Source organism: Halococcus morrhuae DSM 1307 (genome assembly GCF_000336695.1).
In the GTDB taxonomy this organism is placed as follows: Archaea; Halobacteriota; Halobacteria; order Halobacteriales; family Halococcaceae; genus Halococcus; species Halococcus morrhuae.
Map to the genome: position 1 here is coordinate 1 of NZ_AOMC01000091.1, position 112,526 is coordinate 112,526.

Annotated in this window: 108 protein-coding genes and 1 tRNA gene; 52 read left to right on the forward strand and 57 right to left on the reverse strand. The window is 66.2% G+C overall.

Features of this window, described 5'->3' with window-relative positions:
• Position 1: 1 nt before the first annotated feature.
• Both C448_RS05985 and C448_RS05990 read right to left on the reverse strand, forming a co-directional pair.
• Entirely contained in the window at positions 2 to 934 is a 933-nt protein-coding gene (locus C448_RS05985) for a DUF106 domain-containing protein (protein ID WP_004052761.1), read from the reverse strand.
• Positions 935 to 1,008: 74 nt separating this feature from the next.
• The gene (locus tag C448_RS05990; protein WP_004052764.1) at positions 1,009 to 1,647 is read right to left on the reverse strand and encodes an adenylate kinase; all 639 of its coding nucleotides are present in this window, start codon (positions 1,645 to 1,647) and stop codon (positions 1,009 to 1,011) included.
• Between the two features lie 103 nt (positions 1,648 to 1,750).
• Between C448_RS05990 and C448_RS05995 the strand changes: the two genes are divergently transcribed.
• A complete protein-coding gene (locus tag C448_RS05995) occupies positions 1,751 to 2,134 on the forward strand; it encodes a hypothetical protein (protein WP_004052766.1) in 384 nt (127 codons plus the stop codon).
• Here the strand turns inward: C448_RS05995 and C448_RS06000 are convergent.
• Positions 2,131 to 2,718 carry a DUF6149 family protein gene (locus C448_RS06000; protein ID WP_004052768.1) on the reverse strand — a complete coding sequence of 196 codons (588 nt, stop codon included), beginning with the start codon at positions 2,716 to 2,718 and terminating at the stop codon, positions 2,131 to 2,133. The genes C448_RS05995 and C448_RS06000 overlap by 4 nt on opposite strands.
• A 141-nt stretch (positions 2,719 to 2,859) precedes the next feature.
• Here C448_RS06000 and C448_RS06005 point away from each other — a divergent pair, with 141 nt between their 5' ends.
• From C448_RS06005 to C448_RS06040, 8 genes are all read left to right on the forward strand, one after another.
• Positions 2,860 to 3,612 (forward strand): SDR family NAD(P)-dependent oxidoreductase, encoded by a 753-nt coding sequence (locus C448_RS06005; protein ID WP_004052769.1) that lies wholly within the window; start codon positions 2,860 to 2,862, stop codon positions 3,610 to 3,612.
• A gap of 97 nt (positions 3,613 to 3,709) precedes the next feature.
• Positions 3,710 to 4,951: an NAD(P)/FAD-dependent oxidoreductase gene (locus C448_RS06010; RefSeq protein ID WP_004052771.1), complete on the forward strand. Its 1,242-nt coding sequence runs from the start codon at positions 3,710 to 3,712 to the stop codon at positions 4,949 to 4,951.
• Positions 4,952 to 5,002: 51 nt separating this feature from the next.
• Complete coding sequence (locus tag C448_RS06015; RefSeq protein ID WP_004052772.1) at positions 5,003 to 5,416, forward strand: DUF7124 domain-containing protein; 414 nt, start codon at positions 5,003 to 5,005, stop codon at positions 5,414 to 5,416.
• 46 nt (positions 5,417 to 5,462) lie between these two features.
• Positions 5,463 to 6,326 (forward strand): hypothetical protein, encoded by an 864-nt coding sequence (locus C448_RS06020; RefSeq protein ID WP_004052773.1) that lies wholly within the window; start codon positions 5,463 to 5,465, stop codon positions 6,324 to 6,326.
• Positions 6,327 to 6,377: 51 nt separating this feature from the next.
• Positions 6,378 to 6,908 (forward strand): DUF5815 family protein, encoded by a 531-nt coding sequence (locus C448_RS06025; protein ID WP_004052774.1) that lies wholly within the window; start codon positions 6,378 to 6,380, stop codon positions 6,906 to 6,908.
• Positions 6,909 to 6,995: 87 nt separating this feature from the next.
• The gene (locus C448_RS06030) at positions 6,996 to 7,220 is read left to right on the forward strand and encodes a helix-turn-helix domain-containing protein (protein ID WP_004052776.1); all 225 of its coding nucleotides are present in this window, start codon (positions 6,996 to 6,998) and stop codon (positions 7,218 to 7,220) included.
• 296 nt (positions 7,221 to 7,516) lie between these two features.
• The gene (gene carB, locus C448_RS06035) at positions 7,517 to 10,753 is read left to right on the forward strand and encodes a carbamoyl-phosphate synthase large subunit (protein ID WP_004052778.1); all 3,237 of its coding nucleotides are present in this window, start codon (positions 7,517 to 7,519) and stop codon (positions 10,751 to 10,753) included.
• Positions 10,754 to 10,824: 71 nt separating this feature from the next.
• A complete protein-coding gene (locus C448_RS06040) occupies positions 10,825 to 12,204 on the forward strand; it encodes an RDD family protein (RefSeq protein WP_004052779.1) in 1,380 nt (459 codons plus the stop codon).
• On the opposite strand, the gene carA is transcribed toward C448_RS06040, so the two are convergent.
• On the reverse strand, positions 12,201 to 13,262 hold the full coding sequence (gene carA / locus C448_RS06045; RefSeq protein ID WP_004052781.1) for a glutamine-hydrolyzing carbamoyl-phosphate synthase small subunit: 1,062 nt from the start codon (positions 13,260 to 13,262) through the stop codon (positions 12,201 to 12,203). The two genes, C448_RS06040 and carA, sit on opposite strands and share 4 nt — an antisense overlap.
• A 97-nt stretch (positions 13,263 to 13,359) precedes the next feature.
• Here carA and C448_RS06050 point away from each other — a divergent pair, with 97 nt between their 5' ends.
• Entirely contained in the window at positions 13,360 to 13,773 is a 414-nt protein-coding gene (locus tag C448_RS06050; RefSeq protein ID WP_004052783.1) for an Lrp/AsnC family transcriptional regulator, read from the forward strand.
• Between the two features lie 178 nt (positions 13,774 to 13,951).
• On the opposite strand, the gene C448_RS06055 is transcribed toward C448_RS06050, so the two are convergent.
• Positions 13,952 to 14,659 carry a CehA/McbA family metallohydrolase gene (locus C448_RS06055; RefSeq protein ID WP_004052785.1) on the reverse strand — a complete coding sequence of 236 codons (708 nt, stop codon included), beginning with the start codon at positions 14,657 to 14,659 and terminating at the stop codon, positions 13,952 to 13,954.
• Positions 14,660 to 14,710: 51 nt separating this feature from the next.
• Between C448_RS06055 and C448_RS06060 the strand changes: the two genes are divergently transcribed.
• From C448_RS06060 to C448_RS06080, 5 genes are all read left to right on the forward strand, one after another.
• The gene (locus tag C448_RS06060) at positions 14,711 to 15,652 is read left to right on the forward strand and encodes a diacylglycerol/lipid kinase family protein (RefSeq protein WP_004052787.1); all 942 of its coding nucleotides are present in this window, start codon (positions 14,711 to 14,713) and stop codon (positions 15,650 to 15,652) included.
• A 44-nt stretch (positions 15,653 to 15,696) separates the two neighbouring features.
• Positions 15,697 to 16,266, forward strand: coding sequence for an NUDIX hydrolase (locus C448_RS06065; protein WP_004052788.1), 570 nt, complete (start codon positions 15,697 to 15,699; stop codon positions 16,264 to 16,266).
• Positions 16,267 to 16,600: 334 nt separating this feature from the next.
• Positions 16,601 to 17,521 carry a rhomboid family intramembrane serine protease gene (locus C448_RS06070; protein WP_004052790.1) on the forward strand — a complete coding sequence of 307 codons (921 nt, stop codon included), beginning with the start codon at positions 16,601 to 16,603 and terminating at the stop codon, positions 17,519 to 17,521.
• On the forward strand, positions 17,521 to 18,312 hold the full coding sequence (locus C448_RS06075; protein ID WP_004052792.1) for an endonuclease V: 792 nt from the start codon (positions 17,521 to 17,523) through the stop codon (positions 18,310 to 18,312). Before C448_RS06070 ends, C448_RS06075 begins: the two co-directional genes overlap by 1 nt.
• A 28-nt stretch (positions 18,313 to 18,340) precedes the next feature.
• Complete coding sequence (locus tag C448_RS06080; protein WP_004052794.1) at positions 18,341 to 19,162, forward strand: SDR family oxidoreductase; 822 nt, start codon at positions 18,341 to 18,343, stop codon at positions 19,160 to 19,162.
• Between the two features lie 128 nt (positions 19,163 to 19,290).
• On the opposite strand, the gene C448_RS16135 is transcribed toward C448_RS06080, so the two are convergent.
• Positions 19,291 to 19,533: a hypothetical protein gene (locus C448_RS16135; protein WP_004052807.1), complete on the reverse strand. Its 243-nt coding sequence runs from the start codon at positions 19,531 to 19,533 to the stop codon at positions 19,291 to 19,293.
• Positions 19,534 to 20,278: 745 nt separating this feature from the next.
• Between C448_RS16135 and gatE the strand changes: the two genes are divergently transcribed.
• Entirely contained in the window at positions 20,279 to 22,165 is a 1,887-nt protein-coding gene (gene gatE, locus C448_RS06095) for a Glu-tRNA(Gln) amidotransferase subunit GatE (protein WP_004052811.1), read from the forward strand.
• A 7-nt stretch (positions 22,166 to 22,172) separates the two neighbouring features.
• On the opposite strand, the gene C448_RS06100 is transcribed toward gatE, so the two are convergent.
• Positions 22,173 to 23,006 carry a phosphatase PAP2 family protein gene (locus C448_RS06100; protein WP_004052813.1) on the reverse strand — a complete coding sequence of 278 codons (834 nt, stop codon included), beginning with the start codon at positions 23,004 to 23,006 and terminating at the stop codon, positions 22,173 to 22,175.
• 98 nt (positions 23,007 to 23,104) lie between these two features.
• Between C448_RS06100 and C448_RS06105 the strand changes: the two genes are divergently transcribed.
• Positions 23,105 to 23,707 (forward strand): J domain-containing protein, encoded by a 603-nt coding sequence (locus C448_RS06105; protein ID WP_004052814.1) that lies wholly within the window; start codon positions 23,105 to 23,107, stop codon positions 23,705 to 23,707.
• On the opposite strand, the gene C448_RS06110 is transcribed toward C448_RS06105, so the two are convergent.
• From C448_RS06110 to C448_RS06125, 5 genes are all read right to left on the reverse strand, one after another.
• Positions 23,704 to 24,474, reverse strand: coding sequence for a DUF7839 domain-containing protein (locus C448_RS06110; protein ID WP_004052816.1), 771 nt, complete (start codon positions 24,472 to 24,474; stop codon positions 23,704 to 23,706). The two genes, C448_RS06105 and C448_RS06110, sit on opposite strands and share 4 nt — an antisense overlap.
• A 68-nt stretch (positions 24,475 to 24,542) precedes the next feature.
• Positions 24,543 to 25,100 carry a hypothetical protein gene (locus tag C448_RS15900; RefSeq protein ID WP_152415538.1) on the reverse strand — a complete coding sequence of 186 codons (558 nt, stop codon included), beginning with the start codon at positions 25,098 to 25,100 and terminating at the stop codon, positions 24,543 to 24,545.
• A gap of 112 nt (positions 25,101 to 25,212) precedes the next feature.
• Positions 25,213 to 25,629: a hypothetical protein gene (locus C448_RS06115; protein WP_004052818.1), complete on the reverse strand. Its 417-nt coding sequence runs from the start codon at positions 25,627 to 25,629 to the stop codon at positions 25,213 to 25,215.
• A gap of 61 nt (positions 25,630 to 25,690) precedes the next feature.
• Positions 25,691 to 26,950, reverse strand: a complete 1,260-nt coding sequence (locus tag C448_RS06120; RefSeq protein WP_004052819.1) for an NAD(P)/FAD-dependent oxidoreductase — start codon at positions 26,948 to 26,950, stop codon at positions 25,691 to 25,693.
• A gap of 55 nt (positions 26,951 to 27,005) precedes the next feature.
• Positions 27,006 to 27,287, reverse strand: a complete 282-nt coding sequence (locus C448_RS06125; RefSeq protein WP_004052822.1) for a DUF7545 family protein — start codon at positions 27,285 to 27,287, stop codon at positions 27,006 to 27,008.
• Between the two features lie 86 nt (positions 27,288 to 27,373).
• On the opposite strand from C448_RS06125, the gene C448_RS06130 reads away from it, so the two are divergent.
• Together C448_RS06130 and C448_RS06135 are read left to right on the forward strand one after the other, a co-directional pair.
• Positions 27,374 to 28,564 carry a threonine synthase gene (locus tag C448_RS06130; protein WP_004052823.1) on the forward strand — a complete coding sequence of 397 codons (1,191 nt, stop codon included), beginning with the start codon at positions 27,374 to 27,376 and terminating at the stop codon, positions 28,562 to 28,564.
• 560 nt (positions 28,565 to 29,124) lie between these two features.
• Positions 29,125 to 29,802, forward strand: coding sequence for a LysE family translocator (locus C448_RS06135; protein ID WP_004052824.1), 678 nt, complete (start codon positions 29,125 to 29,127; stop codon positions 29,800 to 29,802).
• On the opposite strand, the gene C448_RS06140 is transcribed toward C448_RS06135, so the two are convergent.
• Complete coding sequence (locus C448_RS06140) at positions 29,791 to 30,477, reverse strand: HD domain-containing protein (protein WP_004052826.1); 687 nt, start codon at positions 30,475 to 30,477, stop codon at positions 29,791 to 29,793. The genes C448_RS06135 and C448_RS06140 overlap by 12 nt on opposite strands.
• Positions 30,478 to 30,635: 158 nt before the next feature.
• Between C448_RS06140 and C448_RS06145 the strand changes: the two genes are divergently transcribed.
• Positions 30,636 to 31,394 carry a GNAT family N-acetyltransferase gene (locus C448_RS06145; protein ID WP_004052828.1) on the forward strand — a complete coding sequence of 253 codons (759 nt, stop codon included), beginning with the start codon at positions 30,636 to 30,638 and terminating at the stop codon, positions 31,392 to 31,394.
• A 36-nt stretch (positions 31,395 to 31,430) separates the two neighbouring features.
• Here the strand turns inward: C448_RS06145 and C448_RS06150 are convergent, their stop codons facing one another.
• On the reverse strand, positions 31,431 to 31,955 hold the full coding sequence (locus tag C448_RS06150; RefSeq protein WP_004052830.1) for a type II toxin-antitoxin system RatA family toxin: 525 nt from the start codon (positions 31,953 to 31,955) through the stop codon (positions 31,431 to 31,433).
• Positions 31,956 to 32,194: 239 nt separating this feature from the next.
• Here C448_RS06150 and C448_RS06155 point away from each other — a divergent pair, with 239 nt between their 5' ends.
• On the forward strand, positions 32,195 to 33,490 hold the full coding sequence (locus C448_RS06155) for a NosD domain-containing protein (protein WP_239640539.1): 1,296 nt from the start codon (positions 32,195 to 32,197) through the stop codon (positions 33,488 to 33,490).
• 18 nt (positions 33,491 to 33,508) lie between these two features.
• Positions 33,509 to 34,678, forward strand: a complete 1,170-nt coding sequence (coaBC, locus tag C448_RS06160; RefSeq protein WP_004052834.1) for a bifunctional phosphopantothenoylcysteine decarboxylase/phosphopantothenate--cysteine ligase CoaBC — start codon at positions 33,509 to 33,511, stop codon at positions 34,676 to 34,678.
• Here the strand turns inward: coaBC and C448_RS06165 are convergent.
• The 8 genes from C448_RS06165 to mbhE all read right to left on the reverse strand — a co-directional run bounded on the left by C448_RS06165 (position 34,597) and on the right by mbhE (position 42,416).
• Positions 34,597 to 36,405 carry a flippase activity-associated protein Agl23 gene (locus C448_RS06165; RefSeq protein WP_004052836.1) on the reverse strand — a complete coding sequence of 603 codons (1,809 nt, stop codon included), beginning with the start codon at positions 36,403 to 36,405 and terminating at the stop codon, positions 34,597 to 34,599. The genes coaBC and C448_RS06165 overlap by 82 nt on opposite strands.
• Complete coding sequence (gene mnhG, locus C448_RS06170) at positions 36,405 to 36,773, reverse strand: monovalent cation/H(+) antiporter subunit G (RefSeq protein ID WP_004052839.1); 369 nt, start codon at positions 36,771 to 36,773, stop codon at positions 36,405 to 36,407. The genes C448_RS06165 and mnhG overlap by 1 nt, the downstream gene beginning before the upstream one ends.
• Entirely contained in the window at positions 36,770 to 37,066 is a 297-nt protein-coding gene (locus tag C448_RS06175; protein WP_004052842.1) for a monovalent cation/H+ antiporter complex subunit F, read from the reverse strand. The genes mnhG and C448_RS06175 overlap by 4 nt, the downstream gene beginning before the upstream one ends.
• Complete coding sequence (locus C448_RS06180; RefSeq protein ID WP_004052844.1) at positions 37,050 to 37,610, reverse strand: Na+/H+ antiporter subunit E; 561 nt, start codon at positions 37,608 to 37,610, stop codon at positions 37,050 to 37,052. Before C448_RS06180 ends, C448_RS06175 begins: the two co-directional genes overlap by 17 nt.
• Positions 37,607 to 39,127 (reverse strand): Na+/H+ antiporter subunit D, encoded by a 1,521-nt coding sequence (locus C448_RS06185; protein WP_004052846.1) that lies wholly within the window; start codon positions 39,125 to 39,127, stop codon positions 37,607 to 37,609. Before C448_RS06185 ends, C448_RS06180 begins: the two co-directional genes overlap by 4 nt.
• Positions 39,128 to 39,481 (reverse strand): sodium:proton antiporter, encoded by a 354-nt coding sequence (locus C448_RS06190; RefSeq protein WP_004052848.1) that lies wholly within the window; start codon positions 39,479 to 39,481, stop codon positions 39,128 to 39,130.
• Positions 39,478 to 39,933, reverse strand: coding sequence for an MnhB domain-containing protein (locus tag C448_RS06195; protein WP_004052850.1), 456 nt, complete (start codon positions 39,931 to 39,933; stop codon positions 39,478 to 39,480). Before C448_RS06195 ends, C448_RS06190 begins: the two co-directional genes overlap by 4 nt.
• Positions 39,934 to 39,944: 11 nt before the next feature.
• A complete protein-coding gene (mbhE, locus tag C448_RS06200; RefSeq protein ID WP_004052851.1) occupies positions 39,945 to 42,416 on the reverse strand; it encodes a hydrogen gas-evolving membrane-bound hydrogenase subunit E in 2,472 nt (823 codons plus the stop codon).
• Between the two features lie 241 nt (positions 42,417 to 42,657).
• On the opposite strand from mbhE, the gene C448_RS06205 reads away from it, so the two are divergent.
• Complete coding sequence (locus tag C448_RS06205) at positions 42,658 to 43,098, forward strand: type IV pilin (protein ID WP_004052853.1); 441 nt, start codon at positions 42,658 to 42,660, stop codon at positions 43,096 to 43,098.
• A 101-nt stretch (positions 43,099 to 43,199) separates the two neighbouring features.
• Here C448_RS06205 and C448_RS06210 read toward each other — a convergent pair whose 3' ends face one another.
• Positions 43,200 to 43,385, reverse strand: coding sequence for a hypothetical protein (locus C448_RS06210; RefSeq protein ID WP_004052855.1), 186 nt, complete (start codon positions 43,383 to 43,385; stop codon positions 43,200 to 43,202).
• Between the two features lie 214 nt (positions 43,386 to 43,599).
• On the opposite strand from C448_RS06210, the gene hpt reads away from it, so the two are divergent.
• Complete coding sequence (gene hpt, locus C448_RS06215; protein ID WP_004052857.1) at positions 43,600 to 44,166, forward strand: hypoxanthine/guanine phosphoribosyltransferase; 567 nt, start codon at positions 43,600 to 43,602, stop codon at positions 44,164 to 44,166.
• A gap of 40 nt (positions 44,167 to 44,206) precedes the next feature.
• Positions 44,207 to 44,890 carry a DJ-1/PfpI family protein gene (locus C448_RS06220; RefSeq protein WP_004052859.1) on the forward strand — a complete coding sequence of 228 codons (684 nt, stop codon included), beginning with the start codon at positions 44,207 to 44,209 and terminating at the stop codon, positions 44,888 to 44,890.
• 321 nt (positions 44,891 to 45,211) lie between these two features.
• Here the strand turns inward: C448_RS06220 and C448_RS06225 are convergent.
• From C448_RS06225 to C448_RS06235, 3 genes are all read right to left on the reverse strand, one after another.
• A tRNA-Met gene (locus tag C448_RS06225) sits at positions 45,212 to 45,286 on the reverse strand.
• Between the two features lie 39 nt (positions 45,287 to 45,325).
• A complete protein-coding gene (locus tag C448_RS06230; RefSeq protein WP_004052860.1) occupies positions 45,326 to 45,847 on the reverse strand; it encodes a GtrA family protein in 522 nt (173 codons plus the stop codon).
• Positions 45,844 to 46,611 carry a glycosyltransferase gene (locus tag C448_RS06235; RefSeq protein ID WP_004052862.1) on the reverse strand — a complete coding sequence of 256 codons (768 nt, stop codon included), beginning with the start codon at positions 46,609 to 46,611 and terminating at the stop codon, positions 45,844 to 45,846. Before C448_RS06235 ends, C448_RS06230 begins: the two co-directional genes overlap by 4 nt.
• Positions 46,612 to 46,703: 92 nt before the next feature.
• Between C448_RS06235 and C448_RS06240 the strand changes: the two genes are divergently transcribed.
• Positions 46,704 to 49,061, forward strand: a complete 2,358-nt coding sequence (locus C448_RS06240; protein ID WP_004052864.1) for a DUF2298 domain-containing protein — start codon at positions 46,704 to 46,706, stop codon at positions 49,059 to 49,061.
• Between the two features lie 41 nt (positions 49,062 to 49,102).
• Here the strand turns inward: C448_RS06240 and C448_RS06245 are convergent, their stop codons facing one another.
• A complete protein-coding gene (locus C448_RS06245; protein WP_004052866.1) occupies positions 49,103 to 49,471 on the reverse strand; it encodes a PH domain-containing protein in 369 nt (122 codons plus the stop codon).
• 35 nt (positions 49,472 to 49,506) lie between these two features.
• Positions 49,507 to 49,815: a DUF7562 family protein gene (locus C448_RS06250; RefSeq protein ID WP_049916108.1), complete on the reverse strand. Its 309-nt coding sequence runs from the start codon at positions 49,813 to 49,815 to the stop codon at positions 49,507 to 49,509.
• An 82-nt stretch (positions 49,816 to 49,897) separates the two neighbouring features.
• Here C448_RS06250 and C448_RS06255 point away from each other — a divergent pair, with 82 nt between their 5' ends.
• A complete protein-coding gene (locus tag C448_RS06255; protein ID WP_004052869.1) occupies positions 49,898 to 50,377 on the forward strand; it encodes an RNA-binding protein in 480 nt (159 codons plus the stop codon).
• A gap of 46 nt (positions 50,378 to 50,423) precedes the next feature.
• Positions 50,424 to 50,843, forward strand: a complete 420-nt coding sequence (locus tag C448_RS06260) for a hypothetical protein (protein ID WP_004052871.1) — start codon at positions 50,424 to 50,426, stop codon at positions 50,841 to 50,843.
• Here the strand turns inward: C448_RS06260 and C448_RS06265 are convergent.
• The 5 genes from C448_RS06265 to mutL form a co-directional block, all read right to left on the reverse strand.
• Positions 50,830 to 51,564 carry an SDR family oxidoreductase gene (locus C448_RS06265; RefSeq protein WP_004052873.1) on the reverse strand — a complete coding sequence of 245 codons (735 nt, stop codon included), beginning with the start codon at positions 51,562 to 51,564 and terminating at the stop codon, positions 50,830 to 50,832. The two genes, C448_RS06260 and C448_RS06265, sit on opposite strands and share 14 nt — an antisense overlap.
• Before the next feature lie 119 nt (positions 51,565 to 51,683).
• Positions 51,684 to 53,033 carry an MFS transporter gene (locus C448_RS06270; RefSeq protein ID WP_004052875.1) on the reverse strand — a complete coding sequence of 450 codons (1,350 nt, stop codon included), beginning with the start codon at positions 53,031 to 53,033 and terminating at the stop codon, positions 51,684 to 51,686.
• 74 nt (positions 53,034 to 53,107) lie between these two features.
• Complete coding sequence (locus C448_RS06275) at positions 53,108 to 53,305, reverse strand: hypothetical protein (protein ID WP_049916115.1); 198 nt, start codon at positions 53,303 to 53,305, stop codon at positions 53,108 to 53,110.
• Positions 53,306 to 53,369: 64 nt separating this feature from the next.
• Positions 53,370 to 54,305 carry a PfkB family carbohydrate kinase gene (locus C448_RS06280; protein ID WP_004052880.1) on the reverse strand — a complete coding sequence of 312 codons (936 nt, stop codon included), beginning with the start codon at positions 54,303 to 54,305 and terminating at the stop codon, positions 53,370 to 53,372.
• A gap of 47 nt (positions 54,306 to 54,352) precedes the next feature.
• The gene (mutL, locus tag C448_RS06285; protein ID WP_049916116.1) at positions 54,353 to 56,413 is read right to left on the reverse strand and encodes a DNA mismatch repair endonuclease MutL; all 2,061 of its coding nucleotides are present in this window, start codon (positions 56,411 to 56,413) and stop codon (positions 54,353 to 54,355) included.
• Between the two features lie 191 nt (positions 56,414 to 56,604).
• On the opposite strand from mutL, the gene C448_RS06290 reads away from it, so the two are divergent.
• From C448_RS06290 to thiD, 5 genes are all read left to right on the forward strand, one after another.
• Positions 56,605 to 56,802, forward strand: coding sequence for a DUF7535 family protein (locus C448_RS06290; RefSeq protein WP_004052885.1), 198 nt, complete (start codon positions 56,605 to 56,607; stop codon positions 56,800 to 56,802).
• A gap of 200 nt (positions 56,803 to 57,002) precedes the next feature.
• On the forward strand, positions 57,003 to 57,683 hold the full coding sequence (tenA, locus tag C448_RS06295) for a thiaminase II (protein ID WP_004052886.1): 681 nt from the start codon (positions 57,003 to 57,005) through the stop codon (positions 57,681 to 57,683).
• Entirely contained in the window at positions 57,684 to 59,234 is a 1,551-nt protein-coding gene (locus C448_RS06300) for a sodium:solute symporter family transporter (RefSeq protein ID WP_004052888.1), read from the forward strand.
• A complete protein-coding gene (locus tag C448_RS16145; protein WP_160162782.1) occupies positions 59,231 to 59,377 on the forward strand; it encodes a hypothetical protein in 147 nt (48 codons plus the stop codon). The genes C448_RS06300 and C448_RS16145 overlap by 4 nt, the downstream gene beginning before the upstream one ends.
• Positions 59,374 to 60,717, forward strand: a complete 1,344-nt coding sequence (gene thiD / locus C448_RS06305) for a bifunctional hydroxymethylpyrimidine kinase/phosphomethylpyrimidine kinase (protein ID WP_004052890.1) — start codon at positions 59,374 to 59,376, stop codon at positions 60,715 to 60,717. The genes C448_RS16145 and thiD overlap by 4 nt, the downstream gene beginning before the upstream one ends.
• Positions 60,718 to 60,806: 89 nt before the next feature.
• Here the strand turns inward: thiD and C448_RS06310 are convergent, their stop codons facing one another.
• The 4 genes from C448_RS06310 to C448_RS06325 form a co-directional block, all read right to left on the reverse strand.
• Complete coding sequence (locus C448_RS06310) at positions 60,807 to 61,145, reverse strand: hypothetical protein (RefSeq protein ID WP_004052891.1); 339 nt, start codon at positions 61,143 to 61,145, stop codon at positions 60,807 to 60,809.
• Entirely contained in the window at positions 61,142 to 63,517 is a 2,376-nt protein-coding gene (locus C448_RS06315; RefSeq protein WP_004052892.1) for a penicillin acylase family protein, read from the reverse strand. Before C448_RS06315 ends, C448_RS06310 begins: the two co-directional genes overlap by 4 nt.
• 49 nt (positions 63,518 to 63,566) lie before the next feature.
• Complete coding sequence (locus C448_RS06320; RefSeq protein ID WP_004052893.1) at positions 63,567 to 64,058, reverse strand: CBS domain-containing protein; 492 nt, start codon at positions 64,056 to 64,058, stop codon at positions 63,567 to 63,569.
• An 82-nt stretch (positions 64,059 to 64,140) separates the two neighbouring features.
• Complete coding sequence (locus tag C448_RS06325; RefSeq protein ID WP_004052894.1) at positions 64,141 to 66,366, reverse strand: heavy metal translocating P-type ATPase; 2,226 nt, start codon at positions 66,364 to 66,366, stop codon at positions 64,141 to 64,143.
• Positions 66,367 to 66,603: 237 nt separating this feature from the next.
• Between C448_RS06325 and C448_RS06330 the strand changes: the two genes are divergently transcribed.
• On the forward strand, positions 66,604 to 67,410 hold the full coding sequence (locus C448_RS06330) for a DUF7388 family protein (protein WP_004052895.1): 807 nt from the start codon (positions 66,604 to 66,606) through the stop codon (positions 67,408 to 67,410).
• A 414-nt stretch (positions 67,411 to 67,824) separates the two neighbouring features.
• Here C448_RS06330 and C448_RS06335 read toward each other — a convergent pair whose 3' ends face one another.
• Positions 67,825 to 68,880 carry an AI-2E family transporter gene (locus tag C448_RS06335; protein WP_004052896.1) on the reverse strand — a complete coding sequence of 352 codons (1,056 nt, stop codon included), beginning with the start codon at positions 68,878 to 68,880 and terminating at the stop codon, positions 67,825 to 67,827.
• A 362-nt stretch (positions 68,881 to 69,242) separates the two neighbouring features.
• On the opposite strand from C448_RS06335, the gene C448_RS06340 reads away from it, so the two are divergent.
• A complete protein-coding gene (locus tag C448_RS06340) occupies positions 69,243 to 70,457 on the forward strand; it encodes a cytochrome P450 (protein ID WP_049916110.1) in 1,215 nt (404 codons plus the stop codon).
• 105 nt (positions 70,458 to 70,562) lie between these two features.
• Here C448_RS06340 and C448_RS06345 read toward each other — a convergent pair whose 3' ends face one another.
• Together C448_RS06345 and C448_RS06350 are read right to left on the reverse strand one after the other, a co-directional pair.
• Positions 70,563 to 70,985 (reverse strand): DUF7346 family protein, encoded by a 423-nt coding sequence (locus C448_RS06345; RefSeq protein WP_004052898.1) that lies wholly within the window; start codon positions 70,983 to 70,985, stop codon positions 70,563 to 70,565.
• Between the two features lie 24 nt (positions 70,986 to 71,009).
• Positions 71,010 to 71,357, reverse strand: a complete 348-nt coding sequence (locus tag C448_RS06350) for a DUF7322 domain-containing protein (protein ID WP_004052899.1) — start codon at positions 71,355 to 71,357, stop codon at positions 71,010 to 71,012.
• Positions 71,358 to 71,447: 90 nt separating this feature from the next.
• Here C448_RS06350 and C448_RS06355 point away from each other — a divergent pair, with 90 nt between their 5' ends.
• Positions 71,448 to 74,180, forward strand: coding sequence for a DNA-directed DNA polymerase (locus C448_RS06355; protein ID WP_049916117.1), 2,733 nt, complete (start codon positions 71,448 to 71,450; stop codon positions 74,178 to 74,180).
• Between the two features lie 203 nt (positions 74,181 to 74,383).
• Here C448_RS06355 and C448_RS06360 read toward each other — a convergent pair whose 3' ends face one another.
• The 4 genes from C448_RS06360 to C448_RS06375 form a co-directional block, all read right to left on the reverse strand.
• The gene (locus tag C448_RS06360) at positions 74,384 to 75,625 is read right to left on the reverse strand and encodes an Nramp family divalent metal transporter (protein ID WP_004052903.1); all 1,242 of its coding nucleotides are present in this window, start codon (positions 75,623 to 75,625) and stop codon (positions 74,384 to 74,386) included.
• 127 nt (positions 75,626 to 75,752) lie between these two features.
• A complete protein-coding gene (locus C448_RS06365; RefSeq protein ID WP_004052904.1) occupies positions 75,753 to 76,235 on the reverse strand; it encodes an acyltransferase in 483 nt (160 codons plus the stop codon).
• Positions 76,235 to 77,530: a phosphoribosylamine--glycine ligase gene (gene purD, locus C448_RS06370; RefSeq protein WP_004052906.1), complete on the reverse strand. Its 1,296-nt coding sequence runs from the start codon at positions 77,528 to 77,530 to the stop codon at positions 76,235 to 76,237. Before purD ends, C448_RS06365 begins: the two co-directional genes overlap by 1 nt.
• 99 nt (positions 77,531 to 77,629) lie before the next feature.
• On the reverse strand, positions 77,630 to 78,445 hold the full coding sequence (locus C448_RS06375) for an aldo/keto reductase (RefSeq protein WP_004052908.1): 816 nt from the start codon (positions 78,443 to 78,445) through the stop codon (positions 77,630 to 77,632).
• A 102-nt stretch (positions 78,446 to 78,547) separates the two neighbouring features.
• On the opposite strand from C448_RS06375, the gene C448_RS06380 reads away from it, so the two are divergent.
• Positions 78,548 to 78,835, forward strand: coding sequence for a hypothetical protein (locus tag C448_RS06380; protein WP_004052910.1), 288 nt, complete (start codon positions 78,548 to 78,550; stop codon positions 78,833 to 78,835).
• A 28-nt stretch (positions 78,836 to 78,863) separates the two neighbouring features.
• Here the strand turns inward: C448_RS06380 and C448_RS06385 are convergent, their stop codons facing one another.
• Positions 78,864 to 79,358 (reverse strand): hypothetical protein, encoded by a 495-nt coding sequence (locus C448_RS06385; RefSeq protein WP_004052913.1) that lies wholly within the window; start codon positions 79,356 to 79,358, stop codon positions 78,864 to 78,866.
• Between the two features lie 88 nt (positions 79,359 to 79,446).
• On the opposite strand from C448_RS06385, the gene C448_RS06390 reads away from it, so the two are divergent.
• Entirely contained in the window at positions 79,447 to 81,576 is a 2,130-nt protein-coding gene (locus C448_RS06390; RefSeq protein WP_004052915.1) for a thioredoxin domain-containing protein, read from the forward strand.
• A 38-nt stretch (positions 81,577 to 81,614) separates the two neighbouring features.
• Positions 81,615 to 82,373, forward strand: coding sequence for a Nif3-like dinuclear metal center hexameric protein (locus C448_RS06395; protein ID WP_004052916.1), 759 nt, complete (start codon positions 81,615 to 81,617; stop codon positions 82,371 to 82,373).
• Between the two features lie 135 nt (positions 82,374 to 82,508).
• On the opposite strand, the gene C448_RS06400 is transcribed toward C448_RS06395, so the two are convergent.
• Complete coding sequence (locus tag C448_RS06400) at positions 82,509 to 83,900, reverse strand: MATE family efflux transporter (RefSeq protein ID WP_394294943.1); 1,392 nt, start codon at positions 83,898 to 83,900, stop codon at positions 82,509 to 82,511.
• Between the two features lie 208 nt (positions 83,901 to 84,108).
• Between C448_RS06400 and C448_RS06405 the strand changes: the two genes are divergently transcribed.
• From C448_RS06405 to thiM, 3 genes are all read left to right on the forward strand, one after another.
• On the forward strand, positions 84,109 to 84,528 hold the full coding sequence (locus C448_RS06405; RefSeq protein ID WP_004052920.1) for a GlcG/HbpS family heme-binding protein: 420 nt from the start codon (positions 84,109 to 84,111) through the stop codon (positions 84,526 to 84,528).
• Between the two features lie 113 nt (positions 84,529 to 84,641).
• Positions 84,642 to 85,277, forward strand: coding sequence for a thiamine phosphate synthase (gene thiE / locus C448_RS06410; RefSeq protein ID WP_004052922.1), 636 nt, complete (start codon positions 84,642 to 84,644; stop codon positions 85,275 to 85,277).
• Entirely contained in the window at positions 85,274 to 86,110 is an 837-nt protein-coding gene (gene thiM / locus C448_RS06415) for a hydroxyethylthiazole kinase (RefSeq protein ID WP_004052924.1), read from the forward strand. The genes thiE and thiM overlap by 4 nt, the downstream gene beginning before the upstream one ends.
• A 142-nt stretch (positions 86,111 to 86,252) precedes the next feature.
• On the opposite strand, the gene C448_RS06420 is transcribed toward thiM, so the two are convergent.
• From C448_RS06420 to C448_RS06435, 5 genes are all read right to left on the reverse strand, one after another.
• On the reverse strand, positions 86,253 to 87,182 hold the full coding sequence (locus C448_RS06420) for a sulfide-dependent adenosine diphosphate thiazole synthase (protein ID WP_004052926.1): 930 nt from the start codon (positions 87,180 to 87,182) through the stop codon (positions 86,253 to 86,255).
• A 140-nt stretch (positions 87,183 to 87,322) separates the two neighbouring features.
• A complete protein-coding gene (locus C448_RS16270) occupies positions 87,323 to 87,496 on the reverse strand; it encodes a hypothetical protein (protein WP_004052928.1) in 174 nt (57 codons plus the stop codon).
• 8 nt (positions 87,497 to 87,504) lie between these two features.
• Positions 87,505 to 88,578, reverse strand: a complete 1,074-nt coding sequence (locus C448_RS06425) for a hypothetical protein (protein ID WP_004052931.1) — start codon at positions 88,576 to 88,578, stop codon at positions 87,505 to 87,507.
• A gap of 1 nt (position 88,579) precedes the next feature.
• Positions 88,580 to 90,112: a glycerol kinase GlpK gene (gene glpK / locus C448_RS06430; RefSeq protein ID WP_004052933.1), complete on the reverse strand. Its 1,533-nt coding sequence runs from the start codon at positions 90,110 to 90,112 to the stop codon at positions 88,580 to 88,582.
• A 162-nt stretch (positions 90,113 to 90,274) separates the two neighbouring features.
• Complete coding sequence (locus C448_RS06435; protein WP_004052935.1) at positions 90,275 to 91,504, reverse strand: Cdc6/Cdc18 family protein; 1,230 nt, start codon at positions 91,502 to 91,504, stop codon at positions 90,275 to 90,277.
• A 271-nt stretch (positions 91,505 to 91,775) separates the two neighbouring features.
• On the opposite strand from C448_RS06435, the gene glpA reads away from it, so the two are divergent.
• The 5 genes from glpA (at position 91,776) to C448_RS06460 (ending at position 98,456) form a co-directional block, all read left to right on the forward strand.
• Positions 91,776 to 93,527 carry an anaerobic glycerol-3-phosphate dehydrogenase subunit GlpA gene (gene glpA / locus C448_RS06440; protein WP_004052942.1) on the forward strand — a complete coding sequence of 584 codons (1,752 nt, stop codon included), beginning with the start codon at positions 91,776 to 91,778 and terminating at the stop codon, positions 93,525 to 93,527.
• Positions 93,517 to 94,794 (forward strand): glycerol-3-phosphate dehydrogenase subunit GlpB, encoded by a 1,278-nt coding sequence (gene glpB, locus C448_RS06445; protein ID WP_049916118.1) that lies wholly within the window; start codon positions 93,517 to 93,519, stop codon positions 94,792 to 94,794. Before glpA ends, glpB begins: the two co-directional genes overlap by 11 nt.
• Before the next feature lie 5 nt (positions 94,795 to 94,799).
• On the forward strand, positions 94,800 to 96,161 hold the full coding sequence (locus tag C448_RS06450; RefSeq protein WP_004052946.1) for an anaerobic glycerol-3-phosphate dehydrogenase subunit C: 1,362 nt from the start codon (positions 94,800 to 94,802) through the stop codon (positions 96,159 to 96,161).
• 95 nt (positions 96,162 to 96,256) lie between these two features.
• Positions 96,257 to 97,432 (forward strand): ABC transporter substrate-binding protein, encoded by a 1,176-nt coding sequence (locus tag C448_RS06455; protein WP_004052949.1) that lies wholly within the window; start codon positions 96,257 to 96,259, stop codon positions 97,430 to 97,432.
• Positions 97,433 to 97,544: 112 nt separating this feature from the next.
• Positions 97,545 to 98,456, forward strand: a complete 912-nt coding sequence (locus C448_RS06460) for a DUF7551 domain-containing protein (RefSeq protein WP_004052950.1) — start codon at positions 97,545 to 97,547, stop codon at positions 98,454 to 98,456.
• A gap of 68 nt (positions 98,457 to 98,524) precedes the next feature.
• On the opposite strand, the gene C448_RS06465 is transcribed toward C448_RS06460, so the two are convergent.
• Both C448_RS06465 and C448_RS06470 read right to left on the reverse strand, forming a co-directional pair.
• Complete coding sequence (locus C448_RS06465) at positions 98,525 to 99,904, reverse strand: uracil-xanthine permease family protein (protein WP_004052951.1); 1,380 nt, start codon at positions 99,902 to 99,904, stop codon at positions 98,525 to 98,527.
• 345 nt (positions 99,905 to 100,249) lie between these two features.
• Positions 100,250 to 101,719, reverse strand: coding sequence for an amidohydrolase family protein (locus C448_RS06470; RefSeq protein ID WP_004052957.1), 1,470 nt, complete (start codon positions 101,717 to 101,719; stop codon positions 100,250 to 100,252).
• A 138-nt stretch (positions 101,720 to 101,857) separates the two neighbouring features.
• Here C448_RS06470 and C448_RS06475 point away from each other — a divergent pair, with 138 nt between their 5' ends.
• Both C448_RS06475 and C448_RS06480 read left to right on the forward strand, forming a co-directional pair.
• On the forward strand, positions 101,858 to 102,772 hold the full coding sequence (locus tag C448_RS06475) for an acetamidase/formamidase family protein (protein WP_004052959.1): 915 nt from the start codon (positions 101,858 to 101,860) through the stop codon (positions 102,770 to 102,772).
• Between the two features lie 77 nt (positions 102,773 to 102,849).
• Positions 102,850 to 103,662 (forward strand): hypothetical protein, encoded by an 813-nt coding sequence (locus C448_RS06480; protein ID WP_004052961.1) that lies wholly within the window; start codon positions 102,850 to 102,852, stop codon positions 103,660 to 103,662.
• Positions 103,663 to 103,741: 79 nt separating this feature from the next.
• Here the strand turns inward: C448_RS06480 and hutH are convergent, their stop codons facing one another.
• From hutH to hutU, 4 genes are read right to left on the reverse strand one after another with little or no spacing between them, the layout of a single operon-like run.
• Positions 103,742 to 105,322 carry a histidine ammonia-lyase gene (hutH, locus tag C448_RS06485; RefSeq protein WP_004052963.1) on the reverse strand — a complete coding sequence of 527 codons (1,581 nt, stop codon included), beginning with the start codon at positions 105,320 to 105,322 and terminating at the stop codon, positions 103,742 to 103,744.
• Entirely contained in the window at positions 105,319 to 106,551 is a 1,233-nt protein-coding gene (hutI, locus tag C448_RS06490; protein WP_004052965.1) for an imidazolonepropionase, read from the reverse strand. Before hutI ends, hutH begins: the two co-directional genes overlap by 4 nt.
• Positions 106,548 to 107,468, reverse strand: coding sequence for a formimidoylglutamase (hutG, locus tag C448_RS06495; protein ID WP_004052967.1), 921 nt, complete (start codon positions 107,466 to 107,468; stop codon positions 106,548 to 106,550). Before hutG ends, hutI begins: the two co-directional genes overlap by 4 nt.
• Positions 107,465 to 109,201 carry a urocanate hydratase gene (hutU, locus tag C448_RS06500; protein WP_004052969.1) on the reverse strand — a complete coding sequence of 579 codons (1,737 nt, stop codon included), beginning with the start codon at positions 109,199 to 109,201 and terminating at the stop codon, positions 107,465 to 107,467. Before hutU ends, hutG begins: the two co-directional genes overlap by 4 nt.
• A gap of 400 nt (positions 109,202 to 109,601) precedes the next feature.
• Between hutU and arcD the strand changes: the two genes are divergently transcribed.
• The 3 genes from arcD to C448_RS06515 all read left to right on the forward strand — a co-directional run bounded on the left by arcD (position 109,602) and on the right by C448_RS06515 (position 112,465).
• The gene (gene arcD / locus C448_RS06505) at positions 109,602 to 111,074 is read left to right on the forward strand and encodes an arginine/ornithine antiporter ArcD (protein WP_004052971.1); all 1,473 of its coding nucleotides are present in this window, start codon (positions 109,602 to 109,604) and stop codon (positions 111,072 to 111,074) included.
• 44 nt (positions 111,075 to 111,118) lie between these two features.
• The gene (locus tag C448_RS06510; protein WP_004052973.1) at positions 111,119 to 111,772 is read left to right on the forward strand and encodes a helix-turn-helix domain-containing protein; all 654 of its coding nucleotides are present in this window, start codon (positions 111,119 to 111,121) and stop codon (positions 111,770 to 111,772) included.
• 87 nt (positions 111,773 to 111,859) lie between these two features.
• Positions 111,860 to 112,465, forward strand: a complete 606-nt coding sequence (locus C448_RS06515; RefSeq protein WP_049916113.1) for a metal-dependent hydrolase — start codon at positions 111,860 to 111,862, stop codon at positions 112,463 to 112,465.
• Positions 112,466 to 112,526: the final 61 nt, after the last annotated feature.

Here is a 112,526-nt window from a genome sequence, read left to right on the forward strand (position 1 = left end):
TTCAGCCCGTCGGTGTCGTGGTGAGGTTGAGCGATTTCTGGATGATCTGGCGGAAGGAGATGGAGATGAGGAAGTACCAGACCAGCCAGACCCAGACGAAGCCGCCGATCTGCTCGGTCAGCTCCATGCGCCCGAGCATCGGCAGGACGATCGACCGCTCGGCCGCGACGATATGCTCGGCACCGCCGCCGCGGACGCCCGTCTTCCAGTACATCCAGACGAACACCGGGATGGTGAGCAGCAGGATCCAGACCATCGGCCGGAACTGCTCCTTGAACATGCCGAGCTGATCGCTCATCGCGTCCATCTGCTCCTCCTGAATCCGGTCGAGGGCGGCGTCGTCACCGCGCTCTTTGGCCTCCTTGCGGCGCTCTTGGATGTCGTTCATCTGTTCCTGGATCGCGCCCATCTTCTCGGTGTTCATCAGGTTCGACTGGAGCAGCACCGAGTAGAGCCCGGTGAGCACCGAGAGGATGATGACGACGGCATAGAACGGCAACACGGCGTCGAACGGGCCGAAGATGACGTCCGCTGCCTGCCCGACCGCGTTGCGGATCGGCATGACCGCGTAGGCAGGAAACAGCGAGAGCGCCGCAAGCCCGGCGAGCTTGTCGTAGGTCGACCAGCCGGAATCCTCGTCCTCGACGTCGGTCTCGACGGAGTCGTCGCCGAGCGCCGCGCGGATCTCGTCGGGGTTCGAGACCGCGAAGCCGTCGCCGTCGGCGTCGTGGAGGATGCCGGTCTCGATGAGTCGGCCCCACTGCCCGCTCGTGAGGTCGTCGCTGACGTCGGCCCATCTGATGGTGTGGGTGCCGCCGTCGGGTGTCGGTTCGTCGGCGGCGTGGCCGGATCGGTCGAGCACCACCGTGAGCGCCTCGGCGAAGGCGGGGTCCTCGGCGACCAGCGAGCGCGCTTTCTCGCCTGTTCGTCCCATTTTCCTCTTCTATAGCGTGCGCGCTAATCAACCTTTTACTTCGCTAGCCGTTTCGAACCGATTCCGATAACCGCTCAGACCGCCGCGTCGATCGTCTCGCGCAGCTCTTCCCAGACTTCCTCGGGAGTGGCCTCGCCGTCGATCTCCCGGAGCACGCCCGCCTCGCGGTAGTAGTCCACGACCGGTTCGGTGCTCTCGTGATAGACGTCGATCCGCTCTTTGACCGTCTCCTCGGTGTCGTCCTCGCGCTGGATCAGCGCGCCGCCGCATTCGTCGCAGACGCCCTCCTCTTCCGGGGGATTGAACTCGGCGTGGTAGTTCGCGCCGCAGTCGTCACAGACCCGTCTTCCAGTCAGGCGCTCGACGAGCTCGGAGTCGCTCACCGCGAGCAGACAGACCACGTCGAGCGTGGTGATATCCGCGAGATAGTCGGCCTGCTCGGTGTTTCGCGGATAGCCGTCGAGCACGTAGCCCTCGCCATCCGAGAGCGCCTCGGCGACGATCTCGTTGACCACCGGGTCGGGCACGAGCTCGCCGGCATCCATGAACTCGCGTGGCGTGCCGTAGTCGGTCTCCATGTCCTTGTTCGCCCGGAGCGCGTCGCCCGTCGTCACATGTGGAACGTCGTACTCGTCGGCGACGTTCGCGCTCTGGGTGCCCTTCCCCGCGCCCGGCGGCCCGAGCAGCAGGACGTTGGGTTGGTTCTCGCTCATACCCGGCCCATCGAAGCGCGGCCTAAAAGGGTTGTAGATATCGTCGTCGTTTGCCCGATGGACACAGCGGCCCGCTTTTCACCGCGAGCGGCGAACCCGATCCATGACCCGCTTCGATGCCGCGACCGAAGAACCACGAAGGGAGCTGTTCGCCGACGCGATCCGTGCTCACGAGGAGCGCGAGAGCGCGTTCCTCACCGTCGAGACGGAGACACAGGACGAGGAGCGATCACCGTGGCTACAGTTCGCCGAAGGCATCCTGAACGTCGACTGTACGGACGACGAACTCGATCGAGTGAAAGAACTGCTGAACGATTATCCCGCCTTCCGCATCGACGAGCTTGAAAGCCCCGAGGACGCCGACGGGACGAACGTCCGTATCGCGGCGCGGGCCGATCCCGAGCGCGTCGCCGAGTTTGTCGATCGACTGTTCATCGCGGTCTACGAGCAACCCGCTGACTATCGGGCGTGGATCGCGGCCATCTAAACGTCGTCGTCGCTGATGCCCGGCGCGTCGGTCACGTCGACCTCGTCGGGTTCGTCCTGGCCGCCGACGAGCAGTTCGCCGTCCGGCCCCTCGACGTAAACGTCGTCGGCGAAGCCACCCTTGGTGTAGCGATGGGTCTCGTCGTCGAGCTGTTCGGGCGTCGACGGTGCCTCGGGAACCCCGCCAGCGGGTGCGAACGTACCGAGCGGCTCGTCGATGGTGATGGCGAACGTCTCGAAGAACTCCCGATAGCGGTCGTAGTGGGCGTCGAGCTCGTCGGGCGGGATCTCCATCATCTCGGTCCAGCCGTGGTTGTAGAAGTCGAAGTTCGCCTGAACGTGCGTGATCTCGCGCGCGGCGGCCTCGGTGTAGTCTGCTTCGAGGGCGGCGACATAACTATCCATCGCCGCCTCGAAGAAGGCGTCGAGATGCTCGCGGCGCTCGTCGGCACGGGTGGGATCGGCCTTGTCGGTGAACACGCGCGTGTGGAGATCGACGAGCTTCCCGGTCGCGAACTCGCCGACGACGGGCATCGTGAGCGCCTGTTTGGCCGCGAAGTGACGGACCGACTGCTGGAGTTTCATGTGTCTACGTGTTGGGGCGCGAGCCACATCAACGCACCGCCTGCGGACGGAACGGCCCGTTTTTCGGTTGGTTCGTATCCACGTCCCGCCGTCCGTGAACCGAAACTAATTTGAATGAACGGTCAGTATGTATCAGTGGAGATGAACGGAATCGACAACAGCGTGGCGCTGGTGACCGGTGCGGGAGCAGGAATCGGCAGGGAAACGGCCGAGCGGTTCGCCCGCGAGGGCGCGTCGGTCGTCGTCTCGGACATCGACGTCGACGCGGGCGAAGAGACGGTCGAGCGCATCGAAGAGGAGGGCGGCACCGCGGCGTTCGTCGAGGCGGACGTCAGTGATTCGGACGCCGTCGCGGCGATGGTCGAGTTCGCCGTCGACGAGTTCGGCGGGCTCGATTTCGCGGTGAACAACGTCGCGGCCGGTGCCCCGGCGGCGCGCACCGCCGACATCGACGAGGACGACTGGGATCGCGTCATAGCGATCGCCCAGAAGGGGACGTGGCTCGGGATGAAACACGAGATCCCCGCCATCCTGGACGGCGATGACGACGGAGCGGTCGTCAACGTCGCCTCGATCGCCGGTATCGAGGCCAGCCCCGGGCGGACGCCCTACGCGGCGAGCAAACACGGCGTCGTCGGGCTGACCCGCTCGGCCGGCGTCGAGTACGCGACCGAGGGGGTTCGGGTCAACGCCGTCTGTCCGGCCGTCGTCGAGACGGAGGCCATCGAGTCTCTCTCGCCCGAGGAGCGCGACCAGGTCACCGCCGACGTGCCGATGGACCGGCCGGCACAGCCCGAGGAGATCGCGAGCGCGATCGTCTGGCTCTGCTCGGACGACGCCTCGTTCGTGACCGCCCACGCGCTTCCCGTCGACGGCGGCGAGACACAGGGATAGACGGGCAGCAACGCCGTCGCGTGCGGCCGAGCGGCGCTCGGGCCGGACGGCTTCGTGGATAGCAATTCACATTACCCCGGGGTGCCGAACTCGTTCCATGACCGCCTCGTACGTCATCATCGGCGACGGTATCGCCGGCAGTTCGGCGGCCGAAACCGTTCGCGAGGACGCGCCCGACGCCGACGTCACAGTAATAACCGACGAGGGCGAAGCGCTCTACAACCGCATTCTCATCAAGGAGTTCGCCAAGGGGAAACTGCCCGCAGCACCGATGTCGATCCACCAGCCCGACTGGTACGACGAGCGCGATATCGACCTCCGGCTGAACACGTTCGTCACCGACATCGACACCGACGCTCACACCGTCGACACCCACGAAGGCGAACAGTTCGACTACGACAAACTGCTGCTCGCGACAGGCGGCACGCCCGTCCAACTGCCCGTGCCGAACTCCGACGCCGAGGGCATCCATCACTTCTGGACGTTCGAGGATGCGCGCGCCATCGCCGAGCGCGCCGAGACGGCCGACAGCGGCGTCGTCGTCGGTGCGGGCCTGCTCGGCATCGACTTCGCGGCCATCTGTGGCGCACAGGACGTCGAGGCCCACTATCTGATGCGCGGCGAGAACTGGTGGCGGTACGCGCTCTCGGACGACGGCGCAGAGATCATCCACGACGCCCTGGAGGACAACAACGTCACGCCCGTCTTCGACAGCGGCGTCGATCACTTCGAGACCGACGACGCGGGCCACGTCAGCGCCGCCGTCACGCCCGACGGCGACCGCTACGACTGTGAGTTCGCCGGCGTCGCCATCGGGCTGGACTTCAACCTCGAACTGCTCCAGAACACCGAGATCGAACTCGACGACGGCGTCGTCGTCGACGAGCACATGCAGACCTCCGTCGAGGACGTCTACGCCGCCGGTGACCTCACGCGCTACTACGACACGATCCTCGACGAGTACGCCCAGAACGGCTCGTGGGGCAGCGCCAAGGAACAGGGCTCGATCGCCGGCGAGAACATGGTCGCCGATGGAGAGGAAGCCACGTTCCGCTGGGTGTCGTCCTACTCGATCACGCACTTCGACTTCCCGTTCCTCTCCTTTGGCCATCCGACACTCGGCGACGATCACGCCGAGGCGAAGTTCTCGGACACGGAGTGGCGACGGGTCGCGTTCAAGGACGGCAAGATCGTCGGCGGCGTGCTCATCGGCGATCTCGCCCCCCAGAGCAAGTACAAGAAGCTCATCCGCGAGGAGCGCGTCGTCGCCGACCAGAAGGACGTGCTGATGCGGGAGGAGGTCGACCTCGACGAGCTCGCACCCGCCGCCGAGCAGTAGCTCTCCACGGCCCATCGAAGGCGTTTTCCTCGCCGCTGTCCCAGCAGCGGTATGGAAGGCGGGAGCGGCGACATGACATTGGCGTTCGAACTCAGTGCGCTGGAGGCGCTCTCGGAGCCGACCGACGTGTTCTCCGGCGCGCGCCGCTGGACGGAGTACGTCGGCGTGATCTCCGAGCAGCCGACCTACGTCGTGACGAACTTCACGCGGAAGAACCGTATCCGACAGGACTTCTTCTCCGGCCCGCGCGGGCGGCGCGAAAGCCTCGAAAACGTCAAACAGCAGTTCGACACCGAGCGCCACGTCTTCGTCGGCATGGACGACGATGACCGGGAGCTCGCCGACGATCTCGACTGGGAGTATCTCCCCGTCGAGGACGCGGCCGACGCCGCCGGCTGGACGCTCGGCGACGGTGACGACGAGGAGACCACGATCGACACCGAATCGCGCGACGACTGGCCGTAGTCGGCCGAAGGGAACCATTTAATATCCGATCGGACGGGTTCGGAACATGACGCTCGATATCGATGTCGCGATCAGGCGCGGCTTCTCGCGGACGTTCAACCGCAACGGCTTGCTGCTGATCGGGGCCTTTCTCATCTTCGGGCTCGTAAGTGCGGTACTCGTCCAGACGGCGAGCCTCCAACTGGTCGAGCGGCTCAACGATCTCGCGGCACAGGCACCCCCGCCAAATCCCGGCGGAGCTGGCGGAGCGGGCACGCCACCGACCACGACAGGTGATCCCGCCGGGGCCCAGCCGCTCGCGCTGCCGATCCCGCTGATCGTCGCCGCACCGCTCGCGGCGCTCACACCATTCATCGGCGAGGCGCTACGCATCATCGCCGTCCGGACGCTCGTGAGCGAGCACACCGACTCGATTCCCCGCGCGTTCGCGCGCGAGAACATCGTCTGGGCGACGCTGAACGGCTTCTTCGGTGGGATCGTCGTCTGGTTCATCGTCACTATCGGCGGGATCGTCGGACTGATCGGACTGCTCATCGGCGGCCCGCTCGTCGCGGCGTTTTTCGCCACCTCGTTTTTCTTCGTCCGGCAGGAGATCGCCGTCGAGAACAAGAACTTCATCGACGCGCTGACCGATAGCTGGCGGCTGACGAGCGGCCACCGCATCGGACTGTTCGCGCTCGCCGTGGTCATCTGGCTCATCGGTCTCGTCGTCTCGATCCCCGGCACCGCGATCGGCTTCCTCGCCGGCGCTGGGTCGCCGGGGCTGGCGACGATCGCAGTCACGATCGTGAGCGTCGCGCTGGGTTCGGTCACGACCGTCTTCGGCATCGCCGTCGCGGCCCGTGCGTACGACCAGCTGCGCGCCGAACGTGACGCGCCCGACGAACACGAGCCGACACCGACGCCGTAGCCCGTAGTGGCCACCCACGGAGTTTAACCGCACGCCGCGTCAACCGTTGGTATGTCCGAGCCACGCGTCCCCGGCGCTCGCGGGGGCGAGGTGTCGCTGCCGTGTGGCGAGTCGGTCGCCGTTGCGGAGCTCGATATGGGCGTGCGCGAGTTCGACTGTGCCTGCGGCGCGCGCCACGCCGTCGTGATGGACGTCCACCCGCCGAGCCGGTTCGTTCCCGAATCGCTCGTCGCGATCCTCCGCGAGACGATCGACTCCACCGACGGCGAGGAGTTCGACACGATGCATCTGATGGGCGTCGTTCTGGAGGAGTTCCCCGAGAAGATCGTCGCCGAGGACGTCTCCGAGGACAGCAGCGTCGGCTACGCGCTGCTGTGGATCGCCGATTTCGACGCGCGCCGCCTCCACGAGATCGTCGTCGAACTCATCGTCGAACTGATGGAACACGCGGTGAGTCACGCCGACGACACGGCGACCGCAAGCGAGTTTGAAGAGCAGATGCACGCCTTCGACGTCGAGGAATTCGTCGATCGCTACCGCCGCGAGCGCGATTTCGAGCACGAAACCGACACGCCCGCCTGAGATTTCTGCACCCGTCCGGAAACGCCGACGCTCGCGTCCGACACTCGTCTGACGATATGTTATGTGTTCCGCCAACGTAGATCGCGTATGCAGCTCCGCCGTGGCGAGTTCGAGCGGATTCGGACGGTGCTCGCGGAGGCGAACGACGACGCGCTGACGGCACGCGAGATCCATGAACGCCTCGCCGCACGCGACGCGGCGCTCGATAGCCCTCACCGCGTGGCCACCGTGCTGGGACGGCGAGCCGACGCCGGCGACATCGAGGTCATCGAGAGCCAGCCATACCGCTACCGGCTCGTCGATTCGCCGTAGCATCCCGACAGTCGCTTTTCATTCGGGAAAATTTCTCTTCTCACACAGCTCGAATCAATAGCGTCCCGTTACCGCGCCGCCACAGCCCACATACCTCCCCAACCGATTGCGCTCCTCGCTCGCTTCGCTCACTCCGGTGCTCATCCCTCGCGCGAGTCGTGCCTTCGGCACTCCCGCGCGCCAATAGGATTTGTAAACGGTATGGCCTGGCAGAATTTGCTTCGAAAATCGAAACTCAACTACGCATCTCGCAGTGTATCGTCGGGCTTATTACGATGTACGAACTGGCGTGGGTAATGAGCGACGAGGACAGAACGATACTGTTGATCGGTAGCGGTCCAATCCAGATCGGACAGGCGGCGGAGTTCGATTACTCGGGCGCGCAGGCCTGTCGCGCGCTCGCCGAGGAGGGGGCCCGAGTCGTCCTCGTCAACTCGAACCCGGCGACGATCATGACCGATCCGGAGATGGCCGACGCGGTCTACATCGAACCCATCACGACCGAGGCCATCAGCGAGATCATCGACAAGGAGCGTCCCGATGGCGTCATCGCGGGGCTCGGCGGCCAAACGGGACTGAACGTGACCGCCGAACTCGCCGAGGAGGGCGTACTGGAGGAGTACGACGTCGAGATCATGGGGACGCCGCTCGACACGATCTACGCGACCGAGGACCGCGACCTGTTCAAGGAGCGGATGAAGGAGATCGGCCAGCCGGTGCCCGCCTCGACGACCATCACCCTCGACGAGGGCGAGTCGGTACAGGGACTCACGGAGGCCGACCTCACCGAGCGCGTCGACGAAGCCGTTGCATCGGTGGGCGGGCTGCCGGTCATCTCCCGGACCACCTACACGCTCGGCGGGAGCGGGTCGGGCGTCGTCGAGGAGCGCGAGGAGTTGTACGAGCGCGTGCGGAAGGGACTCCGGCTCTCTCGGAATAGCGAAGTCCTCATCACCGAATCGATCGCGGGCTGGGTCGAGCTCGAATACGAGGTGATGCGCGACGCCGACGACTCCTGTATCGTCATCTGCAACATGGAAAACCTCGACCCGATGGGCATCCACACGGGCGAGTCGACGGTCGTCACACCCTCACAGGTCATCCCGGACGACGGCCACCAGGAGATGCGCACCGCGGCGCTCGACGTGATCCGCGATCTCGGCATTCAGGGCGGCTGTAACATCCAGTTCGCCTGGCGCGACGACGGCACACCCGGCGGCGAATACCGTGTCGTCGAGGTGAACCCCAGAGTGTCGCGCTCGTCGGCGCTCGCCTCCAAGGCGACGGGCTATCCCATCGCGCGCATCACGGCAAAGGTCGCGCTCGGCAAGCGTCTCCACGAGATCGACAACGAGATCACCGGCGAGACGACCGCCGCCTTCGAGCCGGCGATCGACTACGTGGTGACGAAGGTGCCGAGATGGCCAAACGAGAAGTTCCGCGACGTCGAGTTCGAACTCGGTACCGCGATGAAATCCACGGGCGAGGCGATGGCCATCGGACGCACCTTCGAGGAGTCGCTTCTCAAGGCGCTGCGCTCGACCGAGTACGAACCCGACGTCGAGTGGGCAGCGATGGACGACGCGACGCTCGAAACGGACTACCTCAAACGGCCGACGCCCGACCGCCCGTACGCGATGTTCGAGGCGTTCGACCGTGGCTACTCCGTCGAGGCGGTCGCCGAGCTCACCGGGATCGAATCGTGGTACGTCGAGCGGTACGCGAACATCGCCGCGGCGGCAGGCGAAGCGGCCGACGGCGAGTTCGAGGCGGCCGCCGCGGTCGGCTTCACCGATCAGGAGGTCGCGGCGATGGCCGCCGGCGACGACGCGATGACGCGCGCCGACGGCAGCGGTGCGGTCGAGGTCGACGACGCCACCGTCGATGAAGTGGGTGCGAACGCCCCGGATCGTGACTTCAAACAGGTCGACACCTGCGCCGGCGAGTTCGCCGCCTCGACGCCGTACTACTACTCCGCGCGTGAACCGGGATTCGGCGGCGACTCGGCGCTCGCGACCGACGAGGTGCGTGTCGACCGCGACGTCGAGAGCGTCGTGATCGTCGGCGGCGGCCCCATCCGCATCGGTCAGGGCGTCGAGTTCGACTACTGTACCGTGCACGCCGTGCGCGCGCTCCGCGAGCAGGGTATCGACGCCCACGTCGTCAACAACAACCCCGAGACCGTCTCGACGGACTACGACACCTCCGATGGACTGTTCTTCGAACCGATCACCCCCGAGGAGGTCGCCGACGTGATCGAATCGACCGGTGCCGACGGCGTGATGGTCCAGTTCGGCGGCCAGACCTCCGTCGACATCGGCCGCGGGCTCCAGGCCGAACTCGACCGGCGCGGCCTCGACTGTGAGGTGCTCGGTACGACCGTCGAGGCGATGGATCTCGCCGAAAACCGGGATCGGTTCAACCATCTCATGGACGAACTGGGAATTTCCCAGCCGGCCGGCGGTGCGGCCGAAAGCGAGGCCGAAGCACTCGATCTCGCCCACGAGATCGGGTATCCCGTCCTCGTACGTCCGAGCTACGTCCTCGGCGGACGCGCAATGGACGTCGTTCACGACGACGACGAACTCCGCCAGTACGTCGAGGAGGCGATCCACGTGAGCCCCGATCAGCCGATCCTCATCGACGAGTTCCTGGAGGGCGCGATCGAGCTCGACGTCGATGCGGTGGCCGACGGTGAGGACGTTCTCATCGGCGGGATCATGGAACACGTCGAATCGGCCGGCGTCCACTCCGGCGATTCGGCCTGTATGATCCCGCCCGAATCGCTCGACAGCGAGGTGCTGGGACGGGTGCGCGAGGTCGTCGAGGAGATCGCACGGGCGCTCGAAACCGTCGGGCTGCTCAACGTCCAGCTCGCGGTGCGGGACGGCGAGGTGTTCGTTCTGGAGGCGAACCCGCGCTCCTCCAGAACCGTGCCCTTCGTCTCGAAGGCGACCGGTGTCCCTATCGCGAAGCTCGCCGCCCAGGTGATGGCCGGGACGTCGCTCGCCGACCTCGACACGGCCGAGCAGGTGCCCGAGCAGACGAGCGTCAAGGAAGTCGTGCTCCCGTTCGATCGCCTGCCGGGCAGCGATCCCCGCCTTGGCCCGGAGATGAAGAGCACGGGCGAGGTGATGGGTACCGCCGGCAGCTTCGGGAAGGCCTACGACAAGACACAGACCGCGACGAGCAAGCCGATCCCCGATGCGGGAACGGCGGTCGTCGATCTCGCCGACGCGGAGTTCCCCGCTCCCGACAGCGATGCAGGGCGCGCACTCCAAGACGGGTTCGCCGAGCGCTTCGAGATCGGAGAGTTCGACGATCTCCCGCAGGCTATCCGCAACGGCGACGTCGATCTCGTGGTCTCGCGCGACCGCGCGGCGCTCGAAGTCTGCGTCGAGGAGGACGTCACCTACTTCTCGACGACGGCCAGTGCCGAGGCGGCGCTCGACGCGCTCGCGGCCCGCGAGGAGGATTCGGCGATCGCGGCGGTGAGCGAGCGGCCGACGACCGCGCGCGAGTGGGGCAACTGACGTAATCGACCGACGGGTGCGCTAACGGTCGCAGCACAACTATTTGTCGGCTGCCGAGAAACAATCGGCGAATGAGCCGCCTCGCCCTGTTCGGTGCGATCCATTTCGATCGGCGTTCGAAGGTCGCCGGCGAGCTGTCGGCGTTCGTCGCGAGCGAGGAGGCGGAGGCGGTGTTCGTCGAGTGGCCCGAGCACGCGCTCTCGCGGCGGGCGGCGCTGCGCGCGCTGCTCGCCGTCCCGCTGCTCGTCCTCGGCGGGATCGTTCTCGATCTCGTTCGCGCGCCGTACTATCTGCTGTTCAACCGCCGTCTCGATTCGACCGAGCATATCGTCGCCGCACAGCTCGACTGTCCGGTTCACACGGTCGACCGGCATCCCTGGACGCTCATGGCCACGGCGGGGCCGATCGCGATCGCCCTCAACTGGGTGACGCTGCTCGCGTTTCTCGTGATCGCACCGCTCGCCGCGGGGATCACGTGCGTCGTTCTTCTCGTCGGTGGCGTCGCGATCAGAACTGTCGCTCGGAGGGACAGGACGGGCGGCGTGCTCGTTGGGACAGTCGCGCTCGTCGCCCTGATTGGTGTCAGCACCGTCTTGGACCCGTTTATCGGCGTGTTTGCGCTCGCACTCACTGCGCTGCCCGTCGCTACCGCGGCCGCACTGGCCGTGAGCACGAACACGACCGTCGCGGTAGCGACCCGCATTCCCGTACTCTTCGTCGTGGTCGCGATGGCGCTCGCCGTCGAGTCGCTCGTCGGCTGGTTCGTGCTGACAATGTTCCTCGCCTTCTCGGTGTTCGTCACTCGGACGCTCGACGGGCGCAACGAGCACATGGCCGAGCGAATCGTAACCATCACTCGCGAGGAGGGCTACGATGCGGCCGTTCTCGTGACCGGCCTGGCCCACCTCTCCGGGATGGCCGACCACGCGAGCGATGCAGGACTGACCGTCGAGCGGGCGTACACGCCCCGGTGGCTCCGCGCGCCGGGACGGATCGAGGACGTCTCGCCGGCCGACTCGACCGCGAGCGACGATCGCATCACCGGAGAGCTCGGCTCCGCGGGCGCGCGGGCGGCCGCGAGTGTCGTCGATTTCGTCGCACTCGGCGTGCTGGTGTGGATTCCCGCGTTCACGCTCGGGATCGTGACACGGAGTCTGCTCGATAGCTTTCTCGCGGGCGTGCTCGCCGGGATCGTGCTGACGCCGCTCGCGTACCACGTGCTGCTCGAAGCTCACTACGGGCGGACGCTCGGCAAACATCTCGAAGGATTGACCGTCACCGCTGCCGACGGATCGCCGGCCTCGATTCGGGCGTGTCTCCTCCGCAACCTGTTGCGACCGGTCGATTTCGTCGTTTTCTACCTGCTCGGGTTCGTTCTCGTGCTGGCGACCGATCGCGATCAGCGTCTTGGCGATCTCGTCGCCGGAACCGAAATCAGAGTGAGAAGTTAGTCGGCGGTCGCCGCGACGCGCGTGGTGCCCGCGAGTTCGAGGACGTCGTCGAAGAAGTCGAGCGAGTCGTGCGGGCCGGGGTTCGCCTCGGGGTGGTACTGGCGGGTGAGAACGCCGAGGTCGTCGCTTTCGAGCCCCTCGGGCGTGTCGTCGTTGACGTTGATCTGTGTGACGTCGAGTTCGCCCGGTTCGGTGACGGCGTAGCCGTGGTTCTGGGTGGTCATCACGACTCTGTCGCTGTCGAGATCACGGACGGGCTGGTTCACGCCGCGGTGGCCGAAGGCCATCTTCTCGGTGCTGCCGCCGAGCGCCCGCGCGACGACCTGCTGGCCGAGACAGATGCCGGCGATCGGGAGGTCGCCGACGAACGTGTCGACGAGCTCCTGTGCGGCATCGAAGTTCGCCGGATCACCCGGGCCGTTCGAGAGGAAGAGCAGGTCTGGATCGACCTCGCGCACGTCGTCGGGCGTCGCGTCGTAGGGGAGGACGGTGACGCTCGCGCCGCGATCGAGCAGCGAGGAGACGATCGAGCCCTTCGCACCGCAGTCGATGAGCGCGATCTCGTACTCGCCACCCTCGTGACGGACCGGCTCGGTGACGCTGACGTCGGCACCGATGTCGACGTGCTCGCTCATCCCTTTGCACTGTTCGAGCTGCTCGCGTGCGGCCTCCGGGCTGGCGTCGGGGCCAGCGGCGATACCACACTTCATCGCGCCCTCCTCGCGGAGTTCGGTCACCACGTCCCGCGTATCGAGGCGGTCAAGCGCCGGCACGCCTGCCTCGGTGAGCCACTCCGCCACGTCGTCGGTGAGTTCGCGGGCGAGCACTGCGGTGGGCTGCACATGGCTAGATTCGAAGCGTTCGTCACGAACCCCGTAGTTCCCGATGAGCGGGTACGAGAACGTGAGTATCTGCTGGGCGTAGGAGGGGTCGGTGAGGCTCTCCTCGTAGCCCGTGTACGCCGTCGTGAACACCAGTTCGCCACGGGCGGTACCCGGCGCGCGCGAGCGTCCGGTCAGCACGATACCACCCTCGATGGCGACGTAGGCCTCTGTCATTACGATATGCGTACAGACGCACCCCTAATAACCGTTGTGTTCGAAACAAAGTTACGATATTCGTAATCGTGAAGTGTCGGCCACCGGTAGGGGAGGGATGGACGACCTCGACCGCCGGATTCTGGATGTGCTCCGACGGGACTCCCGAACGCCCTACACCGAGATCGCCACCAAGGTCGGTACCTCCGAGGGAACGGTCAGGAATCGCGTCGAGCGGCTCATCGATGATGAGACGATCGAGCGGTTCACCGTGACCACCCGGACCGGAAATATCAAGGCGATGATCGAGGTGAGCGTTGCCGTCGACGTCGACACCTCGGCGGTCTCCGAACGGATGGCCGAGTGGCCCGAGGTCGATTTCGTCTGGCAGGTCAGCGGCGAGGAGGACGTCGTGCTGATCGTCGACGCGGCCGACACGAGCGCCGTCAACGATCTCATCACGGAGGCGCGCGAACTCGACGACGTCATCTCGACGAAGACCAGACTCATTCTGGACGAACGGCGCGAATGAGTCGGGTTACATCAGGAACTTAGCGATCCGAACGAAGAAAACAGCTCCACGCGCCGCCACTCCACATCGCCATCTTCGGGTCCCGTCGCCGTCGGGAACGCGTCCCGGCCCAAGCGTTTCGTCTTCGATGTCGTCATAGATGTTCGTGGACGGTCCAACCGATATACTCAGGGCACCGTCAATCGTCCTCCGGCGGCGTCCCGACGCCGGGCGTCGCCCAGTCGGGCGCGTCGAGTTGGTCCTTCTCGGCATGGATATACCGATAGAGTCGGCCGATGAGGCGATAGGGGAGCCAGTCGGCGACGCGGGGCTCGACACGCCCGTCGCGAATGGCCGCGACGACGTTTTCGGGTGTCGGATCGTCGACGTCGACTGCGGTGTAGGCGCGCCCGACCTCGATCGGATAGTGAGCGTCGCTACCGCCGGTCATCGGCAGCTCGTACTGATCGGCGAGACGCTCGACCCACTCGCGAGTCCGGGGATGCTTGCCGTTGACCTCGATGGCGTCGAAGGCGGCATCGGCCTCTCTCACCGTGGAGTTGCGGTACGGATGAGCGATGATGGCCGCACAGTCGCGTTCGTGGGCGATGTCGACGACCTCACCGGGTGTCAGCTCTCCGGGATCGGTCTCGCTCGGGGGGTTCGGCCCGACCACGAGCACGTGTCCCCGCGTGGTCGAGATCTCGATGCCAGGGAGTACGGCCACGCCAGTGATCTCGTCGTCGAACGCGCGGTAGTAGTCGTGGTTGGTGGTGGCGACCCCGTCGAGACCGCGCGCCCGTGCGACCCCCGCGAGCAGTCGGCCGCCGAGCGGGTCGTAGACGTCGCCAAGCCGCCGATGACCGTGAAAAAAGCGCGTGTGCGCGTGGAGGTCGATGCGGTACACGGCCGAACGCGGTGTCGGTAGGCCTTTGTTGTTGCGACGTGAGGTCGCTACATGACCACGGCGGGATCGCCGGTCCGCTCCGACGGCGGGACGGACACGCGCGAACTCATCTACAATCCGCTCAGCGGGAGCGCCGATCACACGGACGAGATCTACGACTACGCCGACGAATACGACTTTTCGGTCCGGGAGACGAGCGAGAGCGGCGACGCCATCGAGCTCGCCCGCGAGAGCGACGCCGACTATCTCGGGGCGGCCGGCGGCGACGGCACCGTTCACGAGGTCGTGCGCGGGCTCCACGAAGCCGACGCATTCGATTCGACCGTCGTCGGCATCGTCCCGACGGGCACGGGCAACAACTTCGCGGGCAACATCGGCGTCGAGAGCATCGCGGACGGGTTCGAGGTGCTCGCCGACGGCGAGACACGGACGATCGATCTCGGCATCGCCAACGGCCATCCGTTCGTCAACTCCGCCATCGCGGGGCTGACCGCCAACGCGAGTTCCGAGACCACCTCGGAGATGAAGGACTCGCTCGGCGTGCTCGCCTACGTCGTCAACACCGTCCGAACGGCGACCGACTTCGACGGCCTCCCGCTCTCCATCGAGACCGCCGCCGGCGACGACGCCTGGAGCGGCGACGCGGCGTTCGTCCTCGTGGGCAACGGCCGACGCTTCCCCGTCGAAGGGCGCACTCAGGCCGACATGGAGGACGGCCGGTTCGAGATCACCGTCATCGAGGACCGCCCGACGGGTCAGCTCGTCGGCGAGGCGACGCTCCGGCGACTGGTCGGCAGCGACACCGCGAACATCACCCGGCTCGAAAGTTCGTCCCTGTCGATCTCGGTTCGAGAGGGCGATCCGGGTACGTTCAGCCTCGACGGCGAGATGCTCTCGGCGCGCGAACTCGACATCGACGTCGACGCGAGCGCGCTCTCGATCCGCGTCGGCGACGGCTACGAGCCCGACCCGCCGGCGATCGACGAGCAGTAGGCCGCAGTCGAAGGCAATATGAACGCAGTCCGCGAGAGACCACCATGAGCACACGAGACGCCGCCGATGAAACGGGCGACACCCACCCGAACGCCGACCAGCAGCTCGTCGCCGTCGACGAAAACGACGACTCCGAGGGGATCGTCGGACGCCTCGACGCCCACACCGGCGACGGCGTCCGCCACCGCGCGTTCACCGCGATGCTGTTCGACGAGATGGGCAACCTCCTGCTCGCCCAGCGCAGCCCCGAGAAACGCCTCTGGGACGCCGGCTGGGATGGAACCGTGGCCTCCCACCCCCGCGAGGGTGAGGAGCAGCTCGACGCCACGCGCAAACGACTCGAAGAGGAACTCGGCGTCACGCCCGACCAGTACGACGATCTCCGGGCGACCGACCGCTTCGAGTACAAACGCTACTACTACGACGAGGGGCTCGAATGGGAGGTCTGCACCGTCCTGAAGGCGACGCTCACCGACACCACGATCGATCCCGACAACAGCGAGGTCGGCGGCGTGCTCTGGGTCCCCTACGAGCGCCTCCACGAGCATCCGCGCTGGTATCGCCAGCTCGATCTCTGTCCCTGGTTCGAGATCGCCATGCGCCGCGACTTCTAACACGTAGCTTTTTACTGCGTCGGGTACGCTCGCTTCGCTCGCGTACCGCTCCTTGCAAAAAGCTACGCTAAAAACTCCCGCTCGCGCCTGCGGCGCTCGCGGTGAACCGCGCTCACTACGTTCGCGCGGATGCTACCGCAACCGCTCTGACAGCACCGCCGAAGCCCTCGGGGCGCGCTCACTCCGTTCGCTACTCACTCGCTTCGCTCGCTCGCGCCCCTCGCCCTTCATCCACCAGGAACCGCGACCGCCATGGCGGCCACGTCGCAGCCGCAACATGGCTGGCGGGTGCCGTACCCCAACGGACTTGACTCGTCGGTGCTAGTGGCGGACAATGGCGACGTGTGACGTCTGCGGCAGATCGGAAAACATGCCGTACCACTGCCGACATTGCGGCGGGACCTTCTGTGGCGAGCACCGTCTGCCCGAGAGTCACAACTGTCCGGGCCTCGACAACTGGAACGATCCCGAGGGCGTCTTCGACAGCGGGTTCGACGACAGCGTGAACAACCGAGGCGGCGGGTCGTCGGGCTGGCTCTCGGGGCTGCTCGACACCGGTACCGGTGGCCCGCTCGGCTACTTCCGCGGCAACATGACGTTCGTCTTCCTCGGACTGATGTTCATCACCTTCGCGCTGCAGTTCATCGTCTTCCCTCCATTGGGTTCACCACCCGGCAGTCAGCTCTGGAACGCGGTGTTCGTGATCTCGCCACAGCACCCCGAGTACGTCTGGACGTGGTTCACCTCGATCTTCGCTCACGGTGGATTCTTCCATCTCCTGGTCAACGGGATCGTTATCTACTTCTTCGGGCGAATCGTCGAGAACTACATCGGTTCGCGCGATTTCACCCTGCTCTTTCTCGGGAGCGGCGCGCTCGCCGGACTCGGACAGATCGGTATCGAGATGTTTCAGGGCGGGATCACGGGTGCACTCGGTGCGAGCGGTGCCGCACTCGCGATCATGGGCGTACTGACCGTTCTCAAGCCCGATCTCCGCGTCTATCTCTACTTCTTCATCCCCGTCCCGATCTGGCTGCTCACCATCGGTTACGTCGTCATCTCGGTCTCGGGCGCGCTCGGCGGACCGGGAATCGCCGGCGTCGCCAACGTCGCTCACCTCGTCGGTTTGCTCATCGGGCTCGCCTACGGCCGGCGCGTCAAGGGTCGAAAGCGCATGCCCAATCAGCTCCAGTTCGGCGGCGGGCGTGGCGGTGGCGGCATGGGCGGTCCCGGGCGTGGACGGGGACCGTTCTGATGGACCCCGTCCGTCCGGAGTTCATCCCCGACCCCAGTAGCTCGCGCGAGGAGATGGAGACCCTCCAGCGCACGGTTGCCGACGAGGCGATCTTCGCGGACGAGTTCCCGTTCGATCCCGCGACCGTTTCGATGGCGAACACGCTCACAGCCACGACCGGCGACTCGCCCATCGTGGTCGGTATCGACCAGGCCTTCCTCGACGAGCGGGCGGTCGGCGCGGTCGTCGCCCTGCGCGACGGCGAGGTCGTCGAACGCGCGAGTGCCGCCGTCGACTGCGAGTTCCCGTACATCCCCGGTCTGCTCTCCTTTCGCGAAGCCGGGGCGATCGTCGCGGCGCTCGAAGCCCTCGATGCCGAGCCCGACCTCGCGGTGTTCGACGGCAGCGGTCGCATCCACTACCGCGAGGCGGGCCTCGCCACCCACCTCGGCGTCGTGTTCGATCTCCCAAGCATCGGCGTGGCCAAGAGCCTCCTCTGTGGTACCCCGCGGGGCTCGCTCGATGGACGTTCGGAGGGAGCGCGCGTCGCCATCGACGCCGACGAGGACGTCGAGGAGGTCGAGGGAACGATCGGCTACGCGCTCCAGACGCGCCAGTACGACTCCGGGAATCGCCACATCAACCCGGTCTACGTGAGCCCGGGCCATCGCGTCGGTCCCGAGACGGCCACGGACCTCGTCGAGCAGCTCTGTGATGGCTACAAACTTCCCGAACCGACGCGACTCGCCGACAGCCACGCCGCGACGGCGAAAGGCGAGTTCGGCGAGCAGGCGCGGAACGACGGAAGTTAACTACCCGGCCCGAGAGGAATGGGATAGAATGGCGAAAACCGTACTCATCACGGGCTGTTCGTCGGGCATCGGCCGCGCGACGGCCGAGGCCTTCCTCGACGCCGAATGGACCGTCTACGCGACCGCCCGTGACGACGCCGACGTCTCGGATCTCGAAATGGCGGGCTGTGAGNCCGCCGCGCTCGACGTGACCGACGACGATCAGGTCGAGAGCGTCGTCGAGCGGATCGTCGAGGACACCGACAGGATCGACTGCTTGGTGAACAACGCGGGCTACGGCCAGTTCGGGCCGATCGAGGACGTCCCCACCGAACGGGTCCGCGAGCAGTTCGAGACCAACGCCTTCGGCCCGCACCGACTGATCCGGGCTGTCCTCCCGCACATGCGCGACCGCGGCCGTGGCCGTATCATCAACGTTTCGAGCACCGCCGGTCGCTTCGTCACGCCCGGTCGTGGCGTCTACGCCGGCTCGAAATCCGCGTTCGAAGCGATGTCCGAGGCGCTGCGCACGGAGGTCGCCGACTACGGTATCGACGTGTCGGTCGTCGCACCGGGCCCGGTCGCCACCGCGTTCGACGAGCGTGCCGGCGACGAACTCGATGGGCTCGAACGATCGGGTGCCTACGAGCTGTTCTACGACTACTTCGACGACTACCGGACCGTGGTCGAGGGCGGTGTCGGCACCGTCAGCCCCACGGAAGTCGCCGATGCGATCCTCGATGCGGCGGTCGCACCCGACCCGCCGGCGCGCTATCCCGTCGGAACGCTCGCGGGAGTCGCCGAGTACGCTCGCTTCCTCCCCGCCGGCGTGCGCAATTCGCTCTACGATCTCGTTCGTCGCTTCGTATAGCTCGAAACCGGTCACGTGTGTACTGTCTGCCAGCCGAATGAGTTCCTTAACAAACGTGACTATTGACGCTCTCGACACAGGGAGATAGGGACTGATGACGTGGTTACTGGATCGTCGTCAACGAACAGTCAGGAGCTTTCGGCGAGCTGCAGGTAGAGAAACGCCTGCATCCCGGCCAGAAACGTGTCCATGATGAGGACGCCGCCGATGTCCGCGACGAACGACGACTGAACGATCCCGAGCAACGGGACGAGAACGACGAGCCCACAGACGAACACGAGCGTGACCGCGAACGCGGTGGCGAGGACGGAGCCGTTCATCAGTCGCCAGCTCGTGGTGAGCGCCTCGGCCGGCCCGTACCCGTCGATCATCACCGCCGGCGTGGAGAGAAACAGTCGAAAATAGAGATACAGTCCGGGGAGGGCGAACACGAAAAACCCCACCCAGCCGATGGTGCCNGCCCGTACCCGTCGATCATCACCGCCGGCGTGGAGAGAAACAGTCGAAAATAGAGATACAGTCCGGGGAGGGCGAACACGAAAAACCCCCCCCAGCCGATGGTGCCCGGAACGGCGAGCGCCATCCCACCGACGAGCACCGACAGATACGATGCAACCGTCGCGAGAAACGCCATGAACAGCCGGAGCAGAAACGGTGAATCCGTGCGTGTCCGTCCGCCGAGCGCCCGATAGGCGACGACGACTCCGACGAGAATCACCAACAGCCGTGCCGCAACGCCGGTGAACGGCGGGAGTACGATCCCGAGAAGGCCCGAAATGATAAACAGGCCGACGATGGCGGGCGATCTCCGGATGGCGTCGACCGCTCCGCGAAGAACGGCGAGCATCGAAGGTCCTGCAAGCGGCGATGACTCCGTCGACATGGGTTCGACATGTATCGGTCGGGGTGAACAACGTTGTGATTTCTGCTGAATAGCGTTCAAACAACAACATAGTCGTTTTGTCCCTACCTGATTTAAATCATCCAATAGAATCGATTATCGTCTCGGTTTACCAACTCTCCCGAAAACAGTTCGACGTCCAAGCCGATCCGGCACACCGACGGGACGCCGGCGACTGGACGGATTTTTGTCGCTGGACGTCACACGACGTGGTAATGAGCGCGGAGCACGCCGACCACGAGTACGACTACGAGGAGCTGGGTCTCGTCGCCGGGCTGGAGATCCACCAGCAGCTCTACACGGCATCGAAACTGTTCTGTGGCTGTCCGACCGACCGACGCGAGCCCGAGGAGTCCACCCATCGATTCCGACGGCATCTCCACCCGACGAAGAGCGAACTCGGCGAGATCGACGTCGCGGCGCTCGAAGAGGCGAGCGTCGAACGCGAGTTCGAGTATCTGGCCTTCGACTCGACCTGTCTCGTGGAGGCCGACGAGGAACCACCCCATCGGATCGACGACGAGGCGATCGAGACCGTCCTGGAGATCGCTGGTCTACTCGACATGACACCCGTCGACGAGGCCCACGTGATGCGCAAGATCGTCGTCGACGGCTCGAACACGTCGGGATTCCAGCGCTCGGCGCGCGTCGCCGGCGACGGTGCGATCAGTACCTCCGAAGGCACAGTTGGAATCGAGGACATGGAGCTCGAAGAGGAGAGCGCCGGTCGCGTCGCCGAGACCGACGCCGGGGTGCGCTACGCGCTCGACAGATTGGGCATCCCGCTCGTCGAGATCGGCACGAAACCCGACATCAGCTCGCCGGCACAGGCCAAGGAGGCTGCCGAGCGCATCGGCATGCTGCTGCGCTCCACAGGAAAGGTAAAGCGCGGGCTCGGCACGATCCGCCAGGACGTCAACGTCTCGATCGCCGAGGGCGCGCGCGTCGAGCTCAAGGGCGTCCAGAGCCTCGACGACATCGACGATATCGTACGCAACGAGGCCGGCCGACAGGTCGCGCTTCTCGACATCCGCGAGGAACTCGAAGATCGTGATGCGAGTGTCAGCCAGCCCGCGGACGTTTCGTCGGTGTTCGACGGAACCGACAGCGGGCTCATCGGTGGTGCGCTCTCCGGGGATGGGGTGGCGATGGCCGTCCGTCTGGAGGGGTTCGACGGACTCGTTGGTCGCGAACTCCAGCCCGATCGCCGCTTGGGCACCGAATTCGCCGATCACGCCAAGCGCCACGGCGTCGGCGGGATCTTCCACACCGATGAGCTGCCGGCCTACGGCGTCACCGAGGACGAGGTCGCTGCGCTGCGCGAGGCGGTCGGTGCGGGTGAGGACGACGCGGTGGCGATGGTCGCGGCCGATCCCGATAGTGCGGAGGCGGCCATCGCGGCGGTCGCCGACCGCGCGCGGGCGGCCATCGACGGCGTGCCCGAGGAGACCCGCGGGGCGAACGACGACGGCACGACCCGCTATCTCAGACCGCTCCCGGGCGCGGCGCGGATGTACCCCGAAACGGACGTGCCGGCGGTCGAGCTCGATTTCGAGGGGATCGAGACGCCCGAACTCCTCACCGAGCGGGTCGAGCGCTACCGCTCAGAGCTCGGTCTCGACGCCGGACTCGCCGAGCAGGTCGCCTACGGCCGGCGGATGAGCCTGTTCGAGGCGGCCGTCGAGCGCGGCGTCGATCCCACGCTCGCGGCGGGCACAGTGGAAAGCACCGCGACCGAGCTCCGGCGCGACGGCGTCCCGATCGAGAACGTCGACGACGAGCGCTTTCTCGCCGTGTTCGACCTCTACCAAGAGGGCGAGGTGACGAGCGAGGGTCTCCCCGACCTGCTCGCGGCGATCGCCGAGAACCCCGAACTCTCCCCGGCCGAGGCCGCTGAGCGTGAGGGGCTCGGGAGCGCAGGCGACGACGAGGTTCGTGAGGCCGTCGTCGAGGTCGTCGAACGAAACGAGGAACAGGTCGAACAGCATGGGATGGGCGCGTTCTCCGGACTGATGGGCGAGTGCATGGGTGCGCTCGGCGGCCGTGCGGAGGGCGACGAGGTGAGCGAACTGCTGCGCGAGGAGATCCAGAAACGGGCCTGAAATTTCTTCACTCCGTGTCGCGATCTGGGCTGAGAAACGACGGACGTAGGCCGCCGAGCGCAGGCACCGGGAGTACGCGCTCGGGATCGACGCGTCGGGAGACCCAGTAGGCGACGCCCACGAGGACGACCGCGAAGGCGGCGTCGGTGAGCCAGTGGATCCCCAGATAGAAGGTCGAGAGCACGATGAGACCGGCGAGGGCGAGCGCGGTGGCGGCGTATCGCGATCCCGCCTTCCGGGCGTAGAGCGCCGCGAGTACCGACAGTCCGGTGTGGAGACTCGGGAACGCCTTGACCATCGTGTCGGTGGCGAGCATGCCCGCCCTGATGATCGGGCTCACGTCGAAGATGAGTGGCTGAACGGTCACCGCCGGGTAGAGCGCCGGAATCCCGACCGGGACGAAGACGAAGAAGGGCACGGCGAGCAGGACGAGGACGACGTACGCGAGCGCGTAGCGCCGCGCCTCGCGCTCGTCGTGAGCCTTGAGCTTGAAGTAGGTGAACAGGACGATCGTCGGAAAGCCGACGAGATAGACGGCAGTGAACAGCAGCGTGAGCGGTTCGCTCGTCACCGATTGGAAGGCCGCGACGACCGGCCCCTCGAATTCGTAGATGAGCCACGTGAACGTCTGGTCGGCGTGAAAGCGGTGAGCGATCGTGTTCACGAGGTTGGTGACGATCCAGGCGACGCCGAGATATTTCCAGTCGGTCCGGAGGAACTCCCTGACGAAACCCACGGGGTCGAGCCGCGGGAGGAAGACGGCCGCGGCGACGCCCATCGCGAGCAGCGAGCCGAGCGCGACCGAGAGCGTGTACGCCGTCGGCAGCGAGACCGCGAGCATCGGCGGGAATCGACGGAGACCGCACAAAGCCGTTGTGATTCCACCCGTCCTGCTTGCCCGACGGACGATTTATTACTCGTCGTCGGCTATCGACGGGCGTGCTCGACGTGGTATCGCTGCCCGTCTGGCTGCTCGGGATGGCGCTCGGAGCCGGTTCGCTGCTGGTGGTCGCCGGCGTCTTCGCCCTCGGCGCGCGACTGTTCCCGACGGTCCCGATCGACGACGCGAGCGCTGATCGGACGGAAAGCGGGGCGAGTGGCGACGCCAAACGTCGCCGGGAGATCCGTGACTATCTCGAAACGATCGGCGAGTCGTTCGTCGAGAACCATCCGATCGAGAGTCGATCGGTCGCCTTCTATCTGCCCGAACGCGACGTCGCGATCACCTTCGACCCGCGTGCGTACTACCGCCTCCGGCGCTCGTCGACCCACGCCGTGCTGGTCGAACACGAACTGCCCGGCGTCCACCTCGGCTCGCGACTTCCCTTCGATACGCCGACCCTCGATATCGATGACGGCGAGATCGACCCCGCGAGCGCTGCTTTCGCCGTCCTCGACGTCCCGACCGGAGCGAGCGCGCGCGAAGTCACCGCCGCCTACCGCGAGAAGGTCAAACGGGTCCACCCCGACCACGGCGGCGATCACGAGGAGTTCAAGCGCGTGCGCGAGGCCTACACGACCGCGAAGGAACGCGCCGGCTAGTCAGTAGAAACCTCGTAGGCGACGCCGGCGTCCCGCAACGCGTCGGTCACTTCTCCGACGCGATCACCCGTGACGACTACCGCACAGTCGAGGCCGCGACCGGCGGCGTCGGCCGCGACCGCACCCGCCGCGAACCTGATCGGTTCGACGTCGATTCCGCGCAGTGCGACGACAGCCTCAACGCCCGCCGCCGCAACGAGATCGACGCCCTTGCAGGCCGTCGCGAGCGCGTCGGGCGAACTCGCCGCGCCCGAGCGCACGGGTGGGACCTGCTGGACGACGACGGTACCGGGTTCGAGATCGATGACGCCCTCGAACCCCGTGACGCCGACGACCTCGTCGCCCTCGGCCGTCCCGGTCGCCACGCCCGTCGCCGGCCCCGCATCGCCGGGGGTCGCACGGAGGAGTCCGTCGTCGAGCGAGAGCGACACCTGTTGGCCCTCCTCGATCGTGTCGGTGGCGATGGCGGCGTCCTCGCCGACGCTCGACAGGACGTCGTCGGTCACGTGATCGACGAACCGCTGGAGATCCGCGGCCGACCGGAGCAACCAGTCGACGCCCTCCTCGGTGACGCGATAGCGCGAGCGCCCCTCCTTCGTGACGAACCCGTCGCCGTCGAGTTCGCGGACGTATTCGCTGACGGCCTGTGCGGTGACGCCGACGCTGTCGGCGATCTCGCCCTGGCTCACCGCCGGCTGGCGCTCGGCGATGGCTGCCAGAATGCGAAAGCGGGTCGCGTCGCGCTTGTCGTCGAGAACGTCGGTCATGTCGGGATGTGGATGCAGCAGGATAAAAACTCCAGTACCTGCAATTCGTTGTTTCTCATCTCAGATGTTCACGTGGCATCGTCGATTTCCGTATGTTTGAATTGAGCATGGAGTTCTCGGTCAATCTCGCCTGTCGCTACTTCAACTATGCTAGCCATTGCTGCAGATGCCACATTCATGACTTCGCGGTCATTGAAAGCATGAATATGGAGAAGAATTGAACTGTTGTTTACAGGCGAGTCCGACCACTTCACCTGTCTAATCTCAGCTATCTCCGCCGGAAACAGATCATACGTTCTAATCTCTGATGGAGCAGGAAGCACAATCGGTTCTGCTTCCGTAGATGACTTTGGGAAAAATTCTATTTCAACAAAACCCTCGCGCTTTATCATTGGAAGATACTTGTACAGTCTTTCTGGAAAGCCCGGTTTCTCCGCAAGTACACGTGTGGATCGGTACATCAATCCAGCACTTTCGTAGACACGATAATCGCTGAAGCCCTGCTGGACAGATTCTCGAATTTCCGCTGGCCGCTGGAATTGATATGATTTGAAGGTCATATAAGCGAAAACGAGCCCTATCAGCGTCATTCCTAAGGAGACGTTCAGGGCCGGAAATTCCACCATTCGTTGCTATGTGTTGGCCTGTTTGGAAAATAAGCTTTGCAGTAAATGATATACGATGGTCCCTGGGAATTGTACGAAAGCTCAGGCCACGAACAAAACAAACGGTCCACCGTCACTCGACGGCGTGCCCGATGCTATCCTCGGCGACGAGCAGCGTGTTGTACAGCGCCGTCGCGAGGAAACCGACCAGCGCGAACACGAGCACCGTCGGCAGGCGGCCCTTCCCCCCGACCGAGACGAGATAGCTCACGAGCAGGCTCCCGCCGGTGGCGGCGATGTGGACCATCGAGGCGACCGGCGGCGGTTCGCCGTCGGGTTGGCGCTGTTCGGCGAGCAATCCACCGAACGCGACGACTGCAAGGAGCGCCATCGCGACGAGCGCGCCGCCGACGTAGGCCGCGACGTCCAGAATGCTCGGCGTGCCGTAGTGGGCGATGAGGATCGCGCCGCCACCCCAGATGGTGAGCGTGTAGCCGTACGCCTTCGACTCGGCGACGAGGTTGCTGGCCAGGCGTTGCGATGGCTTCATCCATCGGTCGCTCGTGCGCTCGACGCAAAAACCACCGGTCAACGGGACAGGATCGATCGAGTCAGGAATCAAGCACCGCACGGGCAGCCGTGCGACCGCTCTCCAGCGCTCCCTGGATCGACGACCAGTTCGTGTAGTCGCCGGCGAGATAGACAGGTCCATCGGGTGCGTCGGTCGACGGGAGATCGCGGTAGAACCCCGGCGGCTGGGCGAACTGCGCGAACGGGATGCGGTCGGTCGCGAGGAGTTCGAGGTCGTCGAAGCGCCGCTCGGGATACCAAGCCCCGAGCGCCTCGCGGGTGCGCTTGGCGAGCTCCTCGTCGCTTCGATCCTGCTCGCCGAGGAAGGTCGCGCTGAGCAGTTCGCGTCCAGCAGGGGAGTAGTCGGGGGCGACGGCCGACAGCGGTGCGACGTGGTTCGGTTCGGTGCCGCCGGCGTTCAGGAGGAGTTTTTTTCCGGTATCGAGGCGCTGATGGGTCGGCAGGGAGAGATACTGCGTCACGCAGCCGTGGGCGTCGATCGGGATCGACGCCACGTCGATGAGTTCGCTGGCGCGTTTCGGATCGGCGGCGACCACGACCGCGTCGGCCTCGCGGCTCTCGCCGGCCAGTTCGACCGCCGCGCCGTCCCCGTCCGTCTCGATCGCCTCGACCTCGCTGTCGAGCGTGATCTCGACGCCCGCCTCGCGCGCGGCGTCGGCGAGCTGGTCGGCGATCGCACCCATGCCCGCCGCGGGCACGGCGATCGACCCGCCGGCGAGCATCCGGAACGTGTAGCGAAACACCGCCGCCGACGTCGCGAGCGTCCGATCGAGCGTGATCCCACCGTAGAACGGGGCGAAAAACCGCTCGACGAATCGGTTCGAAAATCCACGATCCCGGAGGAATGCGTCGATCGACTCGTCCTCTCCCACGAAAACCTCGCTCTCGTCCCCGTTCGCGAGTTCGCGCCAGAGCCCGAGCAGACTGGTCATATCGTCGAAGCTCACGTTTGCGTTGAACAGCGTCTCGGTCAGCGAGGCGGGGTCGCGCCGCGGGTCCGCGAGCACGCTTCGAGAACCGGGCCGGGCGAGCGTCGCGCCGGGTGTGAAATATTGCAGGTTGAGATCACGGTAGTCGAGTTCGCGCTGTGCGGCCGGATAGCCGGTGAAGAGCACCTGAAAGCCGCGATCGAGGGTGTAACCGTCGATCTGCCGGCTGCGCACGCGCCCGCCGACCGACTCGCGGCGTTCGAGGAGCTCGACGTCCGCGCCGTCCGCGGCGAGATGGCGCGCCGCGACCAGTCCCGCGAGCCCGCCGCCGACGACGGTGACCTGTGTCATACTCGCTCTGTGCGGGCCGCCCACAAAACGACTGCGTGACGGCGTGCCCGGATCGTCACTCCTCCACGTCGATCAACGACTCGAAGGCGACTCCGAAGTGGTCCTCGAACAGCGCGAGCGCATCGTGTTCGATCGATTCGGTCGCCACAGTTTCGTCCGCGTCCATTTCGTAGGCACGTCGCGTGCAATCGAACTGGGCGATGTCGGCGACGACGTCGGGCGCGCTATCGGTCTCGTCGGCGAGCGCCGCAACCAGCGCTCGCGGCAGTTCGAGCTCGGCGTGCTCGTCGCCCGCCGCGATGTCGAACGTGATCGTCTCGCCCCTCGGCTCGGTCATGCTCGCCGATGCGCCGCCGACGGCAAACCGCTGGCGGTCCGGGCGATGAAGGGAACCGATTAGTCGCTCGCGTCGGTAGCCCGGTCATGAAGACGACGGCGGCGTTCGACGGGCTCGTCTGTACGGACTGCGGCGAGCGCTTCGACCCCGAAAGCGCGACGCACGACTGCCCCGACTGTGGCGGGCTCCTCGATCCGCGCTACGACCTGAGCCGCATCGATCTCGCGCGCGACGAGCTCGAAACCCGTCCGTTCGACGGGCTCTGGCGCTACGAGGAACTGCTTCCCCTCCCCCGCTCGGCGGCGGTGACGGTCGACGAGGGAACGACACCACTGGTCGACTGTCCCGAGCTCGCCGACGAACTCGGCGTCGAACGACTGCTGATCAAGGACGAGGGTCGCAACCCGACAGGGAGCCTCACCGACCGCGGTCACGCGCTCGCGGTGTCGGCCGCCCGCGAACACGGCGCGAGCGACGTCGCGCTCGCCACAACGGGCGATGCCGGCCAGTCGGCGGCCGCCTACGCCGCCCGTGCCGGGCTGGACTCCCACGCGTTCGTTCCCACCCGCGCGAATTTCGGCAACAAAGCGATGATCAACGTCCACGGTGGCGACATGAACGTCGTCGAGGGTCGGTTCGACGACGCCGCCGCAGCCTGTGCCGACGCGCTGGACGACGAGGACTGGTACTCGACGAACCCCTTCAAGACGCCCTATCGTCACGAAGGGGCGAAGACGATGTTCTACGAGATCGTCGAACAGCTCGACTGGGAAGTCCCCGACGGCATCGTCCACCCCACCGGCAGCGGCGTCGGGCTCGTCGGCCTCCACAAGGGCGCGACGGAGTTCGCGGAGCTCGGTCTCACCGACAACCTCCCGGCGCTGTACGCCGCTCAGGCGAGCGGCTGTGCGCCGATCGTCGAGGCCTGGGAGGCGGGCGACGACAGCCACGAGCCCTGGGACGTTCCAGACACCATCTGCGGCGGCATCGAGATCGCCGATCCCCACGGGAGCCCGCTCGTTCTGGACGCCCTCGACGACTCCGACGGCGGTGCTGTCGCCACCGACGACGAATCGATCCTGGACAGCGCGATCACGGTGGCCCAGCACACGGGCGTCGAGATGGGCGCGAGCAGTGCAGCAGCAGCCAGCGGCGCGTGGGAACTCGCCGAGCAGGACGTGTTCGGGACCGACGACACGGTGGTGCTCGTAAACGGCGCGAGCGCGAACAAGGAAGCCGACATCCTCAGAAGCCACCTGATGGGCAAAGGTATCTAGAACCCACCTTTTTACTGCGGGGGTCGCGCTCGCTCACTTCGTTCGCTCGCTTGACCCCCGCTTGCAAAAATCTGGACCAAAAACTCCCGCTCACTCGGCTTTGCCTCGTTCGCGGTGTTCTCGTGAACGACCGTAGGGAGTGAACGAGAGCCAGAGAGGCGCGAAGCGTCTCTCGTGAACCACGCTCGCTGCGCTCGCGCGGATACGACCGCTCCACATCGCAACCGCCCCCGCAAACCGCACAGCACCGCTGAAGCCCTCGCTCCCTACGGTCGCTCGCCCTTCATCCACCAGGAGAGCATAGTCGTTCGAGAGAGCGAAGCTCTCTCGTGATGTCGTCAGAACGTGATACGTTCTGACTGCAAGTCGAGCTTTGCTCGACAATGACGAAAGACGCGAAGCGTCTTTCGAACCACTCTCCTGAGCCTCGGCTCGTTCCACTCGCCGAGACGCCAGGAACCGCACCGCACCCGCCACCGCCACCGAACCGCAACCGCCGGCGTGGCGGCCACCGCGCCATCCGACCGACTTTTCACGGCTCCACCCCTCTCATCGGTCGAATGTCCGTTCTCGGGACGGTGACGACGGTGCTCGCGGGGATGGTCTTCGGGCTGGCCATCGCCGCGCCGCCGGGGCCGATGAACGCAGTCATCGCCGAGGAGAGCGTCCTGCGGGGCTGGCTCTCGGGCGTCTGGGCCGGTCTCGGCGCGATGGCTGCCGATGCCTGCTTCTTCGTGCTCGCACTGGTCGGCGTGGTCGCGATCGTTGAGCGCGTCCCGGCAATCCGTGGCGCGGCCTTCGCGGTCGGCGGCCTACTGATGCTCTATTTCGCCTACGATGCGGCTCGCGGCGCGAACGACGACCACGAGGCGGCCACCGGCGAGCGCCGCGGGTTCGCCAAGGCGTTCGCCCTCGCGATCACGAACCCCTATCAGGTGGTGTTCTGGCTCACCATCGGCGTCGGTATGCTCGAACCAGGGCGGATCGATGTGCTCGAACCGCTATCGAGCGAGCTCGCCGGCACGCTGGTCGTCGCGACGGGCAGCCCGGCGCTCCTCGTCGGCTTTTTCGCCGGGATCGCTGCGTGGGTCGTCGGCTTTCCGACGACGCTGGTTGCCGCCGAGCGCCGCCTTACTGGTGTCGGTTCTACTGTGGCCTACGCGAGCGCGCTCGTGCTCGCGGGGTTCGGCGTGGCCTTTCTGGGCGAGGCACTGGCGATGCTCGGCTCACTCGTCTGAGTCGAGTCCGACGCCGGCGATCTCGTCGTCGAGCCACTCGCGCAGCCACTTCACGCGCTTGAGACGCTGGTGGATGAGGCTCTCGGCGTGATCGCTCTCGATGCGCTCCTGGGCGTCGCGCCCGCGTTCGAGCACGCGCCCGATCATCTCGGCGGCGTCCATATGCGTGCGCGACTCGTAGCCCATCCGCAGGAGGAGCAACACCGCGCCGTTCGCGCCGATCTTGTCGAGCAGGTCCGCTTCGATGAGACAGCGCGTCTCCAGAGGGAGTTCGTCGAGCGGCCCCTGATAGGAGTGCTCGCTCACGGACGTGCAGACCTCGTCGACGAACGACTCGGGATAGTCGCCGTGGGATTCGAGGAACTCGCGGGCGACGTGTGCGCCCGCCTCGGCGTGGAGGTCCTGTTCGGCCTCTAGTTTCGAGACGTCGTGGAAGAGCGCCGCGACGCGCACGACGTCGACGTTCGCACCCTCGCTCGCGGCGATGTCGGCGGCGATCTCAACGACGTTCAAGATGTGGTTGAACCGATAGCTCGCCGAGTGCCAGGGATACCAGCGCATGCGCCCGCCCGTCCCCTCGTTTTCGATGCTCGCTTCGAGATAGCCCGAGACGAACCGCTTCATCTCCTCGAACTCGGCGGTCGAAACCGGCGATTCCCTCACCTCGACGCCCAATCCGACTCCCTCCTGATCTTTCGTGTTCCGTTCATGTTATCCGACTAGACGTATGTTCGACCCTTTAGCGTTACGACCCCATGACTGTGATCACCATACCGGCGTGGAGTGTTGCCAGTGACACCGGGGTTTATCCCATCGAGTGCCGAACGAGTGGTATGGAACTGCGTGAAGCAACGGCCGACGACGGCGGGGCGATACGGGAGATCGCCCGCCGGTCGCTGGAACAGTCGTACTCGCTCAGTCCGCGCACGATCGACGGCGCGATTTCCCAGTGGTACGACGAGGAAGCGATCGCAACGAAACTCGATGAGGACGACACACTCCTGATGGTCGCCGAGGACGCGGGCGAGCTACGCGGGTTCACCGAAAGCGATCTCGTCAACGAGGGCGGCAACGGCGACCTGCTCTGGCTCCACGTCGATCCCGACTATCGCAGTCAGGGGATCGCCAGTGACCTGTTCGAGCACACCCGCGAGGCGCTCTTCGAGATGGGTGCCGCACAGCTGCGCGCGAAAGTGCTGGAGGACAACACCGAGGGCAACGAATTCTACACGGCGTTCGACTTCGAGCAGGTCGGCACCGACACCGTCGAGATCGACGACGGCGACTACGTCGAGAACATCTATCTCCACGCCGACGACGTCGATGTCCAGCCGACGACCGAATCGAGCGATCCCGTACGCACGCTCGACGACGACGGGCTCTACATCAACGAGGAACAGGTCGAACGCGGCTCGAAAGGCCCCTTCCTCACAACCTACAGCGACCCCACGTTCGACGAGGAGCACAAGTACGGCTACTTCTGTACGAACTGCGAGAGCCTCGACAACGCGATGGACACGATGGGGCGCGTGAAATGCAACGAGTGTGGTAACCTCCGGAAGGCGACGCGCTGGGACGCCACCCACGGGTAGGGGGACGCAACGCCCGGTGAGTGGGAAGAACCCGTCTCAGACCGAATCGGGTCTCGTATGGACGGTGAGATCGACGGGTCGGGGCTCGCCTTCGAGGTCTTCGACGATGCGCTCGACGATCCGCTCGGCCTCGCCCTCGATGAGCGGTTTGACCTTCTCGACGACCCACGACAGCGAGACGAGGCTCGGCAGATCGAACTGGCTCGAATCGACCGAGTCGGCGTCGAACGCGACGTGAAACCGTACCCGTGAGGCGTGCTCGCGACCGTCCGGTGGATCGATCTCCTCGACCGCCCAGTGGCCATGTGCGTGGATGTCCTTGACGATCTTCCAGTCGATCCGGTTGGGCGGGTCGACGTCCGTGACCTCCGAGCGCGCCGTGTAGGTGAGTTTCCACCAGGCGAACTGGAGATCGTAGGTCGTTCCCGGCGAGCCGTCGCCGTGGCTCTCGACGCCTTCCAGATATTCGGAGTAGTCCGCGTAACGGGGAAAGTCGATCAGGAACTCGTAGACGTCCGCCGGCGGGAGATAGACCTCGGTGCTGACTTCGATGCTGTCCACGAGCGCTACTGGTGTGGCAACTGCCTAATACTGTCGGACGGAATCGACGGAGTTCATCATGCAAACAGACTCGCATGGGAGTCGGCTCGCCGACATCGATCGTTACGGACTGCTATCCGAGGACATCCCCGTTTGCATGCCGACGAGGAGTGTGGGCGATTGGCCGACTGATACCGTGAAATAAATGACCCCACGGTCGGAAGCGATGTGAACGAGAGATGATGCCACGTGGATCGCGGATGGTCGGGGCGAGAGCAGCCGTGCTCGTTGGAATCGTCGTCGTGCTGGTCGCGGCCACGGCCGGCACGGTGAGCGCACAGCAGGCCGGAAACACCACGACGGTCGATTCCTGTCGGACGATCGACTCTTCCGGACAGTATGCGTTGACCGGAACCGTCACCGGCGATCTCGACGATCCCAATGCGGCCTGTATCGAGATCACCGCGGGTAACGTCACCCTCGACGGCCAGGGACACACGGTCGCCGGCACCGGTGCGGGTCACGGTGTCGAGGTCGACGGGAGTCGAGGGCCAGTCACGAACGTCACCGTCGAGAACCTCCAGGCGCACAACTGGTCGATCGGTGTCTTCGCGCTCGAAACCGACAACGGGACGATCCGCCGGACGATCACCGAGAACAGCACCGAGGGGATCGCCCTCGGCGCGTCGAGCAACTACACGCTCGCGAACAACACTGCCACCGGCAGCGCCATCGCGATCGCGCTCGGCGGGCAGAGCCAGAACAACACGCTGCGCAGGATGACGGCCGTCGAGAACCGGTGGGGGATCCACTTCGAGCGCGAGAGCGCGAACAACACGGTCGTCAACAGCGTCGCCCGGAACAACAGCCGGTGGGACTACTACTCCGAGCGCAACGACAACGAGAACATCGTCAGAAACCTCGATCTCGCGACGGGGACGTTCTCCTTTTCCGAACGGAACGTCGCACTGGGGGCCGTGACCTCGCCGCCGCCGCTCCCGCGCGGGGCGGGCAACCTCGACAGCTACGTCGAAGCGACCGGCACCCGGGGTGGCCAGGCAGCGATCTCGCTGACGATGAGCTACGGCAACGCCCGCAACCCGGTCGCGCTGTGGCGACACGACGGCCAACACTGGTCGCGCGTCGCCGACTCGCAGACCAACGGCGCGGCGAGTACGGTCTCGGCGAACATCAGCGAGTTCGGCACGTTCGCCGCCCTGTCGGACGCGGGAGCGAACGCCGGCGGACCGGTGACGGTCTCGGCCGATCGGGGACCCGCCGTCCAGCGAAACCTGTCGACGCCGACGGCGACCGCGACTCCGACGGCGACGCCGGCACCGACACCGACGACCATCCCCGGCTCAGCGGCCACGGAGCAAGCGCCGGCGGCGAACGCGACGCCTACGGCCGCACGCGGGGAGAGCGAGGCGACCGAGAGCTCCGGCATCGGCATCGTCAGAACGGTGTTCGTGATCGCCGGCGTGATCGGGCTGATCGTCCTCGGTATCGTGGCACTACGCGGGCGCAATGACCGAGGGCCGGGGTTTAACCGCTAAGCCGGTCAACGGGCGGCAATGCTCGACGGGGTACGCGTCGCGCTCGGCGTCACGGGATCGATCGCGGCGGTCAAGACCATCGAACTCGCCCATGAACTCCGGCGGCGCGGTGCGCGCGTTCGCGGCGTGATGACCGACAGTGCGCAGGGGATCATCCATCCGTGGGCGCTCGAATTCGCCACCGAGAACCCGGTCGTGACCGATCTCACTGGCCAGGTCGAACACGTCGAACTCTGCGGACGCGACGGCTGGGCCGACGTATTGCTGATCGCACCCGCGACGGCGAACACCGTCGGGAAGATCGCGGCAGCCATCGACGACACGCCCGTGACGACGACCGCGACGACCGCCCTCGGGGCCGACGTACCGGTGGTCGTCGCGCCGGCGATGCACGAACCGATGTACGATCATCCCGGCGTACTCGATGCCATCGAGCGCGTCGAGTCGTGGGGTGTCGAGTTCGTCCCGCCACGCGTCGAGGAGGGGAAGGCGAAGATCGCGAGTCTCGACGCTATCGCGCTCGACACGGCACGCACGACGGGCGAAAATGACCTCGCTGGCGAACGGATCGTCGTGACCAGCGGGGCCACGAGCGAGGCGATCGACCCGGTGCGCGTGCTCACGAACCGCTCGTCGGGCAAGACCGGGCGGGCGGTCGCGCGGGCGTGCTACGCGCGCGGCGCGGACGTGACGCTCGTCCACGACGGGCCGGACGTTCCCTATGCCGACGTCGAACACGTCGAGAGCGCCGCCGAGATGCTCGCCGCAGTGGAGGAGGTTGTCGCGGACGCCGACGCGCTCGTCTCGGCGGCGGCAATCGGCGACTACACCGTCGAGGCAAGCGACGAGAAGATCAGATCCGGCCAGGAGCTCTCGCTGGCGCTCGAACCTACGCCGAAGGTCCTGGATGCGGTTCGGGACGCCCAGCCCGACCTTCCGATCGTCGGGTTCAAGACCGAGACGAGCGGCGTCGACGAGGAGATGATCCGGGCCGCCCGGGAGACGCTCTCGCGGGCGGGGCTGGCGTTCGTGGTGGCCAACGACGCGAGCGTGATGGGCGAAGACGAGACGCGCGCGCTCGTGGTGCGAGAGGCGGACGTCGAGAGCTACGAAGGTGACAAAGCGGGGCTCGGTGCGCGCGTCGCCGAGGAGTTGGCGGGCGAGCTGGCAGCGCCCCCGTCGACGTAGACCACCATACTGCTGATCGTACAGCCGCTGTCGAAGAGGAATCGCTGGACCTTGTGGCGCTCGTAGCCGTCCAGATACTGCTCGATATCGGCGGCGTTGTCGTACTCCTCCGAGCAGGCCTCGGACGGACCGAAGGCGATGACGACCGGTGGTCGATCGGCACCCTGCACCGCTCGTCGTACCGCCGCGGCGTCGTTCGTGCTGTTCGTCCGCGCCCCGTCACCTTCGAGATACCAGGCGAACGGCAGGCGCTCGAACCAGCCCTCGCCGGCGGTCGGGGTCAGGTGTGAGCCGGGATCGGGCGCGTAGAGCTCGTCGCCGTCAAAGTCAGGATTGTCACCGTAGTACAGAACGTCCGTCCCGTCGTTCGCCCGGACGACCCGTTGCAGCTCGCCGAGCAGCGGTTTCATCTCGCTCGACGACTGGGCGTACTGGACGAGTTCGTTGTCGGCGCTCTGTGGGTTCGCGTAGGAGGTGTCGTAGGCGCTCGCGGCGACCTGACCGGCGGCCACGACGAGCACGAGCGCTGCGACGACGGCGACGACCGCGTCGCGATCGACCTGTGAATGAGCGAGCGAGACACGAAGTCGCGAGAGGCCGATGCGGCCGACCAGCGCCAGCCCGACCGCCGCCGGCAGCGCGAGCGGAACGATGACGTGGATGACCTCCCAGGGGAACGGGTTGTCGACGATCACCGGATAGCCGAGCGCGCTCGCCGTGCCCCAGAAGAAGGAGAACGCGACGACGTCGCGCGGGCGATCGCCGGTGTACCGATCGGCGAGAAAGCCGACGACCGAGAAACCGAGCAGGACGGGCGCGCCCGCGCCGAGCACCGACCAGAGCGCGGTCGCAGTGTCGAGGTAGGCGTCGCCGCTGCCGCTGCCCCACTGCTCGACGAACGCGTGCCACGAGCCGATCAGCGCCTCCTCGACCAGCGCCGGCAGCAGCGTCGGATCGGCGAGCGTCGCGCCCAGCGTCGGCTCCGCACCCGCGGCCTGCCCGCGTGGTGCGTAGAAGAACACGACGATCCCGACGAACAGCACGACTCCAAGCACGAGGTGGAGCCACCAGCGCCCCAGGCCGGCACGAATCCGTCGAGTAGCGTTCCGGAGCGTCTGTGCGGGGCTGTGGGTGCGCATCAGTAGCCGACGATCGGCGAGCAGGGCGAGCGCCCCGAGCCACGTGACGGGGTAGACGAGCGCGTTCTCCTTGGTGGTGAACGCGAGCGCGAAGAAGGCGACCCCGAGATAGAGATGAAGGGGTCGGTCGCGGTCGTACGCACGGACGAAGAAGCCGAACGCGACGAGCATGAACCCCGCGAGCAGCAGGTCGTTGCGGTAGAACCGCGAGTAATAGAGGAGGACTGGGTTGGCGGCGAGGACGAGCGCGAGCGCGAGCGTCTCGGAATCACGCAACCGGTCGCCGAACAGGAGCGCCGCGAGCGGGAGCAGCCCGCCGACGACGGCGACGACGAGCCGCATCGTGAAATCGTTCGCCCCGAGCAGCGCGAACACGTGACTGTCCACGATCGTGAGAAACGGTCCGTGGACGATCGGGCGATACCAGTAGACGCCCGATTCCATGTAGCGGTAGGCCCAGTAGGCGACGCGCGCCTCGTCCTGGTGGGCGACGCGCGCGCCGAGACCGACCAGTCGTACGGCGAGCGCGAGCACGGCGATGGCGACGACGAACAGTTGAACACGGGTGCGGCGACTCGACCAGTCCATTACTCGTCGCTCTCGTCGGGTGATTCGGGTCGCGACTCGCCCGTGTCGGGCCAGACGGCATCGCCGGCGAACTCGATGCCCATGCGTTCGGCGGCCTGGGAGATGACGTGCGCGCCCGTCGGCGCGGTCATGAACAGGAAGACGATGCCGACGAGCGAGGTGAGGCCCGCGCCGCCGGGCGCGCTCGGCGCGAAGTAGATCGTCCCGGCGAGAAAGAGCGAGGCCGCTCCGAGGGTGGTGGCCTTGCTCGTCGCGTGCATCCGGTTGTAGACGTCGGGCAGCCGGATGAGGCCGATCGTCCCGACGAGCAGGAAGAACGTTCCGATGGCGATGAACAGCGTGACGAGCGCGGCGTGGATCGTATTCATTCGATGATGTCCCCCTCGGAGACGTAGCGCGCGACGGCGATCGTGCTGATGAAGCCGATGATGGCGAGCACGAGGCTCACGTCGATGAAGAAGCCGTCGTCGGTCTGCAGCGCGAACAGGATGGCGATGGCGACGACATTCGTCGCGATCGTATCGAGCGCCACCACCCGGTCGGGCGTCGTCGGTCCGAAGATCACGCGATAGCCGGCCAGCAGCGTGACGCCGCTGGCGACGACCAGCCCGACGGTGATGGCGAGACTGAGGAAGCCGGGCAGTTCAGTCGCCACCGACATCACCCCGCGGGGCCGCCGGTGGCGCGTCCTCGGGACTGGCGTCCTCGTCGAAGATGACGAGCGCGTAGTCCTCCCAGGTGCGAATGGGCTCGACGAGGCTCGCCTCGTCGCGACCGGTGATGCCGTGGACGTAGAGCGTGTTCGAATCGTTGTCGTAATCCATCGTCAGCGTTCCCGGCGTGAGCGTGATCGAGTTGGCGATCGTCGTGATCGCGGGATCGCTCTCGACGCGCAGCGGCACCGCGACGACGTCGGGTTCGATCGGCAGCGACGGCGAGAGAACCCGATAGACGACGTCCAGGTTCGCCACGACGAGCTCCTTGACGAAGACCGCCAGATAGGCGACCGTCGCCGGCAGCACCCGGACGACGCGCCCGAGCGCGATCTCGTCGGCGTAGAACCGCCGGAAGGTGTACGCGAGCGGGATGCCGACGGCCAGGCCGATGAGCAGCTCCTCGGCGACGCGCTCGGGCGTGAGTGCAACGCCGCGGACGAACAGCCAGACCGCCGCGAACACCACGCCGATCGCCGGCCAGCGTCTCATTGGAGACCCTCCAGAACGGCGTCGACGTATGCCTGCCTATCGAGCGCGATGTCGGCGGCGGCCTCGGCCGCGCGCAACACGGGATCGAAGCCGATGCCGACCAGGAGTAGAAGTCCCGCGAGCGCGACGACGATCACCACGAGCGAGGGCGCGTACGTTGCCGTCCGCACACCCTCGGACTCGGTGCCCCAGAATCCGCGGTTCCAGGCCCGCGAGAAGTACGCGATCGTGAGGATCGCGCCGACCAACGAGAGCCCGAGCGCGACCGCCCCACCCCGCCCACCGAGCGCGCCGGCATGTGCGGTCGTTCTGAAGACGAGTAATTTGCCGAAGAAGCCCGACAGCGGCGGGATGCCGATCAGCGAGATCGCGCCCAGGAAGAAGCCAATCGAGAGCACCGGCGTCCGCTTCGCGAGCCCGCCGATGCGCTCGAAACGGACCGAGCCGACGGCCTCCTTGACCGTGCCGCTCGCGAGGAACAGCATCGACTTCGTGAGACCGTGGTTGAGCGCGTAGACGAGCGCGGCCGCGATCGCGAGCGGTCGTACCTCGGGAACCGTGGCTGCGACCGCGAGTGGGAGGACCACGAAGCCGATCTGGCCGATCGACGAGTAGGCGAGCACGCCGTCGAGGTCGTCGCGGCTCACCGCGCCGATCCCGCCGAGGAGGATGCTGCCGGCGGCCATGGCGAACATGATCGGGCCGAAGAAGGAGAGGAAGTCGTTGCCGACGAACCCCGGCAGCCCGAGTCCGGCAGGGAGGGTCGCGGCAGCGAAGACGGTGAAGTAGAGCCGGATGATCGCGTAGATGCCGACCTTCTTGACGACGCCGGCGAGCATCGCCGTGACGGGCGCGGGCGCGGCGCGGTAGGCCGCCGGCACCCAGAACTGGAAGGGGACGATCCCCGCCTTGAGCGCGAACACACAGAACAACAGGACTGTGAGCCCCAGCACCGGCACCGGATCGACGCCGAACTGCGCGGGGGTGGCCAGCCGGCGGGCCATGTCGGCCATGTTGAGCGTGCCGACGGTGGCGTAGAGCCCGCCGATGGCCAGCAGCATGAGCGCGCTCCCAAGCAGGTTGAGCACGGTGTAGGTCAGCGCCGCGCGCGTGTGTTCGGGCCCCGAGTAGAAGGCGACGAGCACGTAGCTCGACAGGAGCATCACCTCGAACCAGACGAAGAGGTTGAAGATATCGCCCTGTCTCTTATACACATCTNCGCTCAGAGATGTGTATAAGAGACAGAGCGAGACGATTGCCGTCAGCCCGAGCATGAACAGCGAGAGCGCGTCGGCGACGAGCGTGATGCCGAACGGTGAGGGCCACGCCGAGAGCTGGTAGACCAGGATCGATTCGTCGGCGACCCGCCCGGCGAGCAGCGCCACCGCGCCGAGATAGCCGAGCGCACCCAGGATACTCGCCGCCCGCTGGGCGCGCGGGAATCGCCGCAGCGGCAGGGTAGCGATCGCCGTGAAGAGGGCGATCAGCAGCGGCGCGATGACGATCTGAGCGGCCATTTAGCTCTCGCCCCCCGTCTCGCCGAGTTCACGCAGATCGATCGTGCCGTGCTCTTCGTGGATGCGGTAGGTGAGCACGAGCGCGAAGGCGGTCGTCCCGAAGCTGATGACGATCGCCGTCAGGACAAGCGCCTGCACCAGCGGATCGGTGATCGTCGCGGGATCGTCGGGCGGGCCATGGCCGAGAATCGGCACGCTTCCCGCGAGCCCGCCCATCGTGACGAGATAGACGTTCGCGGCCTGAGAGATGATCGTCACGCCCCAGACGACGCGAACGATGTCCCGGCGAAGCACCAGGAAGGTGCCGAACGCGAACAGCAGGCCGAGCACGCCGGCGAGGACGAACTGCGTCATTCGTCGCCCACCACCGTGAGGATCGTCAGGAGTCCACCGATGACGACGAGATAGACCCCGAGATCGAAGACGAACGCGCTGGCGAGTTCGAGCTCGTGGAATATCGGGAGATCGTGGACGAAGAGGACGGCCTGCGAGAGGAACGGCTGGCCCAGCAGGATGGCGACGACGCCGCCACCAGCGGCGATCGCGAGCCCGCCCGCGAACACGTTGAGGAAGTCGGCGACGATCGCCGGACCGCCCTCGACGTCGTCGCCGGTGCGCCCGAGCAGGTCTTCCTGGAGGTAGTCGAGCCCGTTGACGATGTAGACGAGCGCGAACGCCGCCACGGTGAGAACGCCCGCGATGAACCCGCCGCCGGGGAGGTTGTGACCCTGGAAGAGCAGCGCGAGCGCCGTCAACAGGATGAGCGGGAAGACGACGCGGGTGACGGTGCGGGTGATGACCGACATGTCGCGGGCGCTCACGAGGACTCACCCCGGCCCCGCATGGCGACGAGCGTGAGGACGCCGAGGGCGGCCATCGCCACCACCGATATCTCGCCCATCGTATCGAACGCACGGAAGTCGACCAGAATGACGTTGACGATGTTGCTCCCGCCGCCGAAGTCGGCGAGGATCGAGCCGTGTTCGGCCGGCACGGGCGCGCGCTCGACGAAAAAGCGGGCGATCGCGTCGGGACTGCCCGCGGTCGCCACGAGCACGCTGATCGTCACCGTCAGCCCGACGCCACCGGCGAGCACCGCGTCACGGGCGACTTTCCCCCGATCGGCATCGCCGTAGAACGCCGGCAGCCGATCGAGGACAAGCAAGAAGATGACGAGCACGAGCGTCTCGACGACCAACTGCGTGAGCGCGAGATCGGGCGCACTGGAAAGCACGTAGAAGAGCGCGACCATGAAGCCGAGCACTGACAGCGTGAGCACGCCCGCGATATGCGAGGGGGCCCGCGTCACCGCCGCGGCCCCGACGATCGCCACGAGCAACACGATGACGACCGGCGCGGTGATCGAAAGGTCGGAGAACGCCGGCACGGAGATCCCGGCCGCGAGATAGCCCGCGAGCGCGAGCAGGCTCGTCACGCCGAGCATCCAGGCGGCGTAGGTGCGGAACTGACCCGTCTGGATGCGGGGTAGCGCCAACCCGCTCGCGCGTTCGAGCCCGTAGACCGCCTTGTCGTAGTACCAATCGGCCGAGAGCGGCCCGTGCGTGAGTCGCCGGACACCGTCGCGTAGACGGTCGTAGAACGGCGAGAGGGCGATCCCCGAGAGGATCGTGATGGCGCTCATCGCCACCGCCGGCGTGAGCTCGGTCGGGAGATGGATGCTCATCGTGTGGGCCTCGCCGGCGACCGCGCTGCCGAAGGCCGACTGGACGATCGTGTCGACGGCGAGCTGTGGGTCGATGCCGACGATCATGGCGAGCCCGGCGAGGACGACGGGTGGTGCGAGCAGCGCCAGCGAGGGGCGATGGACTTCGCCGAGCCCGGCGGGTTTCTCGCCCATGAACAGCCAGAGAAAGCGAATGGAGTAGAGGAAGGTGAAGACGCTGCCGAAGACGGCGACGGCGGGGAAGAGCCACGCCAGCCCGCCGAGTTCGTGGGCCACCTCGTAGGCCGACTCGAAGAGCAGTTCCTTCGAGTAGAACCCGTTGAACGGCGGGACGCCGGCCATCCCGAGCGCGGCAATCGCCGTGATGATCCCCGTGATCGGGAGGTCGTGGCGCAGTCCACCCAGTTCCGAGATCGCGCGAGTGCCCGCCTCGTGGGCGATGATCCCGGCGACGAGGAACAGCGTCGCCTTGAACAGCGCGTGGTTCAGGATGTGGAACGCGCCCGTCTCGGCACCCAACTGGTTGGCGAAGCCGAAGCCGGCGGTGATGAGTCCGAGATGTGAGGCCGTCGAGTAGGCCAACAGCTCCTTGATGTCGCTCGCACCCACGGCGAGCAGTGCCGTAACGGTCATCGTGACGAGTCCGAGCGTGCCGAGCAGCAGCATCCACTCGTCGCCGACGAGCAGGGGGCGCATCCGGCCGATGAGGTAGACGCCCGCCTTGACCATCGTCGCCGAGTGGAGGAACGCCGAAACGGGGGTCGGGGCCTCCATCGCGTTCGGCAGCCAGACGTGGAGCGGGACCTGTGCGGATTTGGCGGCCGCGCCGATCGCGACGAGAACGAGCACCGGGACGAACAGACCCGCGCTCTCCAGGGCGGTGCGCATCGCGTCGGCGTTGGCGATCATCGAGTCGGGCGTGCCGATGAGGGTGAACGTCGTGCTGCCGAGCGCATCGCCGGAGACGAACGCGAGCAGGACGAAGCCGACGAGCATGAACAGGCCGCCGGAGACGGTGATGAGCATCGACTTCCGGGCGGCGTAGAGTGAACTCTCGCTCTCGCGGTAGTGACCGATGAGTCCGAACGAGGTGATGCTCGTGAGTTCCCAGAAGACGAACAGCGCGATGAGATCGGCCGCGAGCGCGACGCCGAGCATCGAGCCCATGAACGCGAGTAGTGTGCCGTAGTAGCGCGCCTGGCCGGGTTCGCCGTGCATGTAGCCCGCCGAGTAGACGAACACCAGCACGCCGACGCCGCTCGCGAGTAACGAGATGAGCAGCGAGAGCCCGTCGAGATAGAGGCTCAGCGAGACGCCGAGCGTCGGAATCCACTCGATCGAGACCGAACCGGTGGTGCCGAACTGGCTCGCCACCAGCCCGAACGAGGCGAATGCGACGAGCGCCGCGAACCAGGCCGTGCGTTCGCCGAGCGCGCGGTAGACCAGCGGCGTGACGAGCGCGCCCAGAAACGGCAGCGCGAGCGCGGCGAACAGCGCCACCCCCGCAGGATCGGCGGTCGCTTGCGCGAGCGTGGCGGCTCCCGTCCCGAGTTGCCCCGTTGTCGAAGCCTCGGCGATCGCTGACGGGAGCGCCACGAGAGACATGTTCGGAATCTGCAAGCGATGGCTCTTAACGGTTCTCAAATCCGTCGCCGGCGGGTCGGTTTCACACCGCCTCGTCGGTGGTTCAACCCGGTGGACGAGCCCCACACCGACCCACCAGGCCGGCACGTAGATTTATATACGATACCGCGGCCAGACCGCCCCAACGCACCGGCCCGCCGGGGAACGCGACCGAGCGGTCGGGCCACCCCGGCTTGGACCGGTGTGCAGATTCCAGGAAACCATGAAGGAAAGACTCAAACAGTTCGTTGCGGACAAGCGCGGCGTCAGCCCCGTGATCGGTGTCGTACTGATGGTCGCCGTGGTCGTGATTCTCGCGGCCGTGATCGGCGCGTTCGTGCTCGGTCTTGGCGGGAATCAGCAAGCGACTCCACAGGCGAGTTTTAGCTATGATGCACAATCTGAAACATTAACGATGTCGAGTGGTGACTCGATCCCGAAAGCACAATTATCGGTTGAGGGAGGAGCAGCCGATTTCGGTTCTGACCCCGTGACAGCCGGCTCTACGATGACCGGTGTAACCGACTCCAACGGTGATGGTTCAATCACAGTGAGTTGGACCAGCGAAGACGGTAGCAATTCGGCGACACTCACCTCCATCAATGTCGGTAGCGGCGGGGGAGGGGGAGGCGGCGGTGGCGGTGGCGGTGGCGGCGGGGTCTAATCCGGTTATTCACTCACCCCGCGAAAAGAACTAATCGACTTTTTTGAATGTGGAATAAAATAGATACATTTTTGATGTTGTTTTCGCTCCGAAACAAGTGGTTATCTAGTCCCATTGCTCTCGATGATCTCGATTTCGACGGATTCGTTCGGCTCCAGATCGTCGATGAGCAGCGAGACTGCGCCCTCGATGTTCGTCAGGCTCGCGCTCGGCTCGACCTCGCCGTCTCGATGACAGACGATTTCGAGCTGGCCGTTCTCGCCGGATGTGGCGGTCGTGCTTGGCATGGATGTATGTTGCAGACGAGCACAGATGAGCGTAATCCTGGCACATGCGTGGTATCCATCGGCGTGCAATGCGATGATTTTCGATTTCGTCGTGGCGATCGCGTTCCGATCGTCGGTTCGCGCTCGCTGCGAACGGGTGCGGCTCGGGATGCGATTCCGTAGCGTTCGGTTCGGCGACCGTCAAGCTTTACCCACGACTGGCTGTACCCGCAGCATGAATCAGCTGGAGGAGTCGCTGCTCGACGCCCCCATCATCGAAAAAGAGGGCTATCAGTACTTCGTCCATCCGATCAGCGACGGCGTGCCGATGCTCGAACCCGAGCTCCTGCGCGAGATCGTCATCAAGATCATCCGCAAGGCCGACGTCGACGTCGACAAGATCGTCACGCCCGCCGCGATGGGCATCCACATCTCGACGGCGGTCTCGCTGATGACCGACATCCCCCTCGTCGTCGTCCGCAAGCGCCAGTACGGCCTGGATGGCGAGGTCGCGCTCTCACAGGTGACGGGCTACTCGGAAAACGAGATGTACATCAACGACGTCGATGCCGGCGATCGCGTGCTCCTGCTCGACGACGTGCTCTCGACGGGTGGCACGCTCCGCGGGATCACCGGCGCACTCGAGGAGATCGGTGCGGAGATCGCCGACGTGGTTGCTGTGATCAAAAAAGAGGGTGGTGGCAACGAACTCGAAGACACCGATTACGACGTGCGGACGCTGATCAACGTCGACGTCGAGGACGGAGCGGTCGTCATCACCGATTCACACGGCGACGACTGAGGGCACGGGGCTTTTGCGTGCGGCGCTCCCATCGTGAGTGATGCCAAGCGCACTGTTCGTCGTCAGCGAGGAAGGCTATTGGGGAGAGGAATGTACGACACCGCTCACGATGCTCTCGGACGCGGGCGTCGATATCACCGTGGCGACGCCGAGCGGCTCGCCGCCGGTGATCGACGAACGCTCGATCGATCCCGACGAGGTGGGCGAGGAGACCGCCGAGGAAGTCACGGAGATCCACGAGTCCGACGAGCGCCTGAACGATCCGATCCCGCTCACGACTGCCGACGCCGCCGACTACGATCTCGTGGCGATCCCCGGCGGCCACGGCACCGAATGGGACGTTAACCAGGACCGCCACGCCCGCGCGCTGCTCGTCGATGCGGTCTCCGGCGACGAGGGCAAGGGCTACGTCGTCTGCCACGCGGCGGGCATCCTCGCCTTCGCCCGCGAGGAGGACGGCTCGCCGTTCGTCGAGGGCCGCGACGTGACCGGGTTCCCGAATGCGTGGGAGGAGGGGATCGTCGACGACCACGACCGGATGCCCGACGGCCGGAAACTCCCCTACTGGGTCGAAGACGAGGTCGAAGCCGTCGGCGGCAACTGGGACGCCGAACTCGATGCCGATACGAGCGTGACCGTCGACGGCGATCTCGTCACCGCCCGCGGCCCCGGCTCCTCGGCCGCCGGTGGCGAGAAACTGCTCGAAGAGCTGGATATCGAATAAGCCGATTCCGGGCGACGGTGCGGTGCGACCGTGTGGCTGCTGCGGTGCGGGTCCGGGCGTCTGCGGTCGCGGAGCGACCGGAGGCTCAGGCGACCGTTCTCTCCTGGTGAATGAAGGGCGAGAGGCGCGAGTGAAACGAGCGCCCGAGGGCTTCGGCGGTGCGGTCGCGGTACTGTGCGGTTGTGGTGATGATAGGATGCTCGACCGCGAGCGAACGGAGTGAGCGAGCGGGCCGACGACTGACCAACGGGAAGGAGGAGGCTTTTGGTGCAGATTTTGCGAGGGAGCAAACGAAGTGAGCGACCGTAGCAAAAGGTGCAGTAGCGGGAGGTAGATTTGAACTACCGGTCTGCGGGTTATGAGCCCGCCGGAATCTCCTGGCTATCCCATCCCGCTACCCATTCATATCGCAGTCGACCCATTAACGGTTGTGATTCAGTCGTTGCCTGTCGTCGTGTGAACGCGCCACGTGAACAGGCTTTCGGCGATGTAGTTGACGATCATGCCGGCGGCGATGCCGGCGACCTTCGCGACGACGAACCAGCCGTCGATGCCCAGAAGGGTGAGATCGACGGCGATCATACGATAGAGAACGCGGAAGGCGGCGAGCTGGACGAGGATGCCGCCGATGCGGACGACGTTCGAGCGGACCAGCCGGCGGACCATCGGGAAGCGACCGGCAGCTCCCTCGCCCGAGAACGTCCAGGTATCGTTCAGCACGAACATGACGAGAATCGAGATTTCGATGCCGACGAAGACCGCCAGCTCCGGGAACACGCCGAGTTCGCGCAACGCGGTCGCCGTCGTTACGTCGAACAGCGCGCCGACGACGCCGACCGAGACGAACCGCCCGAAGCGCGAGCCGGAGGCGAGTGCGGAGAGTCGCTGGCCGATGCCGGAGCGCGCCGATCGGTTGCCGGCGGATGCGAGCGAGTCGCCGGTACGGTCGTCGGTCATCGCTCGTCCGGGTCGACGAGCGGGTGCTCTTCGCGTTGTGCAGCGATCATGCCGTGCAGCCGGTTCTCGTTGATGAGCGCCGCACGGTGGCGTGCGGCGAGCAGCCCGCGTGCGAGCGTGATCGAGGTTCCCACTGGCGAGACGGTCGAGTCGGGCTGATCGTGCCACTCGATCGGGATTTCAGCGATCCGCTGGCCGAGCGCGCCCGCGATCGCCACCAGTTCGATGTCCCACGCGAAGCCCGGCTCGTAGAGGTGTTCGCGCACCGTCGCCCACGCCTCACGGGAGATGGCCTTCGCACCACATTGGTAGTCGAACAGTTGTGGATCGAGCAGTCGACGGGCGAGCCACGCGAAGGTGTCGCCGAGTCGACGGCGGGCGAACGTCCGGTGGCGAGCGATTCGTGCGTTGGGATGGCGGCGTGAGCCGACCGCGAGTTCCGCATCGTCGTCGAGAACGGGTCGAGCGACCGCGGCGAGCGAGTCGGCGGGCGTGCTGCCGTCGGCATCGGCGAATACTAATATATCCGTGTCGAGCGCTTCGAACCCCATCGTGATCGCTCGGCCCTTGCCGCGGCGGTAGGGTGCCGTGGCGACGGTCGCCGGCAGCGAGGAGAGGCGTTCGACCACGTCCGGTCGGGGAACGTCGAGTTCGATACGGATGACTGCCGGGTCGAGCCGCTCGGCGATGGCGGTGACGTACTCGGCGAGCCGCCCGACGTCGGGCCGGTAGGCCGGCACGACGACCCCGACGGAGCGCTGCATGGGCGAGGTCCCGACGGAGCGAATAAAAGGAGTTCGGAAGCGCGGCTGCCGGATCCCACAAGAGAGATATGCGCCGCTTCCCCGCCTTCGCTATGGAGTACGGTCTCGTCGTCCTCTGGCTGGCGGTCTATCTCGCCGTCGGGCTTCTGGGAACACCGCTCGCCGCCCGGCTCTTTCGGGGCTTTCCCGATCGTGGGGTCGCCCTCTCGCTACCGCTATCGCTCGCGGTCGTCGGTATCGTCGCCTACTGGCTCGGCCACCTCTCGCTCACCGCCGGCCTCGTCATCGGACTGATCGTTCTCGCTGCTCTCTCCGTACTCTCGCTTCGCACACTCGATAGGGAGACGTTCGATCTCCGGGCGATGGCCGGCCCGGTGCTCGTCTTCGTGCTCGCCGTCGCGTTCATGCTCGCGGTGCGGGCGCTCGATCCGGCCGTCCATCCGGGCGGCGGCGAGAAATTCCTGGATTTCGGGCTGCTCAAATCGCTCCTGCAAACGTCACAGCTCCCGCCGGGGGACGTCTGGTTTGCCGGCGAACCGGTCAAATACTACTACGGTGGCCATCTCCTCACGGCGCTGCTCGCGAAGCTCACGGTCACCGAGGCGCGCTACGCCTACAACCTCGCACTCGCGGGCTTTTTCGGCATGCTCGTCACCGCGGCCTACGGTCTCGCCGGCGCGATCGCCGACGCGCGTGGGCGCTCGGCGCGGACGGCCGGCATTGCGGCCGCCTTCTTCGTCGGCTTCGCGAGTAACCTCGAACCGGCCGGTCGCGCCGTGCTCTGGCTGCTGTCGGACGATCTCGCACAAACGATCGCCGACGCACTCGGTGTGACGATCGAGGGACTCGCGGCCTCACCCGCCGAGTTCAGTTATTGGGGGGCGAGTCGGGTGATCCCGGGGACCGTCAACGAATTCCCGCTGTTCGCGTGGCTCAACGGCGATCTCCACGCGCACATGCTGAGCACCCCGTTCCTCCTGCTGGCCGTTGCCTGCTGGTTCGCCTACTACCGAACGCCGGCCGACGAACTTGGGCGTCGTCGGTTGCTCGTTTTCGGCGTGCTTCCACCGCTTGCCGGCCTGCTCACGGTGATCAACACCTGGAGCTTCCCGACCGTCGCCGGCGTCGGCTGGCTCGCGCTCACCTTCGCCGACAGCGATCCCACGACGCTTGTGCCACGACTCGGCGATCGTCTTTCGCATGGGCGCTCCCTGTTCGGGCGGGAGCTCCGTCGGACGGCGAGCGCGCTGGCGGTCGCGGTGGGTGTTCTCGTCCTCGGCGGGCTGTGGTCGCTGCCGTTCTGGCTCGGGTCGGCGAGCGGGCGCGCCGTCGCCTTCCTCCCCGATCGGAGCGCGCTCGGGCCGATCGTGATCGTCTACGGTGCGTTCGTTCTCGTGTTCGTCCCGTATCTCGTCTCCCGCTCGCGCGCGCTCACAGCACGCACGCGACGGATCGCGCTCGTGGCGACGGCCGGACTGGTCGTGCTCGCGTGGCTCGTCAACGCCGCCGCGATCGCACTGTTCGGCCCGCTCCTGCTCGTCGGCTGGCTGGTGCTCGCCGCGCGACGGAACGGTGCGGGTTCCGCTCGGATGGACTCGGACGCAGTCAGAGGGGCTCAACCCGCCGAATCTGATGGCGGCGTCGACGGCCGAAGCGGGCTGCCCGATGTGGGCTTCGAGACCGTGCTGGTGGTCGCCGGCGTCGGCCTCGTCCTGCTCGTGGAGTTTATCTACATTCAGGAGGACGCTGGCCCGGGTCGGTTCAACACCGTCTTCAAGACCTACGCGCAGGTGTGGGTCATCTTCGGGACGGCAGCGGGCGCGATCACCGCATGGCTCGTCGGCGCGGGGCGGCCGACTGTCAGCCTCTCGGGCAGCGCTCGCACGGCTGGCCGCGTGCTGCTCGCGCTGCTCGTGCTCTCGACGTCGATCTACGGCGCGCTCGCGCTCACCGATCAGGCGACGAGCGAGGCAAGCCTCGCGACCGTCGACGACCCGACGCTCGACGCGCTGGAGTTCGTCTCGGCGACCCATCCCGAAGAGGCCGACGCCATCGCCTGGCTCGATGCACGGGCGGGCCAGCCACACATCGTCTCGGCACCCGGCTGTTACTGCAACGAAAACGATGATTTGACGAGCTACAACTGGGTCAACGCCCCGTCGAGTCTCACGGGGCTTCCGACGGTCGTCGGCTGGGACCACGAGATCGGCTACCGCGGCGAGGGGCCGTATCTCGACCGCGTGGCGGACGTCGAAACGATCTATCAGGGAACGCCCGCAGCACGCGCGCGATTGCTCGACAAATACGACGTGCGTTACATCTACGTCGGGCCGAACGAGCGAGACGCCTACGGCCCGACGGCGTTCGACGATCTCCAAGGCATCACCGTCGCCAAACAGTGGGAGGAGGTCACGATCTATCGAGTGGACCAGCAGCGACTGGCCGGGTAGCGATCCGATTGAGACGGGCGAACGGGTCCCGATTAGACTCGCTATTCCGTCTGATCTTGTTTGGCGAGTTGTTTTCGGATTTCGTCAGCAAGCGGCCGGCCAGTTTCATTGAATAGCGAGTAAGATTCCTGAAATTCCGTCCCAGTCAACTCAAGTGTCCCGGCACCGGGGTTTTGGTGATATTCTACCCGCGAAAGGCGGTCGAACAGTATATCGGTGAATGTTTCGGACACCCAGAAACTTCTATACTGGATCAACCGGCGATCCGTGACGATGAAAAACGGGTTTGTCGTTGCGAGGAATTTCTCATCCCGAACCGCCATGACGAACCGTTCGTCTCCGGTTAGCGATTTTTCCAGTTGTGTATGAGCGCCGTCGGGAAGTTCGTCGGGCGTCTCGTAAGTCGCCATGCGCTGTTTACGGTCTCACCTATGGTAAAACTATCTCACCGTTCGCGCTCTTCGAGCGGGCCGTAACGGTCCTCAACCAGCTCCTCGTAGTGGGCGAGAAACGTCTCCTGTGAGCAGCTGCCGAGCTCGGTCTGGATCTCGACCAGTAGCGCTTCGAGTTCGTCGCGTGGTTGGTGACAGAGATCGCGATAGCAGGCCTTACAGAGGTGTTCGAACGCCTTGTTCCGTCGCTCCCACCGATCGCCGTGTTTGTCGTACTCGCGCGCTTCGGAGCGCCGCACGTCCTCCCCGCAGGCGATACAGGTGATACGCTTCGCCCCCCGGTTCCGCCGGGACCCCCACATGCTCGGAGAATGCACGCGGGGGCACTTACCTCTTCGCGTCGGCCAGCGCACGATTTATCCCCAACCGCCGAGAGGATAGCCCATGCAGGTCAAATCCCGCCATCACCTCCGCAGCGACGCGGTGGACGACATCGAGGAGAACCTCGCCGCGACGCTCGGCGTCACCCTCGACGGCGACAGCTACGAACGAGTCGAGTTCGCCGATGCCGAGCGCGACCTCGTGCTGGTCGACGGCGATCCCGTCGTCTGCTATTTCGACGACGAACCGTTCCTCACCGTGCGCGGCGCGAACGACTTTCCGCCGGAGAGCCACGTCGTGACGGTTGATGCGGGCGCGATCTCGTTCGTTTCCGACGGCGCGGACGTGATGCGACCGGGAATTACCGAGGCCGATTCCGACATCGAACCGGGTGATCTCGTGGCCATCGCCGAGGAAAACCATGGAAAGGTGCTCGCTATCGGGCGCTCGATGGCCGACGGCGGGGAGATGGTCGGTGAGTCGGGCAAGGTCGTCGAGTCGCTCCACCACGTCGGCGACGATCTCTACGAGTTTTCGATCTGAATTCCGTGTTTTCGGGCATCACAACCCCCGAATCGGGGCATCGGCCGTGAACCGGGAGCAGATCGTCCGTAAATCCGTCCTCGACGATCACGAGTCACTGCTCGAAACGATTCTCGACTGTGCCGACGAGGTCGTCGCATCGTGGGACGACGAGGCGACGACCGAGCGCCGGCACGTCGTCGAACCGTTCGAGAATACTCTTGTCGATCGAGACATCACCGGCCGGCTGCCCGCTCTACTCGCCGGTGCCGTCGACGCCCTCGGCGAGGAACTCCCGGCAGAGCCGGTCGCAGCGCCGCCGTATCTCACTATCACGAGCGTCGGCCCGGTGCTGCGCGCGACGCTTGCGGATGCACGGCTCGTGATGACGATTCGGGTCTTCGCGATCGAGCGCGATCCGACGCGCTACGTCCGCGGAGCGACGACGCCTTCGGAAGCGCTCGCCGTCGCGCTCAAAAGCCGCTGAACTTGTCGCGCCGGAAGAGATCGAGTTCGCTCACGGTCGAGGTTTCCTGGCGGGCAGCGAAGGCGACGGCGTCGGCGATCTCCGCGGGTTCGGTGACCTCGCCCTCGTCGAATCGTTCCTCGAACGTCTCGTCGCCGCCGAACTCGGTGCGAACTTCCGAGGGGTTGATCACGCTGACGGCGACGCCTTTCTCGCCCACGGCGGCCGCCACGCTGAGCGCGAACCCGCGAACCCACCACTTCGTCGCGGCGTAGACGGGGTTCGACGGGCGTGGATACTGGCCCGCGAAACTTCCGAGACAGATCAGGTTGCCCTCGGTTTCTTCGAGAAGCGGCAACGCCGCCCGCGTGACGAAGAAGGTCCCGTCGACGTTCACGTCGATCATCGTCCGGTACTCTTCATTCGAGAGTTCTGCGACGTCGCCACCGCGGGTGAGCCCCGCGTTGTTCACGAGCACATCGAGCCGCCCGAATGCCTCGACGGTCTCCGTGAGGAGTTCTTCGACCGCTCCCTCGTCGGTCACGTCGGTCGGGACGACGATCGCCTCGATGTCGTGATCGTCCTCGATGTCCGCGGCGATCTCTTCCAATCGTTCCTCGCGGCGCGCGGCGAGCGCGACGTTCGCCCCGTCGCGGGCGAGCGCGCGGACCGTCTCGCTGCCGATGCCCGAGCTCGCGCCGGTGACGATCGCGCTCTTGCCGTCGAGTGAATGGGACGCCATATCAGGGCATGGATGTGTGAAGAGTTCGGTCTTTCGGCGGTCGTCGTCCGATCGAACGCGACGACAACACGGGTCGACTCTGGCCCGACTCCACCGATGTGGCTACTCGGTGTGAGAGATCACCGGCCTGCGGGTTCAAACTCCTTGCCAAAGACGAGGAAATAGCCTGTACCGACGAGGCCGATGACCGTCGCTATGCCGAAGGCGAGCGGCGGACTTCCGATGGTGCCGATACCCGGTAGCGACACCCCACCGTAGAGCGCGCCGCCGAGCGCGGCGCTCGGGATGACGACGACGTTGCGCACGAGGTAGTACGTCCCCGTGACGCGCCCGCCAGTTCCCTGCTCGGCGGGACCGACGATGAGCGCCTTGTGCGCCGGGAGACCGGCGAAGCGCAGTCCGGAGAAGGCGAACAGGAGCGCGAGCACGCCGGCGTCCGCGGGTGCGGTGATCAAGAGAACGGGAAAGACCGCGTAGACTGCGAAACCGAGCGCGACGACGGGTTTGAGGCCGATTCGCTCGGCGAGTTTCGCTACTGGGACCATCGTCAGGAGTGCGACGGCCATCTCGATGCCCAGGAGAACGCCGAAATACGCCTGCGGCGAGAGGTCGATCTCGCCGAGAATCGGGAGCTCCATCGACAGTCCGACGCCGAGAAAGCGGGTGACGACGATGACGAAGAAGACGTAGACCATCCCGTTGGCGAACCGGACGAGCGTGTCGCCGACCAGCAGCGGGCGCAACTCGTCGGGTAGGGTTCGGAGATCCTCGACGATCTGAGAAACACCCGCGAACGACTTGCCGTAGTCGTCGCCGGACGCGTCGTAGAGGACGTGCTGGGCGAGCGTCCCGAGAAGGGCGAAGACGACCGCGAGCGCGAGGATGACCCCAAACGCGGTGACGATCGCCGAGTCGGTCATCGAGCCGACGTCCGCCGGTCCGAACAGGACGAAGATCCCGGCGGCGAGCAGCGGGCCGACGAGGAACGCGGTCCGGCGGACGGTCTCGGTGCTGGCGAACCCCTCGGCGAGGCGCTCTGGCGCGACGCTCTGTTTGACGATGGCGAACGTCGCGCCGAGCCCGAACGATTTCCAGGCCTGCGCGAACACGACGCCGACGAAGAGCAGCGGGACGGCGAGCGCGCCCGCGGCAGGGGCGATCAGCCAGATGCCGAAGCCGATCGCCGAGAGCAGCCCGAACAGGGTGAGCGCGTAGCGCGAGCCGATCCGATCGGAGATGACGCCGCCGGGATAGGGGTAGACCGCGCTGATGACGTTCGAGACGGTGCCGTAGAGACCGACGACGAACGCGCTCGCGCCCAGCGCGACCATATACTCGGAGAGATACCGACTCGTCATCTGGAAGCCGAGGCTGAACGCGAACATCGCGATCGAGAGCACGAGCACGTCCCGGGAGAGCGCGAAGAACTCGCGGAACTGCGCGCGGACGCTCGTCGGTTCGCCGGCCATGATCCGGATTCAGCTGTCGGTGGAATAACCGTTCCGTCCTCCACCCGGACACCGAATGGGTGGTCACGGAAGCCTCAGAGCCAGCGACGGGCGGCCTCACGGGCGAGTGCCCACGGGACGAACACGGCGAGCAGCACGAACGTGACCGTCTCCGGTGTCGGTGGCCCGGCGGTGAGAGCCGCGTAGAACGCCACCGCGCCGGTCGCGAGCACGCCGACGACCGTACCGACGTACTCCGGATCGCGCCACGAGCTCGGGAATTCGTCGGCCATGTCGGCGAACGCTCGCGCTCGGGGAATAACGATTGCGAACGATTGTCGACATATCGAATCGATCCTATCGACGGCCGCTGCGCTCGCCATCCATCGCCGCGATGCAGTTGTCGACCTCTTCCGGCGTCACCAGCGGTATCGGTCCCGGAACGGTGCGCGCGAGTGCCCTGCAAGCAACCCCGGCAGCGAGCGCCTCGTTCACGCTGTCGCCGGCGATCCGGCGGCCGAGAAAGCCGCCACAAAGTGCGTCGAACGCGCCGCGCTCGTCGACCGTCTCGGTGTCCGGCGGATCGTGCTCGTGGACCGTCCGTTCGTGCCAGACGAGCGCGCCGCTCCTGGGATCGGCGAGCACCACGGTGTCGAGATCGTGGGCGGCGGCGAGCGCGTGGGCCGCCTCGGGCGGCGTTCCGTCCTCGCCGAGCGCCGCCGCACCCGCCTCGCTCGCCAGAAGCACGTTCGTCGTCGATAGCATCGACTCGACGCGCGCGACCGACGAATCAAGCGCCCGGGAACGGCTCAGAGCGAGCGCAGTCCGTCCGTCGAACGCCGCGAACAGCTCTTCGACCGTCCCGGCGAGCGTGTCCGAGAGCGCCAGCGTCGCCGCACTCGTGAACAGGGTTTCAGCCCCCTGCAAATCCAGCGCGGGGAGATCGTCCGGCGTCAGTGATGCGACCGCCGCGCCCGCCCGGTCGTCGATGCGACCATCGTCGCGCGGAGCCGTCGCCCGCTCGACGAAGCTCAGTCCTTGCCGGCCTTCGTCCCAGCAGACCGCCGGCTCGACGCCGTGCCGACGGAGTTCGCCCGCGACGCGCCGACCGAGGGAATCATCCGGGAGCTTCGAGAGCCACGCGCTTGCGGTGCCGAGACGACTCGCCGCGATCGTGGCGTTCGATGCCGGTCCCGTCACCGAGACGCTCAGTTCGGTCGCCGTTTCGAGCCGCTCGTCATCCGGGGGTGTGAGTTCCAGAGCAGTCGCACCGACCGCGAGGAGGTCGACCATAATTTCGGATCTCGACGGTGGTATATTATACGTCCGATCGACGATCGCTATGGGTCGTGGCTCGCCCGCCGGCCAGCATGACCGGGATAGTCGCGCTCGAAGCGCTCGTCGAGTGCGCGCTCGCTCAGTTCGATGACGACGGGACGCCCGTGCGGGCAGGCATAGGGGTTCTCGCAGGCGTCGAGCGCGCGCAGTAGCTCCGTCACCGATCCTTCCGACAGCGACGTGTTGGCCGTGATCGACGGATAGCAGGCGAGATCGGCCAGCAACGCGTCACTGACCTGCGTGATCGGCTCGTCGGGATCGCGCTCGTCGACGAACGCCGACAGGGCGTCCCGCAGCAGTTCGGGATCGGCCGCGCCCGCGAGCACCGCCGGCACTGCCGCCACCTCGACGGCCCGCCCGTCGCTCGGGCTGGCACGAAAGCCAAGCGCCGAAAGCGCCTCGGTGAACTCCTCGAACAGCGCGCTCTCGGCGGCCGTCAGCTCGATCGTGACCGGCTCGGCGAGCTCTTGGATGTTCGTTTCGCCGGCGACCCGCTTGCGCAGTCGTTCGTAGTTGACCCGCTCGTGGGCCGCGTGCTGGTCGACGAGCACGAGTCCGTCGGGCGACTCGCAGACGAAATACGTGTCGTGGAGCTGGCCGAGCACACGCAGGCGCGGGAGCTGTTCGAAGTCCGGTTCGTCGGCGACCGTCTCACCATCGAGCGTCGCCTGCGCGGGCGTCTCGGTGAATTTTCGCCCTTCGGTTCCCGCTTCGTTCGCCGCACCATCCGTCGTCCGTTCCGGTGACCGCGATCTCTCAACAGACTCCGAAGTCTCTCCCGGTTCCGTTGGTTCGGTTGGCTCCGCCTGCTGCTCGCCGACTGGTTCGTCGTCTCTCGACGCTGGCTCTGCTGTGGAGGTCGATCCGATTGGGTCGGCTGCCGATGCAGGGTCAGCTGGTTCCGTCTCGTTGGCCGTCGTCCCGTCCGCTCGTGCGTCGTTCGTCTCTTGGTCGGTCGTCTCCTGCTCGTTCGCCCCGTCGTCGGTCGAATGCGGGTCGATGGCCGTCTGCTCGGGGGCTGACCGGCCGCGCGGCGCGCCCGAACGCACGAGACCCGCCTCCAGCAGTGCGTTCTCGACGGTCGTTTCGACCTGCTCTCGCACCGTCTCCTCGTCGGCGAACCTGATCTCCTGCTTTCGGGGGTGGACGTTCACGTCGACCGTGTTCGGCGGGACCGAGAGGAAGACGACGGCGAAGGGGTAGCGGTCGGTAGCGAGCTGGCCGCCGTAGGCCTTCACGATCGCGTCGCGGACGGCCCCCGCGCGGACGTACCGACCGTTGACGAACACCGTACACTGCTGCGTGCTCGCGCGCGTCGTCTCGGGATGGCTGACGACGCCGTCGATGCCGTCGAGCGGGCCTTCCTCGTCGAGATCGCCGGCGAGTGGGATCATCGCCTCGGCGACCTCGCGGCCGTAGACCGCCAGTACCGTGCTTTCGAGGCTTCCCTGGCCGGTCGTCGAGAACACCTCGCTGTCGTCGTGCGAGAGCGTGAGCGAGCGGTCGGGGTTCGAGAGCGCGTAGCCCGTCGCCACGCGACTGACGTGGCCGAACTCGGTCTGGTCCTGCTTCAGATACTTCCGTCGTGCCGGGACGTTGTAGAACAGGTCGTCGATCTCGACGGTCGTACCGACGGGACAGCCGGCCGGTTCGATGCTCTCGATCTCGCCGCCGACCATCGTCAGTTCGGTGCCCCGATCGGCCTCGCTAGCCTTCGTGCGGATCGTGAGCCGCGAGACCGCGCCGATCGCCGCGAGCGCCTCGCCCCGGAACCCCAGGCTCTCGACGCCCGCTTCGAGATCCTCGATGTCGCCGATCTTGCTCGTCGTGTGTTTCTCGACGGCCGTCTCGACGGCGGACTCGCTCATCCCGGTGCCGTCGTCGGTCACGCGCACGCCGTCCTTGCCGCCGCGCTCGACGGCGATGCGCACGCGCGAGGCACCCGCATCGAGGCTGTTCTCGACGAGCTCCTTCACCACCGAGGCGGGCCGTTCGACCACCTCGCCAGCGGCGATGCGCTCGATCGTCGACTGGTCGAGCCGGTGGATCTCCCCGTCGGTCATGCTGTAGTTCGTGCTCGTCGACGGTGTGCTCCGTGGCGACGCGCTCGCCGCCAGCCGATCGTCGAAGAAGGATATCCACCGCTCGGTTCGATGCTCATTATCTCTCCGGAGGACACAGAAACGCATCAATCCACCGCTGTCGACGGGTCGGGTGCTACAGCTTTATTAGCGTCGTCCACGTCTATATATACATGAGTCAGAGTAGTACCGAGGACGACGACGGCGAACTCCCGGGAGCGACGCCGACGGTCACGGCCGATGCCGGAGTACAGCCGAACGGCGAGATGAACGTCGTCGGTCTCGTGATCTTCGCGGGGATGCTCGTAGTGATGCTGCCGCTGTTGCCCCTGGCCGCGCTCGGCTGGGTCGCGATGAAACTCTTCGGCTGATTCACCGCAACGATTCCTCACCGTGCAGCGATCGATCAGCACATGCTCTCGCGATGCGGCCGTGATCAAATAGCGTCACTCTATCGCCGATTCAAGCGTCTCTCGGTCCCTGTTCCGAAAGAGACGTTCGCGTCGCTCCCCGATATATAATCCAGTTTTATTCGATAGTTATATCAGTCAGGGAGCGTAGCGTTTCCCTGATGAGTTTCAGCGACCATCTCGTCGAGACCGAATCGGAACTGTGGACCGCCCAGAAGAACCACCCGTTCATCCGCGAGCTGGCCGACGGCACCCTCGACGAAGCGGCGTTCCGGACGTGGGTCGAGCAGGACTACCGCTATCTCCACGATTACGCACAGACCTTCGCTGTTCTCGGGGCGAAAGCGCGCGAGGAGGAGACGATGGCGCACTGTTTCTCGGTCGCCGGCACGATCGTCGACGAGGAGATGGATCTCCACCGGGAGTTCGCCGCCGACTACGGGCTCACGCCCCAGGATCTCGCGAGCGTCGAGAAGGTCCCCACCTGTGTCGCCTACACGAACTACCTGCTGCGGACGGCCACCGAGCGCCCGCTCGGTGTCGGCGCGGCCGCGATCTACCCCTGTGGGCGTGGCTATCTCGACATCGCCGAGCACATGGCCGAGCGCTCCGACGGCGATCACCGCTACACGCCGTTCATCGAGAAATACACCAGCGACGAGTTCCGCGAATCGGTGGCGTGGATGACCGAGTTGGTCGACCGCTGTGCCGAGCGCCACCCGTCGCTTCGCGACGAGATGGAGACCGCCTTCCGGCGCTGCACGCAGCTCGAACACGCCTTCTGGGAGATGGCCTACACCGAGGAAGCCTGGCCGCACGAACGCCGGCAGGAGGTCGTCTGAGTGGTCACGACCGCGCTCGCGCTCGGGGTCACGGTCACGGTGCTCGCGGCCATGACCGCACTCGGGGTCGCCCACTCGCGCACGCGCATGCTCTCGGTCGAGGACTACATCAGCGCGCGCAATTCGGCGGATACGGGAACGACGGCGGCCACGCTGATCGCCTCCGGGATGGGTGCCTGGATACTGTTCAGCCCCGCCGAGGCCGGCGCGGGCTTCGGCGGGCTCGCGGCGGTCGGCGGCTACGCCATCGGCAGCGCCGTTCCATTGCTCCTGTTCATCTCGGTCGGCGTCCGCCTGCGCGAGTATCTCTCACAGGGCCACTCGCTGACCGAGTACGTCTACGGGCGCTACGGCGCGTGGATGTACGGCTACGCCCTCCTGATCGCGGTCTTCTACATGTTCATCTCGCTCGCGGCGGGGATGACCGCCGCCGCGGACGCGCTCGCGTTCGTCGCCGACGTGCCACCCTGGATCACCGCGACCATCATCGGCGGCTTCGTGCTCGTCTACACCGGCTACGGCGGGCTCGTGGCGAGCATCTTCACCGACACGGTCCAGACGCTCGTTATCCTGCCGCTGCTCACGCTCAGTTTCGCGGCGGTCGTCGTCGGGCTCGGCGGCACCGGTGCCATCCACCAGGCCATCGCGAGCGCGAACCCACACCTGCTCGATCTCGGCTTCGTGCCCGGCCTCGCCTTCGGCGGCTACGTCGTCATCGCCATCACCGGCTCCAGCGTGTTCAATCAGGGCCGCTGGCAGCGCGTCTTCGCCGCCGCCGACGATGCGTCGCTCCGGCGCGGGTTCGCCATCGCGGCGGTCGTCACCGTCCCGATGATCCTGCTGGCGGGGCTGCTCGGCGTCTCGGCCGCCGGGCTCGGGCTAATGGGCGATGCGGGCCCGAGCGTCGCGCTGTTCGTCGCCATCGCCGCGGCGCTGCCCGACTGGGCGACGCTCGGGGTCGTCGTGCTCGTCGTGTTGCTCGTGACGAGCACGACCGACACGCTGTTCAACGGGATCGCGAGCATCGTCACCGCCGACCTCTCGCGCGTGCTCGACGACCCCGACGAGCGAACGCTCCAGTACGCCGCCCGCGCGCTGACGGTCGTCGTCGCGATCGCGGCCATCGCGGTCGGCGCACAGGGCTACTCGGTGCTCGAACTGTTCTTGCTCGCCGACCTCCTCGGCGCGGCGACGTTCATTCCATTTCTGCACGGCCTCTACTCCGGCCGAGCGACCGAGCGCGGCGTCCTGCTCGCCAGCGTCGCCGGCCTGCTTGTCGGACTCGCCTATTTCCCGACGTTCCACGGCGCGCTGGTCGCGCTGCCGATTATCGGACCGCTGCTGCCCGGTGGCTCGTTCATCCACTCCTTTGCGGGCGCAGCGGGCGTCTCCGCCCTGCTCTCGCTGCTCGCGGCGCGACTGTCCGATGGACGGTTCGATCTCGATAGCCTCGCGGCCGAGGTCCACTCGCTCGACGACGCAGCCGGTCCCGTGGCCGACGGCGGACGGCCGACGGACGACGGGACGGGGTCCGAGGGGGTAGAGCGATGATCCTCGGCGAGGTCGCGTTCGCGCTGCTCGTCTGGGGCAGTCTGGCGGCGGTCGCCGTCGTCTTCGCCTTCCTCATCGTGATGCTCGCCTGCGGAGCGCGGGCCGAAACGGATTCGGCGGCGGGAGCCGAGGTGCAGCCATGACCGAGCGTGACATCGCGCTGACGGTTGCGGGATCGGACAGCGGCGGCGGGGCCGGCATCCAGGCTGACCTGAAGACGATCGAGGCACACGGCGTCTTCGGGACGAGCGCCCTGACGAGCGTCACCGCCCAGAACACGCGCGGCGTCGCGGCGATCGAGGACGTCCCGACCGAAACCATCGCGGCACAGATCGACGCCGTCACGGACGATTTCGCCGTCAGCGCGGCGAAGACGGGCATGCTCAGCTCGGCGGCCATCATCGAGACGGTCGCCGATAGCTTGGAGGAGCACGAATTCCCGCTCGTCGTCGATCCCGTGATGGTCGCCCAGAGCGGCGATCGCCTGCTCGCCGCGGAGGCCGAAACGGTGCTCAAGAAACAGTTGCTCCCACAGGCGACGCTCGTGACGCCAAATCTGCCGGAGGCAGCGGTGCTCACCGACGTGGAGATCGAGGACGAGGAGGACATGCGCGCGGCCGCCGCGGAGATCGCTGCCGATGGCCCCGACGCAGTGCTCGTGACCGGAGGCCACCTCCACGAGGACGAGCTCGTCGACGTGCTCGCCGCCGACAGCGAGACGCACACGTTCCGCAAGGCGCGCCGGGACACCGACAACACCCACGGCAGCGGCTGTACGATCTCGGCGTCGATCGCCGCCGAACTCGCCGGCGGGGCGACGATGCCGGCGGCCGTCGAGCACGCCGAGGCGTTCATCGACCGCGCCGTGCGCTACGGGCTCGCCGTCGGCAGCGGCGACGGACCGGTCAACCATCTCGCCGGGCTGTACGACGATGCCGCCCGTGCCGACGCGCTCGACGACGTGCGTGCTCTCGTCGAAACACTCGAACGAAGCGGGATCGACGCGCTCGTTCCCGAGATCGGACTGAACGTCGCCGTCGCCACACCGTACGCGATGGACGCCGACGACGTGGCCGCCGTCGATGGGCGACTCCACCGGACCGCCGACGGCGTGGCGGCCGCCGGCTGTCCCCGGTTCGGCGTGTCGGATCACGTCGCCCGGTCGTTGCTCGCCGCTCGCGAACACGATCATTCGGTCGTCGCTGCCGCGACCGTCCGCCTCGACGACACGGTGGCGGAGGCCGTCACCGACGAGTTCGATGCTGTCGAAGTCGATCGAACCCGATCCGACACCGATTCGATCGGCGAATCCGGAGGCGAGTCGGCGGCGTGGGCGATCGAGCGGGCGATGGGCAATCGGGAAACGGTCCCTGACGCGGTGTTCGATCGCGGTGTGGTCGGCGAGGAATCGATCTGTCGACTGTTCGCAGCCTCGCCGGTCGTTCTGGAGGAGCGACTACTGGCGCTTGCCGACGCGGTCTGATTTTTCGCGAGCAACACCCCGGTCGTCGGATCGACGACTGCTCGTGGTTCACCGGATATATTCGATTCGTTGTGGAGAATCCTCGATCGCTACACGAGCCAGCGCGAAAGCGCTCCGAGGGTCGCCGTCGCGACCGGGATGACGGCGCTCACGGCGGTGATCTGCCCCATCGCCAGGTAGGCATCGAAATCGCCGCTCACAGCCAGCGAGAGCGCGAAGACGACCCAGACGAGCACGCCGAACCCGAACCCGGCGAGCAGCGCCCGCCGACGATCGGCGGCCACCGCACCGCAGAGCACGCCACCCACGAACAGGCCGGTCCAGTGGAGCGCGCTCGCGGCGAGTCCGATCGCGATGGCTGCGACCATCGCCAGCCACCTGACGCGCCCGTCGGCGACCGCCGTCCGCACGCGGTTCGTGGCGCTCATTTGCTCCCTCGCTCGAAAGTGTAGGTCGGGGTTCCACGGAGCTTCCGTGACATGGATTTGTACTCGCCGTCGGCCCACATCTGGAGCTGGTCGTCGTAGTGCGGCGAGAAGTGGTTCCCGGAGTTCCCGCCGGGAAGGATTGCTTGAGAGTTGCCGGCCATCGGCACGATCATCCGCCAACTGCTGCCGGTGGGGTTCTCGACGGCGTAGTTGTTCACCGTCGCGCGCGAGCCGTCGGTCGGTTCGGCGGGATAGCCGAGGAACTCGAGACCCAGCGGGTGGTCCATCGCGCCGGTGGTGTTGTAGTCGCCGTATCGCTCCTCGCCGTTTCTCTCGATCGTCGCGACGGCTGCCCGCAGTGCCTCGATCATCACCGTTGCGCGCGAGTCCGCACCGAACCACCGGCTCTCCCGATCGAGATGTTGGAGCACCCAGTCGGCGGGGAAGTACGATTCGTCCAGTCCGGCAGCGCGGAATTCCGGGCCGAACGTCGCCTTGCGATACTGCTCGAACCAGCGAACGAACACGAGCGCCGCGAGCGAGTCGCGCTCCATCCGATGGTTCCAGGAGTCGAGCGCGTCGACGTACCGATCCAGCTCGTCGGTGTCGTCCGCGTCGCGTGTGGCCGCGACGAGCGGCGGGACGAGTGCTTGCGCCCGGAGATCGAGCGTGTCGCGCTGCATGCGCTTCACGAACGCGCGGTCGATCGGTTTGTCCGACGTCGCTCGCCGATCGAGCAGATCGTAGATCCGGATGCCGCGGTAGGGATCGGAGTACGCCTCGGCGATGTAATGCGCCGGATCGTCGACGATGCGCTGGTTCGCCGTCCCGATGTAGTCGGGGTTGACGACGCCCGGCTTCTCGTCGAACGGGATGAACCCCTCCCAGGAGGAACGTCCGTAGGGCGTGAACCCCTGCCACTCGCCTTCGCCCGCGGAGCCGTCGAAGATCTGCGCTCCGGAGACTTCCTTGCCGTCAACGGTGCGGATCGGGATTCGTCCGGTGACGGAGTAGAGCGTGTTGCCGTCCCGATCCGCGTAGACGAGGTTCTGTGTCGGCGTGTCGAATTTTTCCGTCGATTTCAGCATATCGTCGAGCCCGTCGCTGTGGCTGTACTCGTAGATCGCCTGTGGCGTCCGTTCGGCCGACAGCCCTGTCCAGGCGACGCCGACGCGACTGCCCTCGCGCTCGATGACCGGCCCGTGGACGGTCTTTTTGACCGTTACCGTCCTGTTCTCGCCACCGCTGACCGGGATCTCACGACGTTCGGTGTCGAACGCGCGCCACTCGTTTTTGTACCGATACTGGCCATCCCGCGTGTCGTATCGATAGAAATCGATCACGTCCGCGCCGGTGTTGGTAAAGCCCCACGCGCCGGCGTCGTTCTCGCCGATGACGACGAACGGGACGCCGGGGAAGGTCACGCCGCGCACGCTCACGTCGTCGGTCCGGAGGTTCATCTCGTACCACACAGGGGGACTCATCAGGCTCAGATGCGGGTCGTTCGCCACGATCGGCAGGCCGCTTTTCGTCTGCTCGCCCGAGACGACCCAGCTGTTCGAGCCGATCCCCGCTGGAGACTCGTAGCTGCTCAGCCAATCGACGAGTCCCGGATCGACGGTGTGTTTGCCCGACGACGATCGGCCCGCCGATCCGTTCGACGACGATCCTGCCGCGCGCTGCCCGCGGATGATGGGCGAATCGTGATCGAAACGGTCGGGGTAGAGTTGGCGGGCCGCCGCCTTCCCCAATCGGTCGGCGACGAGCGCCTTTCTGAGCGTTCTGAAACTCCCCGTGAGCGTCCAGGCGATCTGTTTCTGGAGCAACATCGTATCAACCGGTTTCCAGGGGTCCGGCTGGTAGTCGAGCAGCGAGAACTCGATCGCCGAAGGATCGTCGGTCAGCACCGCGTTGACGCCCTCGGCGTAGGTCTCGCCGAGTGCTCCTGCTTCGGTGTCCTCGAGCAGTGCGACGTTCGCCTGCGCCGCGCCGTCGAAGTCCATCTTCGTATGGAATATGTCGGAGTCGAGCGTCGCGTCGCCGACGACTTCCGAGAGCCGCCCGCGCATCTGCCGGCGCTGGAGATCCATCTGGAAGGCGCGATCGCGTGCCTGCGTGTAGCCGACCGCGAAGTAGAGCGCGTCCTCGTTCTCGGCGTCGATGTGGGGCGTTCCGTAGTCGTCGTAGCGCACCGTAGCGTTCCCGTGGGAGCTCTCGACGGTCTCCGTTTCGCGCTCGGTCGATTCCCAGGCCGAGCCCGTGAGCGGCGCGAACCGTTCGAGATAGCCACGCACTGGCGAGAGCGCACCGACCGCGCCGCCGCCCGCCAGGATCGCCCCGACGAGCGCGCGGCGCGTGAGATCGCGTGCCATATTCGACCCTGGATGGCCCGTGATATAAAACCACGAGCGCCCCGGTGGGCTACTCGCGCTCGCGATCGAGCGTCCGCAGGAGATCCTCGCGAGTGATGATGCCGACGATCTCATCGTCGTCGATCACCGGTACGCGATTGATGTCGCGCTCCGCGTCGGCCAGCACCGAGAGCACTTCGTCAAGACTGGCGTCGGGCTCGACGGTGACGACGTCCTCGGTCATCACGGTGCTGATCGGCTTACCGGCGTGTTTCGCGAGATCGAGGTTGACGTCGAGATCGTCCCACGAGAAATCGAAGGCGTAGTCGATCGGTTCGATGAACGGCGGAAAGCCGATCGGGATCCAGAGCGTGCGGTCGCTCGGCTGGAACAGGTCGACGAGATCGCCCTGTGTGACGATCCCGACCAGCTGGCCGTCGTCGACGACCGGGAACCCGTTGAACTCGGCCCGCGAGAGCCGCGTCAGCACGGTGCTGATCTCCTCGTCCGAGCCGACGCTTTCGACCTCGCTCGTCATGATGTCACGCGCGCGAACGGACATACTGGAACGCCTCGCGGCGCGATGGTAGCTCTTGCGGTGTCGCTCCCGGTGTCGGACACCACCTACCCGGCGTTCCCGACGGTCAGGAGTTGTCTCCCGCCAACGAACGGCGGCTATTGAGGACGACGAGAAGCGTGCCGACGACGAGCAACGCGGACGCGACGACAGGAGTGACGACGCCCGCGACTGCCAGCATCATCCCGACGACCGGAACGGCGATCGCGAGCACGAGATTCCCGACGAACCGCCGGCGCGTCCTGCGAGCGATGGCGAGACAGTCGATGAACGAGTCGAGATCGTCGCTCGTCAACAGCGCGTCGGCGGCCGTGGCGGTGAAATCGCTGCCCGCCAGCATCGCCACGCCGACGTCGGCCGCCGCGAGCGCCGGCGCGTCGTTGGTGCCGTCGCCGACCATCGCCACCGTCCCCGCCTCCCCGAGCTCCTGAACGATCTCCTCCTTTGCCTCGGGTGCCACGTCGGCGAACACCTCGTCGATGGCCGATTCCTCGAACCGGGCGGCGACCTGCGGATCGTCGCCCGTGATGCAGACCACACGCCGGCCGTCGGCCGCGAGGCGCTCGACGACTTCGTTCCATCCCTCCCGTGGTGCGTCCGCAAGCGCGACGACGCCCGTCGCCGCGTCGTCCCAGCCGACGACCGCCGGGAGTTCGCCCGCCGCACGGATCTCAGCGACCCGTGATCGTACCGTTTCGGGGATTTCCCAATCGAGTTCGTCGAACAGCGCCGGGTTGCCGACTGCCGTCCGCGACCCCTCGACGGTGGCGCTGACGCCGTAGCGATGGTACTCGAACTCGCCGACGTCCTCGGTCGGTGTCGCTTGCTCGCCGATGGCCGCCGCGATCGGATGGCCCGAGCGCGATTCGACGGCGGCCGCACGCGCGAGGAGTTCCTCCCGATCGCCGAGCGCCGTGATGCCGGTCACGTGCAGTTCGCCGGTCGTGAGCGTCCCGGTCTTGTCGAACGCGACGATATCGACGTCGGTGATCCGTTCGAGCAGCGTCCGATCGAGGACGGCCACCCCGCAGTCGGCCGCCGTCGCGAGACCGCGCCCGAGCGCGAGCGGGCCGGCCAGCGCCAGCGCCACCGGGCAGGCGACGACCAGCACCGACAGCCCCGTCAGCAACGCCGTATCGAGCGTCGCACCGGCGAGCAGCCAGCCCGCGAACGTCACGACGGCGAGCGCGGAGACCAGCGGGACGTACCGTCTGGCGATCCGACTCGTGAGCCGGGCGGCGTTCGTCCGCGTCGCCCGCAGATCCCAGACGAGTGCGCGGAGTCGGTCGAGCAGGCTGGTCGCGCCGTCGCCGACTCGAATCTCGAAGGCACCGTCGATCGCGATCGAGCCGCCGACCACGCCGTCGCCAGGGACCTTTCGCTGTGGGCGCGCCTCGCCGGTGACGAGCGCCTCGTCGACCGCCCCACGACCGTCGATCACCCGGCCGTCGAGCGGGACGTGCTCGCCGGGCTTGACCAGCAGCGTGTCGCCGGCCTCGCAGTCGTCGGCCGGGAGCGTCTCGGTACCACCATTGGTGAGTCGCGTCGCACGCGATTGCGAGCCGTCGAGTCGTTCGGCGAGGTCAGTGATGGTGCGCTGCTCGTCGGCGGCGCGCACGTAGTTGGCGATCGTCGCCACGACGATGATCGTCATCGCGACGTCGAACGAGAGGTAGGCCTTGTCGAAGAACGCGAGCGAGAGCACCGAATACGCATACGTGGCGAGCGCCGACAGCGCGATCAGCACGTCGAGGGTGAGTCGGCGCTCGCGGAGGCTGATATATGCCGAGCGGAAGATCGGGAAGCCGACGCCGAAGACGGTGATCGTCGTGAACAGGACGACCGGGCCGTACAGCCCGACGACGATGGCGTTGGCGTCGAGATACGCGTCGGGATAGAAGCCGAGATAGACCGGATAGAAGAAAACCAGATAGAGCATGTAGACCGGCGCGACGACGATGATCGCGAAGGCCGTCCTGACGCGGTCGAACGCGAGCGCGCTACGGTCCTCGTCGGTCGCGTCCGGCGAGGGGGCCGATGCCCGGTAGCCCCACCGCGAGAGCCCGTCGGCGATGGCGTCGGTGTCGACCCGTTCAGGATCGTAGGTCACGCGGACCGACTCGGCGCTGTAGCTCGCCGCCGCGTCGCGAACGCCGTCGATATCGGTCGCGAGCGTTTCGAGAAACGACTCGCAGGCGCGGGTGTGCATTCCGCGCAGCGAGAAATACGCCGTCTCGGCGGCCGCTGTGTCGGTTGTCGTGCGCGAGTCGTGGGTGGTGGAATCAGCGTACATGGAGTGCGTACGCTCGCCGGTCGGTTACCGTTCGTCGAACCGTGACGCGAGCGCTTCGCCGTCGGATTCAATGAGCACCACGGTTCGCCCGGAGCGATCTCGGCGGGAACACGCCATCCGAACCGACGGGGTTTTGAGCCTCGATCGACCGAGAGCCGGTATGGTCGCACAGACGATGGATCGTGTTCCGCGATAGTCGCTGCAACCCTGTTCTTCGATCCCGGCTGGTGATCGCCCGTGAGTGATCTCGGCGAATTCGCGAGCGGGTTCGACGCCGTCGCACTCAAGCCGACCGAGATCGACATCGAATCGGTCGATCTCGCCGACGTCGAACGTGCAGTCATCGACTACGAGGGTCGCGAACACCTCCCGGAGCCAGCACTGCTCGCCGACCGCGCCCGCGAGACGGCGCTGTCGGTCACGACGCCGGTCCGTGCCGACGGGTTCGACCCGCTCGGCGACGACGGCCTCTCGGCATCGCTTCCCGAGTCCGTCGGTCGCGTGCTCGTCGCGGGCAACCCCGCCTATCTCACCGAAACGGAGCGAACGCGTGCCATCGCCCCGCGGCTCGGCGCGGCCCGCGAGCGCGCGCCGACAGCGTGGGTCGGCACCGAGGGGATCGGGCGGGTCGCGCTCGCAGCCGGCGGCACCCAGTTCGAACTGCTCGCGCCGACGACCGTCCGCGAGGTGCGCGCGCTCCGGGCGGCGGGGTTCGACGACGGGATCGCCGTCTACACCCCCGTCGTGCGCAGCGCCGACGAGGACGTTCTCCTGGACGCGCTCGGCGACTACGTTGCCCGTCGGGGTTCGGTCGCCGCCGCCCTCGACGATGCGCGCGGGGATGTCGCGACCGCCGCCGACGGGATGCGAACCGATGCGGGAGCGACGGGCGAACCCCGTTCGGTACTGCTCTCGGCGATCGAGCGGTTCGCGCTCGTTGGCACCGACAACACGATCGATAAACGCATCGACGAACTCCGCTCGGCCGGCGTCGACACGCTCGTCGGCTATCCGGCGCGCGGTCCCGCGGCGCTCGGGCGCTGATCGCCGGCATTCGTCGATATCGACGTACTGGGAAGCGACCGCTTCGAGCAGGATGACCTACGCGAGGAGACGAACGTCGCCTGAGGACGCCGCGAAACGCCCCATGTGAATCGTTTCCTCTTCGATGTGGCTCGTGGTTACTGTTCGGTGATAGGATCTCCGCAGTTTGACGGCGGCCGCCGGGGACACGGGGGCGCGGTGATGCCAGAGACACGCGCTGCGGAGGCCCATGAACTATCCGTCCTCCGCTGTGCCGTGTTCCCGCTCGGATGCAGACAGCCATCCGTCAAAGAGGTGGGCCATGACGACTCAAGGTGGTATATACTCGGGTCGTATTCGTCGGTTCATGCGCGACGGTTATCGAACCGTGTTCGACCCGGCGTGAGGCGAATATCGGAACGCTCCAACCGACGATCAGCTAGCGCGACGCCCTCCATCGCCCGGACCTGCCGGTGCGCGCTCGCGGGCGAACAGCTCGACGACCACCTTGAGGATCCCGAGAACGACGGGGCCGAAGAACACGCCGAGAAAGCCGAAGACGAACAGCCCACCGGCGATGCCGAGGACGAACAGGCCAGGGTTGAGACCCGCCTCGCGGCCGCCGATGACCGGTCTGAGGTAGTTGTCGGAGAGGCTCACGACCGTGGCTCCGTAGACGAACAGCACCACGGCGGCGACGGGACGACCGATGATCAGCAGATAGGCCGCCGCCGGTGCCCAGACGATGAACGCGCCGATGAGCGGCAGTAGTCCGAGCACCACCGTGACGACTGTCCAGAAGACGGCGCTCGGGAAATCGAGGACTACCAGCCCGATGCCGGTGAGCACGCCCTGGACGACCGCCACCGCGACGTTGCCGACGATCACGGCCCACACGAGCTGATCGACGCGCTCGACGAGCTCCGACCAGGCGGCATCGGACAGCGGGGAGACGCCGCGCAGCCAGCGCATCGAGGCCGAGCCGTCGACGAGCAGGTAATACGTGAGAAAGAGCAACACCGTCAGACCGAGGGCGACGTCCGAGAGCCCGCCGAAGACCTTCATCACGCCGCCGAACAGCGCCGATCCCCCGCTGCCCTCGACCACGTTGACGAGCTCGTTCGGATTGAACTCGCCGAGCAATCGGCTGACGTCGACGGCGACGCCGAACTGCTCGCCGATGAACTGCTCGACGGTGTCGACCCCGAGGTTGCCGGAACGGATGGCCCGGTAGACCTGCAACGCCTGCCGCGCGGCGATCGTGATCACCGTCCCGAGCGGGATCAGAACCACGAGCGCCGTCGCGAGGATGAGCGAGCCCGAGGCGATCCGCGCGCCGATCCGCGGAGCGAGGCGTCTCTGAAGCGGATAGAGCACGTAACCGAGCAGTAGCGCGAGCAGGACGTACTGGGCGAGCGGGAGAACCACCAGCAACGAGAGTGCCGCGAAGACGACGATGGCCGCGGCGAGCACCCCTTGATCGAGTTCCATGCCGATGATCCTCGCGGCTGCCACTAAACTATGGGCGGTTACTCCCCCAGCGCGACGGTCGTGTTTCGATCCGGTCGTGATGGCATCGATCGGTTCATTTCGTTATATATCGCCGGACGGACCATCGGTTCAGATAGAATTAGAATGATTCAATCGTGAATCGGACTGACTTCGGATAATGTGAGCAAAACAACCGAGTGGGAAGTCGTATGATCATACCCGCATGGATCGGCGTTTTGTGGGAAATACGTTATCGAATTGCGAACATGGACTGCTGTTGTGATCGGATTCACCAGTTCCAAGTATGACAGTAATGATTTATTAACGAGAAACACTATACGACTGTTCGATGAACACGGGGTATGGCAACGTCAGGCATGTCAGGACCGGTGGCGCAGCCGGAGGCGCTCTCGACGCGGGACGCACGCCTCGATCCGTTCCCGTGGTATCGGGAGATGCACGAGGAGTCGCCGATCCGCTACGACGAGGATCGCGAGTGTTGGGACGTGTTTCGATACGACGACGTTCACGACGTGCTCCACGATCCGGAAACGTTCTCCTCGGAGCGACCGTTGACGGCGCAGGGTGAGGGCGAAACCGACGGCATGGCGCTCGAAACCATGCTCAACACCGACCCACCTCGCCACGATGAACTCCGAAAAGTCGTCGACGATCCGTTCAAACCCGGCGCGGTGAAACATCTCGCCCCGCACATCCGCGACATCACCAACGAGTATATCGATGCCGTCGTCGATGACGGCGAACTGGATGTCGTCGCGGATCTCGCCACGCCGCTCCCGGTCACCGTGATCGCCGAACTCATCGGCGTCCCGGCGGACGACCGCGAGCAGTTCAAACAGTGGTCCGACACCATCGTCGAAGGGCCGGAGGCGGCCACAGTGAGCGCGGAGACCGTCAAAGAGGCGCAGCTACAGGCCCAAGCCGAGATGGCGACGTATTTCACGGAACTGATCGAACGGCGTCGGGAAGACCCGCGCGACGATCTCATCAGTGACGTCATCCACGCCGAAGTCGAGGGCACCACGCTCTCGGAGGGCGAAACGCTCGGTTTTCTCGCATTGCTGTTGATCGCCGGCAATATCACGACGACGAACCTGATCACGAACGCGATTCGGTGTTTCGCAACGCTCCACGATGGGATCGAATCGGTTCGCGACATCGCCTCGCTCGAACTCGCCGTCGAAGAAGTGCTACGATACCAATCGCCGATTCAAGCGGTTTCACGCGTCGCGACGACCGACACGCGGCTCGGCGAGCATTCCGTCGAGGCGGGCGACAGAGTGGTCGTGTGGAACGGCGCAGCGAACCACGATGGTGACAAGTTCGACGATCCCGGCACGTTCGTTCCGGACCGATCACCGAATCAGCATCTCGCCTTCGGCAGCGGCGTTCACTTCTGTCTCGGGGCACATCTGGCACGCCTCGAAGCCAGAGTCGCCCTCTCGACGCTGTTCGACCGCTTCGAGACGATGCAGCTCGCCGAGACGGAGCTCCAACCCGTCGAGAGCACGTTCCTCTACGGTGTCCAGCGACTGCCGGTTCAGTTCAGTACCTGACCGTTCCGTGTCGGCGTCGTCTTCTGGAGGCAGTCGACGGGTATCCAGAGTGATCGTCTAGCCGGCCTCGATCGACGATCGTGTCGAACTCACAGACGACAGTCCTCACTCCTCGCGGAGGGTGGCAAGCGCCGTGCTCGCGTCGGCGGTCGTCCGATAGCCGCGCTCGCCGGCGACCTCACAGGGTTCGATCAGTTCGGCTGCTCGGAACTCCCCGCAGAGACCGTGGAGATCGCTTTCACAGAGATCGTATCCCAGAAGGTCGCGGACCGCGACCGGCCCCCGAGCATCGATTTCGCGGAGCAGTCCGAGCGCACGATTATTGGGTACGGCGCTCATCAGCCGGCGAACCGGTTCCGGAATCGCGCTGGCGGCCGTGTCGAGCGCCGACTCATCGGGGAGTGTTTCGAGGCGTTCGGTGGCGAGGCTGCGTTCCTCGCCGGTCGCGGGATCGCGCACACGACTGGATTCGCCGGAACGACGGACGAGGAGATAGCGGTCGCCGTCATCGGTACGAACGGTCTGCATGTCGCCGTTTGGAACCGCGTCCCGTTAGCGGTTCTGATGGGCTCGGTAGCGGCGATAGCCCGAGAGCAGCGCCACGACCCCGAGGGCGATCGCGGTCGCGCCGAGTTGCCACTGGCCCCGAAAGACGGCGACCATGAGGCCGAGGGAAACCGCGAACAGGCCGATATTGACCGCGACGACCGCACCCCAGAACGCTCGCGCCAGCCCCGGCGGCACGTCGGTGTCGCCGATCTCGGGGATCGAGACCGATGGGATGTTTTCCGTCGCGTCGGGAACCGAAACCGACGGGATATCGGGGCCGTATTCGGCTTCGGGGTCCGGCTCGTCCGGTTCGAACCGGTCGATCGAGCCGTCGACGGGATCGTCGGACACGATATCGATATCGTGCCGTCGTGAACAACCGTGTTTCGGTTCGTCGCGGACGACCGCCGGTGTTTTTACCGGCGGTGGCGAATGACGGTCATGACCGGGACCGACGCCACACAGCAGGCGACGCTTGGGGACAGCGCCGCCGACGAGACGGCGGCCGCGGGGACGGCGGCAGCGGCGGCGCGGACGGTCGCCGGCGACGGCGGCGACGAGGCCGAACTCGTCGATCCGAGCGCCCGTCGCTACCCCGACCCCGACGGAACGCTCGACCTCGCCGTCACGCAGGTCGACTACACCATCGAGGGATCGGGCAAAAAGGAAACGCCGATCATCCACGTCTTCGGGCGAACCGAAGAAGGCGAGGCCGAGCACGTCCGCGTCCACGGCTTTCGCCCGTACTTCTACGCGCCGACGGCGAACATGGATGGCGAGTTCGACCACGACCGCATCACCGGCTCGGAAGCGACCGACGAGAACGGTGAGCCCTACGAAAGCATCCGTGGCGAGAAACTCACCAAGGTGTTCGGCCAGACGCCCCGCGACGTCGGCCAGATCCGCGATCGGTTCGATCACTACGAGGCGGATATCCTCTTCCCGAACCGGTTTCTCATCGACAAGGACATCGGCGGCGGCGTTCGCGTACCTGTCCGCCGCGCGAGCGACGACGCACTCGTCGTTCCCCACGAGGAGGTCGAAGCGACCGAGATGGAAGCCGACGCGCGTGTCTGCACCTTCGATATCGAGGTCGACGACCGCTCGGGCTTCCCCGAGGACGGCGAGGAGACGATCATCTGTCTGTCGAGTCACGACTCGCGCACCGACGAGTACATCGTCTGGCTCTACGAGGCCAGCGACGGGATCGGCCCCGACGAACTCGACGGGTACGAGGGGATCGAAGACGAGATCGACGCCATCGTCAACTGCTACGGGAGCGAAGAGGCGATGCTCGCCGCGTTTCTGGACTACATCGACGACACCGATCCCGATATTCTGACTGGCTGGAACTTCACCGATTTCGACGCGCCCTATCTCCTCGATCGGCTGGAGGTACTCGGCGGGGCCGACTGCGAGAGCCACGATCTCGATCCGAACCGACTCTCGCGGGTGAACGAGGTCTGGCGCTCGGACTGGCAGGGCCCCGACGTCAAGGGCCGAGTCGTCTTCGACCTGCTCTACGCCTACCAGCGCACGCAGTTCTCCGAGCTCGACTCCTACCGACTCGATGCCGTCGGCGAGGTCGAGCTCGGCGTCGGCAAGGAGCGGTATGCGGGCTCGATCGGCGATCTCTGGGAGGAGAACCCCGAACGGCTGCTCGAATACAACCTTCGCGACGTCGAACTCTGCGTCGAGATCGACCGCCAGCAGGACGTGATCCCGTTCTGGCAGGAGGTCGCTTCGTTCGTGGGCTGCAAGCTCGAAGACGCCACGACGCCGGGTGACACGGTCGACATGTACGTCCTCCACGAGGCCCACGGGAAGTTCGCGCTCCCGTCGAAGGGCCAGCAGGAGGCGGAGGACTACGAGGGCGGCGCGGTGTTCGAGCCCATTACGGGCGTCCGTGAGATGGTGGCGGTGCTCGACCTCAAGAGTCTCTATCCGATGTGTATGGTCACGACGAACGCGAGCCCGGAGACGAAAGTCGACCCCGAGCGCTACGACGGCGAGACCTATCACGCACCCAACGGCACGCACTTCCGAAAGAAGCCGGACGGGATCATCCGGGAGATGGTCGACGAGCTGCTCGCCGAGCGCGACGAGAAGAAGGCCCGACGAGCCGACCACAGCCCGGGCAGCGGGGCCTACGAGCGCTTCGATCGTCAGCAGTCCGCCGTCAAGGTCATCATGAACTCCCTCTACGGGGTGCTCGGCTGGGAACGGTTCCGCCTCTACGACCGCGAGATGGGCGCGGCCGTGACCGCGACCGGGCGTGAGGTCATCGAACACACCGAAAACGCTGCAAACGAACTGAACTATCAAGTTGCTTATGGTGACACTGACAGCGTCATGCTCGAACTCGGCGGCGACGTCGCCAAGGAGTCGGCCATCGAGCAGGCCGGTACCATCGAAGGACACATCAACGACTCCTACGACGCCTTCGCCAGCGAGCAGTTGGGAGCCGACAACCATCGCTTCGAGATCGAGTTCGAGAAGCTCTACCGACGGTTCTTCCAAGCGGGCAAGAAGAAACGCTACGCTGGCCACATCGTCTGGAAGGAGGGCCAGGACGTCGACGACGTCGACATCACGGGCTTCGAATACAAGCGCTCGGATATCGCACCGATCACCAAGAACGTCCAGCACGAGGTGATCGACCGTATCGTCCACGGTGAGGATCTGGACGACGTCAAACGCTACGTCCGGGGGGTCATCGAACGGTTTGAGGACGGCGACGTGGACATCGACGAGGTCGGCGTCCCCGGCGGGATCGGCAAACGACTCGGCAACTACGACACCGACACCGCACAGGTCCGCGGCGCGAAATACGCGAACCTCCTACTGGGCACGAACTTCCAGCGCGGCAGCAAACCCAAACGGCTCTATCTCGACCGCGTCGACGACCGTTTCTTCCAACGCATCGAATCCGACCAGCCGGAGATCGCCGAGGACGACCTCTACCGTGAGTTCAAGCGCGACGTGAGCAACGGCGACGGCGTCATCTGCTTCGAGTACGCCGACCAGATTCCCGACGAGTTCGCCATCGACTGGCCGAAGATGCTCGACAAGACGCTCAAAGGTCCGATCGCGCGCGTGCTCGAAGCGCTCGACATCTCCTGGGACGAGGTCAAATCCGGCCAGACACAGACCGGGCTCGGGAGCTTCACCTGAACCTTTTTACTGCGGGGGATCGCGCCCTGCGGGCGCTCAACCCCTTGCAAAAAGGTTCATCAAAAACTCCCGCTCGTTCCCTCCGGTCACTCGCGGCGAACCGCGCTCACTCCGTTCGCGCGGACACTACCCGCTCACCGCGACGCACAGCACCGCGTGTGCCCTCATTTTTGGAGAACAATCGACAATCGGTTCAGTGGGAACTACAGAAGCGTGCTGAGTTCGTTCGCCAGCAGGACGATGAACAGGAGGGCGCTGGCGGTCAGCAGCGTGTTGAACACCATCCCGTTCCTGTGCGCAGCGGCCACGCGGTCGGAGTTGAGCAGCAACAGGAGCGTGATGGCCAGAAACGGCATGAAGACCGCGCCGAGCACGCCGTAGATGATGATTATGAAGACCGGCTCACCGAGGAAATGCAGCAGTAGCGGTGGGAACGTCAGCCAGAGTACGTAGAACGTGTAGGCGCGGGTGTCCCGAAGCTGATCGGCCTCGACCGGGTTCGAGGAAAATTCGCCCACGAAGTCGGCGAACAGGTACGAGACGCCGTGCCACGTGCCGAGCAACGACGTGAACGAGGCCGACCAGAAGCCGATCAGGAAGGCATACCGGAGCACAGGGTGGAGCTGGTTTCCGAGGTTGTCGGCCAGCGCGACCAGTCCATCCTCGCCGGAGACGCTCGCGCCGGTGCCGTAGAGCAGCGCCGCGCTCATGACGATCAACGCGATGACGAACAGCCCGGTGATGAGATAGGCCGAGGAGGCATCGCGGCGCATCACCGGGATGTAGTTCGGGCTGTCCCAGTCCTTCTCGGCGAGCCAGTAGCCGTAGGACGCCATCGTGATCGTCCCACCCGTGCCGCCGATGAGCCCGAGCGCGTAGACGATCGATCCCTCCGGCAGCGCGGGGACGCCGGTCCCGATGATTGCACCGAGCTGGGGGAGTACGGCGATCGCGGAGCCGATGACGGTGACGACCATCAACACGATGAAGACCGTGATCACGTTCTCGAACGTCTCGTAGCGGTTGGCCAGCACCAACACGGCTCCGAGAATCGGGTGGGCGACCAGGTAGATCCAGAACGGTATCGCCGGGAAGAGGGCATTGGCCGCGAGCGACGCCGACGAACTGACCGCAGCGCCGTAGACAAACCCCCACAGAAGGGAGTAGCCACCGAAGAAGCCGCTCGCCCACCGCCCCAGCGAGTGGATCCCTTCGAGGATGGTTTCGTCAGTTGCCAAGTGATAGCGTCCAACACCCTCGTTCAGTGCGAATTTGATAACGATGCCGACGAGCACCGCCCAGATGAAGTTCAATCCGTATCGGTTGCCCGCAACGAGTCCGGCCGCGAGGTCACCGGCACCCACGCCAGTCGCAGCGACGAGCAAGCCGGGCCCAATCAGCGACCATTCCGGTTCGTCAGATGAATCGTCCGTGTGAGCACTCATCGAGTGTACAGCGGGTCGTGGCTATCGGATAAATCTAGCTGTGGTCGATCGGATAACTGTAAGTCCTTCGATCGTTGTTTTCACGAACGGTGTGGCGATTTGTGGCACTCACCCCGAGATCGGTTTCCTACTGCTCGGTCGCTGGCACACCAGCAACCGTCGCGCCCGCTGGAACGTCCTCGGCCACGAGCGAGTTCGCAGCCACGCGCGCGTCGGCACCGATCTCGACACCCGGCAGGACGATCGCCCCCGCGCCGACCATCGCGCGCTCGCCGACGACGACCTCGCCGGTTCGATACTCGTCCTGAAGGAATTCGTGACAGAGCAGGGTCGCGTCGTAGCCCACGATAGCGTCCTCCCGGAGGGTGATCAGCTCCGGCCAGAAAACGTCGGGTGTGGCTTCGAGGCCCCACGAGACGCCCCGTTCGACGGTGACGCCGATGCGCCGGAGCGCCCAGTTCTTGAGTCGTAGCGATGGAGCGATGCGCGCGACGAGCACGAAAACGTAGTTGTGCATGATCCGCAACGTGCTCTTCGCGTCGGGCCAGTGCCACAGCGAGTTCCGCCGTCCCGGCGTCGAATGGACCGACAGTCGGTCGTGACGGCCCATCAGCCCTCGTGGCCACGCAGCTCGGCCATGTGTTCGATGCGGGATTCGACGAGATCGGCCGTCCCGATATCCTCGCGCACCCGCAGCCCGTCCGTGTCGGCCGCGTCGAGCGCATCGGCCGCGATCTCCTCGGCCTCCTCGATGCTCTCGGCGACCCCGACGACCGCGAACGCCCGCGAGGTCGTCGTGTAGATGCCGTCGTCGCGCTCGTCGACGCTCGCGTAGAACAACAGCGCGTCGCCTGCGCTCTCGGGGTCGATCCCGACTTTCGCACCCGCGTCAGGGTCTTCGGGATAGCCTGCGGGCACGGCGTACTTGCAGACGGTCGCCCGCTCGTTGAAGGCGAGCTCGGGGAGGTCGCCGTCACGGGCCGCCGTGAGAACGTCGAGGAAGTCGGTGTCGAGGAGCGGCAGGGTGTTCATCGCCTCGGGATCGCCGAAGCGCGCGTTGAATTCGACGACTGTCGGCCCCTCTGCCGTGAGCATGAACTGGCCGTAGAGCACGCCCGTGTAGTCGTCGAGGGCGTCTACCGTCTCCTCGATGATCGACACGGCCGCGTCGTAGTCCGCCTCGGTCATGAACGGGAGTTCGCGTGTGGCGGCGCTGTAACTTCCCATCCCGCCCGTATTGGGCCCCTCGTCGCCCTCGTAGGCACGCTTGTGGTCCTGGACGGCCGGCGTCGTCCGCACTTCGCCGTCGGCCACGAACGCCTGCACGGTGAACTCCTCACCGACGAGACGCTCTTCGAGCACGACACGGTCGTAGTCCGACTCGCGGAGGTACTCCTTCGCCTCTTCAGGAGTGAGCTGCTCGCCGATGACGCGCACGCCCTTGCCGCCGGTGAGGCCGGCGGGTTTCACCACCAGATCGCCGTCGCTGTCGTCGATATGTTCGCAGGCCCGTTCCGTATCGTCGAACGTCGCGAACCCTGGGCAGCCGGGGATGTCGTGCTCGCGCATGAACCGGCGCTGATAGGCCTTGTCGGTCTCGATGCGTGCCGCGTCGGCCCGCGGACCGAACGGAAAAACCCCATTTTCGGCGAGCGCGTCGGCGACACCCGCCTGAAGCGGAGCCTCGGGGCCGACGACCGCGAGCGTCGCGTCGACTTCCTCGGCGTAGGCGACGACGGCCTGCGGGGTCGTCGTATCCAGGCTCTCGAACCCTGCCGCAAGATCGGCGATCCCCGGGTTCCGGGTGCCCGCACAGCCGTAGAGCTCCGCGTCGCTGTCGGCGAGGGCGCGCGCGATGGCGTGTTCGCGACCGCCGCCACCGACGAGAAGCACGGTCTCGTGCATGTGCAGTGGGCCGGCGCGGGCGACCTAAGCGTTGTCCTTCACGGACTGGTTCGGATCGCGGGACGACGGATGGACCATCCGAGTGGACAGCAGAACGGCTCAGAGACCAATTTTCGTCGCGAGCTGCTCGTCGATTCCGCCGCCGATCTCGAAGAGGCGTCTCATCTCCTCGTCGGCAAGTTCGAAATCGAAGACATCGGCGTTCCGCTCGATGTGGTCGGGATTCGACGACCGCGGGATCGTCGCAACCATCGGCTGCTGGAGCAGCCACCGGAGCGCGATCTGTCGGACCGTCTTTCCGTGTGTCTCGGCAATGGCTGCGAGTTCCTCGTCTTCGAGCGCCGAGCCGAGCTTGAGCGGACTGTAGGCGGTGAGCAGTACGTCTTCGTCGATGCAGAACGGGAGGAGATCGGGCTGATGGCTGGTGAGACTGTACTCGACCTGATTGGTGAAGATCGGTGCCGTCGAGTGCTCGATGGCGTTCCGTGTCTCCTCGACCGAGAAGTTCGAGACGCCGATATGGCGGACGGCTCCGTCTGCGACGAGTTCGTTCATCGCGTCGAGCGTCTCCTCGTGAGGGACGTTCTGCTCCGGCGAGTGGATGAGCAACAGATCGACGTACTCCATGTCGAGCCGGTCGAGGCTGGCGTGTGTCGAGTCGATGACCGCCTCGTGGGCGCGGTTGTCCCGTGTCAGTTTCGTCGTCACGAACAGCTCCTCGCGCGCGACGTCCGACTCGTCGACCGCCGCCCCGACCGCCGACTCGCTGTCGTACATCTGTGCGGTGTCGATATGTCGATAGCCGGCCGCGAGCGCCGCCTCGACGGCCCGTTGGCGCTCCTCGTCGGTGTCCATGCCGGCGGTGCCGAAGCCGAGCGCGGGGACGTCCACACCACCGACCGTGACGTGTCTCATACACCGGCATGGATGGCCACGGTCAAACGACTGTCGGGGACAAAACGGGGAAACGGAAGGGGGTTCCCCGTTGTTTATACCGCTTGCCCGAGAGCCATCGGTATGGCAGACGTAACCATCGACATGAGCGACCGATTGCTCGAAGAGGCCGCCGCACGACTCGACGAGACGGACACGGGGGATGCTGGCAGCCCGCTGACCGTCGCGCTCGAAAATCTGGATCCGCGCGAGGCGGTCGGGTTCGTCGAGGGCGCGCTCGATGCGGGCTACGCGGTCTCAGTCACCGGGATCGAGACGGACGTCTCGCGCCACGGCTCGGTCATCGAGATGGTCCAGAACGACGCCGAGGTCGTCCACATCGATCGACTGACCGCCGACCTCGACGCCTGAGATCGTTACGGTTCACCGTTAGGGGAAGCTACTCGGTCGAATCGTCGTGTGCGCTCTGTATCGACTGGTTTTGTAGCGCGGCGGCCGTGTTCTGGATCGAACGCATCGTGCTCGCCGTCGCCATCACCGAGTTCATCAGCGCCTGCTGGCTCGCGCCGTCGGGATAGAGACGGTCTTCGAGGAGGATCGAGTGGATGCGGGGGAACTCGCAGGGGTCGCCCTCGTCGTCGAGAAAGGTGTAAAAGCCCGGTGCGCCGGCGAGAACCGGGTTCAGGCCCAACAGGAGCTCCTGGCGGCGCTCCGCGTTCTCGACGAGCGCCGCGACGCGATCGGTGTCGAAGGTACACTCGCCGACGACGCGCAGCGGCCCCCAGGTCTCCTCCTTGATCACGTGCAGGGGCAGTCGCGACAGCTGGAGCTGGAGGTTGTACTCGGCTCCGTCCCCGGATTCGCTCTCAACACCCTGAACGACCGACTCGTCGAGCCACGCCTCGGTCTGCTCGCGGCTGAGGTGGGTCGCCATCCCGGATGGTGGGCTCGCGCTCGGCAAGAACCTACTGCCGGCGAGGGCGGGCGATGGTGTTTACCCGTCCGCGGTGTCTATCGGATCCATGAGCACCAGCCGCAACCGACTCGACGAGGAGGCGAGCCCGTATCTCCGCCAGCACGCCGACAACCCGGTCCACTGGCAGCCCTGGGACGACGACGCGCTCGACGCGGCCCGCGAGCGCGACGTGCCGATCTTCCTCTCGATCGGCTATTCGGCCTGTCACTGGTGTCACGTCATGGCTGACGAGAGCTTCGACGACCCGGTAGTGGCCGAACGGCTCAACAAGGATTTCGTTCCGATCAAGGTCGATAGAGAAGAGCGGCCCGATCTCGACCGGCTCTATCAGACCGTCGCCGCGATGGTCTCCGGACAGGGTGGCTGGCCGCTGTCGGTCTGGCTCACGCCCGACGGTCGCCCGTTTTACGTGGGTACGTACTTCCCGCGCAAGGCCAAGCGCGGCCAGCCGGGCTTTCTCGACCTCCTCGACTCCATCGCCGACTCGTGGGACGACGAACGCGAGGACATCGAGGGTCGCGCCGACCAGTGGGCCGACGCGATGGCCGGCGAACTTGAGGGAACGCCCGACAGCCCGGGCGAGGTTTCTCCGGGACTGCTCGAAACCGCCGCCCAGCGCGCGGTCAGCGACGCCGATCGCGAGCACGGCGGATTCGGCCGCGGGCAGAAGTTCCCCCAGACCGGGCGGCTCCACCTCCTCATGCAGGCCTACGAACGGACCGGAAGGGATGCCTTTCGCGAGGTCGCCGTCGAGGCACTCGACGCGATGGCCGACGGCGGACTGCGCGATCACGCCGGCGGCGGCTTCCACCGGTACGTCACCGACCGCGAGTGGACGGTGCCCCACTTCGAGAAGATGCTCTACGACAACGCCGAGCTCGTGCGCGCCTACATCGCGGGCTATCGCCTCACCGGCGAGGAGCGCTACGCGGAGATCGCCCGCGAGACGCTCGGGTTCGTCGAGCGCGAACTGCGCCACCCCGACGGCGGCTTCTTCAGCACGCTCGACGCCCAGAGCGAAGGCGAATCGGGCGAACACGAGGAGGGCGCGTTCTACGTCTGGACGCCCCCGGAAGTCCACGAGGCAATCGACGACGAGTTCGCCGCCGACCTGTTCTGCGAGCGCTACGGCATCACCGAGGCAGGCAACTTCGAGGACGGGAAGACGGTGTTGACGCTCGACACCGCGATCGACGGTCTGGCCGACGAGCACGGAACGACGACAGAGGAGATCGAAGCCGATCTCGAACGCGCTCGTGAGGCGATCTTCGCCGCACGGACCGACCGCGACCGCCCGGCGCGCGACGAGAAGGTCCTGGCGGGCTGGAACGGGCTGATGATCTCGGCGTTCGCCGAGGCAGGGCTCGCGCTCGATGAAACCTACGGCGAGACGGCCGTCGCAGCACTCGATTTCGTCCGCGAGCAGCTGTGGGACGAAGACGAACAGCAACTTGCGCGGCGATTCAAGGGCGGAGAGGTGAAAATCGATGGCTATCTCGAAGACTACGCCTTCCTCGCACGCGGTGCGCTCAACTGCTACGAGGCGACCGGTGAGGTCGAATACCTGACATTCGCGCTCGATCTCGGGCGCGCCGTCGTCCGCGAGTTCTTCGACGCCGAGGAGGGGACGCTGTATTTCACACCCCAGAGCGGCGAGTCGCTCGTCGCCCGTCCCCAGGAACTCGACGACCAGTCGACGCCCTCCAGTACCGGCGTGGCCGTCGACACGCTGCTCGCGCTGTCACAGTTCGCGCCCGGCGAGGAGTTCGGGGAAATCGCCGAGACGGTGCTCGAAACCCACGCCGAATCGATCGAGGCGAGCCCGCTCCGACGTGCGTCGCTCGCGCTCGCGGCCGACCGCCACACTGCGGGCTCGCTCGAACTGACGATCGTCGCCGACGAACTCCCTACCGAATGGCGCGAGCGCATCGGGCGCACGTATCTCCCCAAACGGCTGCTCGCACGCCGCCCGCCGACCGACGCCGAGCTCGACGGCTGGCTCGATCGGCTCTCGCTCGACGATGCGCCGCCGATCTGGGCCGACCGAACGGGAGAGAACGGCGAACCGACGGCGTACGTCTGTCGTGCGTTCACCTGCTCGCCGCCCCAGACCGAGATCGACGAGGCGCTGTCGTGGGCCGACCGGCTCGCGCCCGAGAGTCCGGGATCGGAGTAGACGCCAGCGTTCTTGATCCCGGCGGGTGAATGCCCGCTATGGACACGGAAACGTTCGTCGAGCGCCTCGACGACCGCCTCGACACCGCCGCCTACGCCGATCTCGACGCGAGCGCAAACAGCCTCCAGGTCGCCGGGCCGGACGAAATCGACCACGCCGCCTTCGCGGTCGATGCCGCGATCGAAACCGCCGAGCGCGCCGTCGAGGCGGGTGCGGACGCGCTCGTCGTGCACCACGGCCTGTTCTGGGGCGAGTTCGAGCGCGCGACCGGTTCCATTCACGACCGGCTCGCACCCTTTTTCGAGCACGACATGGCGCTGTACGTCTCGCACCTCCCGCTCGACGGCCACCAGGAACTCGGCAACGCTGCCGGCATCGTCGACGCGCTCGCCCTCGACGATCGCGAGCCGTTCGGCACGCTTGGCGACGAACAGATCGGCCAGTTCGGTCGTTCTACAGGCATCTCACCGACCGAATTTCACGATCGGCTCACAACCGAGTGCGACCCCGAAAACGGCGTGACGGCACTCGAATTCGGTCCCGACGAGATCGAGGAGGTCGCCATCGCGACCGGGGCCGCCGCCGACTGGTTCGACGAGGCCGTCGAACGGGGTGCCGACGCGTTCGTCACCGGCGAGGGCAAACAGAAGCTCTACCACGAGGCGCGCGAGGCGGGCGTCCACGTGTATCTGGCCGGGCACTACGCGACTGAGACCTTCGGCGTGCGCTCGCTCCAATCGCTCGCCGAGGAGTGTGACATCGAAACGACGTTCATCGACTGTCCGACCGGGCTGTAGTCGCGAGAGCCGTCGATTCGGATTGTCGGTGTCGCGAGAACAGGGAGAAAACGAAGAGAAGTGGTCGCGGGACTAGTCGAGCAGAGTTCGGTGATTCCAACGGATGGGGCGACCTCCTCGTCGAGTGCGAGCGGCTTACGCCGACGCGTCCGACCGGTAGTCCCGGCTCACCTGCTTCCACTTCTCGCTGTTGAAGCGGTAGTAGTTGAGCACGGCGGGAACGGTCGTCTCGGCGAGGAAGGCCAGCGAGAGCCCGGTGAGACCGAGCGATGTCGTCGCGCCGAGATAGGCGATCGGGATGGAGACGCCGAAGATGCCGAGCAGCTGGCTGTAGAACGTCCAGTTGGTGTCGCCGCTGGCGTCGAGCGGGCCGGCGGCCGCGCCCGACACCCCGCGAAGAACGATGGCGAAACAGGCCGCCGAGACGAGCGAAACCGCGACCGGCACCACCGACGAGGTGGGATCGCCGACGAACGCGGCGACGATCTCGTCGACGAAGACGAAGACGAGCCCCGCCGAGACGAGGTAGACCGCGACCGCGAACCGGACGATCTCGCGGCCGTAGGCTTCGGCGGTCTCCTCGTGGCCGCTCCCGAGTTCCTGGCCGACCAGGCTGGAGGAGGCGAGACCGAAGCCCCAGCCGGGCGTGTTCATCAATCCCCAGATGCGCCGTGCGATGACGTAGGCGGCGACGACGTCGCTGCCGAACAGCGCAACGATGACGAGCATCGGGAACTCCGCGACGGTGAAGACGAGCTCGCGACCGATGACGGGCGTCCCGATCGAGACGACGTGGCGGATATCGGTGCCAAGATAGTTTCCGCGCGGGTCGATCCGAACGGGAAGTGTACCGAGTCCAGGAAGGCGACCCTTGACGAGACCGACGGCGAAGAGGCCGGTGACGACAGCGCTCGACAGGACGGTGCCGAGCGCCGCGCCGACGACGCCGAGGCCGAAGCCGAAGATCAACACGGCGTTGATGGCGATGTTCGCGAGCGCGCCGGCGCTGCGAAGCATCATCGGCGTCCGGGCGTCGTCGACGCCGATATAGACGCGGCTCCCGATGAGGTTGAGCGCCGCAAAAGGGATGCCGAGCGCGACGACTTTGAGGTAGTCGGCACCGAAGGCGATCGCCGCCGGATCGTCACCGATCAGTGAGACCAGCGGGGTGGGGACGAGCCAGAGCGCGGCGACGATCGGCAGCGTGAGCGCGATCACGACGGCGACGCTCGATCGGACGGCGCGATCGATGTCGCCGAGGCGTTTCGCGCCGTAGCGCTGTGAGACCAGTGCGATCGTGCCGGCGGCGATGCCGCCGCCGATGGCGAAGGCAAAGCCCCAGTAGGGACTGGCGAAGCCGACGCCGGCGATCGCCGTCGAGCCGAGCGCGATGCCGATCATGGCGATGTCGACGGCGTTCTTCGACATCCGGGCGATGCCGGTGATGATGCGTGGCCAGGCGAGCTTCGTCGTGCGACGTGCTCGCTCGGATTCGAGCAATCCGGCACGAACGAGCAAGCGACCAATGTACAGTACGACTAACCGAACGGGATTTGACGCGCGAAATTTCAACCTTAAAGAGTTCGCGACGGGTGTTTATATGGGTTTTCTTTCTCATCGAACCTACATATATAATCGATCGTGATAGATTGTCCGCAACGACACGGCAGCGTTTTCCGCGGCATGGTCGTGTGGGCCTCCACCTTTTTGTACACTGGAGTGAAACGAACGGACGATGGTAGCGACGATCCCACTCGAACGAGCGACGACGGTGATCGAAGCGGGCGAACAACACGCCGAGGAGATCGGGGTGCCGTCGGTGCTCACGGTGTCGAACTCCGAGGGCAACCTCGTCGCCCAGCACCGGATGGACGGCGCGTGGCTGCCGAGCGTCACCATCTCCCGGAACAAGGCCTACACGGCCGCCGGCCTGAAGATGCCGACGCACGAACTCGCCGACGTGGCACAGCCCGGTGAGACGCTGTATGGGCTTCAGACGGTCGACGAGGGTCGTATCGTCATCTTCGGCGGCGGGTTCCCGCTCGAAGTCGACGGTGAGGTCGTCGGGGCGGTCGGATCGAGCGGCGGGATGCCCGACGAGGACGTCGAGATCGCACGGGCGGCCGTCGAGAAGTTCCAAGAACTGACTGAGTAGCACCACCCGTCCGCGATCGGGAACTTGGAAGCGCCCACGAACGGATCGCCGACGAGCGAACGCGGCGACCGACATTCATATCCCGCCCCTTCGACCACTTCGATATACAACGCATGAATGTCTCCGGTGCGTATCTCGTGACGCAGGCGAACCGTTCGCGCGACCGTTCGACCGAGGAGATCGTCGCGGCGGCGATCGATGGCGGGGTGACGGCCGTCCAGTTGCGCGAGAAGAACGCGACCGTCCGGGAGCGCTACGAACTCGCGACGGAGCTCCGCGAGCAGACGCGGACCGCCGGCGTCACCTTCATCGTCAACGACCGAGTCGATATCGCGGCCGCCGTCGACGCCGATGGCGTTCACTTGGGCGACGACGATCTCCCGATCCCCGCCGCGCGCGAGGTTCTCGGATCGGAGCGCTGTATCGGCCGCTCGGTCTCGACGGTCGAAGCCGCCGAGGCCGCCGAACGCGCGGGCGCGGACTATCTGGGCGTCGGCGCGATCTACGCGACGACCTCGAAGGACGTACCCGATACCGAGGCGGAGATCGGGACCGAGACCGTCGCCGACATCGTGGCCGCCGTCGATATCCCGATCGTCGGCATCGGTGGCGTGACACCCGAAAACGCTCGCGACGTCGTCGCCGCCGGCGCGGACGGCGTCGCAGTCATCTCGGCCATTACCGCCGCCGACGATCCGGCGGCTGCAACGCGACAGCTCGCCGATACCGTCGAGGAGGTGGTCCAATGAACGCGCTCGACGGACTCGATCTCACCGACGCTCTGGATGCGGTCGACGAGACCGAACCGCTGATCGACGCGCTCACCAACGACGTGACGGTCAACGACGTGGCCAACATCGCCCTTCATTGGGGTGGGCTCCCCGTGATGTCCGACGACGAGCGCGAGGTCGGCGAGATGGTCGCGGCCGCCGACGCCTGCCTGCTCAACATGGGAACGGTGAGCGAGAGCGGCGAGAACACGATGCTGGCCGCCGGCGAGGCGGCGAACGAGGCCGGAACGCCTGTCGTGGTTGATCCGGTCGGCGTCGGCTCGACGTCGACCCGCGATCACGTCGCCGAGCGACTGACGACCGAGATCGACGTGAGCATCGTCAGCGGCAACTACGGCGAAGTGTCGGCGCTGGCGGGCGAAGACGCGACCGTCCGCGGCGTCGAATCGGTCGGCGAGTACGGCGACATCGCCGAGACCGCCATCACCTGCGCACGTGAGACAGAGAGCGTCGTCGTCGCCTCCGGCGCGGTCGACATCGTCGCGATCGCCGACGGGGCGTTCGAGATCCACGGCGGCGACGAGCTGCTCGGCTCGGTCGTCGGCACCGGCTGCATGCTCGGGATGACGCTCGCGGTGTTCACGGCCGCGCTGGACGACGAACGGGCGGCGCTCGCCGGCACGCTCGCGTTCGGGCTGGCCGGCGAGGCCGCCGCCGACGAGCAATTCGGCGAATACGCCGGTCCGGACAGCTATCGGACGTGTTTCCACGACGCCGTCGCCGGGCTCTCGGAGACCGATCTCGTCGATCCAGCCGAGCGGATCGAACTGGCCGTGCAAAGCGACGAATAGGGGAAGAAGCCGCGTTCGCCGGGTTGCTACGGGTGGGAGTACTAGCAGCCGTCGCCGCAGCGATGCCGGCGAACCGGCGATCGATCGGGGCCCGAGGTGGGGCCGCCGATCGGGGTCGGGGTTCGGGAATGTATCGGTCGCTTCAGTCGTCGGCCGGTGCGGGTGCGCTCATGTCGACGGGCTCGGCGTCGACGCCGAGCTCGTCGATGGCGGCCTGGGCCGCGCGCTTGCCCGAGAGGAGCATCGCACCGAAGGTCGGGCCCATCCGGGGGAGGCCGTAGGTCGTCGCGGTCGCCATCCCCGAGACGATCAGGCCGGGGTGAGCGACGCCCGTGTTCTCGACGACCGCGTCCTCGCTCTGGCCGACCCACATCGAGTCGTGACCCGGCGAGTCGTGACCGGGAGCGCCGTACTGGCCGTCCTCGGTCTGGTCCATGCCGGTGGCGTTCTCGGCGGCGTCGGCGATGCCGGGTGCGTCGAGCACGCCCCGCTCGTCGAGTTTCGAGACGGCCATCGCCTCGTGACCGGTCGCGTCGATGACGAGGTCCGATTCGACGGCGATGGGGTCGACACACGTGATCTCGCGCGGGAGCGCGTGGACGGGCGTCCAGTTCATCACGATCCCGCCGACACGGTGGTCCTCGCGCACCACGATGTCGGTGAACTCCGTCATGTTCTGCATCTTCGCGCCGGCGTCACAGGCGGCCTTGATGAGGCCCGATGCCGCCTCGGGACCGTTGGCGACGTAGAGCCCCTCGCTGTCCTGCGAGCGCTTGTAGTCGACGTCGATCTCGTCGAGCACTGTCTGTGCGGGGTCGCGAACGGTGATCTTGTTCATCAGGAAGCCACCGAGCCAGAACCCGCCGCCGAGATAGTTGTTCTTCTCGACGACCATCGCCTTCACGCCGCGCTCGCCGAGCTCCTTGGCGGCCATCAGCCCCGAGGGACCGCCACCGATGATGATCACGTCGGACTCGGTGTAGTCCATGAACTCCTCGGTCCACTCCTGACTGATCGCTCGGGTTACCTGTGCTTCGCCGACGTCGCTGAACTGCTCGAACTCATCCGTCATGCAACCCAGTGTTACTACCGGTGAATAATATATCTTTCCATCGTCGTGTCCCACCGATCACGACTGCACGGCGTCGTTACTGGCCGATTGTGAGGAATGATCGGAGAAAGATACCGTTCCGTCGCTGTCCGTCCGGTCGTTCAGCCGAAGTGAGGGTAGTCCTCCATCTCGACGAATTCGGTGCTCCCGCAGGCGGCACACTCGCCCGGCGCGTCGTACCGATGGTCCTCCGGGCCGCCCGAGACGGTTCCGGCGTGGACGCTCTGACAGCCCGTGCAGACGTACAGCTTCGGTCGTTCTGGTGTATGTGACATTGTGGTGGTTAGAGACCGAGGTAGCCCGAGGTCGGGATCACGCCGACGAGGTAGAGTACGCCCACGATGGTCATCGCGACCACGATCGCCATCGCCGGCGGGTCGACGTGCGTGCCGGAGTGCGAGTAGAAGACCCGCTGTGTCGCCTCGCCGATGACGCCGGTGAGTCCGCCGAAGAGGGCGGCCCCGAGGATCGCAGGGATCGGGCCACCGATCATCTCCGTCGCGACGATGGCCCCGACCGACCCGAGCAGCGTGATGTGATGGGTGACGGGGATCTTCGCGACGCCGAGGTTGAGAAAGAGCAGGCTCATCGCCGAGAAGGCGTAGCCGAGGAAGATGCTCCCGGTCTCGATCCAGATGTAGCCGCTGAGGATCCCGCCGACGACACCGATGAGGGCGACGCCGGACCACTTGTACTGGTGGCCGAGCCACGGCTCGGTCGCCAGCCGCATGCTGTCGGTGCCGCCGTCGGCCACCGCACGCTGTTCCTCGCGCTCGAACGGCGACATATCGAACAGCGAGGAGCCGGACGGCGAGCCGACCAGCGGGTAGCCGAAGACGAGTCGGGCGAGCAGCGCCGTCAGGACGACCGACAGCGCGATACCGTCGGTCGGCAAGCCGATCCCGCTCGCCAACTGATTGATGAGCATGCCGACGACGCCGAAGACCGCGCCGACCGCGAGGATGTCGGGTTTCGTACCGTACGCCTCCGTGATGACCTTCCCTGGATGGTAGTCCCAGCCGTCGGGCTCCATCTCGGGATATTTCTTGCCGACGTAGGCCGAGGCGGCCACGCCGGCCGCGAAGGAGATGTGTGGGCCGAAGACCATCCCGAAGCCGATCGTACCGGTCAGATCGACACCGAGCGATCCCGCGCCGATCGAGCCGACGTTCGAGGCGAGTTCCCCCTGGAGGATGTTGAGTCCCTCACCGAGGAAGATCGCGAAGCCGGTGAAGACGAACGCGGGGAGCGCACCGAGGGCTGCCCCGAACGCCCCACCGGCGAGCGCGGCGATGAACAGCAGGGCGAACTCCTCGACGCCGAGACCGATGATCGGGAGCTGGAGCAACGCCTGCATCCTATGCCTCCCGTGCCCAGTCGCGCGAGCGCTCGACCGCCTCACTCCAGCGCTCGTAGCGGCCATCGACCGATGCGTCCTCGTCAGGCGTGAACTCGCGGTCGATCCGCCAGTTGTCGCGCAGCTTCTCGGGATCGTCCCAGTAGCCGACGGCGAGCCCGGCGGCGTAGGCCGAGCCGAGCGCCGTCGTCTCGTCGACCTCCGGGCGCACGATGTCGGTGCCGACGATGTTCGCCTGGAGCTGACAGAGGAAGTTGTTCTTCACCGCGCCGCCGTCGACCTGAAGACTGCTGATGTCGATCCCCGCGTCGGCCTCCATCGCCTCGGCGACGTCGCGGGTCTGGTAGGCGATCGATTCGAGCGCCGCACGGACGATGTGTGCACGCTCCGTTCCGCGGGTCATCCCGACGATCGTTCCCCTTGCACGGCCGTCCCAGTGGGGTGCGCCCAGTCCCGTGAAAGCGGGAACGAGATAGACGCCGTCGGTCGAGTCGACGCTGCGGGCGACGGTTTCGGACTCCATCGCGTTGTCGAGCAGTTCGACGTCTTCGAGCCACTCGATGGCCGCACCCGTGACGAAGATCGAGCCTTCGAGGGCGTACTGCACCGGTTCGCCCGAGCGCTGGAACCCGATCGTGGTGAGCAGGCCGTGATCGCTCTCGACTGCCTCCTCGCCGGTGTTGAGCAGGAAGAACGACCCGGTGCCGTAGGTGTTCTTCGCATCACCGGGGTCGAAACAGGTCTGACCGAAGAGGGCGGCCTGCTGGTCGCCAAGCGCGCCGGCAACGGGGATCTCCGCGCCGAGGAACCCGTCCGCGTCGGTCGTCCCGTAGAGGTTCTCGTCGCTCGACGGACGGACTTCGGGCAGCGCCGCGCGCGGCACCCGGAACTCCTCCAGGAGCTCGTCGTCCCAGTCCATCTCGTGGATGTTGAACAGCATCGTCCGGGAGGCGTTCGTCACGTCGGTGATGTGGTTGCCCGTGAGGTTCTCGATGAGCCACGAGTCGATCGTGCCGAAGCGCACCTCGCCGTCGGCGGCGCGCTCACGGATGTCCTGCGGGCGCGAGCGCTGGAGTTTGATCGGATCGGCGTTGTCGAGGATCCACTCGGCCTTCGTCGCCGAGAAATACGCATCGGGTTCGAGACCCGTCTTCGCCTGGATCGTCTCGGCCTTGCCGTTCGTTTCGAGCCCCTCGATCCGGTCGGTGGTCCGACGATCCTGCCAGACGATCGCCCGCATGATCGGCCGGTGGGTGTCGGCATCCCAGAACAGCGTCGTCTCGCGCTGGTTGGTGACGCCGATCGCGTCGAGCCGCGTCGCGTCGATGCCGGCGCTGTCGAGCGCGTCGGCGATGACCGACTTCGTGTTCTCCCAGATCTCCATCGGGTCGTGCTCGACCCAGCCCGGTTCCGGGTAGTACTGTTCGTGTTTCTCGTAGGCACTGGCGACGACCCCGCCACCGTGGTCGAACACCATGAACCGCGTGCCCGTCGTCCCTTGGTCGATCGCGCCGACGTACGTCCCCTCGCTCATCGTCGGCTCCCGTCCGCACGCCGCGCGCTTCGACCGGTTTTTACTACTACCATGTATCCGTCCGTAAACAGTATCTTCTATTCACATAAATCTTGCGCAGGCCGTGGTTTCGGCGGCCGGTCAGCTTCTCGGCGTGGAGCGACGCGCGATCCGTCCCGCTCGCTACGCGTTCGCGAGGCCGTGAAGCCGGCCGAAGACCCGTGTCGGGAACCGTGGTTCGAGGCGGCTCGGCGATCGGCCAGCGCCGACCGAGCGCTCCTCGTTCACCCGTTCGACGATCCCGATCTCGGCGAGTTCGTAGAGCAGCCGCTTCACCGTCCCCTTCGAGAGCTCCACGCTCGGTGTGGCGGCGACGGCGGTGGCCGCGGCGTCGACCGACGCACGCTGATCGTCGTCGATCTCGACGAGTCGGGCCAGCACCTGCTGGCGGTTCACCGAGAGCGCGAACACGCGCCCAAGCGAGACCGCCGGCCGCGGGAGGGCGTCCATGCCGACGTGGAGGTCGTGCTCGCGGACGCCCGAAACCCCCGCGATCGCCGCCTCGTCGGCCGCCGCGAACAGCACACAGAGCGCGTCGTGGGCGTTCCCGTCGGCCCAGACGGCGATGCGACGGAGCTGTTCGTGCTCGATGGCCCGCCGCGCCATCCCCGCCGACGCGCGAGCCGTCAGGATGTCGACCAGTGCAAGGTCGCGGTAGCCCGGAACCTCGATACGCTCGGGCGGGCCGTCGATCGAAAGCTCCGACGGCGGTCGATGGCCGATGGCGAGCCAGGAGAGCGAGTCGGCCATCCCGTCGAACGCCGAGACGAGCGACGCGAGCGACTGCGTGCCGGGTTCGTCGACGTGATCGAACACGACGAGCAGCCGGCGATCGTCCGCAAGCGTCTCGGCCAGCCGCGAGCGGAGCGTGTCCGTCCCGACGCCGTGTTTCGGCACCGATTCGTCGAGCATCCCGTCGAGAACCGTCTGATAGAGGCCGAACTCGCTGCTCGCGTGGCGCGTGTCGACGTAGACGAGCGCCGGTGCCGCGTTCGTCCCGCCACGAGTCGAGGTGTGGATCACCGAACCGGAACGCGTTCCCACGCGACGGAGCTGGTCGAGCAGCGCGGTGACGACGGCCGATTTCCCGCTCCCGGACGGTCCCCAGACGTAGGCGTTCGGCGGGAGGCGGCCGTCGAACACCGGATCGACGTAGTCGAGCAGCCGTTCGAGCACCGTCCCCCGGTTGGTCGGTTCGTCGACGTGGGCGATGGGGCTGATCGCGTGGTAGTCGAGTACGACCCGTGTCTCCCCAACCGATTCCCGTCGCCGTCGGATGCGAGCAGCGAGGTCCACGGTTATCGACCGTACCGGCTCGGTCGTCGACCGCCGATCGACCGAACTCGTCGCCATCGACGCCGTTCCTCGCCGTCCGACCCCCTCCCGTTCTCCCGTCTGCTGTCTGTTACTACTGACACGTGTTCGGCCGTAAATCATTGTATGCGGTGATAAGCCTTGTGCGAACGGCGACGAACACCGCAACTGGCTCGGCGATCGATCGGGAGAATCGGACCGATCGCTCGGCTCGTTCACCGCTCGATTCCCCTTGGAAAGCCGTTATCTACGGCCACTAACCCCCCACCGATAAAATAAAGCATGTGGAGCGTCATGCACACACGGACAGATGGCAACCGAAACCGAGGCGCTCGTCATCGGCGGCGGCTCGACGGGCTGTGGTATCGCGCGTGATCTCGCGCTGCGTGGCGTCGACACCACGCTCGTCGAGCGCGGCAATCTCACCCACGGGACGACGGGCCGGATGCACGGGCTGCTCCACAGCGGCGGGCGATACGCGGTCTCGGATCAGGAGAGCGCCGCCGAGTGCATCGCGGAGAGTCGCGTCCTCCGCGAGATCGCGAGCCACTGCGTCGAGATGACCGGCGGGCTGTTCGTCCAACTGCCTGCGGACGACGACGAGTATTTCGAGGAGAAGCTCGCGGGCTGTCGCGACTGTGACATTCCGGCCGAAGTGATCTCGGGCGAGGAAGCTCGGGAGATCGAACCGTATCTCACTCGTGACGTCGAGCGCGCGATCCGGGTGCCCGACGGCGCGATCGACCCCTTTCGCCTCTGTGTTGCCAACGCCGCCGACGCCGAGAAGCACGGCGCGCGCATCGAGACCCACGCCGAGGTCACGGACGTGCTCGTTGAGGATGACCAAGTAACGGGCGTCGAGGTGCGCCACGAGAGTGGCCCGGGCAAGCGCTCACACCACGAACCCGGCACGACCGAGCGCATCGAGGCCGATCACGTGGTGAACGCGACCGGCGCGTGGGCCGGGGAGCTGGGCGCGATGGCGGGCGTCGAGGTCGAGGTCCGCCCGTCGAAGGGCGTGATGACCGTGATGAACACCCGACAGGTCGATACGGTCGTCAACCGCTGTCGGCCGAAGGGTGACGCCGACATCATCGTCCCCCACGAGACGGCCTGCATTCTCGGGACGACGGATGTGGAGGTCGAGGACCCCGACGACTACCCCGAAGAGCAGTGGGAGATCGACATGATGATCGACACCCTCTCGGAGCTCGTGCCGATCCTGAGCGAGGCCAGAACGATCAGATCCTTCTGGGGCGTGCGCCCGCTGTACGAACCGCCTGACACCGGCACGACCGATCCGACGGATATCACACGGCAGTTCTTCCTGCTCGATCACGCCGATCGCGACAGTCTGGAAGGGATGACGTCGATCGTGGGCGGCAAACTCACCACCTATCGGCTGATGGCCGAGCAGATCACGGATCACGTCTGTGAGAAACTCGGCATCGAGGGGAACTGTCGCACCGCCGAGCAACCCCTCCCGGGCAGCGAGGATTTCTCGGTGCTTCGTGACTACATGGAGGAGTTCGGGCTGCGCTCGCCGGTCGGCCGCCGGAGCGCCGAACGACTGGGGAGCAAGGCCGACGAGGTGCTGAAAACCGACGATCCCAACCCCGTTGTCTGCACCTGCGAGGCGGTCACGCGCGCGGAACTCGACCACGCCATCGCGGACGCGGGCACCGATCTGAACGCGACGCGCATCCGCACTCGTGCCTCGATGGGCAACTGTCAGGGTGGGTTCTGTGCCCATCGGATCGCCGCACTGCTCCATCCCGAATACGACGAGGCGACGACGAGAACGGCCCTCGACGAACTGTACGAGGAGCGCTGGAAGGGCCAGCGCCACGCGCTCTGGGGCGAACAGCTCTCCCAGGCGATGCTCAACCACGCGCTCCACGCGACCACGATGAACCGGGATCGCGATCCGGCGGCATCGGATGACGGAATCGAGTACGACCGCTTCGATGCGGGCCCGCCCACGCCGGAAGCGGCAGCCGATGGCGGTCGTGCTGGTGCGTGCGACGGAATCGACGACGGGGAGGACGACCGTGGCGATTGAGGACGAGGTCTGCGTGATCGGCGGCGGGCTCGCCGGCATGACGGCCGCGCTCCGAGCGGCCCACGAGGGCGCACGGGTGCGACTGCTTTCACACAAGAAGAGCACGCTCCGGCACGCGAGCGGGCTCGTCGATATTTTGGGCTACGCCGACGGCGAACTCGTCGCCGACCCGTTCGACGCACTCTCCTCGCTCCCCAAAACTCATCCCTACCGGCGGGTCGGGAACGATGCCGTGCGAGCCGGACTATCCCTGTTCGACGACGTGACAGGCGACGCCTACCGGGGAACCCACACCGACGCGAACGCGCTCGTGGCGACCCACGGCGGCACCGTGAAACCGACCGCGCGCTACCCGGCGCGCGTGGCCCCGGGGCTGGCGAGTCGGGATCGGAAGACGCTGCTCGTGGGGTTCGATTCGCTGACCGCCTTCGACGCGCCGCTCGCAGCCGACCACCTCGCTGCCGCCGGCGTTCCAGGCACGACGCGCGGCGTCACCGTCGCGTTCCCCGGCGATTTCAGGGCCGACTCGCGCGTGACGCGCTTCGCCCGCGCGCTCGACGATGACGAGACCGTCGAAACCGCGAGCGGATCGACGCCGGTACGGCGCGCGCTCGCGCGGACTCTCGAATCCCATCTCGGGGACGCGGAGCGGGTCGGGTTTCCGGCGGTGCTCGGCGAGGGGGAGTCTCAGGAAGTCCGCGAAGCGCTCGAATCGTCTCTCGGGATCGACGTGTTCGAGGTCCCGATGGGACCGCCGAGCCTGCTCGGACTCCGGCTCGAAGCGCTGTTCCAGGAAGCGCTGGACGAGGCGGGCGTACGACGGACGACCGGCAACCCCGTCACGGAGTTCGACGCGAGCGACGGACGGATCCAAAGCGTGTCGACCGACCGCAACGGCCGACCGACACCGTTCCACGCCGACGAGTTCGTGCTCGCGACCGGTGGACTGGTCGGCAAGGGGATCGACTCGGATCGCGAGGGGGTCGTCGAACCGGTCTTCGACTGTCACGTCCCCCACCCCGACGACCGCTACGAGTGGTTCGACGACGAGGCGTTCGGCGACCACCCGTTCGCGCGCTTCGGGGTCGACGTCGACGACGATCTGCGACCGCTCGACGCGGACGGAGGAGCGGAGTACGACAACCTCCGTGCCGCCGGGGGCGTTCTCGGCGGGGCGGATTTCGCGGCGGAGAAGTCAGGTAGCGGCATCTCGCTGGCGACCGGTCACGCGGCCGGCCGTGCGGCGGGCGCGGCGGCGAACCAGTGATACACATGAGCGACGCACCAACCCACGACGCCGACGAGTTCGAACCGGTGGACGTCTTCGAGACGACCGAGATGGATCTCCGCCCGGGCGCGGACGACTGTTACAAGTGTTCGACGTGTGATACGTCCTGTCCGGTCGCCGAGGTCGACGACGAGTTCCCCGGCCCGAAGTTCCAGGGCCCCGAACAGTGGCGGCTCAAGCGTAAGGAAGATCACGAGATCGACGACTCGATCACCTCCTGTTCGAACTGTATGCGCTGTGACGACGCCTGTCCCTCCTCGGTGCCGCTGAGCCAGATGCACAACACCGCACGCGGCGAGTACGTCGAGAATCAGCGGTTCGGCCGGGAGGCGCTGTCGGCGCTCGTCGACGGCAGTCCACGCGAGGCGCTCGAAATCGTCCGTGAGGGCCAGGACGGGCTCGTCGAACGACTCAGGAATCGAATTCTCGCGAACTACCACACGTCGGCGTGGCTCGCCTCCTACGCCCCGAGCGTCGCGAACTTCGTCATGAACTTCGGGCCGGCGCGCTGGGCGATGGCAAAGACGATGGGCGTGACGAGCGAGCGCGAGTTCCCGGCGTTCGCCGACCACACCTTCCGCGAGTGGTGGACCGCCCGCGGTGGTGCGCAGGTTTCGAATCCCGACAAGCGGGTGGCGTACTTCCACGGCTGTTACTCGAACTTCAACACGCCCGAGGTCGGCAAGGCGATGGTCAGAGTGTACGAGGAGTTCGGCTACGAGATCCTCGTTCCGCCACAGAAGTGCTCGGGTACGCCGATGTTCGCCAACGGGATGCTCGGCGACGCGCGCCGCCACGCCGAGACCAACGTGAAGAACCTCGCCGCAGCGATCGAGAACGGAGCCGAGATCGTCGCCTCCTGTACCTCCTGTTCGATGGCGCTCGGCCAGGAGTACCCCGAACTGTTCGATCTCGACGGCATCGAGGACGTCGCCGCCCACACCTACGAGGGCGTCGAGTATCTCCGCCTGCACGAGGATCTGGAGGGCGCACTCGATGAAGCGTCCGTCGAGGGAAGCGAGTTCGCCTACCACGCCCCGTGTCACGCACGCAATCAGGGGCTCGACACGCAGGCCGTCGAACTGTTCTCGGATCTCGACGGCGTCGCCATCGAGGACGTCGGCGATTCCTGTTCGGGGATTTCAGGGACTTACGGCTGGAAAGAGGAGAAGTACGACTACTCGATGGAGATCGGCGAGGAGATGTTCGAGCATATGGAGCACGCCGACGGCGAGACCGGGATGACCGAGTGTCCGACCTGCGCGATGCAGATGGAACACGGCACCGGCTACGAGATCCGCCACCCGCTCGAACTGCTCGAAGAGGCACTGGTCACGGGCTCGTAACGTCGATACGGTCGACCATCCCAGCGACCGTTCCTACTGTTTCGGCAAGCCTAAAAACCGAAACCGATATATCGTTTTAGGCTGGCCTAACTCGTATGGACACCGAGCCGACGACACACCGGGTACCGACGCGACGCGACTGTCTGAAATACGGCGGTGCGGCGGTTGGCGGGGGACTGCTCGCGGGTTGCACAGGAAAGGGCGAGTCGGGCAACGGGACGAGCGGCTCCAGCGGGACGACGACAGGATCGGGGAGATCGCACTCGGTGACGATGGCACCGGTGGGCGACGTCGAGTTCGAGAGCATCCCGGAGACGTGGATCGCGAACAACGGCAGCTGGGCGGACATGGGGATCGCGCTCGGCCGGGAACCGCCGAAGGGGCTCTGGCGACCCAACCGGTATCACACGCACGTCTACGACGACGTCCCGGGCATCGACGTGCACTGGAAGGACCTCGACGAGCTGTGGGGCAAGTCGCTCAGCAAGGAGCGGTTCTACGAGCTCGGTGCCGACGTCCACGTGTTCGATCCCGTCTTCGTGCTGAGCCGATCGAAATGGAAGCAGGCCGATCTCGACGAAATCCGCGAGAACGTCGGCCCCGTGTTCGGCAACAGCAGCTACTCTCGCGCGTTCCAGTGGCACGACCATCGGTACTACTCCCTCTACGAGGCGTTCGAGAAGCTCGCGCAAGTCTTCGGCGCGGAGCAGCGCTATCGCGCGTTCGAGCAGCTCCATGACGAGTTCATCGGTCGGGTGCAAGACCGCCTCCCGCCGGAATCCGAGCGCCCCTCCGTGGCGATCCTCCTCGTTTCCTCGAACGAGCCCGAGGAGTTCTATCCCTACCCGATCAACGAGGGAACGTCGTACAAACAGTGGCGCGATCTCGGTGCCACGAGCGCCCTCGAAGAAGCTGGAATAAAGGACTACTACGTCTCCGGCGGGACGATCGACTACGAGACGCTGGTCGAGGCCGATCCGGACGTCCTGCTCATGTGGGACGGCCGCGGTCGCTTCGAGCGCATGTCCCGCGAGGAATTCCAGGACACGCTCGTCTCGTTCATGGAGAACCACGACGTGGCGAGCCAGCTGACCGCCGTCGAGAACGACGCCGTTCACCGCGGTGCCGGCATCTATCAGGGGCCGATCATCAACCTCGCGTGGACCGAGCGCGGCGCGTGGCAGCTCTATCCCGACGAGTTCGATCGGGACGAACAATTATTCGATCGCCAGCGCGTCGCCGACATCGTCGCGGGGAGCGTCTCGCCGTGAGCCGGAACACGCCGTTCGACCGTGCGAACTACTCCGTCGATCGTCCGTCGACCGTTTCGTGCCGGAACAGCACGGTTGGGCCGCCAACTGAGGAGCGGGGGTAGAGCGGATCATGATCGGGACGACGCTCGGCGACATCCGCGATCACATCGAATCGCTCGCCAGCGATGACGGCGAGTACACCCTCGTCTGTAGCCGATACGGCGATCGACCCGTTCCAGCCGCCGAGCTCCGATTCCCGAACCGGGCCACAGCCCGCGCGGCCGCACAGGCCGCCGAGCAGTATCGGGCCGCGCTCCGCCGGTACGATCCCCGACTTCCCTATCACGACGTGATCGTCCAGCAAAACGCGCCGCGATACGACGGGGGCGGCCCGTCGGATCGGCGCTCGTCGGATCGAAGCAACCGCGTCGAGCCCGATATTGCAGGACGGATCGAGCGCCACGAACTCGTCGAGTTCTGCCATCGTACCGCCGCTGCCGTCTTCGAGACGCTCTCCGAAGCGGGCTACGACGCCGTCGAAACGGCCGTCATGGATCGCTATTTCGATCTCGCCGAGTCCATCTCCGAACCCGACGATCTCTGTCTCTGCCTGCTCGAAGGGATGGCCGTCGAACTCGACACGCGACTCGATCCGACGGCTCAGCGTGACGTCCTCTCGGCTGCCGCGCGTCGTCTCTCTTCGCCCATCCGATCGACCGACGGGGAGCCGGTCGCGGCGACGCTTGCGTATCTCCGTGACCGCGGCGTGCTCCGTGGTTCGGCTCGTTCGTCGGGCGCGATCGAACCCGATGACGGCGTGCGGTCGGTCGTGGTGGAGCTGTCGGAGTACGCGCTGACGCCACACGACGGGCGGCTCCCGACGCTCCCGCTGGTCGTCGAACTCTCCCGTCGTCGTTCCGAGTGGCTGCCGGCACCGGTTCGAGTGGAGGCCATCGACGACGGCTGGCGCATCCGGTTCGCGCCCGCACGCGAAACCGATCCGATCGGGGTGGTGGGCGCGCCGATCGTTGCTGACCGCTGATCGACTGGCCAGCAAAAAATCGCGTTCGGAAATCGGGACGGGAGGGTCAGTTTCGTGCGCTGTGGATCTCAGTCTTCGTCCACGACGCCACCGTCACCCGAGATGGACGGTTCGGCGTCGGCGGGCGGTTCGGGTTCGATGTCCGCACCGCTCGATCCGGGAATGACGATGTTGAGCAGGAGCGCGCTGATCCCACCCATGATGAGCCCCGAGCCGAGCACCGTCTGGAACAGTTCGGGGAAGCTCGCGATGGCGTCCGGCCGGAACTCGACGGCCAGCCCGAGCGCGACCGAGACCGCCAGAATAGTCGTGTTCCGGTGGTTGAGGTCGACATCGCGGTCGATGATGCTGACGCCGCTCGAGAAGATCGTCGAGAACAGGATGAGCGCGCCGCCGCCGAGCACGGCGTCGGGCATCGCGGTGACGAGCGCGGCGACCTTCGGGACGAAGCCGGCGACGATCAGCAGTCCGCCGCCGATGGCGACGACGTACCGGCTGAGAACGCCCGTGAAGTTGATGACGCCGACGTTCTGCGAGAACGACGTGTTCGGGAAGGCGCTGAAGATCGCCGCGATCGCGCTCATGATACCGTCGGCGAACAGTCCGCCGCGGATCTCGTCGCGCGTCGGCTCGCGGTTCGCCGCGGCGACGATCCCGGTCATATCGCCGATCGTCTCGACCGCGGTGACGGCGTAGAGGAAGGCGATCGTGATGATGGCGCTCGGCTCGAAGGCGATGCCGAACTCCAGCGGCGTCGGGATCGCGATCCAGCCGGCCTGTGCGACCGCCGAGAAGTCGGCGACGCCGAGCATGATGGCGGCAATGTAGCCGACGAGAATGCCGAGGAACACGCTCGTGATCCGGAGGAAGCCGGTGAAGAACTGGTTCAGCCCGAGCGTGACGAAGAACACGAGCGAGGCGAGCCCGATGTTCATCAGCGAGCCGTAGTTCTCCGCGCCCGCACCGCCGGCGGCGTAGTCCATCCCGACCGGGATGAGCGTCAGCCCGATCAGCATGACGACGATCCCGCTCACCAGCGGCGGGAAGAACCGGTCGATGTAGTCGTACGAGAAACCGATGCCGATCTCGACGAACGCGCCGACGAGACAGGCACCGAACACCGCCGGTAAGCCGAACTGCGTGCTGATGGCGACGAGCGGGCCGACGAACGCGAAGCTCGTCCCCATCATCACGGGGAGGTTCGAGCCGACGGGACCGACGGTGAACACCTGGACGAGCGTCGCCACGCCCGCGACGAGCAGCGCCATCTGGACCAGGAACGTGGTTCTGCCGGTCGCGAGCCCGACGGCACCCGCGATGATCAGCGGTGGTGCGACGTTCCCGAGGAACATCGCGAACACGTGCTGGAGACCGAGCGGGAGCGCCTCCGGAAGCGGTGGTTTGTCGTCCAAGTCGTACTGTATGTGATCCGCAGATTCCTGTGACATGATACCACGTTACGCAAGTACAGGTGTGGTAAAATATATGTTCGTTTGAGAAACAGACCTCGTATTACTGCATATTTATATACGATTATTATTAATCCTCGATCGGGTATGCGCTCGTAATGAGTTCCGTCGCGTACACGGATCCGTGAGAGCAGCGTCGATATACTGTCGGACGGAACTGATCGGAAACCGTGAGGCGAACTGTCGCTCGTTACAATGGATTTTCGCAATTCGAACGTCACGTACTTCCGTCCGACAGTATAGTCGTCCGTTCCGTTTGGCGGCGGCTATCGGCTCCGAGGAACGTTCGGATCCCGACCCGGGATAACCCGGCGATGGAGCGAGTCAGTTGGCCGAGCGGCTGGTCCACTCACGATCGGCCACCGAATCCAGGCCCGCACGGGAGCGTACGTCGTCGGCGCGTGTTTGCGCTTCTACGAGTAGATCGGGATAGCGCTCCTCGATGCCGGGCACCGTTCCGTTCTCCAGCACGATCTCGCCCTCACAGATCACCGTATCGATCTCGTGGCCGTGTGTCTGAAAGACCAGCGTCGACGCGATGTTGCGGATCGGCGTCAGCTGCGGGTAGTCGAGATCGACGAGCGCCAGATCGGCGCGCTTGCCCGTTTCGATCGAGCCGAGTTCGTCCGCCCGGCCGATGGTGCGCGCCCCGTCGATGGTGGCCATCTCCAGGACCTTCTCGGCGGTGACGGCTCCCGCATCCCGGCGGTCAGCCCGGTGGATGAGGGCGGCGTACTGCATGTCCGAGAGCGGGTTGATCGTGTCGTTGCCGCTCGGGTTGTCGGTGCCGAGACCGACCGTGACCCCGTAGTTGGTCATCGTGGGGACCGGTGCGATGCCGGAGCCGAGCACCAGGTTCGTGAGCGGGTTGTGGACGATCTTCGTGTCGGTCGCCGCACACAGACGGATATCATGCTCGTCGACGTGCACGCAGTGAGCCAAAACCGTGCGCTCGCCGAGATAGTCGACGGCGTCGAGATACTCCACGTGGCTCATCTCACCGTGTTCCTCGTGAACTGTCTCCGAGGCGTGGGTCGTCGTCATCGTCTCCCGTTGCGCGGCGAACTCGGCGGCCGCAGTCAGCCCGTCGTCCGTCGCCGTCACGACGTTCTCGGGCGCGATCCAGACCTGCTGTCGGCTATCCGGCGACGGATCGTGGTATCGATCGAAGACGTCGCCGACCCGTTCGAGGGCGGCGTCGGTTCCGCTCAACGAGGCGTCCGTCGGAACGTGCTCGACGGCCGGCTCCTTGCGCGTGACGCGATCGACGAACTCGGTCAGGGTTCGCGGGAGGTCGTCGTTGTCGCGAAACGCCTGCGCGTAGATATTTCGGATGCCCGCGGCGTCATACTCGTTCAGTTTCGCTTCGAGAATGGCCTCGGACTCGTCGTCCCACATGAGGAACACCTCCGGGAACTCGACGAAGGTCGTGATCCCCGCACGGAGCACCTCGGTGGCGAACAGCGCCGACGCGACGGCGTGATCGTCGGGCGTCATGGCGTAAATTGCTGGCTTTTTGACGTTGAACAGCCAGTCGTACAGCGCCCGCTCGTTGCTCACGCCGCCACGAGCGAGGATGTCCGCGACGTGCGTATGCGGATCGATGAACCCAGGGAGGACGGCGTGACCGCTCGCATCGACGATCCGATCGCCATCGTACTGATCGGTGACATTTGCCATCGATCCGACAGCGACGATCTCTCCGCCGTCGATGGCGATTGCGCCGTCGTCGATGACGTCGCGCGCCGGGTTCATCGTCACGATGCGACCGTTTTCGACGAGCAGCTCGACCATGCCCTTCGGTCAATCACCGACGATATAAACGTGTCCTCCGCTATCATCCCTCAGTTCTGTCGGATCCATGCGGGCCGACCGACGTGAGCAACGTACCGGCAGGTGGTTTTTTGCTCGTCCCCCTCGAACCATTCAGTAATGTCACGAACGACCGTATCGTACACGGATGACCGCATCTACGAGTTCACGCCGGCGCTCGAACCGGCCGACACCGCTGCGGACGGCGAATCGCTGACCGTCGAGACGGTCGACAGTCTCGAAGGGGCGATCCAGAAGGATACCGACCGATTGCAGTCGATCCCGGACGAAGTCAACGCCGCGACCGGCCCCATCGCCGTGGCGGGAGCCACACCGGGCGACGTCCTCCGGGTCGACATCGAGGCGATCCGCGTCACCGAGGATCGCGGCCGCGTCGTCACCGCACCGGCGTTCGGCCTCCAGCAGGACGCAGCCGACATCGAACACCCGTTCACGCGCATGACGCCCATCGATGGGGACTCCGTCGAGTTCGGGGACGTTTCCGTCCCGATCCAGCCGGTCATCGGAACGATCGGGGTCGCACCGGCCACCGATTCCTATTCGACACTCGTCCCGCACGATCACGGTGGGAATCTCGACACGACGGATATGACCGCCGGCACGACGGCGTACTTCCCGGTCTTCCAGGACGGTGCGATGCTCGCGATGGGCGACGCGAAGGCCGCGATGGCCGACGGAGAGATGTGCGGCACCGGCGTCGAGATCGGGACCGAGATCGACGTCACCCTCGACGTGGTGTCCGATCCGACCGTCTCGCTCGACCGACCGCTGGTCGAAACCGATTCGGCGTGGAAGACGATCGCGAGCGCCGAAACGATGGAGATCGCCGCGACGCTCGCCAACCGTGATCTGATGGCGTTGCTCGAAGCCACGCACGACTGGGAGACGACCGAAGCGTATCTGTTCTCCAGCCTCGTCGGTGGGCTGGAGATCAGCCAGGTCGTCGATCCGCTCGTCACGGTGCGAAACGCCGTTCCGAAGGAGTATCTCGACGATCCGTTCGGCGCTGCGTAGCGTCCGCACTCCCGATCCCGAATCGCTAGGGTGATGAACGCCACGCGCGACGGTCGACGCAAGCACTGAACATCGCCATGCAAGAGCAGCAAGCCGAACGGCGGGATGATCGGTCGTGGTGGCGGGTCGGTTGCGTCAGCGTCGTCGCTCTGTGTCTCCTCGGCGCTGGTCTCGCAGCGGCCAGCGGCGGTCCGGCGGCAGCCAGCGGTGGCTCAGCAGCGGCTGCCGACGTACCCACACAGCAACAGATTCAACAGTCGACGCCGAACACCGTGACCATCCGAAGCACGGGCGAGGAGCGCGTCTTCTATACGATCTCGGTCAGCGGCAGCATCGAGCCGGGCCCGGGAGCCGATCTCACGGGTGCGGACCAGCCCGATACGATCAACGGAGCGACGGCATCCGGCTCGACGGCGCTCAACGGCGTCGATAACTTCACGTTTCGCGGTCGGATCACCGCGCTGAACGTCTCCGGCGGGCCCGCGGAGGTCTCCGTCAACGGTACGCCGGTCGACCCCGCGACGTTCCCACAGTCCGCACCGCCGACGACTGCCTCGTCGACGGCGACGCCAACGCGGACGCCGACATCCACACCGACACCGACGGCTACCGCGACGCCGACGGCGACGCCCACAGCCACCGCGACACCGACAGCAACGTCGACGGCGACACCGACGCCGGATACACCCTCGACGACCACGGCAACGCCATCCGCAACGCCGACGGCATCGCCGACCGCATCCGAGGCGGCGAACGCGACCACACAGCCACAGGGCGAGAGCGGAGGGATACTCGACTGGCTTGGATCGATCAGCCTGTTCACCATCGCCGGCACGCTGTTGCTCGTCGTGTTCGCGATCCTGGCGCTGGTCGCTCGGTACAACGACTGAGCGCTGCGACCGTCGGATTCGGGGATCGATCAACCCGATAGCGAAACGGCCACCGTCCCCTCCCCCATGTGCAGTCGCGCTACGCGATCGGTTCGTCGCACGCGCGCTCGACGATTTCGTCGAGCCGACCGGTGGCCACCAGTTCCGTCGCGATCTCGATGTCGCCGTGGAGCGGTCGATCCGCGTCGAGCGGCGGGACGTGTTCGCGGAGCGCGTCGTAGGCCGCACCGGTGGCGCTGCCGGGTTCGAGCCCGTCGTCGACGAACTCCATCGCCTGCGCGCCACAGAGCAGTTCGATCCCCACCACCGTCAGCGCGTTTTCGACGGCGGTGCGGGCGTTGAGTGCGCTCTGAGTGCTCATGCTCACGTGGTCTTCCTGCCCGCCGCTCACGGGCGTGTTGTCCGTCGAGGGCGACCCCAACGATCGGTTCTCGTTGACGAGCGCGGCGGCGCTGTACTGGGCGATCATGTAGCCCGAGCCCACGCCGCTCTCGGGCGTGAGGAACGGTGGGAGATGCTCCTCCTGGAGATTGGGGTTGAGAAGCCGATCGACACGGCGTTCGGCGATAGCAGCGAGATCGGCGAGTGCGTTCGTGGCGTAATCTAACCTGAGCGCGAGCGGTGCGCCGTGGAAGTTGCCGCCCGAGAGCACGCCCACGTTCTCGGTGCCGCTCGCTCGGTCGTCGACGGCGCTGCCGGGGAAGACGAGCGGGTTGTCGGTCGCGCTGTTCAGTTCGATCTCGACTGCCTCGCGCAGGTGGGCGATCGCGTCGCGCGCCGCGCCGTGGACCTGCGGGAGACAGCGGATCGAGTAGGCGTCCTGGACGCGATCGCAGTTGCGGTGTGATTCGACGATCTCGGATCCCGCCGTGAGGGTTCGCACGTTGCGCGCGCTTGTCGCCTGTCCCGCGTGCGGGCGCACGTCTTGGATCGCCGGATCGCAGGCGGCGGTCGTCCCCATCGAGACCTCAGTCGTGAGCGCGCCCGCCACATCAGCACCGCGAAGCGCGCGCTCGGCGTCAACGACACAGAGCGCACCTAGCCCCACCGTGAGCTGCGTGCCGTTGATGAGCGCCAACCCCTCCTTCGCCCTGAGCGAGAGCGGTTCGAGGCCGGCCCGCGCGAGCGCCGCCTCGCCGTCGAGGCGCTCGCCGTCCACCTCGGCAGTCCCCTCGCCGAGCAACACGAGCGCCTGGTGGGCCAGCGGCGCAAGGTCGCCGCTCGCGCCGAGGCTGCCGCGGGATTTGACGATCGGATGGATTCCCCGATTGAGCATCGTCAGGAGGTGGTCGACGACGAGCTCACGGATGCCAGAATAGCCCTTCACGAGCGCGTTGATCCGAGTGAGCAGCATCGCGCGCACCTCCTCGCGTTCGAGTTCGCGGCCCACGCCCGAGGCGTGGCTCCGAATCAGGTTGGTCTGGAGTTGCTCGCGATCACCTTCGGGGATGTGTTCGGTCACGAGCTGGCCGAACCCGGTGTTCAGCCCATAGACCGTCTCGTCGCTGTCGAGCACTTCCTCGACGCGAGCCCTGGATTCCCGAACGGCCTCGCGCGCGGAATCGGCGATGGCCACCGGGCGATCGTGGCGGGCGACCGCGGCGACGTCCTCCGGCGTGAGCGATTCACCGTCGAGCACGACCGATCCATGATCGCTCATCGCTGCCCTCCGTGGACCGGCTCGCCATCCTTGAGTACCGTTTCGATGGTGTTCACACCGAAGTTGTAGGGGACGTGAATGTGCGAGGGCGCGTCGACGATCGCCACGTCGGCAAGCATTCCCTCGCGGAGCGTACCTGCCTCGCCCGCACGATCGAGCGCGCGTGCGCCGCCGTGCGTGCCGGCGACGAGCGCCTCGGCGGGCGTCATCTCCATCCCGACGCAGGCGAGCGCGATCGCGAAGCCCATGCTCTGTGAGTGACAGTTCGGGTTGAAATCGGTGGCGACGGCGACCGATCCGCCGTCGTCAAGAAACGCCCGCGCATCCGCGTAATCCGCGCCGAGCGAGAACGCGGTTCCAGGGAGAAGGACCGGCGTGACGCCCGCCTCGGCGAGCGCCGCGCGGTCGTCCGCGTTCGCGTGAAGAAGGTGATCGGCGCTCGTCGCACCCAGCTCGGCCGCGAGCTGTGCCCCACCCAATCGAACGAACTCCTCGGCGTGGACCTTGGGCGTGAGTCCGTGTTCCATTCCCGCTTCGAGCACTCGGCGAGACTGCTCTACCGAGAAGACGTCCTCCTCGCAGAAGACGTCGCAGAACTCGGCGATCCCCTGCTCGGCGACCGCAGGGAGCTGCTCGTCGATCACCCGGTCGGTGTACGATTCGGCATCCTCGTCCTCGGGCACGGCATGGGCACCCATGAACGTCGCCACGACATCGATCGGATGCTGTTCGTCGGCGCGCTGGATCACGTCAAGCATCCGCAGTTCGGTCTCGGTATCGAGCCCGTAGCCGGATTTGATCTCGACGGTCGTGGTCCCGTGGGCGCACATCGTGTCGAGATGCGGGAGCAGGTTCGCGAGGAGTTCGTCGTCGCTCGCCTCGCGAACGGCATTCACGGTTCTGAGAATGCCGCCACCCTCGGCGAGGATCTCCTGGTACTGCTCGCCGCCGAGTTTCGCCGCGAACTCGTCCGAACGATCGCCCGCGAACAGGCCGTGCGTGTGTGAATCGACGAATCCCGGAATTACGCTCCGCCCACTCGCATCGATCGCGTGCGTGGCGTTCTCCGCGGGATACTCGTCGGTGATCTCCTCGGTCGGGCCGATCGCGGCCACACGGCCGTCAGTGACAGCGATGGCGGCGTTCTCGTACCGTTCGAGCGGTGCGTCCGTTCCCGGTCCGACGACGATCTCGCTCGCGTCGTGAATTACTGTCGTGAGTTCAGTCATGATGAATCTCCGTCGTACGCACTGAGAAAGTGAGCGATCGCCCGTGCACCCGCAGCAGCGGTCAGATTTTCAGAATCGAGCGGTGGCGCACACTCGACGACCTCGAAGCCCGCTACACGGTCGTCGGCCGCAGTTGCTCTGAGCAGGCGGAACAGTTCGCGCGTCGTGAGTCCACCGGGTGTGGGTGCGCTCACGCCCGGTGCGGCCGTCGCGTCGAGCACGTCGAGATCGACGCTGACGTAGACTGTATCGACCCCGGCCATCGCATCGAGTGCGCGCTCGGCAGCACTCTCGACATCGTTGCCGACGGCCTCGCTTGTGACGATCTCGCCACCCTGTTCGTCCACATACTCGGCATACGCCGTCGATGTCTCGAAGTGGCGCGCGCCGACGCAGGCGTAGGCATCAAGCCCCGCCTCGTGAAGCTGCCGGTAGGGCGATCCGCTCGTCGGTTCGCCATGGACTTCCCGACAGTCGAGGTGGGCGTCGAAGTTGATGATGCCAAGCGAGTCCGAGAGCAGCGGCGCAGCGTTCGGGTACGTGAGCGAGTTGTCGCCACCGATGAAGATCGGCAGCGCGTCGCTCGCGTGAATTTCACGAGTCATCTCGCAGACCGATTCCTGGACCGCGCTGACGTCGCCATCCAGAGCCTCGACGTCGCCGAGATCGCCGATCGATTGGACGGATCCCGCGTCGAAGCGGTGGGTTTTGACTCCGGCGAGCGCCTCGCGGAGCGCTCCGGGTCCCTCGCGTGCGCCACGTCGGCCAATCACTGCGCTGTCGTACGGCTCGCCGACCAGAACGGCATCGAACCCATCCATGTCGTCGAGGTTCGTTGGCTCGACGATGTCACCGAACTGCTCGTCGTTGGGGTCGGCGGAGGGGCCGTCCCAAGCCGGCGGTTCGCGCAGGCTCATCGCCGATCCCGCATCGGCACGGGCACGTCGGACTGGTCGGCCTCGTCGATGGCGTCCTCGTAGCCCGCGTCGGCGTGGCGGATCACGCCCATTCCTGGATCGGTCGTGAACACGCGGCGGGCCTTCTCGGCGGCGAGCTCCGAGCCATCGAGCACGACGTGGTTGTTCGTGTGGAGCGCGTTGCCGATGCCGACGCCGCCGCCGTCGTGGACGCTCACGATGTCCGCACCCGCCGCGCAGTTCAGGAGGGCATTGAGGATCGGCCAGTCGGCGACCGCGTCGGTGCCGTCCTTCATGGCCTCGGTCTCGCGGTGCGGGCTGGCGACGCTGCCCGCGTCGAGGTGATCGCGCGTGACGACGATCGGCGCGCTGATCTCGCCGTCGGCGACCAGCTCGTTGATCCGGAGCGCGAAGCGTGCGCGTTCGGTGATGCCATCGTCATCGGTCCGATATCCGAGCCAGCAGACCCGCGAGGGAAGTCCCTGAAACGAGACCTGCTCCTGTGCGAGCTCGATCCAGCGGTTGAGCGAGTCGTTCTCGGGGAACAGCTCCGTGACCGCCTCGTCGGTACGGTGGATGTCGGCGGGATCGCCCGACAGCGCCGCCCAGCGGAACGGGCCGCGACCGCGACAGAACATCGGGCGAATGTACGCCGGCACGAATCCAGGGAAGTCGAACGCATCCTCACGCCCGCGATAGTCCTCGACCTGGCCACGGAGATTGTTGCCGTACTCGAAGGCGACCGCGCCGCGCTCCTGGAGGTCGAGGATGGCGTCGACGTGCCGTTCCATCGTATCGAGACTCTCCTCGACGTAGCGTTCCGGATTTTCTTCTCGAAGATCGTCAGCTTCGTCGACCGTGTAACCGCTCGGGTAGTAGCCTTCGAGTTCGTCGTGTGAACTCGTCTGATCGGTCACGATGTCGGGAACGAAATCGCGTTCGGCCATCGTTTCGAGCATGTCCGCGACGTTCATCTCGACCGCGACGCTGTACGGTTCGCCAGCGTCGGCCGCCGCTTCGGCCTTGTCGAGCGCTTCGTCGAGATCCTCGGCGCGTTCCATCAGGTAGTCGGTGTCGAGGCGGCGCTCGATCCGATGGGCGTCAACCTCGGCAGCGATACAGACGCCCCTGTTCATCGTGACTGCGAGCGGCTGTGCGCCGCTCATTCCACCCAAACCGCCGGTGGCGACGATCTTGCCTTCGAGATCACTATCGTACTCCTGTCGACCGAGTTCGGCCAGGGTCTCGTAGGTACCCTGGAGGATTCCCTGGGTGCCGATGTACGCCCACGAGCCGGCAGTCATCTGGCCGTACATGATCTTCCCCTCGGCTTCGAGTTCGTGGAAGTGTTCCCAACTGTCCCACTTTCCGACGAGGTTCGAGTTCGCGATCAGCACCCGGGGTGCGCGTTCGTGAGTCGGAAATCGTCCAACGGGTTTGCCCGACTGAACGAGCAGCGTTTCTTCAGCACCGAGTTCGCGCAGCTCGTCGAGGATCGCGTCGTAGGCGTCCCAGCTCCGGGCTGCCCTGCCGGTCCCGCCGTAGACGACCAGATCCTCGGGTTTTTCCGCTACCTCGGGATCGAGGTTGTTGTTGAGCATCCGAAGGGCCGCTTCCTGCCGCCAGCCCTCGCACTCGATGTCGGTGCCCGTGGGCGCACCCTGGTACTCGCGCCACTGCGCCGACGGCTCGCCGATGCCGGTCTCGTCCGGTGCAGGTTCTTGTTCGCTCATCGTCCAAACTATGCGAACGAGTCACGAGACGGTTTGGCCTCCAAGCGGTGGTTGATTTATAAGTCAGTCTGGGGAGGGGTAGTCACGACCGTTCGTGGATCGGTCGAATCGACGGCGCGAGCGATGGGTGTGAGCACGAATATAAAAATACCCCTCCGTTCGGCAGTATTCCTTCCTTGTTTGCTCTGGGACAACAGAGTTCCATGCGAACAACACTCGGGATAGACGATCACAAACCAGCACCGTGCGCTGCCTCACGATCACGGATTGCACCGACCGTGGAGACGAAATCGGTCGCGAGAGTCGTCTTCGGTTCCACAAACGGTGATTCTGCTTGCTGGCGACGGAGCGAGCGAAGTGGGAAGTCATTTAGTGAGACCATCACGGATGGTCGACACGAATGGTAGCGTTCGAACCGCGGCTGTTCGCGGAGATCGATCCCGACGAACGGCCGTCGCTCGCCGCGTCGCTCGTCCCCGTCGCGGCGATGATCGTCTTCCTCAGCGTCGGCATCGTCGTCTTCGACCTCGACCCGCAGTTTCCCCTGTTCTGGGGGATCGCCTTCACCGGGCTGTTCGTCCGATACCATCTCGGCTTCTCGTGGGACGCGCTCTACGACGGCATCACCGACAGCATCCTGATGGGGATGCGGGTCGTGCTCATCATGTTCGTCGTCTACGCGCTCGTCTCGACGTGGATCCAGGCCGGGACGATTCCCGGACTGATGTACTACGGTCTCGAACTGCTTACACCCGAGATCTTCCTCCCGCTAACTGCGATCCTCGCCGCGATCGTCTCGTTCGCGGTCGGCTCCTCGTGGACGACCGCGGGCACGCTCGGGGTCGCCTTCATCGGTATCGGCTCGGGGCTCGGCATCCCCGCGCCGATGACCGCCGGCGCGATCCTCTCGGGGGCCTACACCGGCGACAAGCAATCGCCGCTTTCCGATACGACGAACCTCGCGGCCGCGGTGACGAACACCGATCTCTACGAGCACATCAACGCGATGCGCGCGGGCACGCTGGTGGCGTTCGGCCTCTCGGTCGTACTCTACGTTTTCCTCGGGCTGAGCGCCTCCGGAACGATCCCGGCCGGGCGCATCGGCGCGATCCAGAGCGCCATCGCGGGCTCCTACGCCGTGACGCCGCTCGTGTTCGTCCCGATCGCCGTCACCTTCGGGCTCGCCATCTACGGTATCCCGGCGCTCCCGACGCTCGGGACGGGCGTCTTCGCGGGCGCGCTCACCTCGATGGCCGTTCAGGGGACCGGCTTCACCGCCGCGTGGACGGCCGCCCAGTCCGGGACGGCCCCCGAGACGGGGATGAAACTCGTCGACGGGCTACTCGAAAGCGGCGGCCTGCTCGGGGGTGCGTGGATCGTGACGATCGCACTCGCCGCGCTCTCGCTGGGTGGCATCCTCGAACGAACGGGCATGCTTGCCGTGCTCGCCCACCATCTCGGTCGGCTGAGTCGTGGCGTGGCGAGTCTCACCGGCGTGACGGCGATCTCGGCCGTGGCGATGAACATGCTCGCCGCCGAGCAGTACATCAGCATCGTCGTCCCTGGGATGACCCTTCGCAATCTCTACAACGAACAGGGCCTGCAGAGCAAGAACCTCTCGCGCGCCGTCGAGGCCAGCGGGACGACCTCCGCGGCACTCATCCCCTGGAACAGCGGCGGGCTGTTCATGGCCGGTACGCTCGGCGTCTCGACGCTGTCGTACGCGCCGTACTACTTCTTCGGGTTCCTCTCGCCGCTCGTCCTCATCGTCATGGGGCTCACCGGCTGGCAGATCGCGTACAAAGAGGGGGAAGCGGGCGAGACGACACCGAAAAGCGAGGGGTCCGTCCCCGCCGCCCCCGGCGAGGACTGATTCCCATGAGGCAGATTTAGGGCGGCGCGGCCGTTGTGCGGCGTATGTACGAGGCGACCTTCCGCATCGAGGGTGACGGGGCCTACGCCGCCGCGACCGCAGGAACGGATGCGACGGTCGAGCTGTGGTGTAACGACCACTGCGATCTCCTCTACGTCACGAACGAGGCCGTCGACGGGATACGCGCGCACGTCCGCGAGCGCGTCGGCATCAAGGACAGTCTCCAGCGGCCGAACGAGTCGGTGCTCGTCACCGACGACTGTCTGAAACGCCACGAGCGAAGTTCGATCGAGACGTATCTCGCCCGCCACGACTGCCTGCTCCTGCCGCCGCTGCGCTACGCCGGTGGTGCGAAGTCCTGTCGCGTGCTCGCGCTCGATCCGGCCAATCTGACGGGCTGTTATCGCGATCTCGTCGACGACGGTTTCTCGGTCTCGGTCGAACGGAAACGCGAGATCGAGACGGTCGCCCACGACGCGCCGTTGCTCAGCCTCGACAGCGTGCTGCCCGATCTCTCGCCCCGCCAGCGTGAGACGCTCACGACCGCCCACGGAAAGGGCTACTACGAAATCCCACGCGAAACGACGACGAGCGAGATCGCCGCTGCGATCGGCGTCGAACGGCGCACCGCCGAGGAACATCTCCGGCGTGCGGAAAACAAACTCATGGCGGCGCTGATGCAGTACGTCGGCGTCTGAGACGCCCGTACCAGCCCGGATTGCGAAGATCGCAGTCCCGTGCGGGTCGGTATCGTTTTGACCGCTGATCACCTACGAGACGGTACGATGATGGCAACGACACACGCGCTGGCCGGCGTTGCCGTCGCCTCGCTCGTCGCGCTCGGTGCTCCCGAACAGGTGGACGTGGCGCTCGCGGCGGCGTTCGTCGGCGGCCTGTTCCCCGACCTCGATCTCTACGCCGGCCACCGCAAGACGCTCCACTTCCCGGTCTACTACTGGCCGTTCGCGCTCGCCGCCGGCGCACTCGCCATCGTTTCGACCGGACCGGCGACCGTCGCCCTCGCCTGTTTCCTCCTCGCGGCGGCGCTCCACTCGACGATGGACGTCTTCGGCGGCGGGCTCGAACTCCGGCCGTGGCTGGCGACCTCCGAGCGGGCGGTGTACGACCACTTCGCGGGTCAGTGGCGTCGACCGCGGCGCTGGGTGCGCTACGACGGCGCGCCCGAGGATGCGCTGCTCGGCGCGCTGTTGGCTGTTCCGCCGCTGCTCGTCGCCGGCGCGCCGCTGCGCTGGCTGATCGGGGCGACAGTCTGTCTCTCGGTCGGCTACGCGCTCGTCCGCCGGCGAGTGCCCGCAGTGACCGAGCATCTGGTCGGGTTCGTCCCCGCCACGATGACCGAGTACGTCCCCGAACGGTTCGTCGAGGGCTGACGCGGCCATTGCGGATCGCCGACCTGCCAAGCCGCAGTCGAATTCCGTCGACGTCGCCGGC

What these genes read in the sequence shown, in the direction of transcription:
- C448_RS05985 (WP_004052761.1), bottom strand. Translation starts at nt 934, where the DNA reads ATGGGACGAACAGGCGAGAAAGCGCGCTCGCTGGTCGCCGAGGACCCC.
- C448_RS05990 (WP_004052764.1), bottom strand. Translation starts at nt 1,647, where the DNA reads ATGAGCGAGAACCAACCCAACGTCCTGCTGCTCGGGCCGCCGGGCGCG.
- C448_RS05995 (WP_004052766.1), top strand. Translation starts at nt 1,751, where the DNA reads ATGACCCGCTTCGATGCCGCGACCGAAGAACCACGAAGGGAGCTGTTC.
- C448_RS06000 (WP_004052768.1), bottom strand. Translation starts at nt 2,718, where the DNA reads ATGAAACTCCAGCAGTCGGTCCGTCACTTCGCGGCCAAACAGGCGCTC.
- C448_RS06005 (WP_004052769.1), top strand. Translation starts at nt 2,860, where the DNA reads ATGAACGGAATCGACAACAGCGTGGCGCTGGTGACCGGTGCGGGAGCA.
- C448_RS06010 (WP_004052771.1), top strand. Translation starts at nt 3,710, where the DNA reads ATGACCGCCTCGTACGTCATCATCGGCGACGGTATCGCCGGCAGTTCG.
- C448_RS06015 (WP_004052772.1), top strand. Translation starts at nt 5,003, where the DNA reads ATGGAAGGCGGGAGCGGCGACATGACATTGGCGTTCGAACTCAGTGCG.
- C448_RS06020 (WP_004052773.1), top strand. Translation starts at nt 5,463, where the DNA reads ATGACGCTCGATATCGATGTCGCGATCAGGCGCGGCTTCTCGCGGACG.
- C448_RS06025 (WP_004052774.1), top strand. Translation starts at nt 6,378, where the DNA reads ATGTCCGAGCCACGCGTCCCCGGCGCTCGCGGGGGCGAGGTGTCGCTG.
- C448_RS06030 (WP_004052776.1), top strand. Translation starts at nt 6,996, where the DNA reads ATGCAGCTCCGCCGTGGCGAGTTCGAGCGGATTCGGACGGTGCTCGCG.
- carB (WP_004052778.1), top strand. Translation starts at nt 7,517, where the DNA reads ATGAGCGACGAGGACAGAACGATACTGTTGATCGGTAGCGGTCCAATC.
- C448_RS06040 (WP_004052779.1), top strand. Translation starts at nt 10,825, where the DNA reads ATGAGCCGCCTCGCCCTGTTCGGTGCGATCCATTTCGATCGGCGTTCG.
- carA (WP_004052781.1), bottom strand. Translation starts at nt 13,262, where the DNA reads ATGACAGAGGCCTACGTCGCCATCGAGGGTGGTATCGTGCTGACCGGA.
- C448_RS06050 (WP_004052783.1), top strand. Translation starts at nt 13,360, where the DNA reads ATGGACGACCTCGACCGCCGGATTCTGGATGTGCTCCGACGGGACTCC.
- C448_RS06060 (WP_004052787.1), top strand. Translation starts at nt 14,711, where the DNA reads ATGACCACGGCGGGATCGCCGGTCCGCTCCGACGGCGGGACGGACACG.
- C448_RS06065 (WP_004052788.1), top strand. Translation starts at nt 15,697, where the DNA reads ATGAGCACACGAGACGCCGCCGATGAAACGGGCGACACCCACCCGAAC.
- C448_RS06070 (WP_004052790.1), top strand. Translation starts at nt 16,601, where the DNA reads ATGGCGACGTGTGACGTCTGCGGCAGATCGGAAAACATGCCGTACCAC.
- C448_RS06075 (WP_004052792.1), top strand. Translation starts at nt 17,521, where the DNA reads ATGGACCCCGTCCGTCCGGAGTTCATCCCCGACCCCAGTAGCTCGCGC.
- C448_RS16135 (WP_004052807.1), bottom strand. Translation starts at nt 19,533, where the DNA reads ATGATCGACGGGTACGGGCCGGCCGAGGCGCTCACCACGAGCTGGCGA.
- gatE (WP_004052811.1), top strand. Translation starts at nt 20,279, where the DNA reads ATGAGCGCGGAGCACGCCGACCACGAGTACGACTACGAGGAGCTGGGT.
- C448_RS06100 (WP_004052813.1), bottom strand. Translation starts at nt 23,006, where the DNA reads ATGCTCGCGGTCTCGCTGCCGACGGCGTACACGCTCTCGGTCGCGCTC.
- C448_RS06110 (WP_004052816.1), bottom strand. Translation starts at nt 24,474, where the DNA reads ATGACCGACGTTCTCGACGACAAGCGCGACGCGACCCGCTTTCGCATT.
- C448_RS15900 (WP_152415538.1), bottom strand. Translation starts at nt 25,100, where the DNA reads ATGGTGGAATTTCCGGCCCTGAACGTCTCCTTAGGAATGACGCTGATA.
- C448_RS06115 (WP_004052818.1), bottom strand. Translation starts at nt 25,629, where the DNA reads ATGAAGCCATCGCAACGCCTGGCCAGCAACCTCGTCGCCGAGTCGAAG.
- C448_RS06120 (WP_004052819.1), bottom strand. Translation starts at nt 26,950, where the DNA reads ATGACACAGGTCACCGTCGTCGGCGGCGGGCTCGCGGGACTGGTCGCG.
- C448_RS06125 (WP_004052822.1), bottom strand. Translation starts at nt 27,287, where the DNA reads ATGACCGAGCCGAGGGGCGAGACGATCACGTTCGACATCGCGGCGGGC.
- C448_RS06130 (WP_004052823.1), top strand. Translation starts at nt 27,374, where the DNA reads ATGAAGACGACGGCGGCGTTCGACGGGCTCGTCTGTACGGACTGCGGC.
- C448_RS06135 (WP_004052824.1), top strand. Translation starts at nt 29,125, where the DNA reads ATGTCCGTTCTCGGGACGGTGACGACGGTGCTCGCGGGGATGGTCTTC.
- C448_RS06145 (WP_004052828.1), top strand. Translation starts at nt 30,636, where the DNA reads ATGGAACTGCGTGAAGCAACGGCCGACGACGGCGGGGCGATACGGGAG.
- C448_RS06155 (WP_239640539.1), top strand. Translation starts at nt 32,195, where the DNA reads ATGGTCGGGGCGAGAGCAGCCGTGCTCGTTGGAATCGTCGTCGTGCTG.
- coaBC (WP_004052834.1), top strand. Translation starts at nt 33,509, where the DNA reads ATGCTCGACGGGGTACGCGTCGCGCTCGGCGTCACGGGATCGATCGCG.
- C448_RS06165 (WP_004052836.1), bottom strand. Translation starts at nt 36,405, where the DNA reads ATGGACTGGTCGAGTCGCCGCACCCGTGTTCAACTGTTCGTCGTCGCC.
- mnhG (WP_004052839.1), bottom strand. Translation starts at nt 36,773, where the DNA reads ATGAATACGATCCACGCCGCGCTCGTCACGCTGTTCATCGCCATCGGA.
- C448_RS06175 (WP_004052842.1), bottom strand. Translation starts at nt 37,066, where the DNA reads ATGTCGGTGGCGACTGAACTGCCCGGCTTCCTCAGTCTCGCCATCACC.
- C448_RS06180 (WP_004052844.1), bottom strand. Translation starts at nt 37,610, where the DNA reads ATGAGACGCTGGCCGGCGATCGGCGTGGTGTTCGCGGCGGTCTGGCTG.
- C448_RS06190 (WP_004052848.1), bottom strand. Translation starts at nt 39,481, where the DNA reads ATGACGCAGTTCGTCCTCGCCGGCGTGCTCGGCCTGCTGTTCGCGTTC.
- C448_RS06195 (WP_004052850.1), bottom strand. Translation starts at nt 39,933, where the DNA reads ATGTCGGTCATCACCCGCACCGTCACCCGCGTCGTCTTCCCGCTCATC.
- mbhE (WP_004052851.1), bottom strand. Translation starts at nt 42,416, where the DNA reads ATGTCTCTCGTGGCGCTCCCGTCAGCGATCGCCGAGGCTTCGACAACG.
- C448_RS06205 (WP_004052853.1), top strand. Translation starts at nt 42,658, where the DNA reads ATGAAGGAAAGACTCAAACAGTTCGTTGCGGACAAGCGCGGCGTCAGC.
- C448_RS06210 (WP_004052855.1), bottom strand. Translation starts at nt 43,385, where the DNA reads ATGCCAAGCACGACCGCCACATCCGGCGAGAACGGCCAGCTCGAAATC.
- hpt (WP_004052857.1), top strand. Translation starts at nt 43,600, where the DNA reads ATGAATCAGCTGGAGGAGTCGCTGCTCGACGCCCCCATCATCGAAAAA.
- C448_RS06220 (WP_004052859.1), top strand. Translation starts at nt 44,207, where the DNA reads ATGCCAAGCGCACTGTTCGTCGTCAGCGAGGAAGGCTATTGGGGAGAG.
- C448_RS06230 (WP_004052860.1), bottom strand. Translation starts at nt 45,847, where the DNA reads ATGACCGACGACCGTACCGGCGACTCGCTCGCATCCGCCGGCAACCGA.
- C448_RS06235 (WP_004052862.1), bottom strand. Translation starts at nt 46,611, where the DNA reads ATGCAGCGCTCCGTCGGGGTCGTCGTGCCGGCCTACCGGCCCGACGTC.
- C448_RS06240 (WP_004052864.1), top strand. Translation starts at nt 46,704, where the DNA reads ATGGAGTACGGTCTCGTCGTCCTCTGGCTGGCGGTCTATCTCGCCGTC.
- C448_RS06245 (WP_004052866.1), bottom strand. Translation starts at nt 49,471, where the DNA reads ATGGCGACTTACGAGACGCCCGACGAACTTCCCGACGGCGCTCATACA.
- C448_RS06250 (WP_049916108.1), bottom strand. Translation starts at nt 49,815, where the DNA reads ATGTGGGGGTCCCGGCGGAACCGGGGGGCGAAGCGTATCACCTGTATC.
- C448_RS06255 (WP_004052869.1), top strand. Translation starts at nt 49,898, where the DNA reads ATGCAGGTCAAATCCCGCCATCACCTCCGCAGCGACGCGGTGGACGAC.
- C448_RS06265 (WP_004052873.1), bottom strand. Translation starts at nt 51,564, where the DNA reads ATGGCGTCCCATTCACTCGACGGCAAGAGCGCGATCGTCACCGGCGCG.
- C448_RS06270 (WP_004052875.1), bottom strand. Translation starts at nt 53,033, where the DNA reads ATGGCCGGCGAACCGACGAGCGTCCGCGCGCAGTTCCGCGAGTTCTTC.
- C448_RS06275 (WP_049916115.1), bottom strand. Translation starts at nt 53,305, where the DNA reads ATGGCCGACGAATTCCCGAGCTCGTGGCGCGATCCGGAGTACGTCGGT.
- C448_RS06280 (WP_004052880.1), bottom strand. Translation starts at nt 54,305, where the DNA reads ATGGTCGACCTCCTCGCGGTCGGTGCGACTGCTCTGGAACTCACACCC.
- mutL (WP_049916116.1), bottom strand. Translation starts at nt 56,413, where the DNA reads ATGACCGACGGGGAGATCCACCGGCTCGACCAGTCGACGATCGAGCGC.
- C448_RS06290 (WP_004052885.1), top strand. Translation starts at nt 56,605, where the DNA reads ATGAGTCAGAGTAGTACCGAGGACGACGACGGCGAACTCCCGGGAGCG.
- tenA (WP_004052886.1), top strand. Translation starts at nt 57,003, where the DNA reads ATGAGTTTCAGCGACCATCTCGTCGAGACCGAATCGGAACTGTGGACC.
- C448_RS16145 (WP_160162782.1), top strand. Translation starts at nt 59,231, where the DNA reads ATGATCCTCGGCGAGGTCGCGTTCGCGCTGCTCGTCTGGGGCAGTCTG.
- thiD (WP_004052890.1), top strand. Translation starts at nt 59,374, where the DNA reads ATGACCGAGCGTGACATCGCGCTGACGGTTGCGGGATCGGACAGCGGC.
- C448_RS06310 (WP_004052891.1), bottom strand. Translation starts at nt 61,145, where the DNA reads ATGAGCGCCACGAACCGCGTGCGGACGGCGGTCGCCGACGGGCGCGTC.
- C448_RS06315 (WP_004052892.1), bottom strand. Translation starts at nt 63,517, where the DNA reads ATGGCACGCGATCTCACGCGCCGCGCGCTCGTCGGGGCGATCCTGGCG.
- C448_RS06320 (WP_004052893.1), bottom strand. Translation starts at nt 64,058, where the DNA reads ATGTCCGTTCGCGCGCGTGACATCATGACGAGCGAGGTCGAAAGCGTC.
- C448_RS06325 (WP_004052894.1), bottom strand. Translation starts at nt 66,366, where the DNA reads ATGTACGCTGATTCCACCACCCACGACTCGCGCACGACAACCGACACA.
- C448_RS06335 (WP_004052896.1), bottom strand. Translation starts at nt 68,880, where the DNA reads ATGGAACTCGATCAAGGGGTGCTCGCCGCGGCCATCGTCGTCTTCGCG.
- C448_RS06340 (WP_049916110.1), top strand. Translation starts at nt 69,243, where the DNA reads ATGGCAACGTCAGGCATGTCAGGACCGGTGGCGCAGCCGGAGGCGCTC.
- C448_RS06345 (WP_004052898.1), bottom strand. Translation starts at nt 70,985, where the DNA reads ATGCAGACCGTTCGTACCGATGACGGCGACCGCTATCTCCTCGTCCGT.
- C448_RS06355 (WP_049916117.1), top strand. Translation starts at nt 71,448, where the DNA reads ATGACCGGGACCGACGCCACACAGCAGGCGACGCTTGGGGACAGCGCC.
- C448_RS06360 (WP_004052903.1), bottom strand. Translation starts at nt 75,625, where the DNA reads ATGAGTGCTCACACGGACGATTCATCTGACGAACCGGAATGGTCGCTG.
- C448_RS06365 (WP_004052904.1), bottom strand. Translation starts at nt 76,235, where the DNA reads ATGGGCCGTCACGACCGACTGTCGGTCCATTCGACGCCGGGACGGCGG.
- purD (WP_004052906.1), bottom strand. Translation starts at nt 77,530, where the DNA reads ATGCACGAGACCGTGCTTCTCGTCGGTGGCGGCGGTCGCGAACACGCC.
- C448_RS06375 (WP_004052908.1), bottom strand. Translation starts at nt 78,445, where the DNA reads ATGAGACACGTCACGGTCGGTGGTGTGGACGTCCCCGCGCTCGGCTTC.
- C448_RS06380 (WP_004052910.1), top strand. Translation starts at nt 78,548, where the DNA reads ATGGCAGACGTAACCATCGACATGAGCGACCGATTGCTCGAAGAGGCC.
- C448_RS06385 (WP_004052913.1), bottom strand. Translation starts at nt 79,358, where the DNA reads ATGGCGACCCACCTCAGCCGCGAGCAGACCGAGGCGTGGCTCGACGAG.
- C448_RS06390 (WP_004052915.1), top strand. Translation starts at nt 79,447, where the DNA reads ATGAGCACCAGCCGCAACCGACTCGACGAGGAGGCGAGCCCGTATCTC.
- C448_RS06395 (WP_004052916.1), top strand. Translation starts at nt 81,615, where the DNA reads ATGGACACGGAAACGTTCGTCGAGCGCCTCGACGACCGCCTCGACACC.
- C448_RS06405 (WP_004052920.1), top strand. Translation starts at nt 84,109, where the DNA reads ATGGTAGCGACGATCCCACTCGAACGAGCGACGACGGTGATCGAAGCG.
- thiE (WP_004052922.1), top strand. Translation starts at nt 84,642, where the DNA reads ATGAATGTCTCCGGTGCGTATCTCGTGACGCAGGCGAACCGTTCGCGC.
- thiM (WP_004052924.1), top strand. Translation starts at nt 85,274, where the DNA reads ATGAACGCGCTCGACGGACTCGATCTCACCGACGCTCTGGATGCGGTC.
- C448_RS06420 (WP_004052926.1), bottom strand. Translation starts at nt 87,182, where the DNA reads ATGACGGATGAGTTCGAGCAGTTCAGCGACGTCGGCGAAGCACAGGTA.
- C448_RS16270 (WP_004052928.1), bottom strand. Translation starts at nt 87,496, where the DNA reads ATGTCACATACACCAGAACGACCGAAGCTGTACGTCTGCACGGGCTGT.
- C448_RS06425 (WP_004052931.1), bottom strand. Translation starts at nt 88,578, where the DNA reads ATGCAGGCGTTGCTCCAGCTCCCGATCATCGGTCTCGGCGTCGAGGAG.
- glpK (WP_004052933.1), bottom strand. Translation starts at nt 90,112, where the DNA reads ATGAGCGAGGGGACGTACGTCGGCGCGATCGACCAAGGGACGACGGGC.
- C448_RS06435 (WP_004052935.1), bottom strand. Translation starts at nt 91,504, where the DNA reads ATGGCGACGAGTTCGGTCGATCGGCGGTCGACGACCGAGCCGGTACGG.
- glpA (WP_004052942.1), top strand. Translation starts at nt 91,776, where the DNA reads ATGGCAACCGAAACCGAGGCGCTCGTCATCGGCGGCGGCTCGACGGGC.
- C448_RS06450 (WP_004052946.1), top strand. Translation starts at nt 94,800, where the DNA reads ATGAGCGACGCACCAACCCACGACGCCGACGAGTTCGAACCGGTGGAC.
- C448_RS06455 (WP_004052949.1), top strand. Translation starts at nt 96,257, where the DNA reads ATGGACACCGAGCCGACGACACACCGGGTACCGACGCGACGCGACTGT.
- C448_RS06460 (WP_004052950.1), top strand. Translation starts at nt 97,545, where the DNA reads ATGATCGGGACGACGCTCGGCGACATCCGCGATCACATCGAATCGCTC.
- C448_RS06465 (WP_004052951.1), bottom strand. Translation starts at nt 99,904, where the DNA reads ATGTCACAGGAATCTGCGGATCACATACAGTACGACTTGGACGACAAA.
- C448_RS06470 (WP_004052957.1), bottom strand. Translation starts at nt 101,719, where the DNA reads ATGGTCGAGCTGCTCGTCGAAAACGGTCGCATCGTGACGATGAACCCG.
- C448_RS06475 (WP_004052959.1), top strand. Translation starts at nt 101,858, where the DNA reads ATGTCACGAACGACCGTATCGTACACGGATGACCGCATCTACGAGTTC.
- C448_RS06480 (WP_004052961.1), top strand. Translation starts at nt 102,850, where the DNA reads ATGCAAGAGCAGCAAGCCGAACGGCGGGATGATCGGTCGTGGTGGCGG.
- hutH (WP_004052963.1), bottom strand. Translation starts at nt 105,322, where the DNA reads ATGAGCGATCATGGATCGGTCGTGCTCGACGGTGAATCGCTCACGCCG.
- hutI (WP_004052965.1), bottom strand. Translation starts at nt 106,551, where the DNA reads ATGACTGAACTCACGACAGTAATTCACGACGCGAGCGAGATCGTCGTC.
- hutG (WP_004052967.1), bottom strand. Translation starts at nt 107,468, where the DNA reads ATGAGCCTGCGCGAACCGCCGGCTTGGGACGGCCCCTCCGCCGACCCC.
- hutU (WP_004052969.1), bottom strand. Translation starts at nt 109,201, where the DNA reads ATGAGCGAACAAGAACCTGCACCGGACGAGACCGGCATCGGCGAGCCG.
- arcD (WP_004052971.1), top strand. Translation starts at nt 109,602, where the DNA reads ATGGTAGCGTTCGAACCGCGGCTGTTCGCGGAGATCGATCCCGACGAA.
- C448_RS06510 (WP_004052973.1), top strand. Translation starts at nt 111,119, where the DNA reads ATGTACGAGGCGACCTTCCGCATCGAGGGTGACGGGGCCTACGCCGCC.
- C448_RS06515 (WP_049916113.1), top strand. Translation starts at nt 111,860, where the DNA reads ATGATGGCAACGACACACGCGCTGGCCGGCGTTGCCGTCGCCTCGCTC.